Origin of the sequence: Stenotrophomonas lactitubi, assembly GCF_002803515.1 — a bacterium.
Lineage (GTDB): Bacteria > Pseudomonadota > Gammaproteobacteria > Xanthomonadales > Xanthomonadaceae > Stenotrophomonas > Stenotrophomonas lactitubi.
Window position 1 is genome coordinate 2,609,377 of the sequence record NZ_PHQX01000001.1, and the last position, 112,863, is coordinate 2,722,239.

Here is a 112,863-nt window from a genome sequence, read left to right on the forward strand (position 1 = left end):
CCCATCACCACCGCCATCGCATCGCGGGTGCGCGCGACCGGAATCAGCCCCGTGTACACGGCCATCTTGCCGCCGGGCAGGCAGAACGCATTGGCCTGTTCGGACGGAATCACATTCACTTCCCACTCGAAGTCGCGCGCGAAGTGTGCCGGTTGCAGCCCGTGTTCCTGCGCCAGCGCGGTCTCCACCACGTCCACCTTGGCGATCAGTCGCTCGGCAATCGCCCGGACATCCCGCGAGACCTGTTCGTTCGGGCCCAGCGGGCGCTCCTGCGACAGGATCTGCTGGTAGGCCTGCAGGCCCAGTGCCTTCTCCTGGCTGGCGTCCAGGCTGCTGTCGATCAGCACCTTCTCGCCGGTATAGGGGTCGACCGCACGGTTGGAGAACCAGTAGAACGCCGCATAGCCGGCGGCCAGCAGCAGCACCCACCAGCGGATGTTGCCGAACAGGCCACGCCGCTGCTGCGGCGAGCGGGAAAAAGGATCGTTGCGCATCGGCAGGTCTTCCGGCTGACCCCGCCGGCCGGCGGGCACGGCGCAATCTTAGTGCGGCGCTGCCTGCGGCGGGTGAAACCGGCGCCGATCCAGGCGTGCCGGTCAGATCCCTCGCACCAGTCGGAAGCCGATGCGCGCGTTGGTGGTATCCGAATCCTGCGATTGCCGCCACGCCGCCCGGGTCTGCTCCGGGGCATTGGCCCAGTTGCCCCCCCGGATCACCCGTGAACGACAGCCCGGGTTGAACCAGGCCACACCATCAGCCGGCGCGCGCCGATAGCTGGCATGCCAGCAGTCGGCCACCCACTCGCTCAGATTGCCGCCCATGTCATGCAGCCCGAAGCCGTTGGCCTGGAAACTGGCGACCGGTGCCGGCCCCCACCAACCATCGCCATAGCCGACGAAGGCGTTGTGCCAATGCCTGCCGGACGGTGAAACGTCCTTGCTGCCGGTGTAATTGCCACTGCCTTCCGGCGGCAGCCCGGCATCGCCCCACGGGTAACGGCCACTGCTGCCGGCACGCATTGCGTACTCGAACTCGGCCTCGCTGGGCAGGCGGTAGCTGCGGCCGGTCTGCTCGGAGAGCCAGGTCGCGTAGTTCTCCGCATCACGCACGCTGACGTGCATCACCGGCGAATTGCCCAGCGCGCGCCCACCGTCATAGTCGGATCGCCAGTCCACGCCGCTGCGACGGATGAAATTGCCGCTGCGCTCGTCATAGACCACCGAATGTCCACGCCGGGTCGCGCGTGGGCGGGCGTTGGTCGCCTTCACATAACGCTCGAAATCACCCACGGTGATCTCGGTGATCGCCATCGCGTAACCGCGCTCGAAGCGCACATAGTGCGACGGTCGCTCCGCATCGGTTGCGCCCGGCTCGGTATCACTGGCACCCATCTGGAATCCACCGTGCGGTACCACGATCATCTGCGGTCCACGGCCGCCATCACGCAGTGCATCGCTGAACACCTGCCCCGGCCGGAAACTGCCGTAATGGGTGGCCAGCTCGATGCGCTCGCGCAGCTGCGCCACCACCGCGTCGCCCGGCAGGGCGATGCGCAGCGCTTCGGCCAGCTTCTCGCGCGCAGGCTTCAATCCCTGCGGGGTGGTCAGATCATGCAGGCCGCCATCGCGCAGCTGGACCAGCGCTGCTGCGCGGATCTGCTCGATGCGCTCGAACGCATCAGCGATGGTGGGTGACGAGTCCCGCACCTTGCTGGCTTCTGCCAACCAGGCGCCGGCACTGGCGAAATCACGGATGCGCGCGGCGTCCTCGGCACGCCGGATCAGCCCGCTTTCCGCCGCTGCCAGGCCCTGCCGCGCGCGGCGGTTGTTCGGGTCCAGCGCCAGTGCCTCGCGGAAGTTGCCGATGGCGCCATCACCCTCTTCACCTATCCGGTCGGCACGCAGATCGTCTTCGCCCGCGCGGTTGTAGGCGACCACGCGCTGCGCCGTCTCCACCCTGCCCTGCAGCGCGCGCACCTTCTCGTCCTTCGGCGCCAGGGTCAGCAGTACCAGCGCCTGCCGCCCGGCTTCGGCCAGCGCTTCACGCTGCCGCAATGGCTGCTGCAGCAACGCATCGGCCTGTTGCAGCAGGCGCTGCTTCGCACGTTGCAGGCCCAGGCGCGCCTGGCGGTCGTCGGGTTCCTCTTCCTGCACCGCCAGCCACAGCGGCACTGCCGCATCGCCATCTTCGTACAGATGCCCCCGCGCGAATGCCTGATCGGCCGCCCGGCGCAGCTGTGCCAGCGTACGTCCCTGGCGATCGACCCGCGGCGGCGTCCACTGCTGGATGTCCTCGGCCGCATCGTCACCGGCAATGGTCACCGTGCCCTGCCCGCTACCAGGCGCCGGACCGGCCTCTGGCGCGGGATCGGCCGGCTGGCCTGCGGTGCCATCGGAGGTCTGCGCAGGGGGCGACGGCGTGCAACCGGCCAGGCCCACGGCCAAGGCGGTACACAGCACGGGCGACAGCAGAAAACGCAAGCAGAGCCTCCTTCGGCACGGATGCGGACCGACGTTAGGCTATTCTCCCCTGCCTGAGCAAACACGAGTAGTAGGCCCTGACCTGTGGCAACCTGGATCACCACCCCCGCCGAGCTGGACACATACCGCCAGCAGCGGCCGACCCGCATCGGCCTGGATACCGAATTCATCCGTGAACGCACCTTCTGGCCGCAGCTGGCGCTGGTGCAGATGGCCGTCGGCGAGGACATCCTGCTGATCGACCCGTTGATTCCCGGCATGCCCGAGGCGCTGGCGCCGTGGCTGGCCGATGAATCCATCACCAAGGTGATGCACAGCGCCAGCGAAGACCTGGTGGCGTTCAAGTGGACCTGCGGCGTGCTGCCGCGCCCGTTGTTCGACACCCAGATCGGCGCCGCCCTGGCCGGCATCGGTGCTGGCATGGGCTACCAGAAGCTGGTGCAGGAGATCACCGGCGTGGCACTGGAAAAGGGCGAAACCCGCTCGGACTGGATGCGCAGGCCGCTGTCGGACTCACAGCTGAAGTACGCCGCCGACGACGTCGAGCATCTGTTCGCGATGCATGACGCGATTTCCGCCAAGCTGGAATCGCTGGGGCGCCAGCAGTGGCTGCACGACGACGGCGAGCGCCTGCTGGCCAGCGTCGCCAATGACGAGGACCGCTGGCCACACTTGGGCATGCGCTCGGCGCAGTTCCTGGACGCGCCCGCGCAGCGCCGCCTGCTGCGCCTGCTGCGCTGGCGCGACGTGCAGGCGCGCGCCAGCGACCGTCCGCGCAGCTGGATCCTGGACAACGAGCTGGCCGCGACCCTGGCACGCACGCCGCCAGCCGACGCGGCTGCATTGAGCAAGCTGTTCGAACAGTTCCCGAAGGCGCCGCGCAAGCTTGCCGCCGCGGTATGGGAGGCGCTGGATACGCCGTTGGCCGACGAAGCCGATGCACCATTGGCGATGCAGGCCAGCGATGCCAGCAAGCAGCTGCTGAAGAAGCTGCAGGATGCCGTAGCCGAACGCAGCCGCGAGCTCGGCCTGGCCGACGGCGTACTGGCCTCGCGCAAGCATCTGGAAAGCTATCTGGAGCATCGGCAGTGGCCTGCCGCATTGGCCGGATGGCGCCAGCAGGAACTGGAGCCGGTGCTGGCACCGCTGTTGCCCGCCGCCTGAGCATCCAGCCGTCGTCGCGCATGCAGCGCGGCGACGGCACGCCCGGGCATGGCCATGAGATCGCGGGGCACGTGCCTGCAGCGTGCGACACGTCGCGCTATCGCTCTTCGAAGCCCATCTGACGCAGATTGCCGCATGCGGCGGTCCGATAATCCTGTACGCCCGCCAACAGGATCGCGCCGCGCGGTTCATGTACATGACTGCAGACACATACGCCTGCGTCGACGGCATGCAAGAGTGAATCGCACGTCACCTTGTACGCCTGTTCAAGGCACGAGTGGACGACGCACCCCGCAGGACCGGTGCCGTCGGCGCAGGTCCTGCCCACGCTGCTGCGCAAAGGACTCCCATGCACACGATCATCTCCGAACGGACCGCAGCTTTCCCCTCCCGCCCCATGCGCCACCTGCGCCGATGGCTGGGCGTTTCACTCCTGTGCGTCGCTGCCAGTGCAAGCGCCGCCGATGACCTGCAGGCACGCATCGCTCAGGCGTTACAGGGCACGACGACGCCGGCCATGGGAGTACTGGTGATCCGCGACGGCAAGATCGCCGAGCAGGCCGTCAGCGGCGTACGCCGCAATGATGAAAAGGTGGCCGTCAGCACGGGCGATGCCTGGATGATCGGCTCGACCGGTAAACCGATCACCGTGGCGATGATCGCGCGCCTGGTCGAACAGGGCGTGCTGAAGTGGGATGCGCCGCTGTCGACGATGCTGCCCGACCTCACGGCACAGATGCAGCCGGCCTACCGCAACGTCACGCTGGTGCAGCTGCTGTCGCACCGCGCGGGCCTGCCGGAAAACCTCACCGATGGCGCCGCTCTGGATGCGTTCTTCACCGACACGCGTGCCCTGCCGGTGCAGCGCGAGGCCTACATCAAGGCCGCGCTGTCAGAGGCACCGGTCCACCCGCCGGGAACGGAATTCGCTTACAGCAACAGCGGCTTCCTGATCGCAGCCGTGATCGCCGAGCGCGCCACAGGCAAGGACGTGGAGACGCTGATCCAACGCGAGGTGTTCCAGCCACTGAAGATGACCGGTGCCGGCTTCGGGCCGACCACGGCAGGGCAGCCGTTGGGCCACCGCGGCGGCAAGCCCGTCACCCGCGCGCCGCAGAAAGCCGATGATGGCGTACCGCCGATCTACACCGCCGCCGGCAACCTGCACATGCGCCTGCAGGACCTGGCATTGTTCGCCATCGACCAACTCGCCGGCAGCCACGGCAAGGGCACGCTGTTGACGCCGGCGTCCTACACGCTGATGCAGAGCGCGCAACCGGTCAGCCCCTCGGGTCTGGACTGGGGCGTACAGCCGTCGATCGCCGGCCGCCAGGGCCCGGTGCTGGTGCACGGTGGCTCCGATGGCAACTGGCTGGCCTGGGTGGTGCTGTTCCCCGCACAGAACAGTGGCGTGATCGCCATTGCCAACGCCGCCGAAGACATGGGCGCCGACACGGCCACCATGGGTGTGCTCGGCGGCCTGTTCGCCGAACTGGCCCCTGCTGTCACGCCTGCCGCCAAGTAGACCCGTCACGACGCCCTGCACCTGCGGGGCGTCGATTCCGCGTGTCAGTTCCCACAACGGCAAACGCCCTGCACAGGCAGGGCGTCTGGAGGGTAGTGCAAAGGTGTCGGTACCGCGTGCGGTACCGACCGATGCGTCTTACCAGTTCATGTTCAGCGACACACCCACGGTGCGCGGTTCGTTGTAGACCGCCGCCATGTAGTTCTCGATGACACCCTTGAGGTTCTTCTCGTTGGTGATGTTGCGCGCGAACAGCGACACTTCATACGCGCCGTAGTTGCCCGAGTAGCCGATCTTCAGGCCGCCTTCGAAGTCACCCTTCGAATTGAACTCCTGGCTGTCGTACAGCACGAAGCTGGTGTAGCCCTGCTTGTTCCAGTCGGTGGACACGAACATCGTGCCCGCATCGCTGAGCGGGAAGTCGTAACGCGCGGCCAGGTTGACGTTGTACTTCGGCGCGTTCGGCAGCGGATTGCCATCGATCTGGGCGAAGGTGTTGGCACCGACCTTGATCGTCGGGTCATCGACGGTGCACACCACCTTGCCGTTCAGTGCGCAGACCTGCGCATACACGCGCTTGTCCTTGATCTCGCTGTGCAGCAGGCTCAGACCGGCGCTCAGGGTCAGGTTCGGGATCGGGCGCAGTTCCATGTCCGCTTCGAAGCCGTAGGCCTTGGCCTTGTCGGCGTTGAACAGCACGCCGTTGCCGTCCGAATCGTTGCCGTTGAGCTGGATGTCGTTGACGGTGTAGGTGAACGCGGTGGCATTCAAGCGCAGGCGGTTGTCCCACAGGCTGCTCTTCACGCCCGCTTCCCAGGACAGGATCGTCTCCGAATCGGCGGTGGTGAAGTCAGCGTTGAACACGGCCGAACGGCCCTGGATGGTCGGGCCGCGGAAGCCGCGCGCGACCTTCGCATAGACGCTCACGTCCGGGGTGATCTGATACATCGCGCTCAGATCCCAGCTCGGGGTCGTGTCGGTCATCTTGACGTCGGTGCGGCCCTTGTAGGTGACTGCACCCGCGGCGGTGTCGGCGGTCTTCAACAGACGGGTGTGCTTCTCATCACGGGTCTGGCGCAGACCGGCGGTGACGGTGAACTTGTCGGTGAAGGCGTAGCTGAGCTGACCGAAGCCGGCCCACGAGGTGTTCTTGTTGCGCAGGCGCACCCAGTTGTTCGGATTGCGCGCCGCGCCCTTCAGGAACCAGGCGCGCTGGTAGAAGTCGGTGGTATCGCTGCCGTTGAAGTAGAACGCGCCGGCCTGCCACTGCAGGGCGCTGTCATCGTGGCTGGCCAGGCGGAATTCCTGGGTCCACTGGTCCAGGTCACGGATCTGGCCCATCGATTGGCCATAGCCGTTCGGCACGTCATTGACCGGGAAGTTGACCGCGGCGCCGCCGTCGGTGTCACCGCGGCTGTAGCCGGAGGTGGTTTCGTAAGCGGTGATCGAGGTGAAGTCGATCGCGCCGAAGTCATAACGCGCCTTCACCGAACCGCCGTAGGTCTTGTACGCCTGCGGGTTGTTGTCGGCCTCGTCGTAGGCCACCTGGTCACGCGGCACGTCGGTCTTGTTCGAGCCTTTGGTCAGCGCGTTGCGCAGGAACAGGGTCGAGGTGCCTTCGTAATCGCGGGCGTGGGCCGAAGCGAGGATCGAGAACTGGTCGCTCGGGGTCAGCAGCAGCTGCGCACGCACGTTGCGGTCGTCGAAGCCGCCCATGGCGTTCTTCTTCGGGCTGACCGTGCCGTCGGCGCTGGGGCCGGTGTAGGTGTTGTCGACGTAGTCGTCGCGGTGCTGGTACAGGGCCGACACGCGGAACGAAGCGATGTCGTTGATCGGGCCACCGAAGCCACCGTCGATCGACACGCTGTTGTAGGAGGCGTAGCTGGCGCTGACGCGGCCGCTGTAGTCCTGGGTCGGCTTGAGGGTGTCGAACTTGACGATGCCGGCGGTGGTGTTGCGGCCGAACAGCGAGCCCTGCGGACCGCGCAGCACTTCCACCTGGTCCACGTCATAGACCGGGTTGGACTTCAGCACCACGTGTTCCAGCACGACGTCGTCCTGGATGATCGACACCGGCTGCGACGCACCCAGGTAGAAATCGATGTTGCCCAGGCCGCGGATGTAGAAGCGCGGGAAGATGCGGCCGGTGGTGGTTTCTGCATACAGGCTCGGCACGCGGCCGGACAGCGCCAGCAGGGTGTCGTCGCCGCCGGCGGTGAAGTCGCGCATGCGCTCGCCCTGCACCACGCCTACCGACACCGGCACTTCCTGCAGGTTCTGCTCGCGGTGCTCGGCGGTCACGGTGATGGTGTCCAGCCCGGTCGGGGTCGGCGCACTGTCCTGCGCGGCAGCACCGAAGCTGGCAGCCAGGGCCAAGCCTGCACAGGCCAGGGCCAGCGGATGGCGACGGAAGGAAACGAGGGAGGACGACATGCCCGACGAACGGCGGGAATCGGAATGGGAAGGCATCGAAAGCTCTGAGGAGGCGTCCGTGCGGCCTGCGCTGACCGGGCGGCAAATAGGAGGAAAACTGCGCAAGCGGCCATTATCCTCCAAATTGTTACAATTTCGTTGCGCGGCACCCGAACCCGGTGAAACAAGCGGTTTCGGCACAGTCAGCCAGCACCGCCTGGGGTCAGATCCGTTTCCCAAGGGGAAACGGATCTGACCCCGGATCTCACGGCAACGGCGCCAGCGCAACCTCGACCATCGCCAGCAGACGTTCGCGGCTGACGCCGTCACGCGCCTGTACCGAGATGCCATGCAGCACCGTGGCGAAATGATCGCCCAGGGCCTGCACGGACAGATCGGCCGCCAGCTGGCCGTCCGCCTGCGCCTGCTGCAGCCGCGCGATGATCGCCGCCGTGCGCTGGCGACGATGGCTGGCCAGCCAGTCACGTACGCCCTCGCCATCCGGTGACACGCTGCTTGCCGAGGACACCACCAGGCAGCCATGCGGACGACCGCGACGGGTGTAGGTCAACACGGCATCACGCAGCATGCTGCCGATCGCATCGCGCAGTGACGCCTGCTCGAGCGCGCGCGGCGCGAAGCCGCCCTCGCCTTCCTCGTACAGCGCCACCGCTTCGCGGAACAACTGCTCCTTGCTGCCGAACGCGGCGTAGATGCGCGCCGAGGCAATGCCAAGCGCTTCGACCAGGGCCGACATCGAGGTGCCCTCATAGCCGTGCTGCCAGAACAGCAGCATCGCCTTGCGCAATGCCTGGTCCCTGTCGAATTCGCGCGGTCGCCCTGCCATCTGCCTGCCTGCCGTTCTGAGGCGCGCAGTGTAACGCGGGTGTTGACCATCCCGATGCACGCGCCTATTCTTTGTCGACCGACAAACAATTGGAGCAACACATGCAAACCCTCAAAGGCCCCAGCCTGCATCTGGCGCAGTTCGCTGGCGACCAGGCGCCGTTCGACAGCCTCGCCGGCATCGCCGAGTGGGCCGCCGGCCACGGCTTCAAGGCCCTGCAGATTCCGGCCTGGGACGCGCGCCTGTTCGACCTGGCCACCGCCGCCGACAGCCAGGACTACTGCGACGACATCCGTGGCACCCTGGCCGAACACGGCCTGCAGGTCAGCGAGCTGACCACCCACATCCTGGGCCAGCTGGTGGCCGTGCATCCGGCCTACGATGAACTGTGCGATGGCTTCGCCCCGGAGGCGCTGCGCGGCAATCCGCAGGCACGCAGCGAATGGGCACAGCAGCAGTTGCATCTGGCCGCCCGCGCCTCGCGCCGGCTCGGCCTGCAGGACATGGGCACCTTCTCCGGCTCGTTCGCCTGGCCCTACCTGTTCCCGTTCCCGCAGCGTCCGCCGGGCCTGATCGACGCCGCATTCGATGAGCTGGCACGACGCTGGCGGCCGATCCTCGATACCTGCGAGGACAACGGCATCAACCTCTGCTACGAAATCCATCCCAGCGAAGACCTGCACGATGGCACCAGCTTCGAACGCTTCTTCGAGCGTGTGGGCCAGCATGAGCGCTGCCGCATCCTGTTCGATCCCAGCCACTTCGTGCTGCAGCAGCTGGATTACCTGCAGTTCCTGGACATCTACCATCCGCTTGTCCGCATGTTCCATGTCAAGGACGCGGAGTTCCGCCCCAATGGCCGCCAGGGCATCTACGGTGGTTACGCCGACTGGACCGAACGCGCCGGCCGCTTCCGCTCGCTGGGCGATGGCCAGGTCGATTTCAAGTCGATCTTCTCCAAGCTGGCGCAGTACGACTACGCCGGCTGGGCAACGCTGGAATGGGAGTGCTGCCTGAAGGACCAGGAGGCCGGTGCGCGCGAAGGTGCCGCCTTCATCCGCGACCACATCATTCCGGTCACCGACAAGATCTTCGACGACTTCGCCGGCGCGCCGATCAGCAGCGCCCAGATGCAGCACATGCTCGGCATCGCCTGAGCCCCCACAGGAACATTCCCATGACGAACATCCCCACCGCTGGCACCTCCGGCGACGACACCCTGCGCCACCACTACCTGCGCATCGACGGCCAGCGTGTGCATTGCGTCTCCGCCGGCAGCGGACAACCGGTGCTGTTGATCCCCGGCTGGCCGCAGACCTGGTTCGCCTGGCGCCACGTGCTGCATGCGCTGGCCGAGGCCGGTTTCGAAGCGATCGCGGTCGACCCGCCCGGCATCGGCGAATCCGATCGTCCCGCGCACGGTTACGACACCGGCAGTGCCGCCGCGGTACTGCATCAGACCATGCAGGCCCTCGGCCACGAGCGCTACCAGGTGGTCGGCCATGACATCGGCATGTGGATCGCCTATGCGCTGGCCAGCGACCAGCCGCAGGCGGTACAGCGCCTGGCCGTGACCGAAGCGGTGATTCCCGGGCTGGCGCCTGAGCCGGGCATCTTCGCCGCGCCAGCCGACAACATCTTCCTGTGGCACTTCATGTTCAATCAGGTGGCCGATCTGCCCGAGGCACTCATCAGCGGTCGCGAACGCGCCTACCTGGACTTCATGTTCGACCGCTGGTCGTACCGGCGCGATGCGGTAGCCAGCGAAACCTATATCGCTGCCTACAGCCGGCCCGGCGCGTTGCGTGCAGGGTTTGCCTGGTACCGCGCGATCCCGGAAACCATCCGCCAGAACCAGGTCCGCGCACAACGTCGCTTGACCATGCCGGTGCTGGCCATCGGCGCCGAGCATGCCACTGGCAACGCCCCGATGCTGACCCTGCAGCCGCACGCCGATGACCTGCGCGGCAGCGTCGTGCCGGGCTGTGGCCACTTCATCATGGAAGAAGCACCGCAGGCCTTCCTCGCCCAGCTGCTGCCGTTCCTGCAGGAGGCTGACCATGCCGCTTGAACCCGCGTTGCAGGCGTTCGTGGATGCGGTGGCGGCGCAACCGCTGCCAGACGATCTGCTGGAACTGCGCGCATTGAGCGAGCAGGCGCTGCCCACGCTGCAGGGTGCCGCCGAGGCGGTATCGCATGTCGTGGAGCACGTCATCAGCGCGCGCGACGGCCATGCGCTGGTCGTGCGCCTGTACACGCCCGCAGCCATCAGCACGGACCCGCGCCCTGCCCTGTTGTTCGCCCACGGCGGTGGCTGGTTCCAGTGCTCGCTTGCGGTCTATGACGGCCCCTGCCGGGCCTTGGCCAATGCCAGCGGCCATGTCATCGCTGCCGTCGGCTATCGCCTGGCTCCGGAGCATCCGTTCCCGACGCCGCTGCACGACGTCGCCGACGCCTGGCTGTGGCTGCAGGCCAATGCCGCAGACCTGGGTCTTGATCCAGCACGCCTGGTCATCGGCGGCGACAGCGCGGGCGGCAATCTCGCTGCGGCGTGCTGCCTGCTGCTGCGCGATCAGGAACTGCCGCTGCCATCGCATCAACTGCTGCTGTACCCGGCACTGGACGCCACCATGGCCAGCAGCACCTACGGCGAGTTCGCCGACGGCTACTACCTCAGCGCCGAACTGATGCAGCGCTGCTGGCAGGCCTATCTGGGCGACGGTGACCGCCGACAGGCGCTTGCTTCGCCCCTGCATGCCCGCGATCTGCGCGGGCTGCCAGCGGCCACGGTACTGAGCTGTGAGTTCGACCCGCTGCGCGACGAAGCTGAACAGTACGCCGCGCACCTGCGGGAGGCGGGCGTGGACTGCACGCTGGAGCGCCTGCCGGGGATGATCCACGCCTGCATCCACCTGCATGGTGTATCGGCTGCGACCGACATCGCGATCCAGCGCGCGGCGGCCCTGCTGCCCTGAAACGACGGGCCGCAGAGGGACGCAGCGGCGATTCCGCTACGTCCCTGCGTGCCCCTTGGCATCCGGCACCTGGCAGCGCTATGCTAGGTCCGTCACGTGGCGCCAGCTCCGCTGCCCACGGGATGCAACATCCCCTTGGGGCCATAGCTCAGCTGGGAGAGCGCGTCGTTCGCAATGACGAGGTCAGGAGTTCGATCCTCCTTGGCTCCACCATATGAAAAACAGAAAGCCCCGGCACTGCCGGGGCTTTCTGTTTTGGCCTTCCGCTCAGGCCGGGTCCTGCCCGCCGTCCTTGCGCACGGGTGCACGCGAATGTGCATCGTGCACCTTCTGGTCGTGCTGGCCGGGACGCTGTTTGGCCACTTCATCCTGCTGCCGGTCCTGGCGACTCTCCTGCACGCCTTCGTGTGCATTCGAGGTCTTCTTGTCGTGTTCGGTCATGAATCGCTCCCATGGCGCCGGCAACAGGCCGGCGTGACGCAGACAACGCTATCCGCGCCTGCGTGATGCGGTGGTCGGCTGCCCGCGAACAACGCGTGCAGCCATCACGCTCCTGCAGTGCTTGTGATCGTCATCGTCGCGTGGTCACAATCGGCGGATCACCTCGCACAAGGACGCGCCATGTATCGCCCTGCCCTGTTGATTCCACTGCTGCTCGCCACTGGCTGCGCGCATCGCCTTGACCGGCAACCGATGCCGCCACCGGGCTATATCGGCAATTACGAAGCGGTGCGTGCGGCGCAGGATGATCCCTCTCGCGGCATCTCCGGCGTTTTCGTGCTGACCGTGCAGGCCACCGGTACCGAAGGCGAGCGCATCTACCTCAACAGCGAGCGCGATTACCGCCATCCACTCAACATCACGCTCAACATCGATGCCGCGCTGCGCCCGGAACTGGAAAAAGCGTTCGGCATGAAGCTCGAACAGCTGCAGAACCGGCGCCTGCTGGTGCGCGGTACCGCGGGTCGGGTACGCATCGCCTTCATCGATTCGAACGGCCAGCAAAGCGACAAGTACTACTACCAGACCCAGATCCAGATCCGCGACGCCAAACAGCTGCGTTTCGCCCCGTAAGCCCACGAACGGCGCGCGTCGAAGATTGAGGGCACCGGTTCCGTTCCGGTGCCCTCAATGAAGCAATCGCTCAATCCAGCTTCACCACCAGCTTGCCGAAGTTGCGCCCCTGCAGCAGGCCAAAGAAGGCTTCCGGTGCACTCTCAAGCCCCTGCACGACGTCTTCGCGGTACTGGATACGCCCATCGCGCAGCCACTGCGGCATGTCGCGCTCGAAATCCGGCCACAGATGCTTGAAGTCGTGGACGATGAAGCCACGCACGGTCAGCCGCTGGCGCAGGATCTGGCTGAACAGCGCCGGCAGCCGATCCGGCCCAGGCTGCGCGACGCCGCGGGCATTGTAGGTGGCGATGGTGCCGCACACCGGAATGCGCGCGAAATCATTAAGCAGCGGCAGCACGGCGTCGAGCACATGCCCGCCCACGTTCTCGAAATACACGTCGATGCCATCCGGTACAGCAGCACGCAGCTGCCCGGCAAAATCGGAGGCGCGGTGGTCCAGCGCCACATCCACGCCCAGTGTTTCCAGGTACGCACGCTTGGCCTCGCCACCGGCGATGGCGACCACGCGCGCACCCTGCAGCTTGGCCAGCTGCGCCACGGTGGCACCGACCGGTCCGCTGGCAGCAGCCACCACCAGGGTCTCACCGGCTTGCAGCTTGCCGATTTCGATCAGGCTGGAGTACGCGGTGAACCCCGGCATGCCGTACACGCCCAGCGCCGTGCTGAGCGGCAGCCCGGCCGGATCCAGGCGCCGGCTGATCGCATCACCCGCCACCACGGCATGGGTCTGCCAGCCGCCAGGGGCCAGCACCAGGTCGCCCACCGCCAGGCCAGGCGCCTGCGACTGCAGCACTTCGGCCACGGTCTGGCCCTCCATCACCGCATCCACTGCCACGGGCGGTGCGTACGACGGGCCATCATCCATGCGTCCGCGCATGTACGGATCCAGCGACAGGTAGCGGTTGCGCAACAGCACCTGGCCGGGGCCCAGCGCCGGAAGGGGCGCCTGTTCGAGGCGGAAATTGGCGGCGACCGGCGCACCTTGCGGACGCGAGGCGAGCACGATGCGGGTGGTTGAATCGGACATGTCCAATGGCTCTGCTGCGGGCAGCGTCGGGGAGGGAACCGCGACAGTACGCCGTGCCCTGCCCTCGTGGGTGCCATGAAAACAGCGTTCCATCGGCACCGTCCCCACTCCGCCGCTGCATTGCTTGCCCCGTCAGCTTTGGCGTCAGCGGCGGGCCGCTGTTTTCCGCGTCCGGCATTCCCATCAGGCCGGCTCAACGCAGGATCAACCACTTGCAGCGCCTTCCGCCGGCCGCAGACACCAATGTGAAGGTTTTTTTCCAAAACGCTTGCCGAACCTGTCCTACGTCCGTAATATGCGCGTCCTCGGCAGCGACATCGCTGCAACGAAACAAGTGGCCGAGTAGCTCAGTTGGTAGAGCAGGGGATTGAAAATCCCCGTGTCGGCGGTTCGATTCCGTCCTCGGCCACCACTTTCGAAGACCTGCAGAAATGCAGGTCTTTTTTTCTACATGGCCGAGTAGCTCAGTTGGTAGAGCAGGGGATTGAAAATCCCCGTGTCGGCGGTTCGATTCCGTCCTCGGCCACCATGTTCGAAGACCTGCAGAAATGCAGGTCTTTTTTTTGTCTGTGACTTTCCGACCATGCGGCACGTGGATCGCGCCGCATCGATCCTGCGCGGACGCGGCCACACCGGTTGACGAAACATTCACACCTCCGCGTGCCGTGCACCCTACGCTCCAGACTCCTGCCCGGAGCCGATCAATGCACCTGCGCCCTGCCCTGCTCGCCTGCCTGCTGCTTTTCGCCGCACCGGCACTCGCTGCCGAGCCCGTGCGCGCCGTCAGTGAACTGAACATCGATCGCTACGCCGGGCAGTGGCACGAGATCGCACATCTGCCGGTGTCGTTCCAGAAGCAGTGCGTGGGCGAGATCACCGCCAACTACGGGCTGCGCCGCGATGGCCGCATCAGCGTCACCAATGCCTGCCGCAAGGCGGATGGCGAGCGGGTTGTCGCCGAAGGCGTGGCGCGGCCCGTTGCGGGACAGCCTGGCCAACTGCAGGTGCGCTTCGTTCCCGACTGGCTGAGCTGGGTGCCGCTGGTCTGGGCCGACTACTGGGTGATCGCGCTGGACCCGGACTACCAGTGGGCGATGGTCGGTGAACCCGGCCACAAGTATCTGTGGATCCTCGCGCGCCTGCCGGAGATGGACCGCGCCCTGTTCGACCGGCTCAAGGCAAAGGCCGAAGCGATGGGCTACGACCTCGCACCGCTGCGCATGATGGCGCCCCTGCGCGACGCGCCCGCCGATTGAGGCGCCGCCCAACCGGCGCACGCTACGTCCGCAATCCGGCATCGCGCACGCCTCGCGTGCATCTTCACGCGCTACCCTCTGTGGCCGGTCGCCGCAGGCGCCCTTTCCACCATACGCCGTAGTATGCTTATTCCACGCACCGCCTTCAGAGGACCTGCGCCCATGCTCCACCGCTTCCGTACCGTCTTGATCGTCCTGTGCACCCTGGCCCTGGTCGCTTGCGGCGATGGCATCGTCAAGCGTGTTTCGGAACCGGCCGCGAGCCTGCAGCAGCTGACCGTGCAGGCCAATGGCGACTGGACCGTCGCCCTGCGTCTGCAGAACTACAGTTCGATGCCGATGAGCTTCGACGATGTCGCGCTGGTCTTGACCATCGGCGACACCGATGCCGGCCCCCTGTCCGCCAAGCCGGGCATCTCCATCGGCGGCGTTTCCGCCGATGTCATCAACGTGAACTTCAAGCCCAGCCCGGCCGCACGCTTGGTGATCGCCGACGCCCTGGCCAGCAACCGCACCCTTGCCTACAACCTGAAGGGCACGGTGTCGGCCACGCCGCAGGAAAAGAAGCAGCGCACCTTCGACATCAACAGCCGCAGCACGCTGAACCAGGCCCCGGGCCTGCCCGGCGTACTGCGCTGATCTCCGCTTTCCGCCGCGACGCATCGCGCCGCTCCCCCTGTTACTGATCAAATCGAGACGCACCGATGAGCAGCTACACCGCCCCGCTTTCCGACCTTCGTTTCGGCCTGCACGATGTGCTGAAGGTCGAGCCGCTGTTCGCCCGTCTTGGCTTCACCGACGCCACCGCCGATGTTGTCGATGCCGTGCTGGAAGAAGCCGGCCGCTTCAGCGCCAGCGTACTGGCCCCGCTCAACAGCGTGGGCGACGAGATCGGCTGCGTGCTCGACCAGGCCAGCGGCGAAGTGACCACCCCGCCCGGCTTCAAGCAGGCCTACGATCAGTTCGTCGACGGCGGCTGGACCGGCCTGACCGCATCGCCGGAACTGGGCGGCCAGGGCCTGCCGCACACGCTGGGCGTGCCGCTCAATGAAATGATCAACGCCGCCAACCTCGCCTGGGGCAACTTCCCGCTGCTGTCGCACGGCGCCATCGAAGCGCTGAAGCAGCACGGCGAAGCCTGGCAGCACGAGGCATTCCTGAAGCCGCTGATCGAAGGCCGCTGGACCGGCACCATGTGTCTGACCGAGCCGCATTGCGGCACCGACCTGGGCCTGCTCAAGACCAAGGCCGAGCCGAACGCCGATGGCAGCTATTCGATCACCGGCACCAAGATCTTCATCACCGCCGGCGAGCACGATCTGACCGGCAACATCGTGCATCTGGTGCTGGCCAAGCTGCCCGACGCGCCGCCGGGCGCCAAGGGCATCTCGCTGTTCGTCACCCCGAAGTTCAAGGTCGACCGCGACGGCAACGTCGGCGAACGCAACGCGCTGCGCTGCGGCTCCATCGAGCACAAGATGGGCATCAAGGGCTCGGTCACCTGCGTGATGAATTTCGATGGCGCCCAGGGCTACCTGGTCGGCCAGCCGCACAAGGGCCTGCAGGCGATGTTCACCATGATGAACACTGCTCGCCTGGGCGTCGGCCTGCAGGGCATCGGTCTGTCCGAGCGCGCCTACCAGAACGCGCTGAAGTACAGCCGCGAGCGCCTGCAGTCGCGTTCACTCAGCGGCGCCAAGTTCCCGGACAAGCCGGCCGACCCGATTCTGGTGCATCCGGACGTGCGCCGCATGCTGCTGACCATCAAGTCGCTGGTGGAGGGCAGCCGCCTGCTGGCGCTGCACGCCGCCACCCTGATCGACGTCGCCCACCATGCAGAAGATGCCGGCGAACGTGAGCGCGCTGACACCCTGGTGAGCTTCCTGACCCCGATCTCGAAGGCCTGCCAGACCGAATGGGGCATCGAGAACACCTACAACGCCCTGCAGTGCTTCGGTGGCCACGGCTACATCCGCGAGCACGGCATGGAACAGCTGGCCCGCGATGCCCGCATCACCACGCTGTATGAAGGCACCACCGGCATCCAGGCGCTGGACCTGATCGGCCGCAAGACCGCGTCCAGCCAGGGCGCTGGCCTGAAGCTGATGCTGGCCGAGATCGAAACGTTCGCCAAGGCCAACGAGGGCAACGAAAGCCTGGCCGAGTTCATCGGCCCGCTGCGCGCCAAGGCCGCTGAGTGGGGCAAGCTGACGATGGACGTGCTGCAGCGTTCGGCCGCCAACCCGGACGAACTGGGCGCAGCCAGCTACGACTACCTGTTCTATTCGGGGTATGTGGTGCTGGCCTACTGGTGGGCGCGCAGCGTTGCCGCCGCCGATGCCAGCGCGCACGGCGCGGCATTCGCGCAGGGCAAGCGCGAGACCGCGCGCTTCTACTTCGCCCGCGTGCTGCCGCGCACCCTCGGCCATGCGGCCGCCATCCAGGCGGGTGCCGCACCGCTGATGGCAATGGACGACGAACGCTTCGGCGCCTGAGCCGGGCCGCGCCCGGCACCTGCGGTAGTGCCGGCCGCTGGCCGGCAACTGCAACAGCTGGAGCAACAGCAACAGCTGGTTTCCTGCGGGATGGCGGGGTGGGTCCAATTGCGGGGGACGGCGCAAGTACGTCCCTGTAGCCTCGGTCGCGCCATCCATGGCGCTCACGCCCCCGCAACCGGACCCACCCCGCCTTCGACAACTCCCCGCGGCTGTTGGTAGGTGTCGACCTTGGTCGACACGTAGATCCACGCCACGCGTGGATGGAAACCCCCGAAATCCATCTGGAGAAAAGCCCCCTTTTGTTAAAGGGGGCGCACCGACAGGTGCGGGGATTAGGTGGAATGCGCGGACCTGAATCATTGCGATTTGGGTTTCGCCCTCCGGGCGATACCCAAATCGCAATGATTCAGGTATAAGCTGTTTTCCCGATGGAGACAGACACTACACGCTTGGGTCTGATCGAAGCCGGAGCTCCGTTTTCTGCTCCGGGCGCCGAAGCATCGCCCAACGCCACGACGCTGCATCGCCCCGGCACGGTCCGGTTGCTCTCACTTGATGATCACGGGCGGGTCCTGGATTGGATCACCTGGCAGGACGCAGCCTGCCTCTACGCCCGCGATGCCGTCGCCTGGACCCTCGGCGACCCCTGCCTGCACATCCACGGTGGGACAAATCGTCGCAGTGGCATGCAGAGCGGGATGGACCTGCACCCGATCATCGCCGCGCGCGGCCACGCCCGCTCACGCGCGCTGGACCCGACGCCGAACCTGACCAACCCGGCCCTGTTCGCCCGCGACGCCCATCTCTGTCTTTACTGTGGCCAGCAGTTCGGACGCCCTACCCTCACCCGCGACCACGTCATGCCCTTGTCCAAAGGCGGCCTGGATACCTGGGAAAACGTAGTTACCGCCTGCTTCCACTGCAATTCGCGCAAGAGCGACCGCACCCCGCAACAGGCCGGCATGCCGCTGCTGGCAGTGCCTTACCGGCCGAGCTGGATCGAGCACCTGATCCTGTCCAACCGCAACATCCTGGCCGACCAGATGGCGTTCCTGAGGGCCCAGCTGCCCAAGCGTTCCAAGCTCTGCACCTGAACTGCCGGGAATGCAACCCTCACCGTCCTGTCACGGACGGCGGCGTTTGCTTGCCCCACCCCCGTTTGAGGGCGAAAATGGGCGTTCAGAACAAGTGCGAACATGATGATCGACTCTGCCCGCTATCCCCGCCTCGCGCGCATCCAGACACCGGATGACCTGCGCACGTTCGACGAATCCGAACTGACGGCGGTTGCCGATGAACTGCGTGCCTACCTGATCGAATCGGTTGGCAAAAGCGGCGGCCATTTCGCCGCTGGCCTGGGCGTGATCGAGCTCACCGTGGCCCTGCACTACCTGTACCAGACCCCGGTCGACCAGCTGGTCTGGGACGTCGGCCACCAGACGTACCCGCACAAGATCCTGACCGGCCGCCGCGACGAGATCCACACCGTCAAGCAGAAGGATGGCGTCGCGCCGTTCCCGAAGCGCGAAGAGAGCGAATACGACACCTTCGGTGTTGGCCACTCCTCGACCTCGATCTCTGCAGCGCTGGGCATGGCCATCGCGCGCCAGACCGAAGGTGACGACCGCAAGGTCGTGGCTGTGATCGGCGACGGCGCGATGACCGCCGGCATGGCGTTCGAAGCGCTCATGCACGCCGGTGGCATGGAGCCGGAACCAAACCTGCTGGTGATCCTCAACGACAACAACATGTCGATCTCCGAGGCAGTGGGTGGGCTGACCAAGATGCTCGGCCGCGCCACCGGCAGCCGCACGCTCAATGCGCTGCGCGAAGGCGGCAAGAAGATCCTCGGCGACAAGAAGAACAACCCCGCCCGTTTCGTGAAGCGCTGGGAAGAACACTGGAAGGGCATGTTCGTGCCGTCCACGATGTTCGAGGAAATGGGCTTCCATTACACCGGCCCGATCGACGGCCATGACCTGCCGGCGCTGCTGTCTGCGCTGAAGACGCTGCGTGCCTCCAAGGGCCCGAAGCTGCTGCATGTGATGACCACCAAGGGCAAGGGCTACGAGCCGGCCGAAGGCGACCAGATCGGTTACCACGCGGTGGGCCCGTTCGATCCGGACAAGGGTCTGGTGGCCAAGACCGGCGCCAAGAAGCCCACCTATACCGATGTGTTTGGCGACTGGCTGTGTGACGCCGCCGCGGCAGAGCCCCGCCTGTATGGCATCACCCCGGCGATGCGCGAAGGCTCGGGCCTGGTGCGCTTCAGCAAGGAGTATCCGCAGCGCTACTTCGATGTGGCCATCGCAGAGCAGCACGCGGTGACCCTGGCTGCAGGCATGGCCACCCAGGGTGGCAAGCCGGTGGTCGCGATCTATTCCACCTTCCTGCAGCGCGCGTACGACCAGCTGGTGCACGACGTGGCCATCCAGGATCTGGATGTGCTGTTCGCGATCGACCGCGCCGGCGTCGTCGGCCCCGATGGTGCAACCCACGCCGGCAACCTCGACCTCAGCTTCCTGCGCTGCGTGCCGAATATGGTGGTGATGGCTCCGTCCAACGAAGCCGAGTGCCGGCAGATGCTCAGCACCGGCCTGCAGCACCCCGGCCCGGCTGCAGTGCGCTATCCGCGCGGCAGCGGTACTGGCGTGGATGCCGGCAGCGATCTGTCGACCCTGCCGATCGGCAAGGGCGAGCTGCGCCTGCAGGGCAACCGCGTCGCCCTGCTCGCCTTCGGCAGCACCGTCGCCGCCGCCGAACAGGTCGGTCGCGAACTGGGTTTGAGCGTGGTCAACATGCGTTTCGTCAAGCCACTGGATCGCGAACTGGTGCTGGCCATGGCCAACCAGCACGACGCACTGGTGACGATCGAAGACAACGTGGTGGCGGGCGGCGCCGGTTCGGCCGTGGCCGAACTGCTCAATGCCGAGGACGTGCTGCGCCCGATCCTGCACCTGGGCCTGCCCGATGCCTTCCAGCATCACGCCAGCCGCGAGGACCTGCTGGCCGAGGCCGGCATCGATGCCGCCGGCATCCGTGCGGCCCTGCTCAAGCGCTGGCCGCAACTGGCAGCCGGCAATCCGCCACTGAGCGCGGCGGGCTGAGCGCCGCCAGGGTTACGGGGCCACGTCATGCGTGGCTCCCCAAGCCCCTCATCCACGCATGGCGTGGATAGGTACTGGTGGCGCAGAAATACATCCACACATGGCGTGGATCTACCGGGCGCTGGTGGCGCAGAAATACATCCACGCATGGCGTGGATCTGCCAGGGTGCCGGCGCAAAAGTAGATCCACGCCATGCGTGGATGCCGCAAACCCTGCCGGCGAACGGCGCTGTCAGCCGTAGCTGATCGCCTCGACAAAAGCACCGCTGGACTCCACCCGCACCGAGGCGCGCTGGCCGGTATCGGTGAAATGCAGGCGGGCCAGGGTTTCGGCGAAATCGAAGGCACGGACGCCATCGCGGAACTCGATCGGTTCCGGCTTGTCCGGGTGCAGCACGCGCCATTGGCGCTGCTCACATTGCAGTCGGATCAACATGCGTTGCTCACTCCTTGAACAGCGTATCGACGACGAGAGAATGACCGCACCAGGCGCGACAGGGATGGCCAGTGCGAACCTGGACGCGCAAGGCGTCCCGGGAGTCGACAATACGAGGAAAGAAGTGTGATCGCTATCAGATTTCTCTGATCTTGAGCCGATTGCGTCGGCCGCTCAATTCACCTGGAACTGGGCCCTGCAGCCGTTGCTGACCCAGATACCACGGCGGTCCCAGCCCCAGCTCTGGCCTTCGATGCAGGCACTGCGCGATTCCTGCCGGACCAGACGCACACCGCGACGAACCTGTGCATCGCAGTACTGCTGGCGCCGGTCATTGGAATGGCAGGCAATCACCTGGCCGCCACCACCCCACTGGCTTCCGCCCCAGCCGTTGCCACCACCGCCGCCCCAACCACCGCCGCCACCGCCCGGTCGCCGGTATTCACCGACGAATTCGGCACGGCAGCCTTGGGTAACCCAGACACCGTAACGGGACTGGCCCCAGGTCTCACCTTCCACACAGGGGGAGCCGGACAACTGGCGGATCATGCGCGCGCGCCCTTCCAGCCGGCACTCGTTGCTGCGGTTCTTGATCGATTCGCAGCGCACGATGCCATTGCCACCACGATCATCGTAGCGATCGTCGTAGCCATAGTTCTGCGCCTGCACGCCGCCAGCGGCAGCCATCATCGGCAACAGGGTGCACGCCACGGTGCGCCAAGTGAGTCCCTTGCCCATCCCTCGTCTCCAGGTGAATACGGTGGAGGCAAGCATCGGGGATTCCGGGCGTGGCGCACAGAGGGAGCTGCGACGGCGGTTTTTCCCCCATTCAACCAACCCAACCGCAACTGACTGCGGCTGCGGCGGCTCAGCGGCCGAAGTGCAGCGCGTCGACCGCGGTGCCCAGTGCTTCCACGCGCACGGTGCTGTGCTGGCCGGTACGGCAGTGATGTTCGCTGGCCCGCGAGGCAGCGGCGTCGAAGGCTGCCGCACCAGTGCTGAACTCTTCGGTCGCGCGTGTCTGCGGATCCAGGACGGACCAGCGCTGGGCGGTGCATTGGACAGTGATGACCATGGTGGGCTCCTGCGTTTCTGGGAAATCCGGGACCGGCGCAAGGCCGATCTCCGATGCCCGACCAGCCTAGCCAGCGCCCCGGGGAAGACCTATCGGATTTATCCGAAAACTCCCTACCGGCACCTCAGAAAGCGCCGCCCATCACATCCCTGAGGCCATTTAGGAAATCCATTCCGTGACCCTTGTCACGAAGTCAGCCGCGCTTCACACTATCGTCATCAACAGGGGCCCCTTCCACATGCGCACCTCGCTTCCACTGCAGCGTTCGACGCTGCTGAAGTTCTATTTTGCCGCCAGCTACGTGGTATTGATCGAGGAACTGGTCCGCGCATCGCTGAGTTGAGGATTGGCCAGCGATGCTTGCCGCTGCTGCGGGGACCGAACAAACTGTCGGTTTACGGCACGGAGCCGCACCCATGAAAGTCCTGTTCCTGATCCCGCTGCTGGCCCTGGCCGCGTGCGCCAGCCCGGAAAAACCGGTCACCCATGACACCGCCACGCCCGTGGTTGGTGGTGATCGCGATGCACACGGATGCATCGGTTCGGCCGGCTATCAGTGGTGCGAGCACAGCCAGCGCTGCGAGCGCCCATGGGAACTGGCGCAAGCGCAGGGCCTGGCCAACACTGCCGAAGCCATCGACGCCTACTGCGCCACCCCGGCAACGCCGGCGCGCAGGTAACGGGTGCTGCCGATGACCGACCTGGCCCCACTGCCCGCGCTGACACCTGGCCGCTACCGCCACTTCAAAGGTGGCGAGTACGAGGTGATCGACATCGTCCGCAGCAGTGAAACGCTGCAGCCGATGGTGCTCTATCGCGCCCTGTACGGCGAAGGCGGACTGTGGGTGCGTCCCTATCCGATGTTCATTGAACAGGTGCCCGGCGAGCACGGCCCGCAGGCACGCTTCGCCCGCATCAGCGACTGAGCGCCGCGGCTCACGCCGCGCGCACGGCATCGCCGGGCATGCTGAAGCATTCCTGCGAGACGGAACCCGCATGCGCCACACCCTGTTGATCGTCCTGTCGCTGGCCAGCACCTCGGTGCTGGCCGCAGAACCTCCCAGCTTCGACCGTCCCGGCATCGGCTTCGGCACTGACACGGTGCCGCGTGGCGGCCTTGCCGTCGAAGTGGGCCTGCCCAGCTATCAACGCGATCGTGATCGCGACGGCCTGCGTACGACCTCGCTGTCGAGCGACCTGTTGCTGCGCACCGGGTTGGCGCCGGGCTGGGAACTGCAGTTGGCGTCCACACCGTGGCAGCGCCAGCGCGAACGTGGCCCTGACATGCCACGCACGCAGCAGCGCGGCGCCGGCGACAGCACCGTCGGAGTGAAATGGGCAGGTCCTGGCAGTACCGAGCGCACGGCCTGGGCGCTGCTGGCAAGCGGTGTGATCGCACGTGGCGATGCCGCCTTCAGCGATGGCCGCCAGTACGCGCTGGCCGCCAGCGTCGAACACACCTTCAACGACCGCTGGAGCGGTGCGCTGTATGGCAGCCATCAGCGCGGCGCAGGCGAGCGCAGCACGACCTGGTCGCCGACTCTCGCGCTGAACGTGACCGAGCGGCTGGGCACCTATCTCGAAGCCGGCTTTACCCACGCCAGGCAGCAACCCGACCAGGCCATCGCCGGCGCAGGCCTGACCTGGATGCTGCGGCCGAACGTGCAGCTGGACGCCTCTTTCGATCTCGGCCTCAATCGCAACAGCCCCGACCTGCAGCTCGGCACCGGCATCGCGTTCTATCTGCAGTGACCTGCTGAACTGATCGTGCGCGTCGGGCGCATCGCCCCCGCGCTACAATCATACCGTCCAGTCGGTTTCGTCCCCCATGCCAGAATCCCCTCCCCGCTCCCGCCGCAAGGCGCCCGACAGCGTGCGCCAGGCGCTGCTGCACGCGACCGCCCATACCATCGGCCAGAATGGACTGGCGGCCCTCACCGTGCAGGACGTCGCCGACGCGGCCGGTGTCAGCAAGGGCGCGCTGTTCCATCATTTCGGCAGCAAGCAGGACCTGATCGAGGCGACGCTGACTTCGCTCATCGCCGACTTCGAGGACAGAGTGCGCGAGGTGCTGCGGCAGTCCCCGCCGCGCCATGGCGGCTTCAGCCGTGCCTATGTGCAGGTCAATTTCGAACATCTGCTGCAGCAGGAGCAGATCAACGACATCGGGCTCACCATGGGCAACATGCTGGAGCCGGCGCTGCTGGTGTACTGGCGAACGTGGCTGCGCGGCATGCTGGCCGAGTTTCCGGATGAAGCCTGCGATCCGCGGCTGTATGCCGCGCGTTGCGTTGCCGATGGGTACTGGGCCACCGCCTATGGGCGGCCCTTGGATGAAAACGAACGCCAGAACGCCCAGGCCATGGCCCTGGAGGCACTGAAGCTGTGCGAACCGGCATGAGCGGGAGACTGCGATGAACCCCTATTTCTACCTGGCCGGCGCGATCGTGCTGGAAGTGATCGCCACCTCCCTGCTCAAGGCATCGGAAGGCATGACCCGCCTCGGCCCCACGCTGGGCGCGCTCGCCGGTTACGGTGTGTGCTTCTACCTGCTGTCGCTGACGATGAAGTCGATCCCCACCGGCATTGCCTATGCCATCTGGTCCGGCGTCGGCATCGTGCTGATCTCGCTGATCGGCCTGCTGGTGTTCAAGCAGCGCCTGGATGCGCCGGCACTGATCGGCATCGGCCTGATCTGTGCCGGCGTACTGGTCATCAATCTGTTCTCGCACAGCAGCGCGCATTGAGCGCGCCGCTGCACGAACTGCCGGGCTAGGCGACCTTCTTCGCGACGGTCATGCCAAGCACGAAAAGTACAACCGCAATGATGATGCCAGCCCAGAACAGGAACTTGGCGATCCCTACCGCGGCGCCGGCAATACCGCCGAAACCCAGCGCGCCGGCGATCAGGCCGATGATGGCGAAAATGATGGCCCACTTGATCATGTCGATCCTCTCCCTGACGGGAATACTGAAGGTGCGATCAGGTTAGGCAGGCCGCGATGCCACACGCGTGAACAGGTCGCAGGCGCGGCGTGAAACGATCCGGCTCAGCGCGGCCGGAAGCGCAGCAGCGCCACTGCGAAGGCGAGAAACACGCTGCCGACCAGGCGTTCGAACCAGCGTTGCGCAAAGGGCTTTGCCAGCCAACGGCGCAGCCCATGTCCACCCGCCGCGTACATCACGTACCAGAACAGTTCGCAGGTAGCGAAGGTGGCCACCAGAACCGTGTACTGCACGGCCTGGCCACGCGCGGGGTCGACGAACTGCGGCAGGAACGCCGCGGCGAACAGCAGCAGCTTGGGATTGCTCAGCCCCACCAGCAGACCACCACGGAACACCGCCCAGGCACCATGCACCGGCGCCAGGGCTGCATCGACGTCTGTCGCCACCGGCGCCTGCCGGCAGCTGTCCCGCCAGGCCTTGATGCCCAACCAGGCCAGGTAGGCCACACCCAGATAGCGCAGCACATCGAACAGCATCGGCGACGAGCGCAGCACCGCGCTCAGGCCGGCCGCGGACGCCGCAAGCACCAGCAGCATCGCCAGCAGGCAACCGGCCATGGCGGGCACGCTGCGACGGAAGCCCAGGCCGACACTGCGCCCCAGGATGTGCAGCATGTTCGGACCCGGCGTGCCGCACAGCACGAACACTGTCGCCAGGAACCACCACCAGGTATGCAGGGCCATCACTTCGTCCACCGGAATAATCCCTGCAAGGATAGTGCGCAGCGGCTGTCACCACCATGCACAGTCCAAGGTCGATTCGACGGTTACAGCTGCTGCGGCTCAGCCGCTGGCAACGCGCGACGCACGCAGTTCGGCCATCGCGATGCGAAGCACCCGCAGCGCCGAGCGCAGGAACACGACCAGCAGTGCGACGGCGACCAGCAGGTCCGGCCAACCGGCACCAAACAGCGCCACCAGCGCCGCCGCCAGCACCACCGAAATGCCCTCGAAGATATCGTTGCGCGCGCATTCCCAGGCCGATGCCAGGTTCACGTCGTCATTGCGATACGGCGTCAGCAGCCACAGGCAGAAGCCATTCGCGGCAAGATTCAGCAGCGCGGCCAGGCCCATGCTTTCGAACAGGGGAACCTGCGGATGCGCCAGCCGCCATCCGATCTGTACCGCCACTGCCACCGCCGCCGCCAGGATCAGCACGCCCTTGAACAGCGCAACCCGCGCCTTGGCCGCCACGCCGGCACCCACCACCAGCAGGCTCAGCAGGTAGGTGGCGGCGTCACCCAGGTTGTCCAGCGCACCGGACAGCAGCGCGGACGAGTGGCTGTACCACGACGCGCCGACCATCATCAGGAAGGTTGCCAGGTTGATCAGCAGCACGATCCACAGCACACGCCGGTGGCGCGCCTGCATGGCCGCCACATCCAGCGTCTTGCCGCAGCCACAGCATTCGCCCATCGCCCTGCCCTCTGCCTGTCGTACCCCATTATCACGCCGATCAGGCGTGTCGGCAGCTGCTGCGACGGATCCGCCCGTAATTGCGCGTCCGGCCAAGCCGGCACGCAGCATCCCGACCTCGGTTGTGCTGCAATGGCACTCCCCGGCATGGAGACACGCATGAAGACGCTTGGCCTGATCGGTGGCATGAGCTGGGAAAGTTCGGCGCAGTACTACCGCCTCATCAACGAAGAGGTACGCGCGCGGTTGGGCGGCGCGCACTCGGCGCAGTTGCTGATGTGGTCGCTGGATTTCGCCCGCATCAAGCAGCTGCAGCATGACGGCGACTGGGACGCACTGGGCAACGAGATGGTCGATGCGGCCCAGCGGCTGCAGGCCGGTGGCGCCGAACTGCTGCTGATCTGCACCAACACCATGCACAAGCTTGTTGGTGAGATCGAGGCGGCCTGCCCGCTGCCCCTGCTGCACATCGCCGACCCGACCGCCACGGCGATCGTGCAGGCCGGTCTGCAGCGTGTCGGCCTGCTCGGCACGGCGTTCACCATGGAAGAGGACTTCTACCGTGGGCGGCTGAGCGAGCGCTTCGGCCTGGACGTCCTGGTTCCGGAGGCCGACGACCGTCGCGATGTGCACGCGATCATCTACCAGGAGTTGATCGCCGGCGTGGTCAGCGAGCGATCACGGCAGGTGTACGTCGAGGTGATCGAACGCCTGGTTGCCCGCGGTGCCGAAGCGATCATCCTGGGCTGTACCGAGATCATGCTGCTGGTACGTACCGAAGACAGCCCGGTGCCGCTGTTCGACACCACGACCCTGCATGCGCGCGCGGCGGTGGACGCGGCGTTGGCATGACGCACATCGCCGTGCACCCGGTCACGCGGTCGGTTCGGGCTGCACTTCCAGCGAAGTGACCAGCCATTCCACCACCGGTGGCGAATCGCACAGGAAGAACACGGCGTCGCCGCTGCGGGCTTCGGTCAGCATCCGGTAGACGCTGATCGCCACGCCCGATTGGTTGGCGATGAAAATCTCACTGCTGCGCGGCCCGTCGGCCTGGCGGGAAACCAGCCGCAAGGCACGCCGGGCCGCTACCGTATCTTCCGGCTCGGCTTGGCGGGTCAATTCCAGGCCACGCAGGCCCCAGGCAACAAAAACACGCTTGCCCTTGAACGTCGTGTCCAGGACCTGCACTTCGACCGCGCCTGTGCCGGCCGACCGATGAATGACGATACTGCTGATCAACGCAACCCCCTGTGGTCGTCGTGGTCCGCACATCCTTGTCCGCACCCGCGCCAGCAGCCACGGGCGAGGCCCGGAGGTCGCGTTCGAAAGCGCTGGAACGTGTAAAAAACTGTAAACCGATGCAATCGGATGTGCCGGGGATGATACGGGATGTAACGCCCTGCATGCGCTGCCGGACACTTATAAATCCGTCCTGAGCCAGCGCGGGCCCCGGTCGTCGCAGAGCGCCGCACGTGCGCCATTCTTGCGTCCCATTCCCAACCCGAGGTTTCAATGAGCCTTCGCCTGCTACTGCCCCTGGGCGGTTCTGCGCTTGCCCTGCTGCTGGCCGCAACCACGGTCTCGGCCCAGGATTACGACAGCGAGTCATCGCCGCGCACGACCTGCGAATCACACTTCAACAAGACCCAGCAGTGCCCGTTCGAAGGACGTGCGCGACTGGCGCGGCAGCTGTCGGTGACGCGATGCGTGGAAGACGACAACTGGGGACAGCGCCGCGGCATGCTGTGGGTTACCGATGGCTGTCGCGCCGAATTCGTCGCCGAAGAGCGTGGGCGAGGTCGTTGGCCCGGACGTGACCGTGACCGTGATCGCGATGGCGAGCGCCTGGTCTGCGAATCCTACGAAAACAAGGAGAAACAGTGCCGCATCCGCGTCCGTCATGACGTGCGGCTGGTCAAGCAGAAGTCGGTCACCACCTGCACCGAGGACCGCAACTGGGGCTGGGACCGACGCGGCGTATGGGTCAGCGACGGCTGCCGCGCCGAATTCCGCGTCTACTGAGTGCGATGGCTGCGCACCCATCCTCGCTAGAATGAGGCTCTCACAGCAGGAAACACCGCATGGAACGCTGGTATCTGGCAACGATGATGTCCTTGCTGCTGCATCAGATCGATGCCGCGTTCTGGCAGGAGTGGCAGATGTTCCAGGTGCCCGGCGGCATCCAGGGATTCCTGCTGTTCAATCTGCTTGCCATCGGCGTACTGCTGCACGGTTATCGCCAGGTGGTGCTCGGCCTGGGTTCTGCGCGCCGCTACGCGCTGTTGTGCGGCGTGCTGGGTATCGGCACCGCCCTCATCCATGCCGGCTTCGCTGCGGCCGGTCGCGATGAATTCCACCTGCCGCTGTCGCTGCTCACGCTTCTGGCCTGCCTGGTCAGCGGCAGCGGCTTGCTGCTGCGCAGCCGTCGGCGATGACCCCGCAGGCTCCAGCACTTCGGGTGCGCGCGGCCGAGTGCACGGATCTTCCGGCACTGATCGCCCTGGACAGCGTTGCGGCCGATGACCCACGCCGTGCCGCGCAGATCGGCCAGTGGCTGGCGGACGGCCACATGCACGTTGTCGAGCTCGATGGCACGCTGGCTGGCTACCGGGTCCAGCATCGGCACTTCTTCGGCGAGGCCTTCATCGAGATGCTGATGGTGGCCGCGCCGCTGCGCAGACACGGCATCGGCCGTGCGTTGCTTCTGCATGCCACGTCGATCAGCGCGGGCACCCGACTTTTCAGCTCGACCAACCAGTCCAATGCCAGCATGCAGCGGCTGCTGGCAGCCGCAGGTTTCGTGCAGTGCGGGATCGTGCACGGCCTCGACGAAGGCGATCCGGAGCTGATCTACCGCTTCGCCACTGACGATGTGAGGTAAGGCGCAACCTTCGCTTCCAGCAGCGCCATCAACGCCGGATCCATGCAGCGATAGTCGTCGGGGATGTCCAGGCAGTGCAGCGGCGTGTGCTCAAGCAGGCGCGCGAAATTCGCCTGCAGCCGATGCTGGTGCTTGGGCTCCATGACGAAGATGACATCAGCCCAGCGGATATCCGCTGGGCTGATGGGCCGGCGCGCGTGCGGGCTGGTGCCGGCCGAGCGCGCACTGATACCCGGCCGGCGCTGCCACATCGCTTCGGCGGTGGGGCTGCGCAGCTGGTTGCGGCTGCAGACAAACAGCAGGTTCAACATTCCTGATCCAGTAGTTGTCTCGGGCTGAGGACCGGATAGGTGAAACCCAGCTGGCGCGCCCGCAGCAGCTTGTCGCCACGCGTATACATCAGCTTCCAGTTCTTTTCCGGCTTGAAGATCGGCAGTGGTGCCGTGTGGTCGCCGCCGTGGTGGCGCGACTGCGAGCGCCTCCAGGCGCGGTTCCTTTGCGTTTCCATGATCGTATTCTCGTGAGTACCGGGTTCAGCAGCCGCGGTAGTACGAGTGCGCGCAGGATACAACGCCGCAACAAAAAAGCCCACGCATCGCTGCGCAGGCTTGTCTGTTTCATCACAGTGGTCGGGACGGCCGGATTCGAACCGACGACCCTCTGCCCCCCAGGCAGATGCGCTACCAGGCTGCGCTACGCCCCGACTGATGCTGCGATGTACCCGCCAGTGCGGCGGGCCGTGAAGTATAGCGGATTACGGCGGAAATGGGTCAGCGACGCAGCAGTTGCAGCACTTCTTCCAGTTCCATCCGCACCTGCTTGATGATCTGGTTGCTCAAGGCCGATTCCTCGCGTGCATCCGGACCATCCAGGCGCAGGCGCGCGCCGCCGATGGTGTAGCCCTGTTCGTACAACAGGCTGCGGATCTGCCGCACCATCAGCACGTCGTGGCGCTGGTAGTAACGACGGTTGCCACGGCGCTTGGCCGGCTCGAGACTGGGAAACTCGGTTTCCCAGTAGCGCAGCACGTGCGGCTTGACGTCGCACAGTTCGCTGACTTCACCGATGGTGAAGTAGCGCTTGGCCGGAATCGGCGGAAGTTCGCGGTTACTGCCCGGATCCAGCATAAGCTTCCACCCTCTCCTTGAGCTTCTGGCCCGGACGGAAAGTAACCACCGTACGGGCGGAAATCGGAATTTCCTCGCCGGTCTTGGGGTTGCGACCCGGGCGCTGGTTCTTGCGCCGCAGGTCGAAATTGCCAAAGCCCGACAGCTTCACCTGACGTCCCTGTTCCAATGCTTCACGCAGCACATCGAAGAACGCGTCGACGAATTCCTTGGCTTCCCGCTTGTTCAGACCGACTTCGTCGAACAGCTTTTCCGCCATCTCCGCCTTGGTCAATGCCATTGCCTGCTACCCCCGAGTGCTGCCCGCTCAGCCGCGGATCCGGGCGTGGTGTTCACGCTCGATGGCAGTGACCGCCTCGGCCACTACCGCTTCCACGTCGCGGTCCGTCAGAGTGCGCGACTTGTCCTGCAAAATCAAGCCCATAGCGAGACTCTTGAATCCCGGCTCGACGCCCTGGCCGACGTAGCGGTCGAACAGGTTCAGCTCGCGCAGCAACGGGCCGGCAGCCTGGCGGATGGTCGCGGCCAGGTCACTCCAGGCCACCTGTTCAGGCACCAGGAAGGCCAGGTCGCGGCGCACCGCCGGGTATCGCGACAGTTCACCGGCGCGCGGCAGCGCACGGGCGGACAGCGCCTCCAGATCCAGCTCGAAGGCGTACACATCCACGTCGATGTCCATCGCCTTGGCCAGGCGCGGGTGGATCTGACCGATCCAGCCGATCGCCAAGCCGTCGCGGAAGACTTCGGCCGAACGCACCGGATGGCCGTAGGCACGGCTGGACGGGCGGAACTCCAGCACCGCGCCACTGGCAGCGGCCAGCGATTCCAGGTCGCCCTTCAGGTCATGGAAATCGACCTTGCGGGTTGGCAGGCCCCACTGCACTGCCTGCGCTTCACCGCAGACCGCAGCGGCCACGCGCGAGGTTTCCAGCGGTGCCGGCCGGCTTTCGCCGAGCGACGCGTCGCCGGCCTGCTGGGCGAACACCCGGCCGATCTCGAACAGGCGCACGCGGCCCAGCTGGCGGGCGGCGTTGCGGCCAAGGGTGGCGACCAGGCCCGGCAGCAGCGCCGGACGCATCACTGCCAGCTCGGCCGACAGCGGGTTGGCCAACGGCACCAGGTTGTCGCGCAGCTGCCACTGGCTCAGCAGTGCGTCGTCGACGAAGGCGAAATTGACGGTTTCCTGCAGGTCGCGGGCAACCAGCTGGCGGCGCACGCTGAGCGTGTCCAGCTGGGTCTCGGTCGGCATCGCAACACGCGATGCACCACCCGGCAGCGTGGTCGGGATCTGCTCGTAACCGTGGATCCGGGCCAGCTCCTCGATCAGGTCTTCTTCGATGGCGATGTCGAAGCGGCGGCTCGGTGCAGTGACCTGCCAGCCTTCGCCAGCGACCACCACCTGCATGCCCAGCGCGCGCAGGATGCGCTCGACTTCGGCGTCTTCAATGGTGATGCCCAGCACGCGGGTGATGCGTGCGCGGCGCAGCAGGATCGTGGCCGGCTGCGGCAGATCGGCCGCGTTCACCGCCTCGGTCACCGGCGCCGGGGTACCGCCGGCCAGGTCCAGCACTAGGCGGGTGGCATATTCGATGGCGGTACGCGGCAGCGCCGGGTCGACGCCACGCTCGAAGCGGTGGCCGGCATCGGTATGCAGGCCCAGCTTGCGGCCACGGCCCATGATCGCGGCGGGCGCGAAGTGCGCCGCTTCCAGGAATACGGCGGTGGTGGCATCGGTAACGCGCGTATCGAAGCCGCCCATCAGGCCGGCCAGGCCGACCGCGCGGTCGGCGTCGGTAACCACCAGGAAGCTGTCGTCCAGCGCAGCATCACGGCCGTCCAGCAGCTTCAGGTTTTCGCCGGCGCGCGAACGACGCACACCGATCGTGCCCTGCAGGGTGCCCAGATCGTAGGCGTGCATCGGCTGGCCCAGCTCGAGCATTACGTACTGGGTGATGTCGACCAGCAGCGACACCGGGCGCACGCCACTGCGGCGCAGGCGCTCGGCCATCCACAACGGAGTCTTCGCCGCAGCGTTGACACCTTCGATGACACGACCGAGATAGCGCGGCGCTTCGGCACCTGCATCGAGCTGGATCGCCAGCTCGCGACTGCCGTGGGCGGCGATCGGCTCTGCGATGAAATCCAGTACTTCGCTGCGCGTGGCTGCAGCAACGTCATAGGCGATGCCGCGGATGCTGAAGCAGTCGGCGCGGTTGGGGGTCAGCTTGATCTCGATGCTGGCGTCCGGCAGGCCGAGGTACTCCACCAGGGTCTGGCCAACCGGCGCGTCATCCGGCAGTTCCAGCAGGCCGGAAGCGTCGTTGTCCAGGCCCAGCTCCTTGGCCGAGCACAGCATGCCGTTGGATTCGACGCCGCGCAGCTTGGCCGGCTTGATCTTCAATTCGCCGATCTGCGCACCGACCATCGCCAGCGGCGCGACCAGGCCCGGGCGCGCGTTCGGCGCACCACAGACGATCTGCAGCAGCTCAGCCTGCCCCGCATCAACCTTGCACACCTGCAGGCGATCGGCTTCGGGATGGCGTTCGGCTTCGACGATACGCGCGACGACCACGTGCTGCAGGCCATCGCCAAGCGCGGTCACGTCTTCCACTTCCAGGCCGATGGCGGTCAGCACCGCGCTCAGCTCATCGCGCGAGGCAGTGGTCGGGACGTGGCTGCGCAGCCAGTTTTCGGAGAATTTCATGGGGTCACCCTGGTGGGCCCGGCGCATGCGCCTGGGCTTCGGATTCAAGTGCAGCCGGGCATGGCCCGGCACGACATGGTTGTGGCTTACGCGAACTGCTTCAGGAACCGCACATCGTTCTCGAAGAACGCGCGCAGGTCGTTGACGCCGTAACGCAGCATCGCAAAACGCTCCACGCCCAGGCCGAAGGCAAAGCCGGTGTAGCGCTCCGGATCGATGCCGACGTTGCGCAGCACGTTCGGGTGAACCATGCCGCAGCCCAGCACTTCCAGCCAGCGGGTGCTGCCATCGGGCTGCTGCCAGGCGATGTCCACTTCCGCGCCGGGTTCGACGAACGGGAAGTAGCTCGGGCGGAAGCGCATCTCGAAATCACGCTCGAAGAACGCGCGCACGAACTCGGACAACGTGCCCTTCAGATCGGCGAAGGTCGAGTGCTCGTCGACCAGCAGGCCTTCGACCTGGTGGAACATCGGCGAATGGGTCTGGTCGCTGTCGCTGCGATAGACCTTGCCGGCGGCGATCATGCGCAGCGGCGGCTGGTGTTCGCCCATGTAGCGCACCTGCACACCGGAGGTATGCGTGCGCAGCAGGCGGCCGTCACCGAAGTAGAACGTGTCATGCATGGCGCGCGCCGGATGGTGCGGCGGGAAGTTCAGCGCCTCGAAGTTGTGCCAGTCGTCCTCGATCTCCGGCCCTTCGGACAACTCATAGCCCAGCCGGCCGAAGATGCCGGTGATGCGCTCGAGGGTGCGGGTGATCGGGTGCAGGCCGGCGCGTTCGCCGCTGCGGCCGGGCAACGTGATGTCGATCGCCTCGGCGGCCAGGCGCGCATCGAGTGCGGCATCTTCCAGCACTGCCTTGCGCTCGCCCAGCGCGCTGCTCAGCGCATCGCGGGCCTGGTTGATGGCCTCACCGGCCGCCTTGCGTTCGTCGGCCGGCAGCGCACCGAGCTGCTTGAGCTGCGAGGTGATGCTGCCGCTCTTGCCAAGCAGGGCCACGCGCAGCTGTTCCAGCGCGTCCGGGCTCTGCGCGGCGGCCACGTCGGCCAGCGCCTGGGAAGTGAGGGATTGGATGTCGCTCATGGGTAGCCGGAACTCCAGTCGGTCTGCCATCGCGATGCACGAAGGGCCGCGCCGTCGCAACCGCTTGCCGGTCGCCCGCCTTCTGCACGGCTGCGCCCGGCACAAAAAAGAATGGGGAAGGACTTGCGCCCTTCCCCATGCATTGCCTCTACCTGACACCGTTCTCCGTGAACGGCAACGGCATCGGGAAGGACTTATGCCGCCAGTGCGCCCTTGGCCTTTTCGGCCAGTGCAGCAAAGCCAGCTGCGTCGTGCACGGCGATGTCAGCCAGAACCTTACGGTCCAGGGTGATGCCAGCCTTCAGCAGGCCGTTCATGAAACGGCTGTAGCTCAGGCCGTTGATGCGGGCAGCCGCGTTGATGCGGGTGATCCACAGCGAACGGAAGTTGCGCTTCTTCTGCTTACGGCCGATGTAGGCGTACTGCTGTGCCTTGATGACCGCCTGCTTGGCGACGCGGAAGACCTTGCGACGGGCATTGTAGTAGCCCTTCGCCAGATCAAGGATTTTCTTGTGGCGGCGACGCGCCTGTACGCCACGCTTAACTCGTGCCATTTTTCAGTTCCTCAGAGGTAAGGGAGCATGCGGTCCAGACGGCCTGCGTCTTCTGCGCGGACGTGATTCGTCTGACGCAGGTTACGCTTACGCTTGGTCGCTTTCTTCGTGAGGATGTGGCTACGGTTGGCGTGGCCGCACTTGTACTTGCCCGAGGCGGTCTTGCGGAAACGCTTGGCCGCCGCCCGGTTGGTCTTGATCTTGGGCATTGCAATGTCCTTGATGGGATATGACCCTGGTTTCTGACTGATCTGGCGGCGGCCTGGGCCGCTCTTTCCGTCCTGCCATGATCGGCGTACGACCCGTCCTGGGTGGGTCGAGCCGGGCATGATACAGGCAAAACCGCCCTGTAACCAGCCCCCATACAGCTTTTCATCCGCAACCCGGCTGCGCCGGTCCCGGAAAAGCAAAAGGACGCCAGCGGCGCCCCTTCACCTTCATCCATTCAGCCGCCAGGCGCCCCGCGAGGCAGCCCGTCAGGCCTCAGGTCTTCTTCTTCGGCGCGATCATCATCACCATCTGACGCCCTTCCAGGCGCGGACGGGATTCGATGACGATGTCCTCGCCCAGATCACCCTCGATCCGGCTGGCCATCTCGCGACCCAGTTCCTGGTGGCTCATTTCACGGCCACGGAAACGGATGTTGACCTTGATCTTGTCGCCTTCTTCAAGGAAACCGCGCATCTTGCGCAGCTTGATCTGGTAGTCGCCCTCGTCCGTGACCGGACGGAACTTCACTTCCTTGATCTCGACCTGCTTGGTCTTCTTCTTGGCCTCGCTGGCCTTCTTCTGGGCTTCGAACTTGAACTTGCCGAAGTCCATGATCTTGCACACCGGCGGGTCTGCCTGCGGCTGGATCTCGACCAGGTCCAGGCCTTCATCTTCGGCCATGGACAACGCTTCGTCTCGCGTCAACACGCCGATCATTTCTCCGTCACTGCCGATCACGCGGACGCGCGGCACACGGATTTCCTGATTCTTGCGGTTCTGTTTGTTGTCAGGGGTACTGATATTGCGATCTCCCAAGGGTGTCGAACCCGGCCCGGGCGCCAATGCGCACGGGCCGGACCTTTATTTACGCGCCCTCGGCCTGGAGCCGCTCGGTGAAAGCCTGGAGGCTCATGCTGCCGAGATCTTCGCCAGAACGCGTACGCACCGCCACAGCGCCGTTTTCCTTCTCGCGGTCACCAATGACCAGCAGGTACGGCACGCGCTGCAGCGTGTGCTCGCGAATCTTATAGCCGATCTTCTCGTTACGCAAATCGGCGCTGACGCGGAAGCCTTGATCCGCAAGGCTTTTGGTCACGGCAGACACGTATTCAGCCTGCGCATCGGTGATATTGGCCACCACCACCTGGGTCGGCGCCAGCCAGGCCGGGAACTGGCCGGCATGGTGCTCGATCAGGATGCCCAGGAAACGCTCCATCGAGCCGACGATGGCCCGGTGCAGCATCACCGGATGCTTCTTCTGGCTGTTTTCGTCCACGTATTCAGCGCCCAGACGGCCAGGCATCATGAAATCGACCTGCATGGTGCCCAGCTGCCAGGTGCGGCCGATGGCGTCCTTCAGGTGGTACTCGATCTTCGGGCCGTAGAAGGCGCCCTCGCCCGGCAGTTCCTGCCATTCCACCCCGCAGCTGGACAGTGCCGAGCGCAGCGCGCCCTCCGCCTTGTCCCAGGTGGCGTCATCGCCCAGGCGCGATTCGGGGCGCAGCGCGATCTTGACCTGGATCTCCTCGAAGCCGAAGTGCTGGTACACCGCCAGCGCCTGCTGGTGGAACGCGGTCACTTCCGCCTCGACCTGGTCTTCGGTGCAGAACACGTGACCGTCGTCCTGGGTGAAGCCACGCACGCGCAGGATGCCGTGCAGCGCGCCGGAGGGCTCGTTGCGGTGGCAGGCGCCAAACTCACCGTAGCGGATCGGCAGATCGCGGTAGCTGTGCAGCCCCTGGTTGAACACCTGCACGTGGCCCGGGCAGTTCATCGGCTTGAGCGCGTAGGTACGCTTCTCCGACTCGGTGAAGAACATCGCGTCCTGGTAGTTGTCCCAGTGGCCCGACTTCTGCCACAGCGACACGTCCAGGATCTGCGGGCAGCGCACTTCGCCGTAGCCGGTGCTGCGGTACACCTTGCGCATGTACTGCTCGACCACCTGCCACAGCGCCCAGCCCTTCGGGTGCCAGAACACCAGGCCCGGGGCCTCTTCCTGCAGGTGGAACAGGTCCTGCTGCTTGCCGATGCGACGGTGGTCGCGCATCTCCGCTTCTTCGATGCGCTTGATGTACGCATCGAGCTGCTTCTTGTCGGCCCAGGCGGTGCCGTAGACGCGCTGCAGCTGCTCGTTCTGCGCGTCGCCGCGCCAATAGGCGCCGGAAATGCGGGTCAGCTTGAAGGCCTTCAGGAAACGCGTGTTGGGCACGTGCGGGCCACGGCACATGTCCACGTATTCCTGGTGGTAGTACATGCCCATCGCCTGGATCTCCGGCGACATGTCTTCGATCAGGCGCAGCTTGTAGTCCTCGCCACGGGCCTTGAAGATCTCGATGACTTCCGCACGCGGGGTCACCTTCTTGATGACGTCGTAATCCTGCGCGATCAGCTCGCCCATGCGCTTTTCGATCGCCGCCATGTCTTCGGGGGTGAACGGGCGCTCGGAATAGATGTCGTAGTAGAAGCCCTCGGCGATCACCGGGCCGATGACCATCTTCACGTCCGGATAGAGCTGCTTGACCGCGTGGCCGACCAGGTGGGCGCTGGAGTGGCGGATGATTTCCACGCCCTCCTCGTCCTTGGCGGTGATGATGCGCAGGGAGGCGTCGTGGTCGATGACGTCACTGGCATCGACCAGCACGCCATCCACCGAACCGGCGATGGTGGCCTTGGCCAGGCCGGCGCCGATCGACTGGGCGACGTCCATGACGCTGACGGGATGTTCGAATTCGCGGCGGCTGCCGTCGGGAAGGGTAATCGTGATCATTGCAATGGCTTCATGCGGGGCCCGCCGGGCGGGCTGGAAAGCGCTCCCGGGCCAACGCCCGGGCAATAAAAAAGCGCCACGAGGGCGCCTGGAATGCAGGGCCTTCGGGGCAGGTCAACAGTGGGCGGTGGTAGTGCTCATGTCGCACGCTCGGCCGGCGCAGTGCGCGGGCCACCTTGGTTCCAGGATGTGGTTGCCGATGATCTTAAACCAGTGGCCGACAAAGCCCAAGCGGCGCCTGAATGGCGCTCGCTGGCGGCGTGAAAACGCAATGATTACCATGTGCGCGCAGCCAGCCTCCGTGCCGGCCTGCCCGCTTCCCCCAGGACCCTGCAATGCGCCACCCGCCCCGACCGGCGCCTGCCGGTCCCGCCCGTGCCCCGCGTTCACCGGCCGTATGCCGGGCTCGGAGCCCGCAATGATCACCGTTGGCCTGTCGACCCTTGGCTTCTGCAGCCTCGGCATGCTGTCGGCGATGTTCTCCGCGCTGGCCTTCTATGCCGCCTCCCCGCACTGCCGTTGGCCACGCCTGCGCCGTGCCGGGCGCCTGGGTCGGCAGATCGGCCTGGTCGCTGCCGTGGCCGCGCTGTGGCTGTGGATGGCCGAACTGGGCTTTGCCGCCGGCCTGGTGGCGATGCTGTGCACCTGGATGCTGGCCGCCATGCTGCTGCCGGCACTGGCGGCATGGCACCGCCCCGATGTGGAGCCGCGCTGATGTGGTCGCGCGCACTGGCCGGCATCTTCGCCGGCTTCTTCCTTGCCGCTGCGGCGACCGGCCTGGTCGCATGGCTGCCGCCGGGCCCCTGGCAGAAGGCCCTGGTGCCGAGCCTGATCGCATTCGTCCCGTTGTGGATGCTGGCCGCGCTGTGGGCCTTCAGTTTCCGCAGCCCGCTGCGCGCCTGGCTGACCCTGGCCGGTTGCGCGGCCCTTGGCTTCGCCGTACTCGGCCTGCTGCGCCTGACCGGCGCGGTGCAATGAGATCGACCGCATGAAATTCAGTTCACAGACCCTGCGCACGTTCACCACCCTGCACACCTGGGTTGGCCTGGTCGCCGGCTTCGGGCTGTTCGTGGCGTTCTATGCCGGCGCGCTGACTCTGTTCCACCACGATCTCCCGCTGTGGCAGACGCCTGGCGCAGCAACCGCGTTGCCGGCCGGCCTGGATGACGCCCAGTACCTGCTCGACGATGTACTGGCCACCCACGCCGAAGCGCGTCGCCACGTTGGCATGACCTTCCCCGGCGCCGATCATCCGCAGCCGCTGGCCTACTGGCAGGCCGAAGACGGCAGCTGGCGCTATGCATGGCCGGGACAGACCGGCGGCAGTCCGACGCCACCGCAGACCGGGCTGGCCGAACTGGTCAACGAACTGCATTACAGCCTGGGCCTGCCGGTGGCCGGCATCTACGTGATGGGCATCGTCAGCCTGCTGTACGGCATGGCCCTGCTCAGCGGACTGGTGATCCACCTGCCCAAGCTGCTGGGCGATCTGTTCGCGCTGCGCCCGGGCCGCAATCTGAAGCAGCAATGGCAGGACGCGCACAACGTGATCGGCGTGCTCAGCCTGCCGTTCCATCTGATGTTCGCGGTGACTGGCGCCCTGCTCTGCCTGGTGTTCATGCAGATGGCCGTACTCAATCCCCTGATCTACGACGGCAAGGCACTGCAGGCGGTACCGACGGCGATGGATACCGCGCCGCTGCGCGAAGCCAGTGGCATCCCGGCTGCACCGGGCAGTCTGCGCGAACTTCATGCACGGGCGCTGGAAGTGGCGCGCGCGCAAGGTGTGGCCAACTTTGAACCGGCCTACCTGAAACTGGCCAATGGCGGTGATGCCAACGCGACCATCGAGATCACCGGCGAGGCCAGCGGCACGCTCGGCCCGCTCGGCGCTGTCGCGCTGGATGTCGAAAGCGGCCGCGTGCTGGCCAGCCAGCTGCCTGGCCAACGCGATGCCAACCACGCCACGCTCAGTGCCGCCTATGCCCTGCACTTCGGCGAATTCGGCAATGGCGTGGTGGTCTGGCTGTACTTCCTGCTCGGCCTCGGCGGCGCCTTCCTGTTCTATTCGGGCAACCTGCTGTGGATCGAGTCGCGCCGCAAGCGCCGTCAGCCGCAGCAGTCACGCGCGGCCGTCAACATGGCGCGGGCCACGGTGGGTTTCTGCATCGGCCTGTGCGTGGCGATCTCGGTGGCCTTCGTCGCCGCACTGGTGCTGGAGCGGGTCGCCCCTGCACAGGTCGACCACGGCATCCGCTGGGCCTGCTTCCTGACCTGGGCGGCGTGTGCGCTGTGGGCAGCCCTGCGCCGCCCGGCGCAGGCGGCGCGCGAGCTGCTGTGGGCCGCAGCGATCAGCACCGCGCTGGTGCCGGTGGCACACGGCGCCCTCAACGGTGACTGGCTGTGGTTGGCCGCCGCACGCGGCCACTGGCCGTTGTTCTGGATCGATGCGATGGCACTGGCGATGGCCTTTGGCTTTGCCCGCCTGGCGTATGCGAGCCAGCGGCGGGCCCGCAACGGTGACCCCAACAGCGTGTGGGCGAACTGACCACCCGCCATCGATGATCGGATTGCAGCGCCGGCCCTTGCCCGGCGCTGACAGCACGCTCAGTCGCCGACGCGGGCCTTCTGCCACGGAGCCAGCATGGCGTTGAGCAGGCTGGCCTGCTCGTCGTCACCGGTCAGCTCCCACATGAAGACACCGGCCAGGCCCTGCTCGCGCGCGAACTGCGCCCGCAGCCCGATCGAACGCGGGTCTTCATAGCTGATGAAAATCTTCTCGGTCGGGTTGTACAACCACGGGCTCTGCGCCTGCGGCTGCCAGTGCTTGTTCCAGCCCGGCTGGTCGAGATAGCGTGCCTTGATCACCCGCCAGTCACCGGCATCGGCCGGAGCGCTGTAGGCCTGGTACAAGCCATCTGCCGACTCGCCGGTGACCTTGAAACCGCGCCCATAGAACGGCACGCCCAGCACCAGCTTGCTCGCGGGTACGCCATGCTCGCGGTAGTACTGCACGGCACCGGCGACGTTGTTCCAGCGCCGCAGTTCCGGCGCCAGCGGATCGGCAGGCACTTCATGCAGGGGGGCATTGAAGGTCGACACCGCCGAGAAGCCGGTGCCCATGTCGTAGCTCATCAGGTTGATGAAATCGAACACCTTGGCCAGCGCCGGCAGATCGTAGCTGGCGACGGGATCGTACGGACCGTCGGTCTGCAGGCGACCTGCCGCCAGCGCCGCAGTCAGCAGCATCGGCTGCCCCGCTTTTCTGCCGCGAGCATCCAGCGCCACGCGGAAAGCCTGCGCAAGCTTGGTCAGGTTGGCACGGTCCTGCGGACGGTGCGCCAGTTCCTTCGGGCCACCGCTGACCGGGAACTCCCAGTCGATGTCCACGCCATCGAAGCTGCCGGCATGACGCTCGAAGAACAACGCCATGCACGAGTCGACCAGGCGCCTGCGGCTGGCCTCGGTCAGCGCAGCGTCGGAGAATCCGCCCGCGCCCCAGCCACCGATCGAAATCAACGTGCGCAGATGCGGATGATGGCGCTTGAGCTCGGCCAATGCGGCGAAGTTGGCCGGCGCCTCGGCTCCGATCGCACAGCGCCCGTCCTCGATGGTGGAGAACGCATAGAACAGATGGGTGAGTCGTTCGGCCGGGACGCTCGATACCGGATAGCGCTCGGCCGAACCGCCAGGGTAGTACGCACCGAAGATCGGCGTTTGCGCGGGTTGCGCCTGCGCGGCAATGGGCAGGGTACCGGCGATCAGCACTGCAAGTACGGCCAAGGTCTGGCGGAACATGGAAACTCCCGGGTCGAAGGCGCAGCCACGTTAGCAAACAGATCGGCCCAGGGTGCGGATGTCCGTGCAAGTCGTCCGCTGGACAGTGGCCGGTCACTGGAAGCTGACACGGTCGTGGCTGCGCAACGTCGAAAGCACTTCGCTGCAGGACAACACACGACCTGCCTGAGCTAAGGTGGCGCTGGATCTTCAATGGCACACGGACATGACCGCAGACCACGACGCAGACGACGAACTGCTGGACGACGAAACCCTCGAAAAGCTGCAGGCAATGGAAGCGCGTGCCTATGCGGCGTTCGATGCTGGCGACCTGGCGGAAGCCACTGCCCTGTTCGGCGAGCTGATCGAACTCACACCCGAACTGCCCAATCTGCACTACATGCGCGGGTTGGCGCACAAGTACCTGCGCGACTGGCCGGCATCGCTGCAGGACAACCTGCGCTCGGAACAGCTGCGCGATGCATTCGACGAGGCCACCGCATGGAACGCCGGCATTGCCGCCACCGGCGCCGGTGACTGGGCCGAGGCGCGCCGGCAATGGACCCGTTGCGGCATCACACTGCCAGAGGGCGAAGGCCCGATCGACGGCAATTTCGGCGTTGCCTGTGTCCGCTTGAATCCGTGGTCCAGCGGCGAGACCGTGTACATGCGCCGATTGGATCCGGTGCGTGCACGGGTGGAGAACGTACCGCTGCCTGAGAGCGGGTTCCGCTTCGGCGACATCGTGCTGCATGACGGCGCATCCACCGGGCATCGCAGCCATGGTGAGCGTCAGGTACCGGTGTTCAACGCCATGCAGCGTCTGCAGCCGTCGGACATGGCAACCCATGCCGTGTTCGTGCAGTGCGATGGACCGGAGGACATTGCCGCGCTGCGCGCGCTGACTTTGCCGGGCATCGGCCTGGTCGAGGACTGGACCGAGTCGGTGCGTCACCTGTGCCTGCGCTGCAGCTATGGCACGCCGCACCAGCACGATGACGACCGTGGCGATGACGAGACCCGTGATGATGACGATCGCTGGGAAAGCGAACGCAACCTCGGTATCGCCGCACAGGGCCGGACCGCGGTGGAGAAGCTGATGGCGGTATGGACGGCAGCCGGCAGGGGGCGCGTGCTGGAGGCGATTGAACAGCGCGAGCATCCGCTTCCGGATCCGGAGCCCGGTCAGGTGTGGTGGCTGGGGCACGAAGAAGAACAGCCCGTGTAGCGCCGAGCCTTGCAACGCAAGGCTTTCAGAATTCTTCAGGGGAATTTCCAGCACTTCAGCCGGTGCTCTGGCCCAATCGGGCTCCTTTCGATGGAGCCCGATCATGCGTTCACTCCTGGCCATTTCCGGCCTGCTGGCATCTCTTCTCAGCCTGCCCTGCACCGCCGCCCCACCCGACCCTGCGCGTCTGCAGGCGCTGGAACACGCCATTGCCAGCGATGAACTGAAGCAGATCCGCAGCGTGCTGCTGCAGGTGGACGGCAGGGTCGTCTACGAGGGCTACTTCAACGGCGCCGATGCGCAGACCCTGCACGACGTGCGTTCGGCCAGCAAGAGCGTGACCGCCCTGCTGGTGGGGGCCGCCATCGGCGAGGGCAAGCTGCCGGGCGTACACGCGCGCGTCTATGACTACTTCCCGGCTTACACCGCGCTCCATGCGGTGGATCCGCGCCTGCGCCAAACCACGGTGGAAGACCTGCTGACCATGAGTTCCCTGTGGGAGTGTGATGACGAGAATGCGTTCTCGGCAGGCAACGAAGAGCGCATGTACGTGACCGAACGCTGGCTCGATTTCACCCTGGGGTTGCCGGTCAAAGGATTTGCACCATGGATGCAGCGTCCGGCGGACAGCCCGCACGGGCGCGCCTTCGCCTACTGCACCGCCAATTCCTTCGTACTCGGCGCGGTGCTGGAACAGGCGACCGGCCAGCCGTTGGCAGACTACGCCGCACGCGTGCTGGAGCGACCACTGGGAATCACGGCAAGCCACTGGAACCGGTCGCCCGAGGGCATCGGCATGGGCGGTGGCGGGACGCGCTACCGCAGCCGCGATCTGGCCAGGCTGGGCCAACTGGTACTCGATGGCGGCCGCTGGCAGGGCCGACAACTTCTGCCGCGCGACTACATCGCCGCCATGATCCAACCGCAGGCACAGGCCGGCGATGGCAGTGACTACGGTTATCAATGGTGGGGATTGAAACTGGCGGTCGACGGCAAACCACAGACGGTGTGGGCAATGTCCGGCAATGGTGGCAACTATGTCTTCGTGCTGCCGCAGCATCGCGCCGTGGCCGTGGTTACCAGCCAGGCCTACAACCGCAGCCTGGCCCACCCACAGTCGCGACGGATTCTCACCGAGTTCCTGTTGCCGGCGCTGCGCTGAGGCCCGAGAGATCGGCGGGACGCCAGTCGGCAGCCAGTACCCGGCTGCGTTGGCGTGCGATATCGGTATCGATGCGCGCCAGCAGAGCCGCCCATCCCGAAGTGTTGTGCAAGGGCGCGAACAGCGGCGTGGCGCGCAGCCACGCCGCATCGCGGAAGCCGTCGTTGACCGCCTGCTGCAACGCCCCCATCGCGGCAGCGGTGTTGCCTGACGCCTGCAACAGCAGGGCCCGCTCCAGAGCGGCGTCGGACCAGCCATCACCGGCCTGTGCCTGCAGCGATGCGAGGCGGTCGCCAATCCATTCCGGTGATGGGCCCGGCGCTGCGTACAGCATGGCCAGGGTCTGCCCGAACGACTGCTGCGGACGCAGTTGGCGCCCCTGCTCGAAGGCAGCGGCGACGGCGGCGCGATCCCCGGCCTGCAGCGCCAATTCGCCCTGCAGCCGCAGCAGTTGTGGATGCGGAGTGCCGCGCGACAGCGCTTCGGACAGCGCCTGTCTGGCTGGCCCGGATGCACCGGCTGCAAACAGGCTGCGCGGCCAGGCGATGTTGGCAAAGACGTTGTCGGGGTACAGCTGGAAGTTCCGCGCGTGACGTTGTGCCGCCGCTTGGGTGAAGCCCAGCAGCTCCAGTTCACGTGCCACCTGCACGTCGCGGAAACGCAGGCGCTCGGGCGCCTTCAATGCGAGATTGTCGCGCAGCGCAAGAACAAGATGGCCCTGCTCCTGGTGCAGATAGGCCAGCGATGCGCGCGTGCGCTCATCAGCGGGATCCAGCTGGATGGCGCGCTGGTAATCGGCAATGGCATCGCCCATCCGCCCCAGGCAGTCGTAGGCATAGCCGCGCAATGCGTGCGCCGCACCGTCATCGAAAGCGCGACGGAGTTCGGCGTCCGCCAGGGCAAGGGCTTCGTCCATCTGCGCAGCCGAGCCATTGAACAGGCACCCCTGCGCGGACAAGGCACGTGACAGCCCGCGTCGTGCGCTGCTGGATTCGGGATCCACCTGCAGTGCCTGCCGGTACAGGGCAATGGCACGCTCGTTGTTGCCGGCCTGGCCGATGCTGGCGTAGTACTCGGCGCGCTGCAGCAAGGCCTGCGCGGCCGGCGGCGATGGCGTAGCGGGCCACAGTAGAACAGTGGCCAGTACGACAACGGCGGCGGCACCGCCGGCCAGCCAAGGCCACTTGCGGCGTGCAGCTGGCGGCGAGGTCCGCTCCAGCGCGACCGGCGCAGCGCACAGCTGGTAGCCACGCCCACGTACCGAGCGGATATACCGCGGGCGGCGGCTGTCGTCGCCCAGCGCCTTGCGCAGCAGCTTCACCCGCTGGCTGATCGCATCTTCGCCCACGACCGCTGGTGCCCAGACCTGTTCGGCCAAGGTGTCGAAATCGACGATGTCGGTACCACGCTCCAGCAGCACTTCGAACAGGCGCCAGCTCAGGCCATGGAGCGGCAACGCGACACCTGCGCGGGTGACCCGCTGTGCAGGGAAATCTATTTCAAGGTCGAGCAGACGCAGGCTGTCCATGCGCGAAGCATAGCGGCCGGTGCGGCCTGCGGGACGACAGGCAAAGAAAAAGCGGGCCGAAGCCCGCTTTTTCATTTCGGCGTGTCAACCAAGGTTGACACCTACCGGAATCGAGGCGTGCCAACCAAGGTTGACACCCACCGTCGATTACTCGGCGGTGGCGCCTTCGCCTTCCTCGACGGCCTTCATCGACAGGCGGATACGGCCCTGCTTGTCGACTTCCAGCACCTTGACCTTGACCACGTCGCCTTCCTTCAGCACGTCGCCGACCTTCTCGACGCGGTCGCTGGAGATCTGCGACACGTGCACCAGGCCGTCCTTGCCCGGCAGGATGGTGACGAATGCACCGAAGTCCATGATCTTGGCGACCTTGCCTTCGTAGATGCGGCCCGGCTCGACGTCCGAGGTGATCTGCTCGATGCGGGCCTTGGCAGCCTGCGCAGCGATGGCATTGACCGAAGCGATGACGATGGTGCCGTCATCCTGGATGTCGATCTGGGTGCCGGTTTCCTTGGTGATGGCCTGGATGGTCGAACCACCCTTGCCGATCACTTCGCGGATCTTGTCCGGGTGGATCTTGATGGTCAGCAGACGCGGCGCGTAGTCCGACAGCTCTTCGCGCGGAGCGGTCAGGCCGTGGGCCATTTCGCCCAGGATGTGCAGACGGCCAGCCTTGGCCTGCTGCAGAGCCTGCTTCATGATCTCTTCGGTGATGCCTTCGATCTTGATGTCCATCTGCAGGGCGGAGATGCCCTCAGCGGTACCGGCAACCTTGAAGTCCATGTCACCCAGGTGATCTTCGTCACCCAGGATGTCGGACAGGACGACGAAGCGATCGCCTTCCTTGACCAGACCCATGGCGATACCGGCAACCGGTGCCTTCACCGGCACGCCGGCGTCCATCAGGGCCAGCGACGAGCCGCAGACCGATGCCATCGACGAGGAGCCGTTGGATTCGGTGATTTCCGACACGACACGGATGGTGTACGGGAAGGATTCCAGCGACGGCATCACTGCCAGCACGCCGCGCTTGGCCAGACGGCCGTGGCCGATCTCGCGACGCTTCGGGCCCATCATGCGGCCGGTCTCACCCACCGAGTAGGGGGGGAAGTTGTAATGGAACAGGAAGTTCTCTTTGTACTCACCGGAGACGGCATCGATGACCTGGCCATCACGGGCGGTGCCCAGGGTGATGGTCACGATGGCCTGCGTTTCGCCGCGGGTGAACAGCGAGGAACCGTGGGTACGCGGCAGGATGCCGGTCTTCACTGCGATCGGGCGGACGGTGTCCAGCGCACGGCCGTCGATGCGGACCTTGGTGTCCAGCACCGAGTTGCGCATGGTGCTGTATTCCAGCTCGCCGAATTCCTTCGACAGCTCGGCCGGGTTCCAGCCTTCAGCGGCCACGCGACCAGCCAGCGACTCGACCACGTCCTTCTTGATCGCCGAGATGGCGTCGCGGCGCTGCAGCTTGTCGCGCACCTGGAAGGCTTCGCCCAGACGCGGGCCGATGGATTCCTGCAGGGCGCTGATCAGCACGTCGTTCTTGGCCGGGGCGACCCAGGTCGACGGCTTGGTGCCGGCTTCCACGGTCAGTTCGTTGATCGCGTTGATGACCTTCTGCATTTCGCGGTGACCGAAGGTCACGGCGCCCAGCATCACGTCTTCGGACAGCAGCGCGGCTTCGGATTCCACCATCAGCACAGCGTTGGCGGTACCGGCAACGACCAGCTCCAGCTCCGAATCCTTCAGTTCGGTCACGGTCGGGTTGAGGATGTACTCACCGTTCTTGTAACCCACCTTGGCGGCGGCGATCGGACCCTTGAACGGGGTGCCGGCCAGCGACAGCGCAGCCGAGGCACCGATCAGGGCAGCGATGTCACCATCGATGTCCGGGTTCAGCGACATCACCGTGGCGATGATCTGGACTTCGTTCTTGTAGTCTTCCGGGAACAGCGGACGGATCGGACGATCGATCAGACGCGAGATCAGGGTTTCCTTCTCGGTCGCGCGGCCTTCGCGCTTGAAGAAGCCACCCGGGATACGGCCACCGGCGTAGAACTTCTCCTGATAGTCACAGGTCAGGGGGAAGAAGTCCTGGCCCTCACGCGCGCTCTTGGCGGCAACGGCGGAGACCAGCAGCACGGTGTCGTCGAACTTGACGATGACGGCGCCACCGGCCTGGCGGGCGATTTCGCCGGTCTCAAGCGTGACGGTGTGCTTGCCGTACTGGAAGGTTTTGGTGATTTTTGCCACGGGGGTGTCCTTGGGGATGCTGTCTGCGAATGGACCGGGGGCGACCCTTGCCGCCAACGGATGACCGGTCGTTCCGGTCTGAAAAAGGTATTGCGGTGCTACAAAACAAAACCGCGGCGCATCGCTGCGCCGCGGGGGATTCGTTGCTTAGCGACGCAGGCCAAGCTTCTCGATCAGGGCCTTGTAACGCTCGACGTCCTTCTTCTTCAGGTAGTCGAGCAGGCTGCGGCGGCGGTTGACCATCTGCAGCAGACCGCGGCGGCTGTGGTGATCTTTCTTGTGGGTCTTGAAGTGGCCGGTCAGCAGTTCGATGCGGGCGGTCAGCAGTGCAACCTGGACTTCCGGGGAGCCGGTGTCAGCCGAGCTGCGCTTGTTGTCTTCAATGACCTTCTGGGTGTCGATCGACATGTCTTTTTTTTCTCTGTGATGCGTGGCCGGCAGGAACGCGCTTTCGCGCACCGCCTGGCTCGCCGTGAACCAACAAATGGATGAAACCCGCCTTCGGCAGGCTGCCGTAAAACGGCCGCGAAATTGTAACGGCCAGGGGGCTTTGGAACAAGGTCCGGGGCTGAACCGGACTTCCCCGTTCAGAGGTTGAAGCGGCGCTGCGGGGCCAGCAGACCGCTATCGTCGACCTGGCCCAGGCCCTGCGCCGCCGATCCGGGACCGAACACGGCCACCAGGCCGCGCGGCCAGGAAGGGTCGCGCTGGCGCTGGCCCACGCAGAAACGCTGGGTCTGCTCGGCGTCCAGGTCGACCCGGGGATACTCGGACAGACCGGCTGCAAGCGGTAGCAGCAGCGCGTCCATGGCGGTCTCGTCCTGCGCTTCCACCAGGGCCCTCAGCTGCTCCAGGGTGACCATCGCCGGTTCGTGGAACGGCTCCACCCACAAGCGACGCAGGGCACTGATGTGCGCCCCGCAGCCCAGCGTTTCACCCAGGTCACGGGCCAGACTGCGGATATAGGTGCCCGAGCCGCAGGTGACCCGCAGCCGCAGCCGCTCGGGCTGCTGCTCCAGTATCTCGATGGCATGGACCTTGACCTGGCGCTCGGGCGCCTCGATGGCGTCGCCTCGGCGGGCCTTCACATAAAGCGGTTCCCCGCCCTGCTTGAGCGCGGAATAGATCGGCGCACGCTGCAGGATGTCGCCCAGCAGCGGCGCGATCGCCGCCTGCAGGGTCTCGGGACTGATCGCAGGCACCGGCCGCTCGAGCAGCACCTGGCCCTCCGAGTCATCGGTATCGGTGGTCTGGCCCAGCACGATCTCGGCGTCGTAGGCCTTGGCCGAGCCCAGCAGCAGGCCGGCGATCTTGGTGGCCTCGCCGAAGCACAGCGGCAACAGGCCGGTGGCCAGCGGGTCAAGGCTGCCGGTGTGGCCGCCCTTTTCCGCACGGAACAGGCGACGAGCGACCTGCAGCGCGGCGTTGGAGCTCATGCCGGTCGGCTTGTCGAGCAGCAGGATGCCATCCAGGCGGCGGAACTGAATTCGGGTCATGACAGGTACGGGTAGCGCCGGGCCATGCCCAGCGAGCGCGCAGCGCGGTCTGCATCAGACATCGCGCAGCCGGAATGCAACAACGCCGGGCATGCCCGGCGTCGCGCGGTTATTCTTCGTCGCCTTCGCGACGCTTTTCGGCGGCCACGGTATCGGGCAGGTCGCGCAGCAGGTTGTCGATGCGCTCGCCACGATCGACCGAGTCGTCGTAATGGAAATGCAGCTCCGGCACATGCCGCAGCTTCATCGCGCGCGCCAGCTCCATGCGCAGGCCCCAGGCCAGTTCCTTCAGGCCCTTCACTGCTTCCACCGAACGTTCCGGCATCAGTGCGGTGACGAACACCTTGGCGTGGGCCATGTCGCGGGTGATTTCCACGTCGGACACGCTCACCGAGGGCAACCCGTGCTCGCGCACGGCGTTGTGCACCAGGGTGCCGAGTTCACGGCGCAGCTGGGCGGATACACGGTCGGTTCGGTGGAAAGTCTTGGGCACGCGGCAGGCTCTTGATTCGATTGTGGCCCGACCGAGGTCAGGCACTACAGTTTACGGGATGAAACGAGACCGGCCCGTGAGGGCCGGTCCGTTGCAGCATTACAGGGTGCGCGGCACTTCGATACGCTCGAAGCACTCGATCTGGTCACCCGGCTTGACGTCGTTGTAGGCCTTCACCGCGATACCACACTCGGTACCGTTGCGGACTTCCTCGACGTTTTCCTTGAAGCGGCGCAGCGATTCCAGTTCGCCTTCGAAGATCACCACGCTGTCGCGCAGGACGCGGATCGGCTTGTTGCGCTTGACCACACCCTCGATGACCATGCTGCCGGCGACGGCACCCAGCTTGGAGCTGCGGAAGACGTCGCGGACCTCGGCGATACCGATGATCTCTTCGCGGATCTCCACGCCCAGCAGACCGGAGGCCACCTGCTTCACCTGATCGATCACGTCATAGATGATCGAGAAGTAACGCAGGTCCACGCCGTTGGATTCGATGATGCGACGGGCCGAAGCATCCGCACGCACGTTGAAGCCGATGACGGTGGCCTTCGAAGCGGCGGCCGAATTGGCGTCCGACTCGGTGATGCCGCCCACGCCGGAGTGGATCACGTTGATGCGGATGTCGTCGTTGGACAGCGCCACCAGGGCCTGGCTCAACGCCTGCACCGAACCCTGCACGTCGGCCTTGATGACCAGGTTGAGGACCTGCTGGCCCTCGCCCTTGCCCAGGGTCGCCATGATGTCTTCCATGCGGCTGCCAGCGGTGGCGACCAGGCGCGATTCACGGCGCTTGGTCTCACGCTGCTGGGCAACGTCCTTGGCCAGACGCTCGTCGTCGACGACGACGAAGTCGTCACCGGCTTCCGGCACGCCGGACAGGCCCAGGACCTGCACCGGGATGGACGGGCCAGCGAACTCCGGCTGCTTGCCGGTTTCGTCGAACAGCGCACGCACGCGGCCGTACTGGATACCGCACACCAGGTAATCGCCCTTCTTCAGGCGGCCCTGCTGCACCAGCACCGTCGCGATCGGGCCACGGCCCTTGTCCAGCGACGATTCGATGACCACGCCGTTGGCACGACCCTCGTCGACCGCCTTCAGTTCCAGCAGCTCAGCCTGGACCGAAACAGCTTCCAGCAGATCGTCGATGCCCAGGCCGGTCTTGGCCGAGATCTCCACCATCTGGGTGTCGCCACCGAAGTCTTCGGCCACGACCTGCTCGGAGAGCAGCTCGTTCTTGACCCGCATCGGGTCGGCGCCGGACTTGTCGATCTTGTTGATCGCCACGATCAGCGGCACACCCGCCGAACGGGCGTGCTGGATCGCCTCCTTGGTCTGCGGCATGACGCCGTCATCGGCAGCCACGACCAGCACCACGATGTCGGTCAGCTTGGCACCGCGGGCACGCATCGAGGTGAACGCGGCGTGGCCCGGGGTATCCAGGAAGCTGATGACGCCCTTCGGCGTTTCAACGTGGTACGCACCGATGTGCTGGGTGATGCCGCCGGCTTCGCCGGTGGCGACCTTGGTGCGACGGATGTAATCCAGCAGCGAGGTCTTGCCGTGGTCGACGTGGCCCATGATGGTGACCACCGGCGGACGCTGCACGGCCTCGCCCTTGTTCTCACCCGCCGATGCCAACAGCGCGTCTTCGGCGTCGTTGTCGCTGGCGCGGATCGCCTTGTGGCCCAGCTCTTCGGTGACCAGTGCCGCGGTGTCGTGGTCGATGGACTGGGTGATGGTGGCCATCACGCCCATCTTGAACAGCGCCTTCACCACCTCGCCGCCCTTCAGCGCGAGCTTCTGCGCCAGGTCGGCCACGGTGATGGTGTCGCCGATCGCCACTTCACGCACGACCGGTGCGGTCGGACGCTCGAAGGCATGCGGGCCGGAGTTGCCACCGCCGCGCGACATGTCGCGACGGCCGGACGTCGGACGGCTGCCCGGGCGACCACGGTTGTTGCTGTTGTTGCTGTTGCCACGGCGCGCACGATCGGCAGCGGACAGGTGCATCTGACCGGCAAAGCGGTCACCCGGTCCACGCTCGTTGCGCGGCGCGTTGCGGTTGTTGCGGTCGTCGCTGCGCGGCGGCGCTGCACTACGCGGAGCAGCCGGGGCTGCGGCCGGAGCGCGCGGCGGGCGCGGCGCGGTTTCGTCGATCGGAGCACGCACCTTGGGCTTGCTGGCAGCCAGGGCCTCGGCAGCCTTGGCGGCAACCGCAGCTTCCTCGGCCGCCTTCTTCTCGGCCTCGGCACGCTCCTTGGCAGCGACCTCTTCCTCGCGTGCACGGACGATGGCCTCGTCACGCAGGCGGTCCTTCTCGGCCAGGGCCTGCTGCTCGGCAAGGTTGCGTGCGCGCGACTCTTCCAGCTTGCGCAGGATGTCGGCACGCTCTTCGTCCGGGGTCATCGCACGCGCACCATCCTTGACGTAGGTGCGCTTCTGGCGCACTTCCACGTTCACGGTTGTCTTGCTGCGACCGGAACTGACCGTCACTTCCTGTTGCTTGCGACGGTTGAGGGTGATCTTCTTGGCAGATTGATCAGTCTCTTCCGGGGCCTGCTCGGGCTTGCCGTGCGAGCGACGAAGGAAGCCCAGGAGCTTCACTTTCTCGGAGCTGGTCACGACCTGGTCGGGACCGCTGAACTTCATGCCGGCACCAGCCAGCTGTTCCAGCAGTTTTTCGACCGGTGTATTGACCAGTTCAGCAAGCTTGCGGATGGTGGTTTGCTGCGACATTCGGATCCTATGATCTTGTGGGCGCCCCCCCGCATCTGGAGGTGGCGCGGATTCTACGCCCTGATCGGCTCAGGGCCCTGTTCATTGCCGGCTCATTCGCCGCGTTCCAGTCGGGCGATTTCCTCGGCACGCGCGGCCAGGATCAGCGCCGCGGCGCGCTCCTGGTCCAGCCCTTCAATGCCGAAGTCCATGACCTCGTCGGCGGCCAGGTCGGACAAGTCCTCGCTGGTACGCACGCCGTGGCCGGCCAACGCGTATGCGGTGGCTTCGTCCATGCCCTTCAGGGACAGCAGGTCCTGTGCCGGCTGGCCGTCCTCCAGGCCTTCCTCGACTGCCAGGGCCTCATTGAGCAGCGCATCGCGGGCACGTGCGCGCAGCTCTTCGACGATGTCTTCGTCGAAACCTTCCACGGCCAGCAGTTCGCCGACCGGTACGTATGCAATTTCCTCGACCGTGCCGAAGCCTTCGCTGACCAGGATGCCAGCGATTTCCTCGTCCACTTCCAGCTTGTCCATGAACAGCTGGCGGGCCGAAGCCTGCTCGGCTTCCGACTTGGCGGTCACCTGGTCCTGGGTCATCACGTTGAGCTGCCAGCCGGTCAGGCGGCTGGCCAGGCGCACGTTCTGGCCGCCCTTGCCGATCGCCTGGGCCAGGCGGTCTTCAGCAACGGCCAGGTCCATCGAATGCTTGTCTTCATCGACGATGATCGACTGCACTTCGGCCGGCGCCATCGCATTGATGACGAAGTTGGCCGGGTTCTCGTTCCACAGGACGATGTCCACGCGCTCGCCATTGAGCTCGTTGGACACGGCCTGCACGCGCGAACCACGCATGCCGATGCAGGCGCCGATCGGATCGGTGCGCTGGTCGTGGGCGAGCACGGCAATCTTGGCGCGGTCGCCCGGATCGCGGGCACAGGCCTTGATTTCCACCAGGCCCTGGCCGACTTCCGGCACTTCCAGCTTGAACAGCTCGATCATGAATTCCGGTGCGGCGCGGCTGATGAACAGCTGCGGGCCACGCGGCTCCGAACGCACTTCGGCCAGGTAACCGCGGACGCGGTCGCCGGCACGCAGGACATCACGCGGAATGCCCTTGTCCTTCGGAATGAAACCTTCAGCGTTGCCGCCAAGGTCGACATAGATGTTGCCGCGCTCGGCGCGCTTGACCACACCGGTGATGAGCTCGCCCACACGGTCGGCCCATGCATCGACAACCTGCTGGCGCTCGGCTTCGCGCACGCGCTGCACGATCACCTGCTTGGCGGCCTGGGCGGCGATGCGACCGAAGTCGGGGTTCTCGATCTGCTCTTCGATGTAATCGCCGACGTCCACGCCTTCGGCTTCGTCGATCGCGTCCATCAGGCGGATCTGGCGATCCGGCGATTCCATCACTACGTCATCGGCCACCACTTCCCAGCGGCGGTAGGTTTCGTAGTTGCCATCCTTGTGGTCGATGACCACGCGGGTCAGCACTTCCTCGTCGGGATAGCGCTTCTTCGCTGCCGAGGCCAGGGCGGCCTCGATGGCATCGAAGATTACTTCACGCGGCACGCCCTTCTCGTTGGCGACCGCGTCCACTACCAGCAACAGTTCCTTGCTCATTGGCTCACTCCGCGCGCGGCTTCTTTGCCGCCGGCTCGTTGGAAGAAGAATTCTTGTTCGGCTTCGGACGCTTCGGTGCCGGACCGGTCGGCTTGCTCGGGGCCAGCCCCAGCGCCACCCAGTCAGGCATGATCCGCGCCTTGTCGATGTTGTCGGCCGACACCACCAGTGCGGTGTTGTCGACAATGAAGGTGATGCTGCCCTGCGCCTCGTCGATCGCGTCGATGCGACCCTGCAGGCGACGGCGGTTTTCCTGCGGCAGCTTCAGGGTGACCTTGGCCGATTCGCCGAGGTGACGACCGAACTGCTCCAGGTTGAACAGCGGGCGATCCACGCCCGGCGAGGACACTTCCAGCGTGTAATTGCCGCTGATCGGGTCCTCGACGTCCATCTGTGCAGAGACTTCGCGGCTTACCCGCTCACAGTCGTCCACATTGATGATGCGCTCGGGCTGTTCCGCCAGCGGCACGTCGATGTAAAGGCGAAGGGTCGCACCGCCGGGGGCCGGCAGATACTCAACGCCCAGCAGCTCCAGGCCCAGCGACACAACGGTCGGGGCGAGCAGATTCGCGATGTCGGTTGCCTTGTCGCTCACAGCCTGCCTTGATCTCTTGGTTGGGTGCCGGCCTTGGCCAGCATGGAAACATGACGCCCCGAAAACGACGAAGGGCCCGCTGGGCCCCTTTTCCGGAAAGACTCCGGTGACTGGATTCCGGTTGCAACGCGCTGAACAAGCGTGCTGCGGCCCTCCTTCCGGGTGGATCTCCGATGGGGAGCGCCGCCGTCAGGGGTACTTCTAGGCCGCTGATGATAGCCCCTGCACCGCTCTGGTGCAAGGCTGCGGCCGTCCTGAAACCCTTCGCTGCGCTCGCCGGGCATGGCCCGGCGCTACCGGGTGACCGCGCGATGGCAGCGCCGGGCCACGCCCGGCGGATCGACGGAAGCCGCAAAGAAAAACGCCCTCGAAGCAGAGCTTCGAAGGCGCATTCTTTACTTGGTAGCGGGGGCAGGATTTGAACCTGCGACCTTCGGGTTATGAGCCCGACGAGCTGCCAGACTGCTCCACCCCGCATCAGAAGCGGAATTATGAGGGATAACTTCAAAACCTGCAAGCTTTTCCTCATTCATCGAATTGGTTGGAGCCGATTCGATGTGTTGGTAGCGGGGGCAGGATTTGAACCTGCGACCTTCGGGTTATGAGCCCGACGAGCTGCCAGACTGCTCCACCCCGCACCGGAAGTGCTTGAACTGCTGCCCCACTCTGGCGAGGGGGCGCTCCGCAACGATGTTCTGGCTGAACCGCTGCAGTGACAACTCAAGCTGCGTATATTACACGAATCGCGCAGCTTTGTGTCAACTTTTATGCAAGATGCGCAAATGCCTGCTGGCACCAGACCATGATCGGGTTCCAGGCAAGGCCCAGCGCCAGCAATGCCAGTGCGTTCACGCCCAGCACCACGCCCAGCACGCGGTCCTTGCTGCGCGGCATGGCCTCGCCCACCGGCTCATCGAAGTACATGACCTTGATGACGCGCAGGTAGTAGAAGCAGCCGACCACGGCACACAGCACGCCCAGGATCGCCAGCCACAGCAGGCCACCGTTGACGGCTGCGCCCAGCACGGCCAGCTTGGTCCAGAAGCCGAGGAACGGCGGGATGCCCGCCAGCGACGCCATGATGCACAGCACCAGGCCGGCCATCCACGGGTTGCGGGCGTTCAGGCCCTTGAAGTCCTCGATGTTCTCCGCCTCGAAGCCGGCACGCGACAGCGCGATGATCGCGCCGAAGGCCGCGGTCGACATGATCGCGTAGGCCAGGGCGTAGAACAGCGCCGCCGCATAGCCCTGCGAACCACCGCCGGCGATGCCCATCAGCAGGAAGCCGATGTGCGACACGGTGGAGAACGCCAGCATGCGCTTGAGGTTGCTCTGCGCGATGGCCATCAGGTTGCCGATCACCAGCGACAACGCGGCCAGGCCGGCAATCATCAGCTGCAGTTCGGTCGACAGCGGGCCCACGCCCATTTCCAGCAGGCGATAGGCCATGCCGAAGGCGGCCAGCTTCGGCGCCGAACTGATGAACAGCGCGATCGGTGCCGGAGCACCCTGGTACACGTCCGGCAGCCACATGTGGAACGGTGCGGCACCCAGCTTGAAGGCAACACCGGCAATCATGAATACCGCGCCGGTGATCAGCAGCACGCGCTCTTCCGAGTGCGGGATGGCGGCCTGGATGGCATCCAGGTGCAGGCTGCCGGTGGCGCCATAGATCAGCGACATGCCGTACAGCAGCAGGCCCGAAGCCAGCGAGCCGAGGACGATGTATTTCATCGCCGCTTCCGAGGCCAGCCCGCTTTCGCGGTTGCTGGCGACCAGCGCGTAGGAGCACAGGGCCAGCAGTTCCAGGCCCAGGTACACCATCAGCAGGCTGCCGGCGGAGACCAGGATCATCATGCCGGCGGTACCGAACAGGATCAGCACCGGAATCTCACCCTGGAACAGCTTGCGCTCGCGCAGGTAGCCCCAGCCGTAGATCAGGGTCAGGCCGCTGAGCAGCACGATCCCGGTCTTCATCACGTCCGCGGCGGTATCGCGCACGAACATGCCATGGAAGACCTCCCCCTGCCCGCCCACGCCGGTGGCCAGCATGAACAGCACCACGGCCAGTGCGGCGACCGAGAACAGGTGGGTGACGATCTTGTTCCGTTCGCTGACGAACAGGTCGAGGATCATCAGGGCGAAGGCACTGCCGATCAGCACCAGCTCGGGAGCGAGCGGTGGCAGGTCAGCGGCGGTCAGTGGCAGCAGCGGCGAGGTGGTCATCATCAAATCCTGGAATTACAGCAGCTTGCTGGATGCGATCTGCATCGCCAGCTTTGCGATCGAGGGCTCCATCAGGTCGGTCAGCGGCTTGGGGTAGATGCCCAGGGCCAGCACGCCAATGGCGAACACGCCCAGCACCAGCCATTCGCGGCCGTTGATGTCCTTCAGTTCGGCGACGTGGCTGTTGGCCACCTCGCCGAAGAAGACGCGCTTGTACAGCCACAGGGTGTAGGCCGCGCCGATGATCAGGGTGGTGGCTGCGCCCAGGGCGATCCACGGGTTCCGCTGGAACGCCGCGAGGATGACCATGAACTCGCCGACGAAACCGCTGGTACCCGGCAGGCCCGCATTGGCCATGAAGAACAGCATGGCGAAGGTGGCGAACCAGGGCATCACGTTGACCACGCCGCCGTAATCGGCGATGCGGCGGCTGTGCATGCGGTCGTACAGCACGCCGACGCAGGAGAACATCGCGCCGGACACGAAGCCGTGCGAGATCATCTGCACCATGGCGCCCTGCAGGCCCAGGCGGGCCGCATCGACGTTGCCGGCTTCACGCACCAGCCACAGGGCAATGAAGGTGCCCAGGGTGACGAAGCCCATGTGCGCGATCGACGAATAGGCGATCAGCTTCTTCATGTCGTCCTGCACCAGGGCGACCAGGCCGACGTAGATCACCGCGATCAGCGACAGTGCGATGACCAGCCATGCCCACTCCTGCGACGCATCGGGGACGATCGGCAGGTTGAAGCGCAGGAAGCCGTAGCCACCGATCTTCAGTGCGATGGCGGCCAGGATCACCGAACCGGCGGTCGGCGCTTCCACGTGCGCGTCCGGCAGCCAGGTGTGCACCGGGAACATCGGCACCTTGACCGCGAACGCGATCAGGAAGGCGAAGAAGATCCAGGTCTGTTCCTTGCCCGACAGCTGCAGTGCATAGAGGTCGGCCAGCTGGAAGCTGCCACCCTTCATGTACAGGTAGATCAGCGCCACCAGCATCAGCACCGAGCCGAGGAAGGTGTACAGGAAGAACTTCAGCGCGGCGTAGATGCGGCGCGGGCCGCCCCAGACACCGATGATCAGGAACATCGGGATCAGCATCGCCTCGAAGAACACGTAGAACAGCATCGCGTCCGTGGCCGAGAAGATACCGACGGTGACACCTTCCAGGATCAGGAAGGCCGCCACGTACTGGTTCACGCGCTTGTCGATCGCGCTCCAGGCACCGATCAGGGCGAGCACGCTGACCAGCGTGGTCAGCAGGATCAGCGCTACGGCGATGCCGTCCACGCCCAGGTTGTAGCCGATGTTGTAGGTCGGGATCCAGGCGTGGGTCTCGACGAACTGCAGCGCGTCGATGCCCGGGTTGTAGCCGCCCAGCAGCGAGAGACTCGCCACGAAGGTCAGCACCGCGACGCCCAGCGACGCCCAGCGGGCGGTCTGCGCATCACGGATCGCAAGGATCAGGGCACCGCCGAGGATCGGCAGCCAGATGAGGACACTGAGTAGAGGCCAGTTCGACACGTCTTCTTATTCCGTACAGGTCATCAACGCAGGTAATGCATCAGCACGCCCAGGAGGGCAATCAGGCCGATGATCATCGCGAAGGCGTAGTGATAGAGGAAACCGGATTGGGTACGGCGCAGCACGCTGGCTGCGACGTCCACAACACGTGCCGAGAGATTGACCACGCCGTCGACGATGTTGCTGTCGATCCAGCGCGAGACCTTGCCCAGCTTGACGCTGCCACCGGCGAGGCCATCGATCCACAGCTTGTCGAAGCCGTACTTGTTTTCCAGCACGGACACCACCGGGGCGAAGGTCTTGCGCGCCTTGCCCGACAGGTCCGGCTTCCACAGGTAGAACAACGCAGCCAGCAGGAAGCCTGCCAGGGTCAGCCAGAACGGCGGCAGCATCATGCCGTGCAGCGCGAACGCCACCGGACCATGGAACTCCTCGCCCAGGAAGGCCACGGTGTTCTTGGCCGGATCGTAGAAATCGACGATGCCGGTGAAGAACGTGTTGACCTGGCCCTTGATCGCCGCATGGGCGTGGTGACCCGCCCAGTCGGTGCCGTGCAGCATCGGACCGATGCTGAAGAAACCGATGGCGATCGACGGGATGGCCAGCAGGATCAGCGGCAGCGTCACCACCCACGGCGTTTCATGCGGCTCATGCGGACCGTGGCCATGGCCGTGGTCGTCATGCGCGTCGGCATGGTGTGCGTCGGCAGCATGGTGGTCGTCATGACCATGACCGGCGTGCCCATCTGCATGGCCGTCGCCATGAGCGTCATGTGCGTCGCGGAAGCGTTCCTTGCCGTGGAAGGTCAAGAACAGCAGGCGGAAGCTGTAGAAGCTGGTCACCAGCACGCCACCCAGCACTGCCCAGTAGCCATAGGTGGCCACCCAGCTGTTCTGCATGTGGGCATGGATCTCGGCGGCCTCGATGATGGTGTCCTTCGAGTAGAAGCCGGAGAAGAACGGCGTACCGACCAGGGCCAGGGTACCGATCCACATGGTGATGAAGGTGATCGGCATGTACTTGCGCAGGCCGCCCATCTTGCGCATGTCCTGCTCGTGGTGCATCGCGATGATGACCGAGCCGGCACCCAGGAACAGCAGCGCCTTGAAGAAGGCGTGGGTCATCAGGTGGAACACGGCAGCGGAATACGCCGACACGCCCAGCGCCACGGTCATGTAACCCAGCTGGGACAGCGTGGAGTATGCGACGACGCGCTTGATGTCGTTCTGCACGATGCCGATCAGGCCGGTGAAGAACGCGGTGGTGGCACCGATGAACAGGATGAAGTTCAGCGCGGTCTGCGACAGCTCGAACAGCGGCGACATGCGGGTGACCATGAAGATACCGGCGGTCACCATCGTCGCGGCGTGGATCAGCGCCGAGATCGGGGTCGGGCCTTCCATCGAATCCGGCAGCCACACGTGCAGCGGAACCTGCGCCGACTTGCCCATGGCGCCGATGAACAGGCCGATGCAGATGACGGTGGCGATCGACCAGATCACCGGCTCGTTGAGCAGCTGCATGCCGAACATGGTGCCGTCCCAGATCTGCAGCTGGGCGCGCGGGTCGGCGAGCATGCCGGCCTGCGAGAACACCTGCGAGTAATCCAGGGTACCGAACACCCACAACACACCGGCGATGCCCAGCAGGAAGCCGAAGTCACCGACGCGGTTGACCAGGAACGCCTTCATGTTGGCGAAGATCGCGGTCGGACGCTTGAACCAGAAACCGATCAGCAGGTACGACACCAGGCCCACTGCTTCCCAGCCGAAGAACAGCTGCAGGAAGTTGTTGCTCATCACCAGGGTGAGCATCGAGAAGGTGAACAGCGAGATGTAGCTGAAGAACCGCTGGTAACCCGGATCGTCCTGCATGTAGCCGATCGTGTAGATGTGGACCAGCAGCGACACGAAGGTCACCACCACCATCATCATCGCGGTCAGCTTGTCGACCATGAAACCGACGTGGGCCGAGTACTGGCCGACTTCGAAGAATGTGTACAGGTTCTCGTTGAACGGCTGCGCCCCGCCCCACAGCAGCTGGTAGAGCGTGTGCATCGACAGGCCGCAGGCAACGGCGACACCGAGGATGGTGATGGTCTGCGCGCCGAAGCGCTTGACCTGGCGACCGAACAGGCCGGCGATGATGCTGCCGAACAGCGGTGCAAGCACCACTGCGATCAACAGACTCTTGGAGAGAGTGATTTCCATCTGTGGATCAGCCCTTCAACGAATCGACTTCGCCGACATTGATCGTTCGGCGTGTACGGAACAGGGTCACCAGGATCGCCAGGCCGATGGCGGCCTCGGCTGCGGCGACGGTCAGGATGAAGAACACGAACAGCTGACCGGACGGATCACCCAACTGACGCGAGAACGCGACGAAATTGACGTTCACCGACAGCAGCATCAGTTCGATCGACATCAGCAGGACGATGACGTTCTTCCGGTTGAGGAAGATGCCGGCCAGGCTGATGGCGAACAGCACCGCGCCGAGCGCAAGCATGTGGCCAAGGGTAATCACGGCTGGGTCTCCTCGCCGGCAACCGGCTTGCTGTTGCTGTGCACGACCGGCACTTCGGCGCCCATCTTGACCATGCGCAGGCGGTCGCCCGCCTTGACCATGGTCTGTTCACCCGGGTTCTGGCTCTTCACACCGGTACGGCGACGCAGGGTCAGCATTACCGCGGCCACAACAGCCACAGTCAGGATGACGGCAGCGAACTCGAACGGCAGCAGGTACTCAGTGAACAGCGTGCGGGCCAGCCAGGTGACGTTGGAGCTGTCTGCAGCAACCGCGGCGGCGTTGTCGGCCGGGAACGGAGTGACCGCCCTGCCCTTCACGCCGATCAGGGTCAGCATCTGCACCAGCATCGCCACGGCAACGATGAGGCCGACCGGCAGGTAGCGCACCCAGCCTTCACGCATCTTCGTAGGATCGATGTCGAGCATCATCACCACAAACAGGAACAGCACCATCACCGCGCCGACGTAGACCAGCACCAGCGCAACACCGAGGAACTCGGCGCCGACCAGCAGCCACACGCAGGCGATGGAGAAGAAGGTCAGCACCAGGCACAGGACAGCATGCACGGGGTTGCGCACGCTGATCACTGCAGCGGCCGAAACCGTTGCCGCGATGGCGAAGACCCAGAAAGCGATATTTACCCAATCCATCTCTCGACCTCAGCGGTAAGCGGCATCGGCGGCACGACGCTCGGCGATCTCGGATTCGAGACGGTCGCCCAGGGCCAGCAGCTGCGGCTTGGTAACGATGTTTTCGCCACGATTCTCGAAGTGGTACTCGAGGATGTGGGTCTCGACGATCGAGTCCACCGGGCAGCTTTCCTCACAGAAGCCGCAGAAGATGCACTTGAACAGATCGATGTCGTAGCGCGTGGTACGGCGGGTGCCGTCCTCGCGCTTGGCCGAATCGATGGTGATGGCCAACGCCGGGCACACCGCTTCGCACAGCTTGCAGGCGATGCAGCGCTCTTCACCGTTGGGATAACGGCGCAGGGCGTGCAGGCCACGGAAGCGCGGCGACTGCGGGAACTTCTCCATCGGGTACATCATCGTGTACTTCGGCTTGAAGCTGTACTTCAGCGTCAGCCAGAGACCGGCCAGCAGTTCGAGCAGCAACAGGCTCTTGAAGTAATGGGTAATCCTGTTCATCACTTAGACGCCCTTTTGAATCACGCCGAAGAACACCATGACGGCGGTAACCGCAATCCACAGAATGGCCAGCGGGATGAAGACCTTCCAGCCCAGGCGCATGATCTGGTCATAGCGGAAGCGCGGGAAGCTGGCACGGAACCAGATGTAGGCACTGGCGAAGAAGAACACCTTGACGAACAGCCACGGTGCACCGCCCTTCCAGATCCAGTCGACCAGCGGCGAGATATCGCCCGGGTTGACCCAGCCCTGGATCGGGCTCAGCCAGCCGCCGAGGAAGAAGATCGAGATCAGGAAGCTGATCAGGATCATGTTCGCGTATTCGGCCAGGAAGAACAGCGCGAACGCACCGCCCGAGTACTCGACCATGTGACCGGCGACGATTTCCGACTCACCTTCCACCACGTCGAACGGCGCGCGGTTGGTTTCGGCAACGCCCGACACCCAGTAGATGACGAACAGCGGGAACAGCGGCAGCAGGAACCAGTCGAAGAAACCGGAATTGCCGGCCTGCGCCATCACGATGTTGCTCAGATTCAGGCTGCCCGCAGCGATCATCACGCCGACCAGGGCGAAGCCCATGGCGATTTCGTAGCTGATCATCTGCGCCGAGGCGCGCATCGCACCCAGGAACGCATACTTCGAGTTGGATGCCCAACCGGCCAGGATGATGCCGTAGATGCCGAGCGAGGTCATCGCCAACAGATACAGCAGGCCGGCGTTGGCGTTGGACAGCACGATCTGCGAATCGAAGGGCACCACCGACCAGGCCGCGAAGGCCGGAGCCAGGGTGATCAGCGGCGCCAGCAGGAAGATCGCCTTGTTGGCGCTGCTCGGCTGCAGGACTTCCTTGAACAGCAGCTTGAAGACGTCGGCGAAGGCCTGGAAGATGCCCATGCCCACGTACATCGGGCCGTGGCGGACGTGCATCCAGCCGATCAGCTTGCGTTCCCAGACCACGTAGAAGGCCACCGAGACGATCACCGGAACGGTGATCACCAGGATCTTCAGGATGATCCAGATCAGCGCGCCGATGTCACCGAGGCCAAGCAGCCACTGGTGCAGCGGATCGACCGCGTTAATCAGCAATTCGTTCATGCAGCCACCACCGAAACACGAGCGGCACCCAGCGGCGCGGTTGCGCCGTGGCCCGATTCAATCCAGACCGAACCCGCAGCGACGCGGGCGTCGACCACCACCGGCAGGGTGGCCTTGCCGGCATCGGTGCCGACCTTGGCCATCTGCCCTTCCTGCAGCTGCAGGCGGGCGGCATCGTCAGCGTTGAGCACGATGCGCGGGGCGTTGTTGAGCGGATGCGACTGCAGCGCCGGGGCGCGACGGACCACCGCATCGGTGCGGTAGATCGCAGCGGTCGAGGCCACTTCCAGGCCTTCGCCGGCAAGGGCCGGCTGGGCCGAGGCAGCGACGGCAACAGTCACCGGGGCCAGGCTGGCGCGCAGGCCGGCCAGGTCGATGAACTCGAAGCCGGCGACGGCCAGCTCAGCGCCAAGCGCACGCAGCACTCGCCAGCCCTCGCGGGCCTCGCCCGGCAGCTTGCCGCCGGCACGGGCCGACTGCTCGCGACCGTCGAGGTTGGTCAGGGTGGCATCGATTTCCGGCAGTGCACCGATCGGCAGGATCACGTCGGCGACGTCGCGGGTCGAGGCGCAGGCGAACTGGCTGAAGGCCACCACCTGTGCGCCGACCAGCGCCTTGCGCGCGGCCGGAGCATCGGCGAAGTCCAGGCCCGGTTCCAGGCCGTAGACCACGTAGGCCTTGCGCGGATCGGCCAGCATCGCGGCGACGTCCTTGCCGGCCGGCAGCACTCCGGCGCGGGTCAGGCCGATCGCGTTGGCGCCCTGCGGGATACGGCACAGCTTGGCACCGGTGGCGGCGGCGAAGTCACGCGCAGCGGCACGGATCGCGGCAGCCTGCGGATGGTTCTCGGCGATGCCACCGACGATCAGCACGGTGTTGGTACCGCCCTGCACCGCCGAACGCAGCTCGGCGTTGGCCAGTGCATCGGCGAACTTTGACGGGGCCACGATCTGCTTGCCGGCAATGCTGAACGCGAAGTCGAAGTCGACCGGGTTGACGACGTGGATCTTCGCGCCGTTGGTCGTCTGCGCCTTGCGCAGGCGGGCGTGCAGCAGCGGCAGTTCGTGGCGGATGTTGCTGCCCAGAACGACGATGCGGTCGGCGCCTTCGATCTCGGCCAGCGGCAGGCCGAACACTTCGGCGGTGGCGGCGTCGGAGAAGTCGCGGTTGTTGATGCGGTGGTCGATGTTGCTCGAACCCAGGCCAGTAGCCAGGCGGGCCAGCAGTGCGCCCTCTTCGTTCGAGGTCGACGGGTGCACCAGCACGCCCAGGTTGTCGCCCTGGTTGGCCTTGAGGATCTCGGCGGCCGCGGCCAGGCCTTCGGCCCAGCTCACTTCCTTCCACTCGCCATTGACCTTGCGCAGCGGCTTGACCGCACGGTCTTCGCTGTACAGGCCCTGGTGCGAATAACGGTCACGATCGGACAGCCAGCACTCGTTGACCGACTCGTTGTCGCGCGGCACGGTACGCAGCACTTCGCCGCGACGCACGTGCAGGAACAGGTTCGAGCCCATCGCGTCGTGGTAGCCCAGCGATTCGCGCGCGGTCAGTTCCCACGGACGGGCGCGGAACTGGAACACCTTGTTGGTCAGCGCGCCGACCGGGCACACGTCGACCACATTGCCCGAAAGCTCGGTGGTCAGCGGCTTGCCGTCGTAGGTGCCGATCTGCAGGTTTTCACCGCGGTACATGCCACCCAGTTCGTAGGTACCGGCGACGTCGGCGGTGAAGCGGACGCAGCGGGTGCACTGGATGCAGCGGGTCATCTCGGTGGCGACCAGCGGCCCCATGTCCTCGTCGGCCACCACGCGCTTGCGCTCGTTGAAGCGGCTGACCGAACGGCCATAACCCAGCGACACATCCTGCAGTTCGCACTCGCCGCCCTGATCGCAGATCGGGCAATCCAGCGGGTGGTTGATCAGCAGGAACTCCATCACCGAGCGCTGGAACTTCAGCGCCTTCTCACTGCGGGTGGCGACCTTCATGCCGTCCATCACCGGCGTGGCACAGGCCGGCGCCGGCTTCGGCGACTTTTCCACGTCGACCAGGCACATGCGGCAGTTGGCAGCGATCGGCAGCTTCTCGTGGTAGCAGAAGCGCGGAATCGAAATGCCCGCCTTGTCGGCGGCCTGGATGATCATCGAACCCTTGGGCACGACCAGCGACTTGCCATCGATCTCGATGGTGACGTGGTCCGGTGGCACGCTGGGATTTATGGGTTGCGCGCTCATGCAGCGGCTGCCTCCACCTTCTTGCCGTCAACCATCGAATGACCGTTGACGATGTAGTACTCGAATTCGTCCCAGAACTGGCGCAGGAAGCCCTGGATGGGCCACGCCGCCGCTTCGCCGAACGCACAGATGGTGTGACCTTCGATCTGACCGGCCACGGTCTTCAACTGGTGCAGGTCTTCCATCGTGGCCTTGCCGGCGACGATGCGCTCCAGCACGCGGTGCATCCAGCCGGTACCTTCGCGGCACGGGGTGCACTGGCCACAGGATTCCTTGTGGAAGAACTGGCTGATGCGGCAAGCGAACTTGACGCAGCAGACGCTGTCATCCAGCACCACGACCGCACCGGAACCCAGGCCGGAGCCCAGCGCACGGATGGTGTCGTAGTCCATCGGCAGGCCCTTCAGCTCGGCCGCGGTCAGCACCGGCATGGACACGCCGCCCGGGATCGCGCCCTTGAGCTTGCGGCCCGGCTTGAGGCCGCCAGCCATCTCCAGCAGGTCGTCGAAGGTGGTACCGAGCGGCACTTCGAAGTTGCCGCCCTTCTGCACGCAGCCGGACACCGAGAAGCACTTCGGGCCGCCATTGGCGGTCAGGCTCAGGCCCTTGAACCACTCGGGACCATTGCGGATGATCGCCGGCACCGAACCATAGGTTTCGGTGTTGTTGATCGTCGACGGCTTGCCATACAGGCCGAAGTTGGCCGGGAACGGCGGCTTGTAGCGCGGCTGGCCCTTCTTGCCTTCCAGCGATTCCATCAGTGCGGTTTCTTCACCGCAGATGTAGGCGCCGGCACCGAGGGCGCCGTAGATGTCGATATCCACGCCCGAGCCCAGCACGTTCTTGCCCAGCCAGCCGTTTGCATAGGCATCGGCCAGGGCCTGCTCGAAGTGCTCGAACGGCTCGTGGTGGAACTCACCGCGCAGGTAGTTGTAGCCCACGGTGGAACCGGTGGCGTAGCAGGCGATCGCCATGCCTTCCACCACCGAATGCGGGTTGTAACGCAGGATGTCGCGATCCTTGCAGGTGCCCGGCTCGGATTCATCCGAGTTGCAGAGGATGTACTTCTGCACGTTGCCCTTGGGCATGAAGGACCACTTCAGGCCGGTCGGGAAACCAGCGCCGCCACGGCCGCGCAGGCCCGAGGCCTTGACCATCTCGATGACCTGCTCCGGCGGGATCTTCTCTTCGAGGATCTTGCGCAGGGCGGCGTAGCCACCGGTCTTCAGATAGCTTTCGTACGACCACGGGGTGTCGTAATGCAGGGTGGTGTAGACCACCTGGTGCGGCAGCGGCGCGGGGCCGACCGGACCCTTGGATTCGTGGTGATGTGCCATGCCCTTACTCCAGCCCGTCCAGAAGCTCGTCGACCTTTTCCAGGGTCAGACGCTCATGGTAGTGACCATTGATGACCATCATCGGTGCACCCGCGCAGCCGGCCAGGCACTCTTCCTCACGCTTGAGGTAGACGCGGCCGTCAGCGGTCGACTGACCGTTCTTGATGCCCAGCTTCTTCTCGCAATGGCGCACGATGTCTTCGGCGCCATTGAGCCAGCAGCTGATGTTCGTGCAGATGGCCACGTTGTTGCGACCCACCTTCTCGGTCTCGAACATCGAGTAGAAGCTGGCAACCTCGTAGGCCCACACCGGCGGCAGGTCCAGGTACTTGGCCACGCCGGCGATCAGCTCGTCGGTCAGCCAGCCCTGGTTCTGCTCTTGGGCAGCATGCAGACCCTGCAGCACGGCAGAGCGCTTGCGGTCCGGCGGGAACTTGGACAGCCAGTGATCGATGTGAGCGCGGGTTTTGTCGCTCAACACCACCATCGGGTCGACGTCGCGCGCCGCCTCGAAATTACCTGTCGCCTTCATCGGCCGACCTCAGCGAAATGCATAACGTGAAATTGCAGAAACTGCGGCGCCGGCTTGCGCCGGCTGCCTGCAGCGGGCGTTGGCGTGGCGGACGGCATTACCGGTCAACCTCGCCGAACACCAGATCGTAGGTACCGATCATCGCCACCACGTCGGCCAGCATGTGGCCGCGCACGATCGAATCGATCGAGGACAGGTGGGCGAAGCCCGGCGCACGGAGGTGTACGCGGAACGGCTTGTTGGCGCCGTCGGAAACCAGGTAGCAGCCGAACTCGCCCTTGGGCGCTTCAACCGCGGCGTAGGTCTCGCCGGCCGGCACGCAATAGCCTTCACTGAACAGCTTGAAGTGGTGGATCAGCGCTTCCATGTCGTCCTTCATGTCCTCGCGCTTGGGCGGAGCGACCTTGAAGTTCTTGACCATGACCGGGCCTGGGTTGGCCTTCAGCCACGCCACGCACTGCTTGATGATGCGGTTGGACTCGCGCATTTCGGCCACGCGGCACAGGTAGCGATCGTAGCAATCGCCTTCCTTGCCCAGCGGGATGTCGAAATCGACAGCATCGTACTTCGCGTACGGACGCTTCTTGCGCAGATCCCAGGCGATGCCCGAACCACGCAGCATCACACCGGTCATGCCCCACTGGTGGGCCAGTTCCGGCGTGACCACGCCGATGCCAACGGTACGCTGCTTCCAGATACGGTTGTCGGTCAGCAGGGTCTCGTATTCGTCGACACGGCCCGGGAATTCATTGGTGAAGTTTTCCAGGAAGTCCAGCAGCGAACCTTCGCGCGAGGCGTTGAGGTTCTTCAGGGCCTTGCCCTTGTGCCAGCGCGATTCCTTGTACTTCGGCATATGGTCCGGCAGGTCGCGGTAAACGCCGCCCGGACGGTAGTACGCCGCGTGCATGCGCGCGCCGGAGACCGCTTCGTAGCAGTCCATCAGCTCTTCGCGCTCGCGGAAGGCGTACAGCATCACCGCCATAGCACCCAGGTCGAGTGCGTTGGAGCCCAGCCACATCAGGTGGTTCAGGATGCGGGTGATCTCGTCGAACATCGTGCGGATGTACTGCGCGCGCTCCGGCGCCTCGATGCCCATCAGGGTCTCGATCGAGCGCACGTAGGCGTGCTCGTTGCACATCATCGACACGTAATCCAGGCGATCCATGTAGCCGATCGACTGGTTGAACGGCTTGGACTCGGCCAGCTTCTCGGTGCCCCGGTGCAGCAGACCCACGTGCGGGTCGGCACGCATGATGGTCTCGCCGTCCATCTCCAGGATCAGGCGCAGCACACCGTGCGCGGCCGGATGCTGCGGGCCGAAGTTCATGGTGTAGTTGCGGATTTCCTGCCGGCTTTCGGCAGCATTGCTGGCGAATGCTTCGCCGGCCTGGTGTACGTGACTCACTTCACTGCCTCCTGCGAGCGCTCGCCGGCAGCGGTCTGCAGGCGGGCGTCGTCGCGGATCACGCGCGGCACGCCGACACGCGGCTCCACCGAGGTGACCGGTTCGTAGATGACACGCTTCTTTTCTTCGTCGTAGCGGACTTCGACGTTGCCGATCAGCGGGAAGTCCTTGCGGAACGGATGACCGACGAAACCGTAGTCGGTCAGGATCCGGCGCAGGTCCGGGTGACCTTCGAAGATCACGCCATACAGGTCGAACGCTTCGCGCTCGAACCAGTTCAGGCCCGGCCAGATGCCGGTCAGCGAGGACACCACCGCCAGCGCTTCGTCAGGCGCGAAGCAGCGCAGGTGCATCATCAGGTTGTGCTGGTACGAACGCAGCTGTGCGACCACGGCAAAGCGCTGGGTCGGCATGTGCTGCGGGCGGGCACCGTCGGCGCTCTCTTCGCTGGGGAACTCGCCCCAGGCGAAGCGGCCCTGGGCCTTGCCTTCGACACCGCGGCTGAAGCCCTGCGAGGACACGTCGGCGGTGTCCCACTCATCGGAGCCGTAACCGAGGTAATCGACGCCGCAGAGGTCCACGGCCTGCTCGAAACCAAACTCGTCACGCAGCGCGAGGGCGGTGGCGTGCCACTCAGCGGCAGGCACTTCCAGCGTCACTTCGCCGCGGGGTTCGACCACGATGACCTTCGCACCTGCGAAACGTGCGGAGAGTCGGTCGATGAAGGATGCTTGCTCTGCCATGGGGGCTTGGCGCGCTCTTGTCAGGTGAAGGGGTCAGCGGGCGATGGTCTGTGTACGCCAGATCTTCTTCTGCAGCTGCAGGATCCCGTACACCAGCGCCTCGGCGGTCGGCGGGCAGCCCGGGACATAGATGTCCACCGGCACCACGCGATCACAGCCGCGCACCACAGAATAGGAGTAGTGGTAGTAACCACCGCCGTTGGCGCAGCTGCCCATGGAGATCACCCACTTGGGGTCGGGCATCTGGTCATAGACCTTGCGCAGCGCCGGGGCCATCTTGTTGACCAGGGTGCCGGCGACGATCATCACGTCGGACTGACGCGGCGACGGGCGGAACACCACACCGTAGCGGTCAAGGTCCAGGCGCGCCGCACCTGCGTGCATCATTTCGACCGCACAGCAGGCCAGACCGAAGGTCATGGGCCACATCGAACCGGTACGTGCCCAATTCAGCAGGGCATCGACGCTGGTGGTGACAAAGCCCTTTTCCAGCAGCGGGTTGTCGCCTTCCGGCCGCAGGATGTCATCAACCCGCCCTTCCGGGACAGGATTGGTCATCAGGCCATCGAGAGTCTGAATCACTCCCATTCCAGCGCTCCCTTCTTCCAGACATAAATGAAACCGAGGAACAGCATGCCGACGAACAGGCCCATGGTGACGAGCGAACGCGCGCCAAGCTCCATGAAGACCTGCGTCCACGGCACGATGAAGATGATTTCCAGGTCGAAGACGATGAACTGGATCGCGATCAGGTAGTAGCGCACGTCGAACTTCATGCGTGCGTCTTCGAAGGCTTCGAAGCCGCACTCGTACGGCGACAGCTTTTCCAGATCGGGGCGGCGGGGACCGAGGAATCGACCAACCAGCATCAGCGTAATGCCGATACCGGTGGCAACGATCAGAAACAGCAGAGACGGCAAATATTCGGCCAGCACAGCGATTCTCTCTTGCCTCTGCCGCTGCGCCTGCAGGCGCTTTGGCATGGGGGAGTGGACGGGAATCTGCCTGGCGCCTTGCGCGCCAGACGAACCCGCTTTACTTACTAAATGGTGCCCAAGAGGGGACTCGAACCCCTACGACCTAAGTCGCTACCACCTCAAGGTAGTGCGTCTACCAATTCCGCCACCTGGGCAAACGATCACATCAGACTATCTTCCCGATGCGCCGCGTATTGTAACCGGCTTCAGTCTTTCTGGGAGCCTTCCGAAGGCTTTTCTTCACCAGAAACCGAAGATTCCGCCTGAGCCGGCACAGTTGCGGCCGGAACCGGGGCGGCCGGGACCGCATCAGCCTTCGGAACGGCCGGCAATTCGCCCGCCGGAGCGGCCGGAGCACTGGCCGCCGGGGCAGACATCAGACCCAGATCCTGTTCGGCGGCCGGGCGGTTGCCATGGCCGGCGTACCAGGCCATGAAGAGGCTGATGCCGAAGAACACCACGGCCAGCCACTTGGTCGACTTGGACAGGAAGTTGGACGCGCCACGCGCACCGAACACGGTCCCCGAGGCGCCAGCGCCAAAGCCCGAACCTGCCGCCGCACCCGAGCCACGCTGCATCAGGATCAGCGCGACCATGGCTACGGCAACCAGCACGTAGACGACATTGAGGATCAACATCAGCATTGGAAATCCGCCCTCGGACTAGAGTGCCGGCGGCTAGCCGGCAACCGTAACTAATTGTTTGCCGCCGCCTCTGCGATGGCCAGGAAGTCGGCGGCCACCAGGGAGGCACCACCAACCAGCCCACCATCGACATCCGGCTGCGCGAACAGTTCCCCGGCATTGTCGGGCTTCACGCTACCGCCGTAAACAATGGGCAGTGAATCAGCAATTCTAGCATCGATGCGCGCGACTTCGCCACGAATGAACGCGTGCACCTGCTGCGCCTGCTCCTTGGTCGCGGTACGGCCGGTTCCGATCGCCCAGACCGGCTCGTAGGCGACCACGGCATTGGCGAAGCCTTCCGCCCCGACAAGCTCCAGCACCGGGGCCAGCTGGCTGGCGATGACCGACTCGGTCTGCCCGGCCTCGCGCTGCTCAAGGGTTTCACCGACGCACAGCACCGGCACCAGGCCGGCGTGCAGGGCAGCAGCGAACTTGCGCGCGACCAGCTCACTGCTCTCGTTGTGGTACTGGCGGCGCTCGGAGTGGCCGACCAGGCCATAGCGGGCACCCACCTCGTGCAGCATGGCTGCGCATACCTCACCGGTGTAGGCGCCCTTCTCGTTGCTGCTGACGTCCTGTGCACCAAAGGCCAGGCCGGTGTCGCCGAAGTCTTCGACCAGCTCACCCAGGTAGGGCATCGGCGGCAGGATCACCACCTCCACCCCGCGCTTCGGCAGCCCGGCGGCGACCTGCCCCAGCAGTTCGGTGGCGAATTGACGGCTGCCGTGCAGCTTCCAGTTTCCAGCGACGATCTTGCGGCGCATGAGCGGGTGGCTCCTGTATGAACTCAGCCGCCCATGATACCCGCTACGGCAAAAAACCGTTTCTTTGTAAGCGGTTACATGGATTTTCAGCCAACGGCGCAGCCCCTCGTGGCGGGGTTTGGGCTGGGTTGGTCGCGGAAAGCCCGGTGGGATCTGGGGGTTGGCCGGGCGGGTGGGACTGGCGAGGGACGCCGTGAACCCATCCCTGGGGGCTTGGCCGCGGCATCCATGCCGCGGACACCCTCGCCAGCCCCACCCGCCCGGCCCCTGACACATTCCGGCGGTTCCGCCCGCCACGGAAAGAAAAAAGAAGATCAAGAGCAGAAACCGAGCTCCCTGCCCCGCTTCGAGGCCTGACAGATCTCATCCACGCATGACGTGGATGGATCGTGTCGACCAAGGTCGACACCTACCAACAGCCGCGGGAAATTGTCGGGGGTGGGGCGGCGTGGGCTGGCAGGACCGTTGGCGCCATGGATGGCGCCATCGAGCCCCCAGGGATGGGTTTACGGCGTGTCCTGCCAGCCCACACCGGCCCGCCCAACCCGCAGAAACCCGAAGCCGCTTTGGCTTTGGCTTTGGCCTCTGCGGGTGCAGGGTGCAACCCTGCCGAACACCCTCCGCTGCGCTGGCCGGGCATGGCCCGGCGCTACCCGTAATGAAAAAGCCGCCTTTCGGCGGCTTCTTCATTACTTCAGCTTGATCTCGCGCAAGCGCTCTTCGAGGAAGCCGTGCGCGGTGATCGGCTCCGGGTACCGGCTCGGATTCTCCTCGCTGATGCACGAGGGCAGCACGTCGATCAGGAAATCCGGGTTCGGGTGCAGGAAGAACGGCACCGAATAGCGCGGCTGGCGGGCCAGCTCGCCCGGAGGATTGACCACACGGTGGATGGTCGACGGATACACATGGTTGGTCAGGCGCTGCAGCATGTCGCCGATGTTGACCACGATGGTGTCCGCGTCCGAGGTGAACGGCACCCAGTCCCCATCATGCGACTGCACTTCCAGGCCTGCCGCGCTGGCACCGACCAGCAGCGTGATGAAATTGATGTCGCCATGTGCACCGGCACGCACGTTCGGGATGTCGTCGGTGGTGATCGGCGGGTAATGGATCGGGCGCAGGATCGAATTGCCGAAGTTGGTCTTGTCGGCGAAGAAGTGCTCCGGCAGGCCGATGTGCAGGGCCAGGGCCGACAGCACGCGCGAACCCAGGTTGTCCAACGCCTGGTACAGGCCGTAACCACGCTCACGGAAGCCCTCGACCTCGGACGGCCACAGGTTCGGCGCCATCACGTCCCGGTACTTGGAGTCGTCGGCGATCTCGCGGCCGATGTGCCAGAACTCCTTCAGGTCGAAGTGCTTGGAGCCCTTTGCGGTCTCCACACCGAACGGGGTATAGCCACGGGCGCCGCCGCTGCCAGCCACGTGGTACTTGCGCTTGGTCTCATCCGGCAGTGCGAAGAAGGCCTTGAAGACGTCGTAGGCCGCATCGATGTCGGCCTGCGGGATGCCGTGGTTGCGGATGCCGGCAAACCCCCATTGGCGATATGCCGCCCCCAGCTCGGCCACGAAGGCGTCGCGGTCACTGTCGAAACGGGTGATGTCGAGGGTGGGGATCTGGCTCACAGCGGTTCCTGGCTTGTCGTTGAGTCGGTACGGGCCCGCCATGTCATGGCGACCGATCTGAACATTGTGACAGATAGATCGGGGCACGCCACCGACACACTGAAACAAACCGATACAATGCGCCACCCGCGCGCGGTTTAACGACTTCGTCACGCCGGGAAACGCCACCCGTTACCCCATCCCAACCCGCCTTCTCCATGGACGCCGCCCTGCCCGACGCCACCGCCGCCGCTCTTCCCGGCCCCGCCCGACGCTGGCGCAGGCTGGCCTGGTGGTCCCTGTTCATCGCGGCCAACGCGGTGCTGGCCGCGCTCATCGCGCTGGGCAACGTTCCGCTGCGCGACAACCCCGGCGGGACACTCGGCCTTGCCTATCTGGCGATTGCCCTGCCCGGCCATCTGCTCGCGTTCGGCGCACTGGCCGGCCTGCTGCCGCTGGCCATCGGCCTGTGGCCGCGCAGCGCGCGCGCGCTCAGCGTGTCGGCGGTGATATGCCAGGGTCTGTGGCTGTGCCTGCTGCTGGTGGATGCCAAGGTGTTCGCGCTGTATCGCTTCCACCTCAACGCGATGGTCGCCAACATGGTGTTCGGCGGTGCCCTGCAGGATCAGGTGAGTCTGTCCTGGAAGACCTGGCTGCAAGCGGCTGCCATGGTATCGGCGATCTTCGCCGCGCAGGGCCTGCTGGCCTGGGCCTGCTGGAAGCTGCTGCCCGCAGCGCCGCGGCGGCGGCGGGTACTGCAGGCCTGGGCGGTGATTGCCCTGCTGATGGGCGGCGGCCAGGTCGCCACTGCCTACTACGATGCGCTTGGCGAACGCGCAGTGATCAGCCAGTGGAATTACCTGCCATGGGCGCAACCGATCACCGCCAAGAGCGCGATGCGCCGCTTCGGCGTGGTCAGCCAGCAACAGGTCGGCCTGCCCGACCCGCGCCATGCCCAGCTCAACTATCCATTGCAGCCGCTGCGCTGCCAGAGCCACCAGCGGCCGAACATCCTGATGGTGGTGCTGGAGTCGTTGCGCCATGACGTGCTCACCCCGCAGTTCATGCCCAACGCATCGGCACTGGCCCGCTCCTCGCGGGTGTACGAACATCATTTCAGCACCGGCAACGCCACCCGCTATGGCCTGTTCGGCCTGCTGTATGGCCTGCCGGGCGGCTACTGGCCCAGCATGCTCGACGAACAGCGTGGCTCGCAGCTGTTCAAGGTGCTGGGACAGCAGGGCTATGACCTGCATCTGTATGGCAGCGCGCCGCTGTACAGCCCGGAGTTCGATCGCACTGCGTTCGCCGATGTCCGCGACCAGCTGCACCAGGGACCGTCCGAACTGACGTCCGACGGCCGCGATGCCGCCATCGTCGCTGGACTGCAGAAGGACATCCGCGCCAGCCAGGCTGCGCAGCGCCCATGGTTCGGTTTCGTGTTCCTCGATTCCACCCACGCGCCTTACCACATGCCGGCCGGCTATCCGCCGCTCGCCACGCCGATGGCCGATGCCATCGATTTTCTCAAGTTCGGCCCCGAGCACGATCCAACGCCGGAATTGAACCGTTATCACACCGCGGTGCATTACGCCGACAGCCTGATCGGATCACTGCTGGATGATCTGCGCGCACAGGGCCTGGACCAGGACACGATCGTGCTGGTGACCGGTGACCACGCCGAGGAATTCAACGACCTCAAGCTCAACTACTGGGGCCACAACGGCAACTTCTCCAACTACCAGTTGCAGGTGCCCTTCGTGCTGCATTGGCCCGGCCAGGGTGGCGGCCGCGACGCGCGGGTCAGTTCGCATGAAGACTGGGTGCCGACGCTGATGCGCCACGGCCTGGGCTGCGAGAACGCATTGACCGACTACAGCACCGGCCATGACCTGCTGGCTGCACCGACCGGCAAGCGCGCGCTGGTGGTGGAAAGCTGGTCGCAGCGCGCGGTGCGCAATGGCGAGGCGATCTACGTGTTCGACAAATTCGGCAATGCCACCGCGCTCGATGCGCGCTACCGCCCCCTGCCGCAACAGACCCCCGACGCCGCCAGCCTCCGCGCGGCATGGGAAGCGCTGACGCGCTTCCGCAACCGCTGAATCCAAGGACCGATCCACCATGAACCGTCCGCTGCGCATCCTGCATACCGAAGCCGCCAAAGGCATGGGTGGGCAGGAGATCTACATTTTCCGCCACATGCAGGTGATGCGCGCGCGCGGTCATGACGTCGCCCTGCTGTGCCAGCCGGACGCGCGCCTGGCCACCCGCGCGCGCGATGATGGCTTCACCGTGCATACGCTGCGCATGGGCGGCATGGGCCGGCTGCTGCGCGGCATCTGGTCGGTGTCACGGCTGGTGCGCCGCGAGCGCTACGACGTGGTCAACACCACCAGCCGTCGCGATGCATTGATTGCCGCCGCGGGTGCACGCCTCGGCGGCACACCGCTGGTGGTGCGCTCGCGCCACCTGATGAGCCCGGTGAATTCGCTGCTGACCTACACCGGCCTGCCGCACCGGGTCATCACGGTAAGCAACTTCGTCAAGCAACTGCTGGCGGACCGCGGAATTCCCGCCGACCACATCGGCATCGTGCCGCCGATGGCGGTTTCTCCAACCGGCATCGACGCCGCGCAGGAGCCGTCCTGGCAGGCGCTGCAGGAGACGCGTTCACGCGTGCGCGCCGAGCTCGGATTCGACGAACAGGACATCGTGGTGGGCTGCGTTGCCGTGCTGCGCGAACCCAAGGGCCACGCCGAACTGCTGCAGGCCATGGTGCCGCTGTGCAAGGCCAACCCCCGCCTGCATCTGGTGGTGGTCGGCGATGGCCAGGCCGTGATGCAGCGCCTGCAGGCCACCTGCGCCGAACACGAGCTGCAGCGCCAGGTCCATCTGCTGGGCTTTCGCAGCGATGCCAGCCAGTTGATGCCCGGCTTCGACATCTTCGCGCTGGCCACACACAAGGAAGCATCGGGCACGGTGTTCCTGGAAGCGGCACAGGCGGGCCTGCCGATCGTGTCGCACCGGGTCGGTGGCGTGCCCGAAATGCTGGTGGAAGGCAGCAATGCCATCCTCACCCGGCTGGGTGACAGCGCCGCCCTCACGGGCGCGCTGCGGCTGCTGGTGGACGATCCCGAGCGTCGCCGGCAGATGGGACGTTCCGGCTGGGACTGGATCCGCAGCGCAAAGCGTTTCAGCCCCGAAGGCCACGCTGAAGCCACCGAACACTACTACCACCAATGGATGAAGGAGCTGGGTCATGGCTAATGCCAGAACCGTACCGGTGCTGATGCATCATCACGTCAGCAACTCGCCCGGCATGATCACGGTGTCGCCGGAAAATTTCGAAAGCCAGATCGCCTGGCTGGCGCGCACCGGCTGGACTTCGTTGACGCTGGACCAGTACGCCGGCTTCCTGGCCGGCAAGCCGGTGCCGCGCAAGTCGATCGTGATCACCTTCGATGATGGCTACCTGGACAACTGGGTCTACGCCCACCCGATCCTGCAGAAGTACGGCATGCACGCGGTGGTGTTCGTGGTGACCGGCTGGATGCACGAGGGCCCGATGCGCCCGCATGCCGGCATCACCGGTGCCACGCTGCCGGAAACGCCCGAGCATCGCGCCTGCGAAGACCTGATCTACAAGCAGGGCCGCAGCGACGAAGTGATGATGCGTTGGAGCGAAGCACGTGCGGCCATCGAGGCCGGCACCTTCGAGATCCATTGCCATACCCACACCCACACGCGCTGGCTGCGCCGCCAGGACCTGGACCGCGCCCAGCGCCGTGCCGGTATCAGTGGCGACCTGTCGAAGGCCAGGGAAGTGCTGCTGGAGAAGCTGGGCGAGGTATCGGACACGCTGTGCTGGCCGTACGGTGATTTCGACCAGGACTACATCGAAGTGGCGCGTGAGCAGGGGTTCCGCTACCTGCATACCACCCATCCGTTCGGACGCAACGTGATCGGCGGCGATCCCGAGCGCATCTACCGCTTCGCCATCCGCAACCGGCCGGCAAGCTGGCTGCGCAAGCGCATCGCGTGGAGCTACAACCCGCTGATCGCACCGCTGTTCAATGGCTTCAAGGCGCGGCAGAAGAAGATGGTGCCGGGACCGTGACGGCGCTGCCAGCACTGGGTTGACACGGCTTCGGCAAGGAAGCTCCAACAGAGTGGAAGGACTACAGGAAATGAACGTTCTGGTTACCGGCGGTGCGGGATTCATCGGCTCCCATACGTGCGTGGAACTGCAGCAGCAGGGCCATACGGTGGTCATCGTCGACTCGCTCTGCAACAGCGACGCCGGGGTGATCGATCGGATCGGCAGCATCACCGGCACCACACCGTTGTTCGTACAGGCCGACGTGCGCGACCGTGCGCGGATCACCGCGGTGCTGCGCGAGCATTCGATCGATGCGGTGCTGCATTTTGCTGCGCTGAAGTCGGTTGGCGAATCGCGGCAGATGCCGCTGGACTACTTCGACAACAACATCAGCGGCACCCTTGCCCTGCTCGGCGCCATGCGCGATGCCGGCGTGGGCACGTTCGTGTTCAGCTCGTCTGCAACCGTGTACGGCGACCAAGACCATTGCCCGGTGGCCGAGACGGCCTCGACCTGCGCCATGACACCCTATGGCCGTTCAAAGCTGGTGGTGGAGCAGCTGCTGTCCGACCTGGTCAGTGCCGATGCAACGCTGCATGCGGCAACGCTGCGCTACTTCAACCCGGTGGGTGCGCATTCAAGCGCTCTGATCGGCGAGCTGCCGCACGGAACCCCCAGCAACCTGATGCCCTACATCGCCCAGGTCGCTGCCGGCCTGCTGCCCGAAGTGCAGGTATTCGGCGATGACTACCCGACCTGCGACGGGACCGGCGTACGCGACTACATCCATGTGGAAGACGTGGCGCGGGCCCACGTGCTGGCGCTGCAGTACCTGCGCGACAAGCGCCGCAGCATCACCCTGAACCTGGGCACCGGGCAGGGCCACAGCGTGCTGGAACTGATCAAGGCCTTCGAGCAGACCATCGGCCGGCCGATTCCGTTCCGGATCACCGGTCGCCGCACCGGCGACATCGCGGTGAGCTTTGCCGACCCGTCCCTTGCCCTGCGCGAGCTGGGCTGGACCGCGCGCCATGGCCTGGCGGACATGTGCCGCGACACCTGGAAATGGCAGACGGCGATGCCGCGCAGCGCCTGATACCTTGCTTGCGCCAGACAGCAACATGGCCGCACAGGCGGCCATGTTGTCGGTTCGATCCAGCGACAGGGCTCAGGTCGCAGCCGCTGTCCTGACCGCCGCCGAAAGCCGATCCAGGGTGTCCTGCATCAACGTCGCGTCATCGGCCTCGACCGTGACCCGCACCACCGGCTCGGTGCCGGAGGGACGCAGGAAGGCACGCCCGCGACCGGATACCGCCTGCTGCGCTTCGGTCAGCGCAGCCTGCACGCTCTCGGCCTGCACGGTGGCCTTGGCCGAGACATCGCCGAGGCGCACGTTGACCGTCTTCTGCGGCACCTTGGACAACGGCTGCAGCGCTTCGCGCAGGTTCTTTCCCTGCTGCTTCAGCGCCACCAGCACCTGCAGGGCACTGACGATGCCGTCACCGGTGGTGGCCCGGTCCAGGCACAGCAGATGGCCGGACGCTTCGCCGCCGAGCACGCCGCCCCCCTCCACCAGCGCCTGATGCACGTAGCGGTCGCCGACGTTGCTGCGCTGGAACGGAATCTGCAGTTCGGCCAAGGCCTTTTCCAGACCGAAGTTGCTCATCAAGGTGCCGACCACCGGCCCGCGCAGACGACCTTCGGCCTGCCACGCGCGCGCCAGGATGTACACCAGGTCATCGCCGTCGACCGGGTTGCCGCGGTCATCGGCCATCAACACCCGGTCACCATCACCGTCGAAGGCGATGCCCAGGTCGGCGCGGGTCTCACGCACCTTGGCAGCGAGGTTGTCGATGTGGGTCGAACCGACGCCGTCGTTGATGTTGACGCCATTGGGTTCGGCACCGATGCCGATGACCTCCGCCCCCAGTTCGCGGAACAGCAGCGGCGCGATCTGGTAGGTGGCGCCATGCGCGCAGTCGAGTACCAGGCGCACGCCGCGAAGATCGAACGAGCGCGGCACGCTGGACTTGCAGAACTCGATGTAACGGCCGACGGCCTCGCGTGCACGCGAGGCCTTGCCGAGCTTCTCCGAAACGGCCGTGGTGAACGGCACGTCCAGTGCAGCTTCCAGCGCCAGCTCGGTGGCATCGTCGAGCTTCTCGCCCTGGGCGGAGAAGAACTTGATGCCGTTGTCGTAGTGCGGATTGTGCGACGCGCTGATGACGATGCCCGCATCCACGCCGAGGGTGCGGGTGAGGAAGGCAACGGCCGGGGTCGGCATCGGGCCGAGCAGCTGCACGTCAGCACCCGCAGCGACCAGCCCGGCTTCCAGCGCGGCTTCGAACATGTAGCCGGAGATCCGCGTGTCCTTGCCGATCACCACGATCGGACGGCGCCCATCCTGGCCACGCTGGGCGACCAGCACGCGGCCCAGGGCGTTGCCCAGGCGCAGCACGAAATCAGCCGAGATCGCGCCTTGGCCGACCCGACCACGGATGCCGTCGGTACCGAAGTACTTGCGGCTCCCCATCAAACCTCCTCCGGTGCCGGCTCGCGGCGCAGCATCGCCAGCAGGTCGGCCAGGCGGTCGCGCAGTTCACGGCGGTCGCAGATCTGGTCGATGGCACCGTGTTCGAGCAGGAACTCCGAACGCTGGAACCCTTCCGGCAGCTTCTCGCGCACGGTCTGCTCGATCACGCGCGGGCCGGCGAAGCCGATCAGTGCGCGCGGTTCGGCGATGTTGATGTCGCCCAGCATCGCGAACGACGCCGACACACCACCGGTGGTCGGGTGGGTCAGCACCGAAATGTACGGCTGTCCGGCTTCACGCAGTTTGCCCAGCGCGGCCGAGGTCTTGGCCATCTGCATCAGCGAGAACAGGCCTTCCTGCATGCGCGCGCCACCGCTGGCGGAGAAGCACACGTACGGTGCGCCGATCTCGGCGGCGGTCTCGGCGGCGAGGGCGAAACGCTCGCCGACCACCGAACCCATCGAGCCACCCATGAAGGCGAAATCGAAGGACGAGGCCACCAGGGGACGGCCCTTGAGCAGGCCGCGCATGGCAATCAGCGCGTCGTATTCACCGGTGTTCTTCTGCGCGATCTTGATGCGCTCGCCGTACTTTTTCTGGTCCTTGAACTTCAGCAGGTCGGTCGGCCCCAGGCGGGCAGCGATCTCGGTGGTGCTGTCGGCGTCGAACAGCGCGGCCAGGCGCGCACGCGCACGGATGGCCATATGGTGGCCGCACTTCGGGCAGACCTCCAGATTCTCTTCCAGCTCCGGACGGTACAACGCACTGCCGCAGTTGCTGCACTTTTCCCACAGGCCCTCGGGGACGCTGCGCTTCTTGCTGGGGGTGTTGTCGGTGCGGATGCCAGACGGCATCAACTTGCTGAGCCAACTCATGCGGGAGGACACTTCCGTTCAGGGCGGCCCGGGGGCCGCAAAGGCGGACAGTCTAGCTCCGCTTTCCCTGCCCGTGCACCCCCTGCCCGGCCTTGGCCCCGATGGAAAAAACCATGCTGGGACGTACGTTTAGGTGTTGGGTAGTGCCGGCCGCTGGCCGGCAGCGCTTGCACGCGGGCGGGTACGGAGGGTGCCGGCCAGCGGCCGGCACTACCGTTACGCGTCGAGCGCCTGCCGCAGCGGGGCCAGGAACGCAGCGGCGCGCTGCGCTGCATCCTCGGCAGTAGCCGCTTCGGCCAGCACCGCCACCAGCGCGCTGCCGACAACCACGCCATCGGCCTGGCGGGCCATGGCCGCCGCACTGGCTGCGTCCTTGATGCCGAACCCAGCCACCACCGGCACGCTGGCCTTGGCCCGCAGCGCCTGCAGACGTGCACTGGCCGCGTCGCTGTCCAGTCGTTCGGAGGCGCCGGTGACACCGGCAAAGCTGACGTAGTAGAGATAGCCGCGGGCCAGCGCCAGCAGCTTGTCGGCGCGCGCCTCGCTGGTGGTCGGCGATGCGAGCAGAACCAGCGCCAGACCCGCAGCGTCGAAGGCCTGCTGGGCTTCGCCGGCTTCTTCCGGTGGCAGGTCGACCAGCAGCACGCCGTCCACGCCAGCGGCCACCGCCGCGTTGGCGAACGCCACGTAACCGTGGATCTCCACCGGGTTGAGATAGCCCATCAGCACTACTGGCGTCTGCACATCCTGCTCACGGAACTGCGCCACCGCCTGCAGCACATAGCGGGTGCCTGCGCCGCGGCCCAGCGCGCGCTCGGAGCTGCGCTGGATGGTCGGGCCATCGGCCATCGGATCGGAGAACGGCACGCCCAGTTCGATCACATCGGCACCGGCCCCGACCAGCGCGTGCATGACCGGCACCGTGGCTTCCAGGGACGGATCACCGGCGGTGATGAAGGGGATCAGGGCCTTGCGCTGCTGCTGGCGCAGGCGCAGGAAACAGGCATCGAGTCGGGATACGGACATTTCAGGCACACCCTTCAATCAGTTCAATCGCTTCACTGGTTCCCCAGTACATCTGGGTAACCTTCCCTTCAAACAGTTCCAGGCGGATGCCCAGGTCGGAACCCGGGTCCTGCCAGGTGAGGTATTCCCCCTGGTCGTCCAGATAGGCATGCGGCTCGGAAACCGGCGCGCCGGGGAACTGCGCCAGCGCCTGTGCGCGGGTCATGCCGATGCGCAGGCCGTACGGGCCAGGCTGGGCGACTGGTGTTTCGGCATCCTCATCCTGATCCAGGTCGAAGCGGACGATGCGTCCATCGTCGACCATCATCGAAACGCCCGGCGGCAGCCCTTTGCCGGTGAAGTACTCGCAGGTCTCGATCGCGCCCTGCGACTCCCACGAGCCGAGGTGCTTGACGTCGCTCATGTGCTGGCCAACCAGCACGTCGCCGGCGTGGTCCAGCGCCACCGAAGCCACTGCCGGTGCGTCACCGTTGCTCGTGCCTTCCGCGGACGGCGGATCGACGATGGGCGTGCGCGCCATCGGGTCAAGATCATCGTTGGCGGCCGGCTGCTGCACAGGCTGCGTAGTGGCTTTGGCAGCCGGCGCAAGCACCGGTGGTTCCGGTGGCTGACACGCGGCCAAACCGAACGCCAGCAGCAGTGCGCTGCTCCTGCGAAGCAGCGCGCTCACAGCACCAGGCCTTCGCGCGCAGCGATGGTATGCACGTCCTTGTCGCCGCGGCCGGAGAGGTTGCACAGCACGATCTGGTCGCGCGGACGCCCGCGCGCAAGTTTCATCGCCTGTGCCAGCGCGTGGCTGGACTCCAGCGCCGGCAGGATGCCTTCGGTGTGGGCCAGCAGGTGGAAGGCCTGCAACGCCTCTTCGTCGGTGATGCCGAGGTAACGCGCGCGGCCGCTGTCGGCCAGGAACGCGTGCTCAGGGCCGACGCCCGGGTAGTCCAGGCCGGCCGATACCGAATGGGTCTCGATGATCTGGCCGTCGTCGTCGCACAGCACATAGGTGCGGTTGCCGTGCAGCACGCCCGGACGGCCGGCGGCGATGGAGGCTGCGTGGCGTCCGGTGTGGATGCCATCGCCGGCGGCTTCAGCGCCGACAATCTCGACCTCGCGGTCGTTGAGGAAGGCATGGAACAAGCCGATCGCATTGCTGCCGCCGCCGACGCAGGCGGTGATCGCATCGGGCAGGCGACCGTACTCGGCCAGCATCTGCTCGCGCGCCTCACGGCCGACGATGGCGTTGAAGTCGCGCACCATGCGCGGGTACGGGTCCGGACCGGCAACCGTACCGATGATGTAGAAGGTGTCCTGCACGTTGGTGACCCAGTCGCGCATTGCCTCGTTGAGGGCGTCCTTCAGGGTGGCCGAGCCGGAGGTCACCGGCACCACCGTCGCACCGAGCAGCTTCATGCGGTAGACGTTGATCTTCTGCCGCTCGATGTCGGTGGCGCCCATGTACACCACGCACTCCAGGCCCAGCCGCGCGGCGACGGTGGCACTGGCCACGCCATGCTGGCCGGCGCCGGTCTCGGCGATGATGCGCTTCTTGCCCATCCGTGCAGCCAGCAGCGCCTGGCCGATGGTGTTGTTGATCTTGTGCGCGCCGGTGTGGTTCAGGTCCTCACGCTTGAGCAGGATCTGCGCGCCGCCGACGTGGTCGCTGAGGCGTTCAGCATGGTAGATCGGGCTTGGCCGGCCCACGTAATGGGCCAGATCGCGGTCATAGGCCAGCTGGAACGCCGGGTCCTGACGGGCCTGGTCATAGGCCTGGGCCAGTTCCTGCAGCGGGCCGACCAGGGTTTCGGCGACGAAGCTGCCACCGTAACGGCCGAAGTGGCCCTGGGCGTCAGGGAATGCGTGGAAATCGGCAATGGGAGAGGCAGGCATGGAGACGACCGGTCGTTCAGACAGGTGGATACTCTAGCGCACGGATTGTGTCCGGAAAATGGATATTATCTGGCATATCCCGTCAGGAAATCTCACATGAGCACGTCACTGCTGCCGCCGCTGAATGCCCTGCGGGCATTCGAGGCCACCGCACGCCTGGGCGGCGTTGGCCGCGCTGCACAGGCCCTGCATGTGACCCATGGCGCGATCAGCCGCCAGCTGAAGCTGCTGGAAGACCATCTGGGCCTGGCCCTGTTCCAGCGTGCAGGCCGCGGCCTGCGCCTCACCGCCGCCGGCACCCGCCTGCAGGAAGCCTGCAGCGATGCCTTCAGCGGGATCGAGGACTGCGTGCGCGCATTGCAGCGGCCAGCGGCTTCGCCGGCGCTGGTGCTGGGGTGCAGCGGCAGCGTGCTGGCGCGCTGGATGATTCCGCGGCTGCCGGCCCTGCAGGCGGCCCTGCCCGGCGTGCACCTGCAGTGGTCGGCCCTGGATGGCAGCTTCACCGAGACGCAGGCCACTCTGGATGCGGTGCTGCTGCTGGCGCAGGGGCCGTGGCCGCGCGGCTGGCAGGTACGCGAATTGGCACCGGAACGGGTGGGCGTGGTGGTGGCGCCCTCGCACCCGGCGGCGCATCGGCTGCGCCATGTACCGCCGTCGGCCCTGCTGCAGGAAACGCTGTTGCATACCAGTTCGCGGCCGCAGGCGTGGCCGGCGTGGGCGCAGGCACATGATCTGGATCCAGGCCAGCTGCAACTGGGCACCGGCTTCGAACACCTGTACTACCTGCTGGAAGCGGCGGTGGCGGGACTGGGCCCGGCGATCGCGCCCGAGCCGCTGGTGGCAGAGGATCTGGCCGCGGGGCGGCTGCTGGCACCGTGGGGGTTTGCCGCGACCGGCGGATTCTGGGTGCTGGCGCGGCCGGACGGTCCTGTCGATGCGCGCGTGGACGCGCTGGCGGACTGGGTGGTTGGGCAGTTGCGTTGAGTGCGAAGGCCGAGCGCGGGCTCGGCTCTACAGAAGGACCAACCGGCAGCGATCGAGCACGCTCGATGCTGCCAAGCGCTATCAAGGTGCCGTCGGCGCCGCCAGGCGTTGCTGCAGATCCTCGCGCAGGCGCGACAACTCGACTTCGGCCTGCTGACGCTGCTGCATGCCCTCGCGATGGATGCTGCGCACCTCTTCGACCGTGGCGATCAGCTGATCGTGCACATGCCGCAACGTGGCCACGTCGATCACGCCGCGCTGGTTGCTGCGTGCAGTGTCCACCGAAGCCTGGCGCATCAGGTCTGCATTGCGTCGCATCAGCTCGTTGGTCGCATCATCGATCGCATTGGCCAGTTCGGCCGCGTTCTTCTGCTCGCCCAGCGACAACTGGATCGCGAACTGGCGCTTCCACGATGGGATGGTGATGTCGCGGACGGTGTTGAACTTCTCGATCAGCTGCAGCGCATTGGCCTGGATCAGGCGGATCATCGGCAACGACTGGTCAGCCGCGTGCTGCATCAGCTGCAGGTCGGAGACGCGCTTCTCGATCAGGCGGATCGCATTGTCGATCTCGCTCTGACGGATGCGCTGCTGCGGGTCTTCACTGCCCTGCCCCAGCAATTGCTCGGACTGCAGCTGGGTCAGGCGTTGCTTGCCGGCGGCGGCATACAGGCCCAGGGCGTGACGTTCCTCGCGGACGATGTCATGCATGCGGTCGAAATCGGTCACCCGCTTGCCCATCAGTGCCTGCTGCGCGCCGACGTCGCCGAGCAGCTGTTCGATCTGCGAATTGGTATCGCTGAACTTCTGCACCAGTTCGCCCTTGGAGGAGCGCAGGCGATCGATCAGGCCACCGATCAGCGGCACCTTCGAGCGTTGGGAAAAACCATCCAGCTTGAGCTCGCGCGCGATGCGTACCACTTCGCCGAGCTTCTCGCCGTTGGCGTCGAGGTCACGATTGCGCACCTGGTCCAGCAACTGGCTGGAGAAGGCCGTCGTCCGTGCGGCGGCTTCACGGCCGAACACCTGCAGGTTGCCTGGGCGCAGATCTTCCAGCTCGCGGCCGATTTCGGCGATGCGCGGCAGGTCGTCGCGGACCAGGCCGAGGGCCTTCAACGTGCTGTCATCAAGTTCCGGAGCAGGCGTGGTGGCGGGCACGAGCGTGCCGGAGTTCTGGCTGTCCTGGGTCATCGGGCAGTGTCCTTGCGGTGGATATGCGGCAGCGGCGGCCGGCTCAGGGCAGTCTAGCCTGAGCAGCGGCCACTTCGTCGTCGATCTGGGCCTGCAGCGTGGCTGCCTGCGCGGCCTGCGCAGCCTGGGCCTGTGCCTGGCCAGCCAGCGCGGCTTGGCGCCAGGCCGGCAGCAGGACATCGTGGATGCGGACGAAGCGCTGCAGCAGGGCTTCGTCCTGCTCCTGCAGCAGCTGCCATTGCCCGCTTTCGATGCGCCGCAGCGTGGCCAGCCGCTGCAGGTGGTCCACACGCGGCGCCAGCGCGGCCTGCGCAGCGCCTTCCAGGCTCGCCAACTGCGCGGCGCCGAACGTGGCCCAGGCCTCCAACGCGGCGGCAGCCGCGTCGTTGTCGATGATGGTCTGGGCACGCTGCTGCACACGCTGGGCGAGACCCTGTGCCTGCTCGCGTGCCTGCAGCACCAGCACGCCCAGCTGCGCCTGCAGCTCCTGCGCCTGCGCTTGGCGTGCAACGTCGCGGCCGAGCAGGCGCCCCCACCAGCTCTCCTGCCGCCGCAGGCGCGCAGGATCACTGGCCTGCAGGGCCAAGGCGATCCGCGCCAGCGCAGCCACCAGTCCTTCGCCGCCCGCGTCGGCCTGCAACGGTGCCGGCTCGGCCAGTACCTGCAGCAAGGGGCTGCCGTACACGGCCAGCGCGGCCACATCGACGCGCGCAGGAAGCGTGGGTTCGGGCAGGGAGCGCACGCAGGTCACGGCAGTGGCGGCGGCCGTGGGCCGTCATCAGCCATCGTTTCCGGCGGCAATGACTCACCGTAGAAGTGGCGCATCAGCGCTTCGTCCAGCGCACGTTCTTCCGGAGTCGCTGCACGACGCACGCGCGGGCGACGACGCGTGTCGGTCGTGGCCACATCGGTCGTTACCTGCTGCCGTGCCCACCCGGCAAACGCCGCCAACGTCTGCGAGAGCTGCACCTGCTGTTCCTGCGAGGCGACCAGCAGCTGCAGCAGCGGTGCCAGACCGGCCTGCAGGTCTTCGGCCAATGGCGTGGCTGCGGGCTGCGGTGCGGCAGCCGCCGGCGCGCTGGCCGGCCGTGCATCCGCCAGGCGCTGCAGTGCCGCCAGCAGGGCCGGCCATGGTGCAGGCTCGGGTGCGGCGGCTACCTCCGCCGGCGCTGGCGGCAGCTGCAACGCGCTGGCGATGTCGGCCAGCTGCGCGACCACGCGCCCACCAACATCGCTGTCACCGGCGCCCATCGCCTTGTTGCGCAGGAAATCGCGCTTGATCTGCGCCCAGCGTTGCGCGCGCTCGTCATCCAGTACGCCACGCAGCTCGGCCAGCTTCAGCAGATTTTCTTCGGCACCGGTGGTCAGCAGCTGCGCTTCGCCCAGGTAGTGATCGGAGATCAACTGCTGCAGCTCGTCGTCATTCATCACCGGCGAAATCTTCTCCGCCAGCTTGTTCATGTTGCGGTAGCTGCCCTGCAGGCGGAACGGCGGCTCGGTGCGATAGCGGTCGTCCTGTGCGGCGCTGGCGATGTACTGCTGGTTGACCCTGTAGACCACGTCGCGCACGCGCAGCATGCGCTGCAGGGTGGCGGTGATTTCGTTGACCTCGGCGCCACTGTAGGCATGGCTCAAACCATTGCTGGAGACATCCTTGCCCATCGCGCGATCGACCAGCAGGTACAGGTCGGCCATCTCACGCGTGGCCAGCGGCGCCAGTACCGGATTGGAGGTCAGGCTGTTCTCGATGTAGCTGAGGGTGAAGGCCGCTTCCATGCCGCCGAGCACGTCGCCGAGGTTGTAGATGTCGGCACGGTTGGCCAGCATGTCCGGGATCTTGAACACTTCGCCGGACTCGGTGTACGGGTTGCCGGCCATGACCACGCAGAACTTCTTGCCACGCATGTCGTAGGTGCGCGTACGGCCGCGCCACACGCCTTCGATGCGACGCGTGCCATCGCACAGCGAGATGAACTTCTGCAGGAACTCCGGGTGGGTGTGCTGGATGTCATCGACATACAGCATGGTGTTGTTGCCCATCTCCAGCGCCAGGTTGAGCTTCTCCAGTTCCTGCCGCGAGGTCGCGTCCGGCGCCTGCTGCGGATCCAGCGACCGCACTTCGTGGCCCAGCGCCGGTCCATTGATCTTCATGAAGACCAGGCCGAGGCGATGCGCCACGTACTCCATCAACGTGGTTTTGCCGTAGCCGGGCGGCGAGATCATCATCAGCAGGCCCATCAGGTCGCTGCGCTTGTTCTCGCCAACGGTGCCCATCTGCTTGGCCAGGTTGTCGCCGATCACGCCGAGATACACGTCGTTGATCAGCTTGTTGCGCACGAAGGACGACAACGGCCGCGCCTTGAACTCCGACAACCGCAGGGTTTCGCGCTCGCGGCCGATGATGCCCTGGCGCACCGCCTGATAGGCATGGAATGCTGGAACGAAGGACTGCAGGTGGTGCTGCATTCGTGCCAGGAAATCGTCCAGCGACACGGTCAGGCTGCCGTTGTGGATGCGGGCATGCTCGCCCAGCAGGCCACTGACCTCCGCCTGCAGCGGTACATCGGTGGCACGCGTGCGCAGCTGTCGCTGCACCAGCAGCAGTGCCGCTGCTTCTTCGACATAACCGGCGTGCGCCGACTGTGCCGGCAGCCCGGCGAGCGCCCGCAGCCATTGCCCGGCCAACGCCCAGCGCGTGGCAAGCGGATCCTGCGAGCGCTGCAGCGCACGCTCAAGCGCATCCCGTTGGCCGGCCTGCTCCAGCTGCTGCGACAGCGCGTCCAGCAGTGCCTGCGCGTGGCGGCTGCTGCTGAACACCGGCTCGCCGGCGACCAGTTCTTCGCCCAGATACGCCGCTGCAGCATCGGCGGCGGCGGCGTCGAACGGCAATGCATGGGTCTGTGCATAGTCATGCAGCGCCTTCGCCATTTCCGCGCGCAGCGCCTGACGTCCCTCATCGGAACCGAACAGGCGCGCGATGGCCTCCGCGCCGGCCTGCCGGCCGGGCCACTGCGCCACGGATTCATCGCGTTGCCGCGCTGCCCAGAACAGCAGCGCCAACGCACGCACGTGGGGCGAATGCCGCAGCGGGCCGGCGGCCTGCTGCAACGGCAACAGCGCGCGCAGGATCAGGGCGGCGTCATGGTCATGGATACCGCGCTCGTACCCCTCGCGGTAACGGGGCGCGGCAAACGCGCGGACCCGCTGGTCCAGCGCTTCGGGTTCGGCCGCATCGTGCTGCAGCTGGGCCAGGTCCAGGCCATCCCGGCCCTCCTCCGCAGCCAGCAACAGGCACCCGGCCAGGTATTCGCCGCGGTAGATCGCTGCCGATTCCGAATCCAGGGTGACCTGCCAGAACGGCTTCAGCGCATCCAGCTCGGGATCGTGCAGGGTCTCCAGGAAGTCGGTGCCGGTGAGATGGATGGCAAGGGTTTCGCCACGCGGCAGCAGGGTCAGGTCCAGCGCCTGGGTGTTCACGCTGAATCGATGGCGCGGACCAAGGCGGACCACGTTGCCGCCGGCCTCGTACAGGTCGCTGCGGTCACGCAGCTGGCGCACAGCCTGGTCGCGCACGCCCTTCAGGCGCGCCTCGACATCGTCGGCCTTGACGTTGTCGCGCAGCGCACGCAGGCGCTCGGCCAGTTCACGCAGCTTGAGGATCAGCGGATCGCCGGCGAAGAACGCATTGAGTTCGTCGGCCGTGCCGAACCGCTCGGTACGCTTGCCCAGGCCGTCGAGGATGCGATTGGCGGCATCAAGCACCGAGTGCGCCTTGCGCTGGCGATCATCCAGCAGGGCCTGCTTGTGGGTGTCAAAGGCCTCGACCAGCTCTTCGCGTTTGCTCAGGATGTCGCCTAGGAACTGCTCATGCTCGCCGAACTGGCTCTCCAGTTCTTCCAGCTGTACCAGCAGGCGCGACAGCTGTTCGTCGGCACGCTCAGGGTCGCTGGCCATCGCCAGCGCGCTGGTGATCGATTGCGAGAACAGGGCGAACTGGGCGGCGAACTGGGCCACGGCTTCGGCCGAGCCCAGCGACCTTCGGCGCTGTTCGGCGCGCGCGCGCGCCTGGTTCAAGCGCCCGTACAGCAGCGAGATGGATTCGACCACGCGGGTACGCGCGGTCGCATCGTCGACCTTCAGCCCGGCCATCAGCTCGGACAGCATGTCCAGATCACCGGCCATGCCGCGCAGGCCGTCCAGCTGTTCATCCAGCTGGCGTGCACTGGCGGCCTGCTGTGCGGCCTCGTCCAGCGCCTGCATGCGGGCGGTCAAGGGAGCCAGGGCCGCATCGCCGGCAAGGAAGGCACCGGTGGCGAGGCCGACACGGTCGTGCGCCTGCACCAGCTCGGCGGCCATCGCCTCGATGCGCGCGGTATCGATGTAGCGCAGTTCGCGGATCGTCAGCAGTCGACCACGCAGCGCGGTGATCGCATTGAGCGCCTCGACGAAGGCCTGCACCTCGTTCCAGTTTTCCGGCTGCAGCCGACCCAGCAACGCCTTGTGCGTGGTCTCGGCCTCGGCCATCGCCTGCGCCGACTGCTGGCGGATCGACTGCACTTTCTCGTATTCGTCCAGCACCGATTCGCCGGTGGCGCTGATCTGCCGCAGCAACGCTTCGGCGCCATCGCAGGCCTCGTCGCCCAGCCAATGATGCGCATCGAAAAGCCGCCGGGTGTCGGCCACCAGGCGCTGGTAGCGCTGCACCGATACATCCTGGCCGTCGATTTCGCGCGCCAGGTTGAACAGGTTGGAGATGCCACGCACCAGCTCGGCGTTGCCGATGCGGCCCATGAAGGTATTGCCGGGCGGACGGCTGGCGGCGAACTCATCGCTGCTGAAAGGCGTCTGCCAGACCTGCATCGGATGGATGCGGGTCGGCTCGGTGCCTTCGGCATGGAACAGCACCATGCGCCCATCCTGCATGAAGGCATAGCCGTGGCCGAACACCGGGTTCTGCAGCACGCGCTGGATGGTGTTGTAGACGAACAGCGCCGAACGCCCACCCTCGCGTTCGTAGAAGATGTACAGCACGTCCTCGCCGTTGGGCGAACGGATGCTGCGCTTGAACTGCATGCCATCCATCGAGGCGTCGAACGCCTTGTGCTCGCCACCCTGCAGGTAATAGCCACCGGGGAAGATGATGCCGTGGTCTTCGGGCAGCTGCACGCACGCCTGGACGATGGCATCGTTGCGCACGATGTCGCCGGTGAGCGTGTTGTAGATCAGCCCGCGCCATTCGGTTTCGCGATACGGCAGCACTTTCAGCAGCACCAGCGAGCCGACCCGGGCAAACTCGAACTGCGCGTCGTCCAGCGACTGCGTGCTGTCTTCCACCGGTTCGCTGTAGATGCCCTGCCCGGTTTCGGTGTTGTTCTCCACCTTGATGGTCAGATCACCACCGGTGGTCTCCACGAACAGGGTGTCGAGGATGTTCAGATGCGAATGGCGGCCGTTGACAGCGAGGTCGCGGGTGGCGCGGGTCCATTCGAAATCGAACGGCGGTGGCAGCGCTATGTCGCGCTCGCCACGGGCGTCGAGGTAGGTCAATTCACCATCGCGTGCCAGCGCCCAGCGGAACACGCGCACGTCGCTGCTGCGCTCGCCGATCTGGAACGAGGCCAGCAGCTTGTCGCCCACCACGATCAGCTGCAGCAGGCGCGCATGCTTGTAGTAGGCGTACAGCTCGTTGAAGTCATGCACGAAGCCGGGCTGGTCGAGGAAACTGCCCTTCAGCTCCAGCGCGGCGACGTCGTAGCCCTCAGTGCCCTGTACCAGCCGGTACAGGCCGAACACATCTTCGATGCGGGTCTGGGTCTTCAGCCCGATGAACACGTTGTAGCCGAACAGCAGGCGGTCCGGGCCGACCTGGACGATGTCGCGGCCGACGCAGTTGTTCTCGCTACGGATGCGGAAGCGGCCGACCACCTCCAGGCGGCTGTCGCCGAACTCGGCCAGGCGCTGGCGGTTCAGCTGCTCGGCAACGGCCTGCAGGCGCTGGCCCTGTTCGCCAAGACGGCGCCGCAGGACTTCATAGGCGCCGCCCTGGGCAACGGCCTGGTCGACGGTATCGCCGGCAGCCTCTGGCACGACGGACTCGGTGGACGGTTTGGTTTCGGACATCAGCAGGTTTCCGGCTCACGGACGGCCGGCCGTCGATGCGGCCGGCACGGGTGGGCGATGGCGATGGCCATCGCCGGGTGGATCAGCGCGCGCTGTCGACCACAACGGTCGCCGCGACGGGCACGGTCTCCGCGTCCTCGGCGATCTGTCGCGGCGCGCTGTCGGCCACGTTGACGCCCAGGTAGCGCTGCATCAGGTCCTGCACGATCGGACTCTTGCCGGCGAAGCCTTCGATCGACTTGCCCAGCGACACCGCCTTGATCAGGTTTTCGAACATGCCGCCGTCTCCACCGATCAGGTCGATGTCGGCATTGCGCAGTGCGCTGGCGATCACGCCCGCGTTCTCGCGCGAGACTTCCTTGCCGGCTTCGATCGAAGCCAGGGCCTGCTTGAGGCTGTTGTCGAGCATCATGCGGAACTCTTCGTGGCCACGTGCCTGGTCGCTCAGCGAGGCGATCGCTTCGAACTTGCGGACCAGGCCTTCGGCTTCGGCCAGCAGCTTCTTCTGCACCACGCCGGCTTCGGCATTGCCCAGCGATTCGGTGGCGGTAGCACGGGCCAGGCCCATCTTCTCCTCGCCCTGTGCCTGTGCCTGCAGCGTCTCGGCCAGCACGCGCGCCTCGTTGCTGCCCTGCTTCAGGTTCGCTTCGGCCTTGGCTTCGATCACGCGTGCCTCGGCGATACCGACCTTCTCGATGGCCAACGCCGATGCTTCGCGCACCTGCGCTTCGGCCAGGCCGGGTGCGGCCTGCTCGGCGCGGAACGCGTCGGCCAGCAGACGCTTGGCTTCGGCCTGCTTGCCGGCCGCTTCGTGCTCGGCCTGCGCTAGGGTGGTCAGCTCCACTGCACGATGCTTGGAGGCGGTCTCGCGGGCCTGCGCTTCCTTCACTTCGCGCACCAGCGATTCCTGCGCCTTGGCTTCGGCTTCCAGGATCAGCACCTGCTTCTGGCGGTCGGCCTCGGAGACTTCACGCACTTCCTTGATGCGCTCTTCTTCCTGCGCCACGGTCTTGTCGATGGAGATGCGTTCGCGGGTGATGTTGGCCACGTCCATCTTGCCCTGCTCGACCACCTTGTCGCGCTCCACGCCCTGCAGCTGCACTTCGCGATCGGTGGTGACCTGCTCCAGCTGGCGTGCACGTTCGACGCGCTCGGCTTCGATGGCCACGGCGCGCTGGCGGTTCTGTTCGGCTACTTCGACTTCGCGCATGCGGTTCTGCTCGCGGATGTCGATCACCTGCTGCGCTTCGATGCGGGCGTTCTCGGACAGCTGGCGCTGCTCTTCCTGCACCTTGGCGGTCTCGGCTTGCTCGCGCGCACGGATGGTTTCGATCTCGCGCTTCTGCCGTGCCTCGGCCTCGGCCTGCTGGCGTTCAAGCGCCAGCAACGCTTCGCGCGCTTCGACGTTCTTCTTGGTGATGGCCAGCTTCTCGTTCTGCTCCAGCTCGTTGGTCACCACGTTCTGCGCAGCGGTCAGCTCGGTGATCTTGCGGATGCCCTGCGCGTCGAGGATGTTGAACTGGTCCAGCAGCGATTTCGGCGTCTGCTCGAGGTAGTCGATGGCCACGTCTTCCAGCACATAACCATTGAGGTCATTGCCGATCACCGCGATGATCTCGTCGCGGAATTCCTGGCGCTTCTCGAACAGTTCGGTGAAGTCGAACTTCTTGCCGACCGTCTTCAGTGCTTCGGAGAACTTGGCGTTGAACAGCTCATCGACCGCGTGTTTATCCGAGGCGCGATCAGCGCCGATGGCCTTGGCCACGCGCAGCACGTCGGCCTGGGTCTCGTTGACGCGCAGGTAGAACGCAACGGCGATGTCGGCGCGCATGTTGTCGCGGCAGATCAGGCCTTCCTTGCCGCGACGGTCGATCTGCAGGGTGATCAGGCTGATGCGCATCAGCTCGGCGCGGTACAGCACGGGAATGATCAGCGCGCCGGTGAAATGCACTTTCGGGGTCGCACTCATGTCGTTGACGATCAACGCCACGCCCTGGTCGACCTTGCGGTAGAACGCCTTGAACAGGCCGGCCACGCCGAGCAGGAGGGCAAGCACGCAGCCCACGATGAAGAGGAAGGGGAGCACGGAAGCCAACGTCATTGATGATTCTCCTTGTTGCCCGGAAGCAGGTTGTCCTGGAAGTCGAGGGCGACCGCGTCGGCGCGGACCACCCGGTAATGGTGTTGTGCAGCCACGTGCTCGACCAGCACGATGCGCTCGCCACGCTGCAGTTCGATGTCGCTGCGGATCTGCAGGACCAGGCCGGCACCGCCGTCATCGACGGTGGCATGGCCACTGCGTGCGTCGACCTTCGGCGAAGCGACCACGCCAACGCGGCCCAGCAGCGAGGCCTGCGGCACCGGGCGCAGGCGCAGCAGGAAGCGGCGGATGGGACGCAGCAGCAGCGCGGTGACCGGCACGGCCGGCAGTGGTGCGAGCACCGCCACCACGGTGCCCAATGACCAGCGCAGCAGGTCGGGCAACGGCAGCAGCAGGTACAGGTGGATGAAGTAGGTGAGGGTCCAGGCGAACAGGCTCAGCAGCGTCATCACCACCATGAGCGGCACACCGCCCAGCCCCCAGCGCGCCAGCAGGGCGGACAGACCGCTGAGATGGGCGTCGCCTTCGAGGGCGCCGTCGGCACCGGCCTCGCCGAAACCGTCATCGACCAGGCCGAAGGCGGCAATCCCCCAATACAGAACCGCCACCGCCAGCGCGACGCTGTACGGGAGGGTCGGATAACCGAGCACGACGGTGAGGAATTCCTGCATCGTTTGCCTTCCTGGGCGGGGGCGCCAGGCGCCCGTTCGGAGCACGCCGACAGCGGCTCCGTCGATCCTCGTGCCAGCCCTCATGGCCAGCACGCTTGGGATCATCCTATGTGAAGAAGGTGTGCAGGCTCAAATGTGAAGGCCGGACACGCCAGAATGGACCACGACTCAATCCAGCACGGCGCAATCGGAGCGGCGGACTTCTTCCACGAACGTGCGCATCTTGTAGCCGTCCTTGATGCCCGGCTCCAGTTCGATGCCACTGGACACATCCACGCCCCACGGCAGGGTCGCCAGCACGGCGTCGTACACGTTTTCGGGGGTCAGGCCACCGGCCAGCAGGAACGGACGATGCAGTCCGGTCGGCACGCGCGACCAGTCGAAGGCCACGCCGGTACCGCCGCCGCCGCCCGGGGCATGGCTGTCGAACAGGAAACCGGCGGCGCTGGGGTAGCGCAGCTGCAGGGTGCGCGCATTGATCTCCTCACGCCCGCCCATGGCGATCGCCTTCAGGTACGGCATGTTGAAGCTGCGGCAGAAGCTTTCGTCTTCCTCGCCATGGAACTGCAGCAGGGTCGGCCGCACGGTGCGCAGCACCTCGCGCACTTCTTCCTTGCTGTTGTTGCGGAACAGCGCCACCACGTCGACCATCGGTGCGATCGCCTGGCGCATCGCGCGCGCTTCGGCCGGTGCGACCCGGCGGCTGCTCTCGCGGGCGAAAATGAAGCCCACCGCATCCACGCCCAGCTCACCGGCCAGGCGCACGTCGCCGGCGCGGGTCATGCCACAGAACTTGATGCGGGTACGGTAGTAGGAGCGGCTCATAGCGTTACCTCGGCGGGCAGATGCCAGTTGTCGGGGTACAGCGGCCCCAGGAACACCAGTCCCTGCGGAGGAGCGGTGGGACCGGCTACGGTTCGGTCGCGCCCGGCCAGCAGTTCGGCGATCCACTCCACCGGTTTCTCCCCACTGCCAACCAGAATCAACGAGCCGACAATATTGCGGACCATGTGATGAAGGAATGCATTGCCACGCACCGCCACCTCGATGACGTCGTCGTGGCGGCTGACCTGCAGTGACTGCAGCTCACGCCGCGCATGCAGGGCCTGGCACTGGACGGAGCGGAAGGCGCTGAAGTCGTTCTCGCCCAGCAGGGCCTGCCCGGCCAGGTGCATGCGCTCGGCGTCGAGCGGGCGGCGCTCCCAGCTGAGGGTCTGCCGACCCAGCGCCGGGCGTACTTCGCGGTTGAGCAGGCGGTAGCGATAGCGTCGTGCCCGCGCGGAGAATCGGGCATGGAAGTCATCGGCCACCGGCACGCACCAGCGCACCGCGATCGAACGCGGCAAGCGGGTGGTAGTGCCGAGCATCCAGGCGCGCGGATCACGCACCACGTCGGTCTCGAAGTGCACGACCTGGCACTGGCCATGCACGCCGGCATCGGTGCGGCCGGCGCAGACCACCTGCAAGGGGGTATCGGCCACCGATGACAGGGCCTGTTCCAGGCTGGCCTGGACACTGGGTCCGCCCTCGCCCAGGTTCTGCCAACCCCTGAAATCGCTGCCGTCGTACTCGACGCCGAGCGCGTAACGCATGTGCTACCTCGATGTTGCGGGTGGGGCGGCGCTCAGGCCGGGTCGCGCTCGGACCAGACCGCCAGTTCATTGCCACCGGGCTCGACGAACTGGAAACGGCTGCCGCCGGGAAAAGAGAACACGGTTCGCACGATCTCGCCACCGGCCGCGCGCACCGCCGCTTCCATCGGCGCCAGCTGGTCGGCATACAGCACCAGCAGTGGCGCGCCTTCGCTGGCACGCTGCGGTTGGCCGCGGAAGAAGCCTCCCTGCAGACGGCCGTCATCGAAGGCGGTGTAGTCGCTGCCGTAATCGACAAACGACCAGCCGAACACGTCTTCGAAGAAGACGCGACTCGCAGCCGGGTCGCTCGAGGCGAATTCAACGTAGTCGAGACGGCGTTCGCGGGTCATGGCAGACGGGCCAAAAGTTCGCGGGCCTGCGCCTGGCAATGCAGATCGCCGCCTTCGGCCACCTCGTGCAGCAGGGTGCGCGCGGTCTGCGCGTCGCCCAGGTCCAGATAAGCGATGGCCAGTTCCAGCCGTTCCTGGCCGACACGCGGGGTCCAGTCATGGCCACTGCCTGCCGAAGACCCGACGGCGTCCTCGTCGGCAGCATGGTCGTCGTGCAGGTCGACCGGTGCAGCCGTCCCGTGCTCATGCGGTTCGGCCGGCAGATCGAACACACCGCGGAACTGCGGCTCCTGTTCGGCCTGCAGCGCGTAGTCGGGTACGGCCACCTCGGCCGGTTCGGTCGGCGCGACCGGGGCAGCGGCAGCGGCATCGTCCCAGCGCGGCAGATCGTTCACCGCAGCAGGCAGTTCAGCCAGCGCGTCCTCATCAAGCTCACCCGCCCGCCACTCGGCCGGCGAGGCATCCTCACGGATTTCGGCATCCGGCGCATCATGGCCGGCAGTGCTGGCCCAGGCCGGCATCGCCGGTTCCTGGCGTCCGCCTTCGGCCGCGAAACCCACCCCGGCGTCCTGCTCGGCCAGGGTATCGAGCGCGGCACCTGCCGGCAGCGCTGCGGCCAGGCCGGCAGCATCGTGCTCCTCGCGCAGCGGCGGCAGCGGCGAGGGCTTGCGACGACGCAGCAACCAGGCGCCCAGGGCAACCAGCACCAGCAGCGGCAGGCCCAGCCAGTACCACGGCGTGCCGGCGCCCGGCGCACCCGGCGCCTGTGCCAAGCGCTGCTGCGCGGCGGCCAGGTCATTGTCCTTCATCGCGATCAGTGACTGCTGCTGCTCCTTGAGCTTTTCGAGCTCCGCCACGCGCTGCTTCAGATCGCCGATCTCGGCATCGCGGGTGGCGATGTCCTCCTTGGCCTGGCGCAGTTGTTCGTTGCCCAGCATGTCACCCTCGCTGCCGGCAGTGGTGCCGGTGGTTGTGCCCGCGTGCGCGGCGTCGGACGCCAGCGCCGGAGCGATTTCAAGTCGTGCCCCTGTGGCCGCAGCCGGGGAAGAAACGCTGCCATCGGCCTTGGCCACCGGCATCGGGGCGCCAGCCGGCTGCGGCACGGTGCGTGCCTGTCGCCACTGCGCGGCATGTTCGCGAACCAGCGCGGCGGCCTCGGCCGCATCCACCGCGGCCAGTGCGCTATCGCCCGGCATGCGCAGCACCGCGCCCTGCTTGAGCAGGTTGACGTTGCCTCGGATGAAGGCTTCGGGGTTGGCACGCAACAGCGCGATCATCGCCCGGTCGCGACTGATCTGATTGCCACGGGCCAGTGAACCGGCAATCTGCGAAAGGGTCTGCCCGCGCTGCACGGTCACGCTGCCGTCTGCGGCCAGTGCCGGTGCTGCCGGTGCTGCTGGTGTTGGCGCAGGTGCCGCAGCGCGCGGACGCGGTGCAGCCGGTGCGGCTGCCGCCTTGGCAGGTGCCGGCTCGGGTACGGTTGCAGCGGCGACAGGCACATCGCGGACGATGGTGTCCGACAGCACGCCGGCCGGCGCGACGATCTCCGGTTCGGCCACGGCCAGTGCACTGGCCGGTGCATCAACCAGAGCCGAGTACTCACGCACCAGCCGACCCTGGCCCCAGTCGGCCTCGACCAGGAAGCTCAGCGACGGTGTTTCCACAGGCGTCTGCGAGGTCACCCGCACCACCGCCCTGCCCTGTGCGTTGCGGGTCAACTCGAACTGCAGTTCGCTGACCAGGCCAGCCGGACGCTGCAGGCCAACGCGCTCGAAGGTGACCGGCGAGGCGAGCGCGACGCGCAGGTTCTCAAGTTCGGATGGATCGGCCGAGATCACCGGGATCTCGGCCAGCAACGGCTGTCCCGGCTTGGACAGGACCCGGATGTCGCCCAGCCCCAGGGCCATGGCCGAACTGCTGACCAGGGCCAGCAGCGCGGCGGAGAGACAGGTGAGCGGACGCCGTGCGCCCTTGGCTCGTTTATTCATGGGCGACACTATAAAGCGTGCGGACCACGGTCCGCACCCATGTAGAGCCGAGCCCATGCTCGGCTGCTTGGGGAGAGCCGAGCATGGGCTCGGCTCTACAGAAAAGGCCGGGCGTTGCCCGGCCTCTCCATCAGCGCGTCTCGGCGGCGACCAGCTCGGCCAGCTGCACCGCGTTCAGGGCAGCCCCCTTGCGCACGTTGTCCGACACGATCCACAGGTTCAGGCCGCGCGGATGCGACAGGTCCTCGCGGATGCGTCCGACGTACACCGCGTCCGTGCCCGAGGCATGGGTAACCGGCGTCGGGTAGCCACCGGCTTCATGACGATCCACCACCTCGATGCCCGGCGACTGTTCCAGCAGCGCGCGCGCTTCGGCCACGGTCACCTTGTCACGGGTCTCGATCGCCACCGATTCGGAGTGGCCGTAGAACACCGGCACACGCACCGCGGTCGGGTTCACCAGGATGCTGTCGTCGCCCAGGATCTTGCGGGTCTCCCAGACCAGCTTCATCTCTTCCTTGGTGAAGCCGTTGTCCAGGAAGTCGTCGATGTGCGGGATCAGGTTGAAGGCAATCTGCACCGGGAAACGCTGCGGATCGATTTCCTGGAAGCTCAACAGCTGGCCGGTCTGCTTGCCCAGTTCTTCCAGCGCCGAACGGCCACCACCGGACACCGACTGGTAGGTGGACACGTTGATGCGCTCGATGCCGTACTTGCGATGCAGCGGTGCCAGCGCGACCAGCATCTGCATGGTCGAGCAGTTCGGGTTGGCGATGATGCCGCGCGGACGGTTGCCGACCTGGTCCGGGTTGACCTCCGACACCACCAGCGGCACGTCGTCGTCGTAACGGAAGGCCGAGGAGTTGTCGATCACCACCGCGCCAGCGGCGGCGAATTTCGGGGCGTATTCCTTGGACACGCTGCCACCGGCCGAGAACAGGGCGATGTCCACGCCACTCGGGTCGAAGGTGGCCAGGTCCTGGATCTTCACCTTGCTGCCGTTGAACTCGACTTCGCCGCCGGCCGATCGCTCGGAAGCGAGCAGGCTCAGGGTGGCGACCGGGAAATCACGCTCGGCCAGGATGGCCAGCATGGTCTCGCCGACCGCACCGGTGGCGCCGACGATGGCGACGTGGAAGCTGCGTTGTGCATTGCTCATGGGGGAACTCTCACGAAAACGGGAAGGGGGAAAACTCACGCACGACAGCTGGGTTCGGGGAGCCTCCTCGGATGGATGCGCGGAGGTTCCCTATCGTTTCCCGCTTTTTTCATCCATCGAGGCGCGCGCGGCAAGGGCCGCGTCGGCGTTGATCGCGCTCGGCATGCGCGCCGGACTGCCGTCCAGGCCAAGCCCGGCCAGCAGATTGTCCACGGCCATCTGCACCATGGCCGTGCGCGTGGCCAGCGAGGCGCTGCCGATGTGCGGGGTCAGCACGATGTTGCGCAGCGCCAGCAGTTCCGGCCGCACGTTCGGCTCGCCTTCGTAGACATCCAGGCCAGCGGCCGCCAGACGACCGTTGGCCAGTGCATCGGCCAGCGCAAGTTCGTCGACGATGCCGCCGCGGGCGATGTTCACCAGCGTGGCAGACGGCTTCATCTTCGCCAGCGCGGTGGCGTTGATGATGTGGTGCGAAGCAGCGGTGTACGGCAGTACGGTCAGCAGATGGTCGGACTGCGCCAGCAGCGTGTCCAGATCCACGTAGGTCGCGCCGAGCGCGGCTTCGGCGTCGGCCGGCAGCCGCGAACGGTTGTGGTACAGCACCTTCATGCCGAAGCCGTGCGCACCGCGACGGGCGATGCCCTGGCCGATGCGGCCCATGCCGAGGATGCCGAGCGTGCTGCCATGGATGTCGGCACCGAGCATGGTCTGGAACGACCACTGCCCCCATTGCCCCTCGCGCAGCCAGCGCTCGGATTCGGTGATCCGGCGTGCGGTGGCCATCAGCAGGGCGAAACCGAGATCGGCGGTGGTCTCGGTGAGGACGTCCGGGGTGTTGCTGGCGAGGATGCCGGCGGCGCTGAGCGCGTCGACGTCCAGATTGTTGTAGCCCACGCCGACATTGGCGATCACCTGCAGCTGCGCGGCATCGGCGACCTGGGCCGCACCGATGCGCTCGTTGAGGGTGATGACCGCCCCGTCAACGTCAGCCAGCTGCGCGGCGATCTGCTGCGGCGACCAGGCGGTGACGGCATCGGTGGTGCGCAGCTGCACGCGATCGCGCAGCGGCGCGATGGCCGCGTCGATCAGCGGCTGGCTCACCCACACCGTCGGCCGCGCATCAGCCATCAAGCTGGCCGGGAATGCGCGGGGTGATGGTGCCGACGTCACCGCACTGCGCGCGGTGGCGCAGCGCCTGGTCCATCAGCACCAGTGCCATCATCGCCTCAGCGATGGGGGTGGCGCGGATGCCGACGCAGGGATCATGGCGGCCGGTGGTGACCACCTCCACCACGTTGCCGGCCGTATCCAGCGACTCACCCGGCAGGCGCAGGCTGGAGGTCGGCTTGAGCACCATCGAGGCGACCACCGGCTGGCCGGTGGAGATGCCACCGAGAATGCCGCCGGCGTGGTTGCTGGCGAAACCCTGCGGGGTCAGCAGGTCACGGTGTTCGGTGCCCTTCTGCATGGCGCTGGCGAAACCGTCGCCGATCTCCACGCCCTTCACCGCGTTGATGCTCATCAGTGCGGCAGCCAGTTCCCCATCGAGCTTGCCGTAGATCGGCTCGCCCCAGCCCGGCGGCACATTGTCGGCGACCACGTCCACGCAGGCACCGACCGAATCACCGGACTTGCGCAGTGCATCCATGTACGCCTCCAGCTCGGGCACCTGTGCGGCGTGCGGCCAGAAGAACGGGTTGTCCTCGACCACCGACCAGTCGAAACCGGCCGGGGTGATCTCGCCCAGCTGCGACAGGTAGCCGCGCACGGTGATGCCGAAGCGTTCGGCCAGCCATTTCTTGGCGATCACGCCAGCGGCTACGCGCATGGTGGTCTCGCGCGCCGAAGAACGGCCGCCGCCACGCGGGTCGCGGATGCCGTACTTGTGCCAGTAGCTGTAATCGGCATGCCCCGGACGGAACTGCTGGCCGATGTTGCTGTAGTCCTTGCTGCGCTGGTCGGTGTTGCGGATCAGCAGCGCGATCGGGGTGCCGGTGGTCAGGCCCTCGTACACCCCGGACAGGATCTCGATTTCGTCGGCCTCACGCCGCGCCGAGGTATGCCGGCTCTTGCCGGTGGCGCGACGCTGCAGGTCGTGGCTGAATTCGGCCGCGTCCAGCGCCAGCCCCGGCGGGCAGCCATCGATCACGCAGCCGATGGCCGGCCCGTGCGATTCGCCGAACGTGGTGACGGTGAACAGCTTGCCGAACGAATTGGAGCTCACGGGCGCTGTGCCGCCAGTTCGGTGATGCGTGCGCTGTGGGCGATCAGCTCGCGGCACTCGACCGCGAAGATGCCCATCTGGCCGACCTTGAACTCGACCCAGGCGAAATCGACCTCCGGCAGCAGCTTGATCAGGTGCTGTTCGGATTCGCCCACTTCACAGATCAGCAGGCCGTCCTCGCTCAGGTGCAGCGGCGCGTCGCGCAGGATCTTCAGCACCAGGTCCAGGCCATCGTCGCCGGCACGCAGGCCCATGTCCGGCTCGTAGGAGTATTCCTGCGGCAGGGCATCGGTCTCGTCGTTGGTGACGTACGGCGGGTTGGTGACGATCAGGTCGTAGTGGCGGCCGGTCAGGCCGTTGAACAGGTCCGACTTCAGCAGGGTCACGTTGTGCGCCTGCAGGCGTTCCTTGTTTTCTTCGGCCAGCGACAGCGCCTCATCGCTGAGGTCCACGCCGTCCACTTCCCAGTTCGGGTAGTAGTGGCCCATGGCGATGGCGATGCAGCCCGAACCGGTGCACAGGTCCAGCGCGCGGCTGACGTCGCGGCCGGCCAGCCACGGCTCGAAGCCGCACTCGATCAGTTCGGCGATCGGCGAGCGCGGCACCAGGGCGCGCGTGTCGCTCTTGAAGCTGAGGCCGGCGAACCAGGCTTCACCGGTCAGGTAGGCGGCCGGGATGCGCTCGTCGATGCGGCGCTGGAACAGCTCCAGCACCGCCAGCTTCTCTTCCCGCAGCAGGCGCGCCTGGCCGTAGGCCGGGCCGAGGTCGTGCGGCAGGTGCAGGCCGTGCAGCACCAGCTGGGTGGCCTCGTCCAGGGCATTGTCGTAGCTGTGCCCGAAGGTCAGGCCCGCAGCGTTGAAACGGCTGGTGCCGTAGCGGATCAGATCGATGATCGTATGGAGTTCGGCGGCCGTTTCAGCGGTCATGGCGGTACTGCGGGCAAAGTGGCCCCCGATTATAGGGGTTGCCGCCTGCGCCGGCATCCGTTGCGGCAGAAACGATCCAGTCGCAGCCGGTATGATGGTGGCCACTTCCTGCGGCGGAATCCCATGTTCAATCGCAACGCCGGCATCATCCTGCTGATCGCTCTGGCGGCGGGCCTTGGCCTGCTCGCCGCCCAGCAGGTGTTCGCGCCGAAGCCGCCGGCCGGGCAGCCGGCCACCGAAGCGATCACCCTGTACCCGCAGCCGCGCGCCCTGCCCGACTACAACCTGGCCCAGTCCGACGGCACGCGCCTGATTCCCGGCGAGCTGAAGGGCCACTGGACCCTGGTGTTCCTCGGCTTCACCTTCTGCCCGGACGTGTGCCCGACCACCCTGGCCGAGCTGGCCGGTGCGCAGAACCAGTGGGAAGCCCTGCCCGACAGCCTGCGCCCGCGCGTGCTGTTCGTCTCGGTCGACCCGGAGCGCGACACCGCCACGCGCCTGGGCGAGTACGCCCATGGCTTCCACAAGGACACCCTGGCGGCGACCGCTGACATCCCCTCGCTGGAGCGCTTTGCCACCTCGCTGGGCTTCGTGTTCCAGAAGGTGCCGGGCAAGCACTTCGACGAGAATCCCGAGGATTACACCCTCGAGCACTCCGCCAGCCTGGCCGTGCTCGACCCGCAGGGCCGGCTTGCCGGCCTGGTGCGGCCCCCGTTCAACGCGCCGGCGATCGCCCGCGACCTGCAGAAGCTGACCGAGAAATCCGCCCCATGAGTCTGACCACCGCCCTGACGTACGTCCTGCCCCACCGCCTGCTGTCCTCGATGGCGCGTTCGCTGGCGTACTCGGACAACCCGCGCGTATCGCGCTGGCTGATCGACACGGTCACCCGCAAGTTCAACGTCAACCTGGATGAAGCGGCCAACCCTGACCCGCGCAGCTACCCGACCTTCAACCAGTTCTTCACCCGCGCGCTGAAACCCGGCGCGCGCGTGGCCGATGCGGATCCGCGCAGCCTGGTGATGCCGGCCGATGGCCGCATCAGCCAGCTCGGAAAGATCGACGCCGGCCGCATCTTCCAGGCCAAGGGCCAGTCCTTCACCGCCGCCGAGCTGCTGGGCAGCGCCGAGGATGCCAAGCCGTTCAACGATGGGCTGTATGCCACGGTGTACCTGTCGCCGCGCGACTACCACCGCGTGCACATGCCGTGGACCGGCACCCTGCGCGAAACCGTGCATGTGCCCGGCCGCCTGTTCAGCGTTGGCCCGGCCGCGGTGAACAACGTGCCCGGCCTGTTCGCACGCAACGAACGCCTGGTCTGCCACTTCGACACCAGTTTCGGCCCGATGGTCAGCGTGATGGTCGGCGCGCTGCTGGTATCGGGCGTGGAAACGGTGTGGAGCGGCGAAGAAATTCCGCATTACGGCGACCGCATCACCCGCAAGGACTATCGTGGCCGCGGCATCACGCTGCAGCGCTTCGAAGAGATGGCGCGCTTCAATTACGGCTCGACCGTGATCGTGCTGCTGCCGCCGGGCGTGGCCGAATTCGCCCCGCATCTGGATGCAGAGCATCCGGTGCAGCTGGGCCAGGCACTGGCGAAGCTGCGCTGAGGTTCATGTAGAGCCGAGCCGTGCTGGGCTCACGCTTGGCCAGTAGATCCACGCCATGCGTGGATGGCTTCAACGGAATGCCGGCCAGCGGCCGGCACTACCGGATGCGGGCGTTACTGCAGGGTCGGCGCCGGGCCGACGTCCATGCCGTCGTAGTCTTCCACGCCCATCTGCGTGGCCAGCGCGCTCAGTTCCTGGTTGCGCTTGTCCAGCGAGGTTTCGTCGTGGACTTCCACGCGCTCCACGTGCAGCACGTGGAATGCAGCGTCACCGTCCTCCGGCTCCTGCTCGAACAGTTCCACCAGCACATAGCCCTGCGCCTGCAGGTGGGTGCCCAGTGCCTGCAGCGGCTCGGCGGTGGAGTGCACGAAGAAGTACCCCCACAGCAGCGGAGCGTCCAGGTCCCAGTCGGTGTTCTCGCGGAGGTTGGTGAACAGGTTGCGGGTGTCTTCGATGTCCATGCGATATCCAGATTGCAGAAAAATTATTTGTCGCAGCCCTGCAGCTTCAGCACCTGGCCGTGGCGCAGGCTGTAGCCGGGGGCCTTGAGGCCATTGGCGCGGGCCAGCACCGGCACATCGCACTGGAACTTCGCGGCGATCCGGCCCAGGGTCTCACCCTTGCCGACCTTGTAGCTGCGGGCCGGCTTGGCACGCGGGGCCGGCGCCGGGCGCGGCGCAGCCACGGGCGCTGCGGGCGTGGTCGGCACGCTGCTGGCGGCATTGGGATCGACCACCGGCACCACTCCGCCCACGGCCACGCTACCGGTGTAGCTGGCGGCGCTGGGGCGCACGATCGCGGCATTGAGGTCGGCGGTGATCAGGGTGCGTGCCAGATCCGCACGCGGGCCGCTGACGCAGTTGCGCGCGTACAGGCCGGCAATGCGGTTGGTGGCGTTGATGAGGGTGCCGGCCGGAATCCAGCCGTCGGCCTCATAGCGCGGGTTGAGGTTGCGCAATGCGCGCATGTAGCCATCGCGGGTGCCATGGCTGCCCAGGCAGATGGTCAGCTCGTAGATCGTGGTCGAGCGGGCCAGGCGGATGGTGGCCGGCTGTGCATTGATCTTCGGGAACTCCACGCCGTACTGCTGCGGGTGCAGGAAGATCCAGGACGCGGCGATCACCATCGGCACGTAGTCCTTGGTCTCGCCGGGGAACTGGTTGTAGACGCTGTCCACCCAGAAGCTCTGGCCCGGGTACTGCTTGTAGACGCGCGCCGCGCGGCCCTCACCGCCGTTGTAACCGGCCAACGACAGTTCGACGTTGTTGTTGAGCTCACGCATGCGCTCGTTGAGGTACGTCGCGCTGGCTTCGGCGGCGCTGCGCGCATCGAAGCGGGTATCGAAACCGGTACCGTCCGGGCCCAGGCCGAAGCGGCGGCCGGTGGCCGGCATGAACTGCATCAGGCCTGCGGCGCCGGCACGTGAGGACGCATGCACGCGGCCATTGGACTCCTTGGCCATGATGCCGAACAGCAGCGCCTCGGGCAGGCCGCGCTTCTCCCATTCCGGCCACATCACCGCGCGCAGGTTCTGGTAGTTCTCGTAGGTGGTCATCAGCGCCGGGCGCATGTCGGTCAGCCAGCGGCGGATGCCGGCCTGCACGGCCGGGTTGTATTCGACCATGTTGTCGAAGGCATGGCGCTTGTCGTTGAGCAGCGCCGCTGCGCGGGCGGCCTCGGGCACGTCGGCAGCCAGCGGGCCGACATGGTCCGGGTCGGCTTCCAGGCGGTCGCCGGCTTCATCGGCCACGTCATCATCGGCGGCGGCATCGGCGTCATGCTTGAGCAGCCGCTTGTAGGTCGCCAGCATGTTGCTCATCTGGCACCCCTTCTGCTTCACGCACTCGCTGATGACATCTTCCATGTCCTCCAGCGCGGCATCAGCCTCGTTGCGCCCCTTCGGATCGGCGTTGGCCACCAGCAGCACGGCATCGCTGTAGCGCTTCTCGGCAGCCGTCATGCGCTGCTGCAGTGTATCCACCTTCACCTTGTCCCGGGCCGAAACCCGCTGTGCGTGGGCCTCCGGCGCCAGGGAAACCAGGCCAGCCAGGGCCAGCAGCGGCCAGGTACGGGAAATCAGGACAGGAACGGGCATTGGTGGCACTGTGTATGAAACAGGCAGGCAGAGTAGCGGCGCTGCCAAGGTCGGGGCAAGCCGACCTTCGGCCCGTCACTGTCGGCGGTTAACATTGGCACATTCATCACAAGGGCTGGACCATGGATCCGATTCTGCTCGGCAAAGGCATCACCGACGATGTGGCTGTCACCCTGCTGCCGAAACTCGGCAACCGCCATGGGCTGGTGGCCGGCGCCACCGGCACCGGCAAGACCGTGACCCTGATGACCCTGGCCGAGGGTTTCTCGCGGATTGGGGTACCGGTGTTCCTGGCCGATGTGAAGGGCGATGTGTCGGGGCTGGCGGTGCCGGGTACCGGCGCCGAGAACCTGCTCAAGCGCGCGGCCGAGATCGGTGTGGGCGACTACGCCCCGGCGGCCAGCCCCACCGTGTTCTGGGATCTGTACGGCAAGCTCGGCCACCCGGTGCGCACCACCGTGAGCGAGATGGGCCCGACCCTGCTGGCACGCATCCTGGAATTGAACGACACCCAGGCCGGCGTGCTCGACATCGTGTTCAAGCTGGCCGATGACCGCGGCCTGCTGCTGCTGGATATGGACGACCTGCGCGCCCTGCTCGGCCTGGTGGCCGAGGAGCGCAAGGACATCTCCACCGAGTACGGCCTGGTCAGCGCGCAGTCGGTGGCCGCCATCCAGCGCGCCCTGCTGCGCCTGGCGCAGGACGGCGGCGAGCACTTCTTCGGCGAACCGGCGCTGGAACTGGCCGACATCATGCGGGTCAACCATGATGGCCGCGGTGTCATCGGCATCCTTGCCGCCGACCAGCTGGTGCTCAAGCCCAAGCTGTACTCCACCTTCCTGCTGTGGCTGCTGTCGGAGCTGTTCGAGCAGCTGCCCGAAGTCGGCGACCTCGACAAGCCGAAGCTGGTCTTCATTTTCGACGAAGCGCATCTGCTGTTCGACGATGCACCGCCTGCACTGGTACAGCGCATCGAACAAGTGGTGCGGCTGATCCGTTCCAAGGGCGTGGGCGTGTACTTCTGCTCGCAGTTCCCGGACGACGTACCGGCCAACATCCTCGGCCAGCTCGGCAACCGCGTGCAGCACGCGTTGCGCGCATTCACGCCGCGCGACCAGAAGGCGGTGAAGACCGCCGCCGAGACCTTCGTGCCGAATCCCAAGCTGGATGTGGTGAAGGTGCTCAGCCAGCTCGGTACCGGCGAGGCGCTGGTGTCCACGCTGCAGGACAAGGGCGTGCCGATGCCGGTGCAGCAGACGATGATCGCCCCGCCGCGCTGCCGCATGGGACCGGTCACCGAGGCCGAACGTACGCAGGTGCGGGCCGGCAGCCCGGTCGGCACCCGCTACGACACCGCCATCAACCGCGAATCAGCCGCCGAACTGCTGGCCCAGCGCGCGCAGAAGGCGGTTGAGAAAACCGATGCGCCGGCCGCACGCAGCCGTGAGCAGGACGAGGCGCAGGAAGGCGGCTTCGGACAATCGATCAAGGACGCGATCTTTGGCACCAAGCGCCGCCAGGGCATGATCGAGACGATGGCCAAGCAGACCACGCGTACGGTCGGTACCAAGCTGGGCAACCAGATCGTGCGCGGCATCCTCGGTGGCATCTTCGGCGGCAAGCGCTGAGAACTCCGGCAGCACCTTCGCGGCGCGCCGGCAGCGGCGCGCCGTATTTGTTTCATTCCGTACGAGAAGCCGCATTACATGTCGCGTTGGCGTCCCCCCGCAGAAAAGAGCACCGCGCTGATCACCGCAGCCGGCCATGCACGCTTGAAAGCCGAGCTGGATGAGCTGTGGCGGGTACGTCGACCCGAGGTGGTCAAGGCGCTGGCTGCGGCCGCAGCCGAAGGTGATCGCTCGGAGAATGCCGAATACACCTACCGCAAGAAGCAGCTGGGCGAGATCGATCGTCGCGTGCGCTACCTGACCAAGCGCCTGGAATCGCTGCGCGTGGTCGACACCACGCCGACCGATCCGCAAGCGGTGTTCTTCGGTGCCTGGGTGGAGCTGGAGAACGTGGACAGCGGGCAGACCAGCCGCTACCGCATCGTCGGGCCGGATGAGACCGATGCAGGACTGGGCTGGATCAGCATCGATTCGCCGTTGGCGCGGGCCTTGTTGAAGAAGCGCCTGGATGATGAGTTTTCGGTGGAACTGCCCAGTGGTCATCACACCTTTGCGGTGATCGATGTCGAGTACGAGACTGCGGCCAAGGGCTGAGCCTCTGCCGGGCAGCAGCGCTCAACGAGCACGGGCTCGGCTCTACTGGAGCGGCAGCGGCGGCGGATAACGACGCCCTTCGCGCAGTGGGCGGAAATAATCGTCGTTCGCGTAGAAGGCTGGTGCCTGATCGGCGTGCCAGCCCGGAATGCCTGCCAATGGCAGCGGGCGCAGCTCCAGAGGGTCGAGCAGCACTCTGCCCTCGTCGATGGCCTGCGCGACCACATCGATGCAGCCGGCATCGTCATCGCCCTGCAGCACGATGCATTTACCCACCAGCAGCCGGCCCGGCAGCAGCGCCTGTTCCATCAAGGCATGACCAAATACAGCGGCAATGGCGATCCGCCCTGACTGCCAATGGCTCGGTTCGAACAACGCGCGCCAATCGTGAGCATCCCAGGCTGCCAGTGATGCCCGGTCGCGCACATGCACCACCACGCCGGTTTCATCGAACTGGGTCAGCGCAGCCTGCGCGCGGTTGCGCTGTCCGGCGGCCATGCGCTCGATGTGCCGGCATTGCTGCGCGTTGAGTGCGCGCTTGATCGGCAGGTAGCGTGCCCAGGCCAGGGCATTGAACAGGTCGTGCCAGTTGTCGGCACGGGTGGCGATGCGCCCTTCGGCGATGCGCGTTTCATAGTGCAGGCCATCGGCCAGCAGCGCCGCATCCTGTTCAACAATGCGCTTGCCCGGCAGCGCCAGGCGCGCGTCCAGGTCGGACACGCGCGGCCAGTCCGCTGTGGTCAGCAGATCAACGAATTCGGCGATACCGGCAAACACCGGATGATCGAACGCAGACCGATCCACCGCCGCGCGCAGCGGTGCCACGAAGCGGCGGGGGCCGCCATCAGCAGCCTCCGCCCCGGTCACAGCACCTTGAGGTCGAAGGCCGGGCGCGTGGTCGGCGGCAGTGCATCGCCGTAGAGGTCGTGCTCGTCGCTCTCGGTGATTTCCACGTCGACGAACTCACCCACGCGCAGCGCCACCTGGTCGGCGTTCTGGATATGCACCAGACCGTCGATTTCCGGCGCATCGGCCTTGGAACGGGCCACGGCGATATCGCCTTCGATGGCATCGACCAGGCATTGCTGCACCGTGCCGATCTTGGCTTCCAGACGCGAGGCCGAAATCTGCGCCTGCTTTTCCATGAAGCGCGCCAGTCGTTCCTGCTTCACTTCTTCCGGCACCGGGTCCGGCAGGTTGTTGGCCGTGGCACCCTCGACGGGCGAGTAGGCGAACGCACCGACGCGGTCCAGCTGCGCTTCGTCCAGGAAGGACAGCAGCTCTTCGAACTCGGCCTCGGTCTCGCCCGGGAAACCGACGATGAAGGTCGAACGCACGGTGATGTCCGGCGCGATGCGGCGCCAGTTCTGCACGCGCTCCAGGGTCTTTTCGACCGCGCCGGGGCGCTTCATCAGGCGCAGGATGCGCGGGCTGGCGTGCTGGAACGGGATGTCCAGGTACGGCAGGATGCGGTTCTCGGCCATCAGCGGCACCACGTCATCGACGTGCGGATACGGATAGACGTAGTGCATGCGCACCCACGCATCCAGCTCGGACAAGCCTTCGCACAGTGCCTTCAGCCGGGTCTGGTAAGCCTTGTCGCGCCACATCTTCTCGGCGTACTTCACATCCACGCCGTAGGCAGAGGTGTCCTGCGAAACCACCAGCAGCTCACGCACACCGCCACGCACCAGGCGCTCGGCTTCTCGCAGCACGTCATCCACCGGGCGCGAGACCAGCTTGCCGCGCATCGACGGAATGATGCAGAAACTGCAATGGTGGTTGCAGCCCTCGGAAATCTTCAGGTAGGCGTAGTGGCGCGGGGTCAGCTTGATGCCGTAGTCCGGCACCAGATCCACGAACGGGTCGTGCTTGGGCGGCAGCGCCGCGTGCACGGCCTCCATCACGCTCTGGTAGTCCTGCGGCCCGGACACCGCCAGCACGTTCGGGTATGCCTCACGGATCTGCTCCGGGCGCTTGCCCAGGCAGCCGGTGACGATGACCTTGCCGTTCTGGTTCATCGCCTCGCCGATCGCATCCAGCGATTCGGTCACCGCCGAATCGATGAAGCCGCAGGTGTTGACCACCACCACATCGGCCGAATCGTAGGACGGGACGATGTCGTAGCCTTCCGACCGCAGCTGGGTAAGGATGCGCTCGGAATCGACGAGGGCCTTCGGGCAGCCAAGGCTGACGAAGCCGACTTTGGGGTTCAGCTGGGACATGGAATCGCGGGACTCTGGGGGCCTGGGCCCCTGCCGGCATGGCAGGGGGACCTGGGGGCCGGGGCCTGAAAGGGCGCCAGTATACCGGGGTTGGGCCATGGTCCCTGAACTGCCGCGACAGCCCCTTGTCCGCCCCATCCCGACCTTTCAGGACAGGGCGGAGGGCAATTCGTCCACTTCCACCGGCTCGAACCGATACAGCCCCCCGAACTTCAGGGCGTAGGCATCGGCCGGTGCCACCGGAATCACCATCTGCGGCGGGACCGCCTCCCCCTCCGCGCGGAAGTGCAGGTTGACCACGCCGGGTTGCTCCACGGCGCGGGTAAGCAGGACAAGTCGAGCATTGAATTTCATGAGAACTCCAGGAAAAAAAGAGGCCGCTTTCACCGGCGGCCGATACGGTTGACAAGCTGGGCGTCTGCCGTCGCCGGCAGACGCCCTGTCACCACACTCCCATGCGCACGCGCAGACGTCCGGCTTCGTCGAAGACACGCCAGTTGCCGTCGCTGTACTCGGTACGCCGGCCGCCGCCCGGTGCGCTGACGCTGAATGCATCGGCCACCACGTCGAAGCGCGAGACCAGACCATTGGAAGCCAGCTGCACGCCCCCTACCCTGCCGTCGGCGCGGACGTTGACCGACCACTGTGCGGATGACTCGGTGCCACCTGCTGACCAGGTCGGTGGCGTAGTTGCTGCCGCATCCACCTGGCTGAGCATCGGGCGGAAGATCCAGAAGTACGGGTTCTCCTCCCCCGTGCCGAGGAGGATGATGCGGAAGCGCGCAAAGGCCGCATTCGCTGGCGCTTTGGTGATCAGGAACGGGCGCGACAGCTTGTCCAGAGTGACGGGGCCCCCTACGTAATTGCGCACGCCCGGACTGTGCACCAGACCAAGGTGATTGCCGGAGGCATCGAAAAACGTCAGTTCAACCTTGCCTTCGACGCGATGCGTGTTCATCCAGCTCGAGGCGCAATAAGTTTTACCCGCCTCGACGGCGATGTCGTACTCGGTGCCACACCAGGACACTTCGCTGGGTGACACCACCCCGCCAGTCCGCGACCCCAGGCCGAACACTCCCCGCGGACTCCAGTTGCCATCGCCAGTTGGATCACCCAGCTCGATCCAGCGCCCATTGGTGTTCCCCCCCCATCCCCAGCCCGAGCGCTGCCAGAACGGGAAGGTGGTGTTCATCAGCAGGTTGCCGCCCGAACCGAGGTTCTTGACCTGCGCCTGCATGCTGGTGACCACGGCAGCGTCCGCCTTGCCGCCCAACGATGCCTGCACGCCATCCACGCGCCCGGACAGTGCCGTCAGCTGTGTTCCCTGCTGGCTCACTTGGCTTTTCAGCTGCGAGAAGCCGCTGGCCGACACATCGCCCACCTGCGTCTTGAGCTGGGTCAGGTCACGCGCGGTGGTGTCCAGCTTGCTGCCCTGCTGCGCAACGGACGTGCTGAGCCCGCTGATCGCCGAGGCGTTGGCATCATTGGCCAACTGATCGGTGATGTCGTACACCTGCACACTGTCCACGCGCACCTGGCCATTGTCCGGATAGGCATACACATTCAGCCGCCA

The 112,863-nt window shown here is 66.0% G+C and carries 108 protein-coding genes and 7 tRNA genes (2 of these 115 cut by a window edge); 38 read left to right on the top strand and 77 right to left on the bottom strand.

What is annotated here, in order from left to right:
* Both CR156_RS12280 and CR156_RS12285 read right to left on the bottom strand, forming a co-directional pair.
* Nucleotides 1–494 carry the 5' portion of a M48 family metallopeptidase gene (locus CR156_RS12280; protein WP_100553057.1) on the bottom strand. Its footprint begins 397 nt before the window's first position, so only the first 494 of its 891 coding nucleotides appear in the window; the start codon lies at nt 492–494; its stop codon lies off the left edge, out of view.
* 102 nt (nt 495–596) lie between these two features.
* On the bottom strand, nt 597–2,480 hold the full coding sequence (locus CR156_RS12285) for a formylglycine-generating enzyme family protein (protein ID WP_100553058.1): 1,884 nt from the start codon (nt 2,478–2,480) through the stop codon (nt 597–599).
* 84 nt (nt 2,481–2,564) lie between these two features.
* Between CR156_RS12285 and rnd the strand changes: the two genes are divergently transcribed.
* Nucleotides 2,565–3,644, top strand: coding sequence for a ribonuclease D (gene rnd, locus CR156_RS12290; RefSeq protein ID WP_100553059.1), 1,080 nt, complete (start codon nt 2,565–2,567; stop codon nt 3,642–3,644).
* Between the two features lie 349 nt (nt 3,645–3,993).
* Nucleotides 3,994–5,169: a serine hydrolase domain-containing protein gene (locus CR156_RS12295; protein WP_100553060.1), complete on the top strand. Its 1,176-nt coding sequence runs from the start codon at nt 3,994–3,996 to the stop codon at nt 5,167–5,169.
* Between the two features lie 138 nt (nt 5,170–5,307).
* Here the strand turns inward: CR156_RS12295 and CR156_RS12300 are convergent, their stop codons facing one another.
* A complete protein-coding gene (locus tag CR156_RS12300) occupies nt 5,308–7,638 on the bottom strand; it encodes a TonB-dependent receptor (RefSeq protein ID WP_100553061.1) in 2,331 nt (776 codons plus the stop codon).
* On the opposite strand from CR156_RS12300, the gene CR156_RS22965 reads away from it, so the two are divergent.
* A complete protein-coding gene (locus CR156_RS22965; protein ID WP_165780956.1) occupies nt 7,601–7,837 on the top strand; it encodes a hypothetical protein in 237 nt (78 codons plus the stop codon). The genes CR156_RS12300 and CR156_RS22965 overlap by 38 nt on opposite strands.
* Before the next feature lie 9 nt (nt 7,838–7,846).
* Here CR156_RS22965 and CR156_RS12305 read toward each other — a convergent pair whose 3' ends face one another.
* Entirely contained in the window at nt 7,847–8,428 is a 582-nt protein-coding gene (locus tag CR156_RS12305; protein ID WP_100553062.1) for a TetR/AcrR family transcriptional regulator, read from the bottom strand.
* Between the two features lie 101 nt (nt 8,429–8,529).
* Between CR156_RS12305 and CR156_RS12310 the strand changes: the two genes are divergently transcribed.
* The 4 genes from CR156_RS12310 to CR156_RS12325 all read left to right on the top strand — a co-directional run bounded on the left by CR156_RS12310 (nt 8,530) and on the right by CR156_RS12325 (nt 11,616).
* The gene (locus tag CR156_RS12310) at nt 8,530–9,585 is read left to right on the top strand and encodes a sugar phosphate isomerase/epimerase family protein (protein WP_100553063.1); all 1,056 of its coding nucleotides are present in this window, start codon (nt 8,530–8,532) and stop codon (nt 9,583–9,585) included.
* Between the two features lie 20 nt (nt 9,586–9,605).
* Nucleotides 9,606–10,499, top strand: coding sequence for an alpha/beta fold hydrolase (locus CR156_RS12315; RefSeq protein WP_100553064.1), 894 nt, complete (start codon nt 9,606–9,608; stop codon nt 10,497–10,499).
* On the top strand, nt 10,489–11,403 hold the full coding sequence (locus tag CR156_RS12320; protein ID WP_100553065.1) for an alpha/beta hydrolase: 915 nt from the start codon (nt 10,489–10,491) through the stop codon (nt 11,401–11,403). The genes CR156_RS12315 and CR156_RS12320 overlap by 11 nt, the downstream gene beginning before the upstream one ends.
* A 137-nt stretch (nt 11,404–11,540) precedes the next feature.
* Nucleotides 11,541–11,616 (top strand) — tRNA-Ala (locus tag CR156_RS12325).
* 54 nt (nt 11,617–11,670) lie between these two features.
* On the opposite strand, the gene CR156_RS22970 is transcribed toward CR156_RS12325, so the two are convergent.
* Nucleotides 11,671–11,844, bottom strand: a complete 174-nt coding sequence (locus CR156_RS22970; RefSeq protein WP_165780992.1) for a hypothetical protein — start codon at nt 11,842–11,844, stop codon at nt 11,671–11,673.
* Between the two features lie 180 nt (nt 11,845–12,024).
* Here CR156_RS22970 and CR156_RS12330 point away from each other — a divergent pair, with 180 nt between their 5' ends.
* Entirely contained in the window at nt 12,025–12,477 is a 453-nt protein-coding gene (locus CR156_RS12330; protein ID WP_100553066.1) for a hypothetical protein, read from the top strand.
* 70 nt (nt 12,478–12,547) lie between these two features.
* On the opposite strand, the gene CR156_RS12335 is transcribed toward CR156_RS12330, so the two are convergent.
* Nucleotides 12,548–13,567, bottom strand: a complete 1,020-nt coding sequence (locus CR156_RS12335) for an NADP-dependent oxidoreductase (protein ID WP_100553067.1) — start codon at nt 13,565–13,567, stop codon at nt 12,548–12,550.
* A 336-nt stretch (nt 13,568–13,903) separates the two neighbouring features.
* On the opposite strand from CR156_RS12335, the gene CR156_RS12340 reads away from it, so the two are divergent.
* The 7 genes from CR156_RS12340 to dxs all read left to right on the top strand — a co-directional run bounded on the left by CR156_RS12340 (nt 13,904) and on the right by dxs (nt 20,428).
* A tRNA-Phe gene (locus CR156_RS12340) sits at nt 13,904–13,979 on the top strand.
* 41 nt (nt 13,980–14,020) lie between these two features.
* Nucleotides 14,021–14,096, top strand: a tRNA-Phe gene (locus CR156_RS12345).
* A gap of 175 nt (nt 14,097–14,271) precedes the next feature.
* On the top strand, nt 14,272–14,823 hold the full coding sequence (locus tag CR156_RS12350; protein ID WP_100553068.1) for a lipocalin family protein: 552 nt from the start codon (nt 14,272–14,274) through the stop codon (nt 14,821–14,823).
* 162 nt (nt 14,824–14,985) lie between these two features.
* A complete protein-coding gene (locus tag CR156_RS12355) occupies nt 14,986–15,462 on the top strand; it encodes an LEA/WHy family protein (RefSeq protein WP_100553069.1) in 477 nt (158 codons plus the stop codon).
* 65 nt (nt 15,463–15,527) lie between these two features.
* A complete protein-coding gene (locus tag CR156_RS12360) occupies nt 15,528–17,318 on the top strand; it encodes an acyl-CoA dehydrogenase C-terminal domain-containing protein (RefSeq protein ID WP_100553070.1) in 1,791 nt (596 codons plus the stop codon).
* 431 nt (nt 17,319–17,749) lie between these two features.
* Entirely contained in the window at nt 17,750–18,415 is a 666-nt protein-coding gene (locus CR156_RS12370; protein WP_100553072.1) for an HNH endonuclease, read from the top strand.
* Nucleotides 18,416–18,520: 105 nt separating this feature from the next.
* Nucleotides 18,521–20,428, top strand: a complete 1,908-nt coding sequence (gene dxs / locus CR156_RS12375; RefSeq protein WP_100554159.1) for a 1-deoxy-D-xylulose-5-phosphate synthase — start codon at nt 18,521–18,523, stop codon at nt 20,426–20,428.
* A gap of 232 nt (nt 20,429–20,660) precedes the next feature.
* Here the strand turns inward: dxs and CR156_RS12380 are convergent, their stop codons facing one another.
* The 3 genes from CR156_RS12380 to CR156_RS12390 form a co-directional block, all read right to left on the bottom strand.
* A complete protein-coding gene (locus CR156_RS12380) occupies nt 20,661–20,864 on the bottom strand; it encodes a hypothetical protein (protein WP_032978640.1) in 204 nt (67 codons plus the stop codon).
* 174 nt (nt 20,865–21,038) lie between these two features.
* Nucleotides 21,039–21,602, bottom strand: a complete 564-nt coding sequence (locus CR156_RS12385) for a DUF3011 domain-containing protein (RefSeq protein WP_089236266.1) — start codon at nt 21,600–21,602, stop codon at nt 21,039–21,041.
* Nucleotides 21,603–21,732: 130 nt separating this feature from the next.
* Nucleotides 21,733–21,939 (bottom strand): hypothetical protein, encoded by a 207-nt coding sequence (locus tag CR156_RS12390; RefSeq protein ID WP_100553073.1) that lies wholly within the window; start codon nt 21,937–21,939, stop codon nt 21,733–21,735.
* A 416-nt stretch (nt 21,940–22,355) separates the two neighbouring features.
* Between CR156_RS12390 and CR156_RS12395 the strand changes: the two genes are divergently transcribed.
* The 5 genes from CR156_RS12395 to CR156_RS12415 all read left to right on the top strand — a co-directional run bounded on the left by CR156_RS12395 (nt 22,356) and on the right by CR156_RS12415 (nt 24,686).
* Nucleotides 22,356–22,619, top strand: a complete 264-nt coding sequence (locus CR156_RS12395) for a hypothetical protein (RefSeq protein WP_100553074.1) — start codon at nt 22,356–22,358, stop codon at nt 22,617–22,619.
* A 12-nt stretch (nt 22,620–22,631) separates the two neighbouring features.
* Complete coding sequence (locus CR156_RS12400; RefSeq protein WP_100554160.1) at nt 22,632–22,865, top strand: DUF1653 domain-containing protein; 234 nt, start codon at nt 22,632–22,634, stop codon at nt 22,863–22,865.
* Between the two features lie 70 nt (nt 22,866–22,935).
* Nucleotides 22,936–23,691 carry a transporter gene (locus tag CR156_RS12405; RefSeq protein ID WP_100553075.1) on the top strand — a complete coding sequence of 252 codons (756 nt, stop codon included), beginning with the start codon at nt 22,936–22,938 and terminating at the stop codon, nt 23,689–23,691.
* Nucleotides 23,692–23,767: 76 nt separating this feature from the next.
* Entirely contained in the window at nt 23,768–24,340 is a 573-nt protein-coding gene (locus tag CR156_RS12410) for a TetR/AcrR family transcriptional regulator (protein ID WP_100553076.1), read from the top strand.
* A 13-nt stretch (nt 24,341–24,353) separates the two neighbouring features.
* A complete protein-coding gene (locus CR156_RS12415; protein WP_089236273.1) occupies nt 24,354–24,686 on the top strand; it encodes an SMR family transporter in 333 nt (110 codons plus the stop codon).
* A gap of 25 nt (nt 24,687–24,711) precedes the next feature.
* Here the strand turns inward: CR156_RS12415 and CR156_RS12420 are convergent, their stop codons facing one another.
* The 3 genes from CR156_RS12420 to CR156_RS12430 all read right to left on the bottom strand — a co-directional run bounded on the left by CR156_RS12420 (nt 24,712) and on the right by CR156_RS12430 (nt 26,360).
* Nucleotides 24,712–24,885 (bottom strand): DUF1328 domain-containing protein, encoded by a 174-nt coding sequence (locus tag CR156_RS12420; RefSeq protein ID WP_025876319.1) that lies wholly within the window; start codon nt 24,883–24,885, stop codon nt 24,712–24,714.
* A gap of 104 nt (nt 24,886–24,989) precedes the next feature.
* The gene (locus CR156_RS12425; protein WP_099819122.1) at nt 24,990–25,628 is read right to left on the bottom strand and encodes a LysE family translocator; all 639 of its coding nucleotides are present in this window, start codon (nt 25,626–25,628) and stop codon (nt 24,990–24,992) included.
* 99 nt (nt 25,629–25,727) lie between these two features.
* Nucleotides 25,728–26,360, bottom strand: coding sequence for a cation transporter (locus tag CR156_RS12430; protein ID WP_100553077.1), 633 nt, complete (start codon nt 26,358–26,360; stop codon nt 25,728–25,730).
* Between the two features lie 147 nt (nt 26,361–26,507).
* Between CR156_RS12430 and CR156_RS12435 the strand changes: the two genes are divergently transcribed.
* On the top strand, nt 26,508–27,212 hold the full coding sequence (locus tag CR156_RS12435; RefSeq protein WP_409349572.1) for an aspartate/glutamate racemase family protein: 705 nt from the start codon (nt 26,508–26,510) through the stop codon (nt 27,210–27,212).
* Nucleotides 27,213–27,233: 21 nt separating this feature from the next.
* Here CR156_RS12435 and CR156_RS12440 read toward each other — a convergent pair whose 3' ends face one another.
* The gene (locus CR156_RS12440; protein WP_223880333.1) at nt 27,234–27,602 is read right to left on the bottom strand and encodes a hypothetical protein; all 369 of its coding nucleotides are present in this window, start codon (nt 27,600–27,602) and stop codon (nt 27,234–27,236) included.
* A 273-nt stretch (nt 27,603–27,875) separates the two neighbouring features.
* Between CR156_RS12440 and CR156_RS12445 the strand changes: the two genes are divergently transcribed.
* The 3 genes from CR156_RS12445 to CR156_RS12455 are packed head-to-tail and all read left to right on the top strand — an operon-like array spanning nt 27,876 to nt 29,244.
* Nucleotides 27,876–28,385 carry a DUF3011 domain-containing protein gene (locus CR156_RS12445; RefSeq protein ID WP_100460895.1) on the top strand — a complete coding sequence of 170 codons (510 nt, stop codon included), beginning with the start codon at nt 27,876–27,878 and terminating at the stop codon, nt 28,383–28,385.
* Nucleotides 28,386–28,444: 59 nt separating this feature from the next.
* The gene (locus CR156_RS12450; RefSeq protein WP_100553080.1) at nt 28,445–28,798 is read left to right on the top strand and encodes a DUF6713 family protein; all 354 of its coding nucleotides are present in this window, start codon (nt 28,445–28,447) and stop codon (nt 28,796–28,798) included.
* Entirely contained in the window at nt 28,795–29,244 is a 450-nt protein-coding gene (locus tag CR156_RS12455) for a GNAT family N-acetyltransferase (RefSeq protein ID WP_100553081.1), read from the top strand. The genes CR156_RS12450 and CR156_RS12455 overlap by 4 nt, the downstream gene beginning before the upstream one ends.
* Here CR156_RS12455 and CR156_RS12460 read toward each other — a convergent pair.
* The 11 genes from CR156_RS12460 to thrS all read right to left on the bottom strand — a co-directional run bounded on the left by CR156_RS12460 (nt 29,214) and on the right by thrS (nt 37,688).
* Nucleotides 29,214–29,555 carry a low molecular weight protein tyrosine phosphatase family protein gene (locus CR156_RS12460; protein ID WP_025876304.1) on the bottom strand — a complete coding sequence of 114 codons (342 nt, stop codon included), beginning with the start codon at nt 29,553–29,555 and terminating at the stop codon, nt 29,214–29,216. The two genes, CR156_RS12455 and CR156_RS12460, sit on opposite strands and share 31 nt — an antisense overlap.
* Nucleotides 29,549–29,752: a hypothetical protein gene (locus CR156_RS12465; protein ID WP_100553082.1), complete on the bottom strand. Its 204-nt coding sequence runs from the start codon at nt 29,750–29,752 to the stop codon at nt 29,549–29,551. The genes CR156_RS12460 and CR156_RS12465 overlap by 7 nt, the downstream gene beginning before the upstream one ends.
* A 118-nt stretch (nt 29,753–29,870) precedes the next feature.
* A tRNA-Pro gene (locus CR156_RS12470) sits at nt 29,871–29,947 on the bottom strand.
* A 67-nt stretch (nt 29,948–30,014) separates the two neighbouring features.
* Nucleotides 30,015–30,371, bottom strand: a complete 357-nt coding sequence (locus tag CR156_RS12475) for a MerR family transcriptional regulator (RefSeq protein WP_005410431.1) — start codon at nt 30,369–30,371, stop codon at nt 30,015–30,017.
* Nucleotides 30,352–30,651: an integration host factor subunit alpha gene (locus CR156_RS12480; protein ID WP_005410432.1), complete on the bottom strand. Its 300-nt coding sequence runs from the start codon at nt 30,649–30,651 to the stop codon at nt 30,352–30,354. The genes CR156_RS12475 and CR156_RS12480 overlap by 20 nt, the downstream gene beginning before the upstream one ends.
* A 27-nt stretch (nt 30,652–30,678) precedes the next feature.
* The gene (gene pheT, locus CR156_RS12485; protein ID WP_100553083.1) at nt 30,679–33,075 is read right to left on the bottom strand and encodes a phenylalanine--tRNA ligase subunit beta; all 2,397 of its coding nucleotides are present in this window, start codon (nt 33,073–33,075) and stop codon (nt 30,679–30,681) included.
* Between the two features lie 86 nt (nt 33,076–33,161).
* Nucleotides 33,162–34,157 (bottom strand): phenylalanine--tRNA ligase subunit alpha, encoded by a 996-nt coding sequence (pheS, locus tag CR156_RS12490; RefSeq protein ID WP_089236281.1) that lies wholly within the window; start codon nt 34,155–34,157, stop codon nt 33,162–33,164.
* 194 nt (nt 34,158–34,351) lie between these two features.
* The gene (rplT, locus tag CR156_RS12495; RefSeq protein WP_005410435.1) at nt 34,352–34,711 is read right to left on the bottom strand and encodes a 50S ribosomal protein L20; all 360 of its coding nucleotides are present in this window, start codon (nt 34,709–34,711) and stop codon (nt 34,352–34,354) included.
* Nucleotides 34,712–34,722: 11 nt separating this feature from the next.
* Nucleotides 34,723–34,920: a 50S ribosomal protein L35 gene (rpmI, locus tag CR156_RS12500; protein WP_002811096.1), complete on the bottom strand. Its 198-nt coding sequence runs from the start codon at nt 34,918–34,920 to the stop codon at nt 34,723–34,725.
* 274 nt (nt 34,921–35,194) lie between these two features.
* Nucleotides 35,195–35,737, bottom strand: a complete 543-nt coding sequence (gene infC, locus CR156_RS12505) for a translation initiation factor IF-3 (protein WP_089236282.1) — start codon at nt 35,735–35,737, stop codon at nt 35,195–35,197.
* Between the two features lie 49 nt (nt 35,738–35,786).
* A complete protein-coding gene (gene thrS / locus CR156_RS12510; protein WP_100553084.1) occupies nt 35,787–37,688 on the bottom strand; it encodes a threonine--tRNA ligase in 1,902 nt (633 codons plus the stop codon).
* A 418-nt stretch (nt 37,689–38,106) separates the two neighbouring features.
* On the opposite strand from thrS, the gene CR156_RS12515 reads away from it, so the two are divergent.
* Genes CR156_RS12515 through CR156_RS12525 form a run of 3 tightly spaced genes read left to right on the top strand, consistent with a single transcriptional unit; the run spans nt 38,107 to nt 40,236 of the window.
* Entirely contained in the window at nt 38,107–38,403 is a 297-nt protein-coding gene (locus CR156_RS12515; protein ID WP_025876254.1) for a hypothetical protein, read from the top strand.
* On the top strand, nt 38,403–38,666 hold the full coding sequence (locus CR156_RS12520) for a hypothetical protein (RefSeq protein WP_089236284.1): 264 nt from the start codon (nt 38,403–38,405) through the stop codon (nt 38,664–38,666). The genes CR156_RS12515 and CR156_RS12520 overlap by 1 nt, the downstream gene beginning before the upstream one ends.
* A 10-nt stretch (nt 38,667–38,676) precedes the next feature.
* Entirely contained in the window at nt 38,677–40,236 is a 1,560-nt protein-coding gene (locus CR156_RS12525; RefSeq protein ID WP_100553085.1) for a PepSY-associated TM helix domain-containing protein, read from the top strand.
* A 59-nt stretch (nt 40,237–40,295) separates the two neighbouring features.
* On the opposite strand, the gene CR156_RS12530 is transcribed toward CR156_RS12525, so the two are convergent.
* The gene (locus CR156_RS12530; protein WP_100553086.1) at nt 40,296–41,486 is read right to left on the bottom strand and encodes a glycoside hydrolase family 18 protein; all 1,191 of its coding nucleotides are present in this window, start codon (nt 41,484–41,486) and stop codon (nt 40,296–40,298) included.
* A gap of 205 nt (nt 41,487–41,691) precedes the next feature.
* On the opposite strand from CR156_RS12530, the gene CR156_RS12535 reads away from it, so the two are divergent.
* Complete coding sequence (locus CR156_RS12535; RefSeq protein WP_100553087.1) at nt 41,692–42,693, top strand: tetratricopeptide repeat protein; 1,002 nt, start codon at nt 41,692–41,694, stop codon at nt 42,691–42,693.
* Between the two features lie 103 nt (nt 42,694–42,796).
* A complete protein-coding gene (locus CR156_RS12540; protein ID WP_100553088.1) occupies nt 42,797–43,855 on the top strand; it encodes a serine hydrolase domain-containing protein in 1,059 nt (352 codons plus the stop codon).
* Here the strand turns inward: CR156_RS12540 and CR156_RS12545 are convergent.
* From CR156_RS12545 to CR156_RS12680, 28 genes are all read right to left on the bottom strand, one after another.
* Complete coding sequence (locus CR156_RS12545) at nt 43,824–45,383, bottom strand: winged helix-turn-helix domain-containing protein (RefSeq protein ID WP_100553089.1); 1,560 nt, start codon at nt 45,381–45,383, stop codon at nt 43,824–43,826. The genes CR156_RS12540 and CR156_RS12545 overlap by 32 nt on opposite strands.
* 147 nt (nt 45,384–45,530) lie before the next feature.
* Nucleotides 45,531–47,639 carry a polyribonucleotide nucleotidyltransferase gene (pnp, locus tag CR156_RS12550; RefSeq protein ID WP_100553090.1) on the bottom strand — a complete coding sequence of 703 codons (2,109 nt, stop codon included), beginning with the start codon at nt 47,637–47,639 and terminating at the stop codon, nt 45,531–45,533.
* 147 nt (nt 47,640–47,786) lie between these two features.
* The gene (gene rpsO, locus CR156_RS12555; protein ID WP_005410445.1) at nt 47,787–48,047 is read right to left on the bottom strand and encodes a 30S ribosomal protein S15; all 261 of its coding nucleotides are present in this window, start codon (nt 48,045–48,047) and stop codon (nt 47,787–47,789) included.
* Nucleotides 48,048–48,226: 179 nt separating this feature from the next.
* A complete protein-coding gene (truB, locus tag CR156_RS12560; RefSeq protein WP_100553091.1) occupies nt 48,227–49,135 on the bottom strand; it encodes a tRNA pseudouridine(55) synthase TruB in 909 nt (302 codons plus the stop codon).
* A gap of 109 nt (nt 49,136–49,244) precedes the next feature.
* Nucleotides 49,245–49,628, bottom strand: coding sequence for a 30S ribosome-binding factor RbfA (gene rbfA / locus CR156_RS12565; RefSeq protein WP_025876229.1), 384 nt, complete (start codon nt 49,626–49,628; stop codon nt 49,245–49,247).
* Between the two features lie 99 nt (nt 49,629–49,727).
* The gene (gene infB, locus CR156_RS12570; RefSeq protein ID WP_089236290.1) at nt 49,728–52,370 is read right to left on the bottom strand and encodes a translation initiation factor IF-2; all 2,643 of its coding nucleotides are present in this window, start codon (nt 52,368–52,370) and stop codon (nt 49,728–49,730) included.
* 92 nt (nt 52,371–52,462) lie between these two features.
* Complete coding sequence (nusA, locus tag CR156_RS12575) at nt 52,463–53,974, bottom strand: transcription termination factor NusA (protein ID WP_089236291.1); 1,512 nt, start codon at nt 53,972–53,974, stop codon at nt 52,463–52,465.
* 4 nt (nt 53,975–53,978) lie between these two features.
* Entirely contained in the window at nt 53,979–54,569 is a 591-nt protein-coding gene (gene rimP / locus CR156_RS12580) for a ribosome maturation factor RimP (RefSeq protein WP_089236292.1), read from the bottom strand.
* A 400-nt stretch (nt 54,570–54,969) separates the two neighbouring features.
* Nucleotides 54,970–55,046 (bottom strand) — tRNA-Met (locus CR156_RS12585).
* Between the two features lie 84 nt (nt 55,047–55,130).
* A tRNA-Met gene (locus tag CR156_RS12590) sits at nt 55,131–55,207 on the bottom strand.
* A gap of 127 nt (nt 55,208–55,334) precedes the next feature.
* Nucleotides 55,335–56,795, bottom strand: a complete 1,461-nt coding sequence (gene nuoN / locus CR156_RS12595; RefSeq protein WP_100553092.1) for an NADH-quinone oxidoreductase subunit NuoN — start codon at nt 56,793–56,795, stop codon at nt 55,335–55,337.
* A 15-nt stretch (nt 56,796–56,810) separates the two neighbouring features.
* Complete coding sequence (locus CR156_RS12600) at nt 56,811–58,319, bottom strand: NADH-quinone oxidoreductase subunit M (RefSeq protein ID WP_089236294.1); 1,509 nt, start codon at nt 58,317–58,319, stop codon at nt 56,811–56,813.
* 23 nt (nt 58,320–58,342) lie between these two features.
* Nucleotides 58,343–60,529, bottom strand: coding sequence for an NADH-quinone oxidoreductase subunit L (nuoL, locus tag CR156_RS12605; RefSeq protein ID WP_100553093.1), 2,187 nt, complete (start codon nt 60,527–60,529; stop codon nt 58,343–58,345).
* Nucleotides 60,530–60,536: 7 nt separating this feature from the next.
* Nucleotides 60,537–60,842 carry an NADH-quinone oxidoreductase subunit NuoK gene (gene nuoK / locus CR156_RS12610; protein WP_006381125.1) on the bottom strand — a complete coding sequence of 102 codons (306 nt, stop codon included), beginning with the start codon at nt 60,840–60,842 and terminating at the stop codon, nt 60,537–60,539.
* The gene (locus CR156_RS12615) at nt 60,839–61,495 is read right to left on the bottom strand and encodes an NADH-quinone oxidoreductase subunit J (protein ID WP_100553094.1); all 657 of its coding nucleotides are present in this window, start codon (nt 61,493–61,495) and stop codon (nt 60,839–60,841) included. Before CR156_RS12615 ends, nuoK begins: the two co-directional genes overlap by 4 nt.
* Before the next feature lie 9 nt (nt 61,496–61,504).
* Nucleotides 61,505–61,993 carry an NADH-quinone oxidoreductase subunit NuoI gene (gene nuoI / locus CR156_RS12620; protein ID WP_005417924.1) on the bottom strand — a complete coding sequence of 163 codons (489 nt, stop codon included), beginning with the start codon at nt 61,991–61,993 and terminating at the stop codon, nt 61,505–61,507.
* A gap of 3 nt (nt 61,994–61,996) precedes the next feature.
* On the bottom strand, nt 61,997–63,091 hold the full coding sequence (gene nuoH, locus CR156_RS12625) for an NADH-quinone oxidoreductase subunit NuoH (protein ID WP_099819057.1): 1,095 nt from the start codon (nt 63,089–63,091) through the stop codon (nt 61,997–61,999).
* Entirely contained in the window at nt 63,088–65,322 is a 2,235-nt protein-coding gene (gene nuoG, locus CR156_RS12630; protein WP_100553095.1) for an NADH-quinone oxidoreductase subunit NuoG, read from the bottom strand. The genes nuoH and nuoG overlap by 4 nt, the downstream gene beginning before the upstream one ends.
* On the bottom strand, nt 65,319–66,659 hold the full coding sequence (nuoF, locus tag CR156_RS12635) for an NADH-quinone oxidoreductase subunit NuoF (RefSeq protein WP_025876206.1): 1,341 nt from the start codon (nt 66,657–66,659) through the stop codon (nt 65,319–65,321). The genes nuoG and nuoF overlap by 4 nt, the downstream gene beginning before the upstream one ends.
* A gap of 4 nt (nt 66,660–66,663) precedes the next feature.
* Nucleotides 66,664–67,191 (bottom strand): NADH-quinone oxidoreductase subunit NuoE, encoded by a 528-nt coding sequence (gene nuoE, locus CR156_RS12640; protein WP_025876204.1) that lies wholly within the window; start codon nt 67,189–67,191, stop codon nt 66,664–66,666.
* Between the two features lie 97 nt (nt 67,192–67,288).
* Entirely contained in the window at nt 67,289–68,596 is a 1,308-nt protein-coding gene (locus CR156_RS12645; RefSeq protein ID WP_089236300.1) for an NADH-quinone oxidoreductase subunit D, read from the bottom strand.
* The gene (locus CR156_RS12650; protein WP_100553096.1) at nt 68,593–69,339 is read right to left on the bottom strand and encodes an NADH-quinone oxidoreductase subunit C; all 747 of its coding nucleotides are present in this window, start codon (nt 69,337–69,339) and stop codon (nt 68,593–68,595) included. The genes CR156_RS12645 and CR156_RS12650 overlap by 4 nt, the downstream gene beginning before the upstream one ends.
* Before the next feature lie 33 nt (nt 69,340–69,372).
* Nucleotides 69,373–69,927, bottom strand: coding sequence for a NuoB/complex I 20 kDa subunit family protein (locus CR156_RS12655; RefSeq protein ID WP_089236302.1), 555 nt, complete (start codon nt 69,925–69,927; stop codon nt 69,373–69,375).
* Nucleotides 69,918–70,274, bottom strand: a complete 357-nt coding sequence (locus CR156_RS12660; protein ID WP_005414075.1) for an NADH-quinone oxidoreductase subunit A — start codon at nt 70,272–70,274, stop codon at nt 69,918–69,920. The genes CR156_RS12655 and CR156_RS12660 overlap by 10 nt, the downstream gene beginning before the upstream one ends.
* Before the next feature lie 112 nt (nt 70,275–70,386).
* Nucleotides 70,387–70,471 (bottom strand) — tRNA-Leu (locus CR156_RS12665).
* Nucleotides 70,472–70,522: 51 nt separating this feature from the next.
* Complete coding sequence (gene secG / locus CR156_RS12670) at nt 70,523–70,960, bottom strand: preprotein translocase subunit SecG (RefSeq protein WP_089236303.1); 438 nt, start codon at nt 70,958–70,960, stop codon at nt 70,523–70,525.
* Nucleotides 70,961–71,010: 50 nt separating this feature from the next.
* Nucleotides 71,011–71,766 carry a triose-phosphate isomerase gene (gene tpiA, locus CR156_RS12675; protein ID WP_100553097.1) on the bottom strand — a complete coding sequence of 252 codons (756 nt, stop codon included), beginning with the start codon at nt 71,764–71,766 and terminating at the stop codon, nt 71,011–71,013.
* A gap of 689 nt (nt 71,767–72,455) precedes the next feature.
* Nucleotides 72,456–73,433, bottom strand: coding sequence for an isopenicillin N synthase family dioxygenase (locus CR156_RS12680; protein ID WP_100461028.1), 978 nt, complete (start codon nt 73,431–73,433; stop codon nt 72,456–72,458).
* Nucleotides 73,434–73,588: 155 nt separating this feature from the next.
* Here CR156_RS12680 and CR156_RS12685 point away from each other — a divergent pair, with 155 nt between their 5' ends.
* From CR156_RS12685 to galE, 4 genes are all read left to right on the top strand, one after another.
* Complete coding sequence (locus CR156_RS12685) at nt 73,589–75,472, top strand: DUF3413 domain-containing protein (protein ID WP_243381815.1); 1,884 nt, start codon at nt 73,589–73,591, stop codon at nt 75,470–75,472.
* Nucleotides 75,473–75,491: 19 nt separating this feature from the next.
* Nucleotides 75,492–76,637: a glycosyltransferase family 4 protein gene (locus CR156_RS12690; protein ID WP_100553098.1), complete on the top strand. Its 1,146-nt coding sequence runs from the start codon at nt 75,492–75,494 to the stop codon at nt 76,635–76,637.
* Nucleotides 76,630–77,487: a polysaccharide deacetylase family protein gene (locus CR156_RS12695; protein WP_100553099.1), complete on the top strand. Its 858-nt coding sequence runs from the start codon at nt 76,630–76,632 to the stop codon at nt 77,485–77,487. The genes CR156_RS12690 and CR156_RS12695 overlap by 8 nt, the downstream gene beginning before the upstream one ends.
* Before the next feature lie 70 nt (nt 77,488–77,557).
* The gene (gene galE, locus CR156_RS12700; protein WP_100553100.1) at nt 77,558–78,565 is read left to right on the top strand and encodes a UDP-glucose 4-epimerase GalE; all 1,008 of its coding nucleotides are present in this window, start codon (nt 77,558–77,560) and stop codon (nt 78,563–78,565) included.
* Nucleotides 78,566–78,637: 72 nt separating this feature from the next.
* On the opposite strand, the gene glmM is transcribed toward galE, so the two are convergent.
* From glmM to trpB, 5 genes are all read right to left on the bottom strand, one after another.
* On the bottom strand, nt 78,638–80,002 hold the full coding sequence (gene glmM / locus CR156_RS12705) for a phosphoglucosamine mutase (protein ID WP_100553101.1): 1,365 nt from the start codon (nt 80,000–80,002) through the stop codon (nt 78,638–78,640).
* Nucleotides 80,002–80,877 carry an acetyl-CoA carboxylase, carboxyltransferase subunit beta gene (gene accD, locus CR156_RS12710; protein ID WP_089236309.1) on the bottom strand — a complete coding sequence of 292 codons (876 nt, stop codon included), beginning with the start codon at nt 80,875–80,877 and terminating at the stop codon, nt 80,002–80,004. Before accD ends, glmM begins: the two co-directional genes overlap by 1 nt.
* A 216-nt stretch (nt 80,878–81,093) precedes the next feature.
* A complete protein-coding gene (trpA, locus tag CR156_RS12715) occupies nt 81,094–81,903 on the bottom strand; it encodes a tryptophan synthase subunit alpha (protein WP_100553102.1) in 810 nt (269 codons plus the stop codon).
* Nucleotide 81,904: 1 nt separating this feature from the next.
* Nucleotides 81,905–82,573: a hypothetical protein gene (locus tag CR156_RS12720; RefSeq protein WP_100553103.1), complete on the bottom strand. Its 669-nt coding sequence runs from the start codon at nt 82,571–82,573 to the stop codon at nt 81,905–81,907.
* Complete coding sequence (gene trpB / locus CR156_RS12725; RefSeq protein ID WP_100553104.1) at nt 82,570–83,787, bottom strand: tryptophan synthase subunit beta; 1,218 nt, start codon at nt 83,785–83,787, stop codon at nt 82,570–82,572. The genes CR156_RS12720 and trpB overlap by 4 nt, the downstream gene beginning before the upstream one ends.
* A gap of 96 nt (nt 83,788–83,883) precedes the next feature.
* Between trpB and CR156_RS12730 the strand changes: the two genes are divergently transcribed.
* Nucleotides 83,884–84,771, top strand: coding sequence for a LysR family transcriptional regulator (locus CR156_RS12730; protein WP_100553105.1), 888 nt, complete (start codon nt 83,884–83,886; stop codon nt 84,769–84,771).
* Nucleotides 84,772–84,852: 81 nt separating this feature from the next.
* Here CR156_RS12730 and CR156_RS12735 read toward each other — a convergent pair whose 3' ends face one another.
* From CR156_RS12735 to prmB, 13 genes are all read right to left on the bottom strand, one after another.
* Nucleotides 84,853–85,962 carry a toxic anion resistance protein gene (locus tag CR156_RS12735; protein ID WP_100553106.1) on the bottom strand — a complete coding sequence of 370 codons (1,110 nt, stop codon included), beginning with the start codon at nt 85,960–85,962 and terminating at the stop codon, nt 84,853–84,855.
* Nucleotides 85,963–86,005: 43 nt separating this feature from the next.
* Nucleotides 86,006–86,704, bottom strand: coding sequence for a hypothetical protein (locus CR156_RS12740; RefSeq protein WP_243381817.1), 699 nt, complete (start codon nt 86,702–86,704; stop codon nt 86,006–86,008).
* A 5-nt stretch (nt 86,705–86,709) separates the two neighbouring features.
* Entirely contained in the window at nt 86,710–92,082 is a 5,373-nt protein-coding gene (locus CR156_RS12745; RefSeq protein ID WP_100553108.1) for a DNA repair ATPase, read from the bottom strand.
* 82 nt (nt 92,083–92,164) lie between these two features.
* The gene (locus CR156_RS12750) at nt 92,165–94,183 is read right to left on the bottom strand and encodes a flotillin family protein (protein WP_100553109.1); all 2,019 of its coding nucleotides are present in this window, start codon (nt 94,181–94,183) and stop codon (nt 92,165–92,167) included.
* Nucleotides 94,180–94,854 (bottom strand): DUF1449 family protein, encoded by a 675-nt coding sequence (locus CR156_RS12755; RefSeq protein WP_100553110.1) that lies wholly within the window; start codon nt 94,852–94,854, stop codon nt 94,180–94,182. The genes CR156_RS12750 and CR156_RS12755 overlap by 4 nt, the downstream gene beginning before the upstream one ends.
* A gap of 168 nt (nt 94,855–95,022) precedes the next feature.
* The gene (locus CR156_RS12760) at nt 95,023–95,679 is read right to left on the bottom strand and encodes a phosphoribosylanthranilate isomerase (RefSeq protein WP_100553111.1); all 657 of its coding nucleotides are present in this window, start codon (nt 95,677–95,679) and stop codon (nt 95,023–95,025) included.
* Nucleotides 95,676–96,446, bottom strand: coding sequence for a tRNA pseudouridine(38-40) synthase TruA (truA, locus tag CR156_RS12765; protein ID WP_089236319.1), 771 nt, complete (start codon nt 96,444–96,446; stop codon nt 95,676–95,678). The genes CR156_RS12760 and truA overlap by 4 nt, the downstream gene beginning before the upstream one ends.
* A 32-nt stretch (nt 96,447–96,478) precedes the next feature.
* The gene (locus CR156_RS12770; RefSeq protein WP_100553112.1) at nt 96,479–96,838 is read right to left on the bottom strand and encodes a VOC family protein; all 360 of its coding nucleotides are present in this window, start codon (nt 96,836–96,838) and stop codon (nt 96,479–96,481) included.
* Complete coding sequence (locus CR156_RS12775) at nt 96,835–98,826, bottom strand: FimV/HubP family polar landmark protein (protein WP_100553113.1); 1,992 nt, start codon at nt 98,824–98,826, stop codon at nt 96,835–96,837. Before CR156_RS12775 ends, CR156_RS12770 begins: the two co-directional genes overlap by 4 nt.
* Before the next feature lie 130 nt (nt 98,827–98,956).
* Nucleotides 98,957–99,985 (bottom strand): aspartate-semialdehyde dehydrogenase, encoded by a 1,029-nt coding sequence (locus CR156_RS12780; RefSeq protein WP_089236322.1) that lies wholly within the window; start codon nt 99,983–99,985, stop codon nt 98,957–98,959.
* Nucleotides 99,986–100,075: 90 nt separating this feature from the next.
* On the bottom strand, nt 100,076–101,113 hold the full coding sequence (locus tag CR156_RS12785; RefSeq protein WP_100553114.1) for a 2-hydroxyacid dehydrogenase: 1,038 nt from the start codon (nt 101,111–101,113) through the stop codon (nt 100,076–100,078).
* Nucleotides 101,106–102,209 carry a chorismate synthase gene (gene aroC / locus CR156_RS12790; protein WP_089236324.1) on the bottom strand — a complete coding sequence of 368 codons (1,104 nt, stop codon included), beginning with the start codon at nt 102,207–102,209 and terminating at the stop codon, nt 101,106–101,108. The genes CR156_RS12785 and aroC overlap by 8 nt, the downstream gene beginning before the upstream one ends.
* Complete coding sequence (gene prmB, locus CR156_RS12795) at nt 102,206–103,135, bottom strand: 50S ribosomal protein L3 N(5)-glutamine methyltransferase (RefSeq protein ID WP_100461075.1); 930 nt, start codon at nt 103,133–103,135, stop codon at nt 102,206–102,208. Before prmB ends, aroC begins: the two co-directional genes overlap by 4 nt.
* Before the next feature lie 123 nt (nt 103,136–103,258).
* Here prmB and CR156_RS12800 point away from each other — a divergent pair, with 123 nt between their 5' ends.
* Nucleotides 103,259–103,909, top strand: coding sequence for an SCO family protein (locus CR156_RS12800; RefSeq protein WP_100553115.1), 651 nt, complete (start codon nt 103,259–103,261; stop codon nt 103,907–103,909).
* Nucleotides 103,906–104,748 carry an archaetidylserine decarboxylase gene (gene asd / locus CR156_RS12805; RefSeq protein ID WP_099819031.1) on the top strand — a complete coding sequence of 281 codons (843 nt, stop codon included), beginning with the start codon at nt 103,906–103,908 and terminating at the stop codon, nt 104,746–104,748. Before CR156_RS12800 ends, asd begins: the two co-directional genes overlap by 4 nt.
* A gap of 113 nt (nt 104,749–104,861) precedes the next feature.
* Here the strand turns inward: asd and CR156_RS12810 are convergent, their stop codons facing one another.
* Entirely contained in the window at nt 104,862–105,209 is a 348-nt protein-coding gene (locus CR156_RS12810) for a ribonuclease E inhibitor RraB (protein WP_089236327.1), read from the bottom strand.
* 23 nt (nt 105,210–105,232) lie between these two features.
* Nucleotides 105,233–106,843: a transglycosylase SLT domain-containing protein gene (locus CR156_RS12815; protein WP_100553116.1), complete on the bottom strand. Its 1,611-nt coding sequence runs from the start codon at nt 106,841–106,843 to the stop codon at nt 105,233–105,235.
* Nucleotides 106,844–106,965: 122 nt separating this feature from the next.
* On the opposite strand from CR156_RS12815, the gene CR156_RS12820 reads away from it, so the two are divergent.
* On the top strand, nt 106,966–108,471 hold the full coding sequence (locus tag CR156_RS12820) for a helicase HerA-like domain-containing protein (RefSeq protein WP_100553117.1): 1,506 nt from the start codon (nt 106,966–106,968) through the stop codon (nt 108,469–108,471).
* Nucleotides 108,472–108,549: 78 nt separating this feature from the next.
* Entirely contained in the window at nt 108,550–109,065 is a 516-nt protein-coding gene (greB, locus tag CR156_RS12825) for a transcription elongation factor GreB (RefSeq protein WP_100553118.1), read from the top strand.
* Nucleotides 109,066–109,107: 42 nt separating this feature from the next.
* On the opposite strand, the gene CR156_RS12830 is transcribed toward greB, so the two are convergent.
* The 4 genes from CR156_RS12830 to CR156_RS12845 form a co-directional block, all read right to left on the bottom strand.
* A complete protein-coding gene (locus tag CR156_RS12830) occupies nt 109,108–109,890 on the bottom strand; it encodes a DUF3025 domain-containing protein (RefSeq protein WP_409349552.1) in 783 nt (260 codons plus the stop codon).
* 38 nt (nt 109,891–109,928) lie between these two features.
* Nucleotides 109,929–111,290 carry a 30S ribosomal protein S12 methylthiotransferase RimO gene (rimO, locus tag CR156_RS12835; RefSeq protein ID WP_100553120.1) on the bottom strand — a complete coding sequence of 454 codons (1,362 nt, stop codon included), beginning with the start codon at nt 111,288–111,290 and terminating at the stop codon, nt 109,929–109,931.
* A 147-nt stretch (nt 111,291–111,437) separates the two neighbouring features.
* Entirely contained in the window at nt 111,438–111,644 is a 207-nt protein-coding gene (locus tag CR156_RS12840) for a hypothetical protein (RefSeq protein ID WP_100553121.1), read from the bottom strand.
* Between the two features lie 88 nt (nt 111,645–111,732).
* Nucleotides 111,733–112,863, bottom strand: partial view of a host specificity factor TipJ family phage tail protein gene (locus CR156_RS12845; protein WP_100553122.1) — the 3' end only. The gene runs 7,146 nt beyond the window's last position; 1,131 of the gene's 8,277 nt are visible here — the last part of the coding sequence; the start codon falls outside the window, past its right edge — the gene reads right to left on this strand; the stop codon is at nt 111,733–111,735.

Bases quoted from the DNA above. Each gene is read 5' to 3' on its own strand.
- CR156_RS12295 (WP_100553060.1), top strand. From the start codon at position 3,994: ATGCACACGATCATCTCCGAACGGACCGCAGCTTTCCCCTCCCGCCCC.
- CR156_RS22965 (WP_165780956.1), top strand. From the start codon at position 7,601: ATGCCCGACGAACGGCGGGAATCGGAATGGGAAGGCATCGAAAGCTCT.
- CR156_RS12300 (WP_100553061.1), bottom strand. From the start codon at position 7,638: ATGCCTTCCCATTCCGATTCCCGCCGTTCGTCGGGCATGTCGTCCTCC.
- CR156_RS12305 (WP_100553062.1), bottom strand. From the start codon at position 8,428: ATGGCAGGGCGACCGCGCGAATTCGACAGGGACCAGGCATTGCGCAAG.
- CR156_RS12310 (WP_100553063.1), top strand. From the start codon at position 8,530: ATGCAAACCCTCAAAGGCCCCAGCCTGCATCTGGCGCAGTTCGCTGGC.
- CR156_RS12315 (WP_100553064.1), top strand. From the start codon at position 9,606: ATGACGAACATCCCCACCGCTGGCACCTCCGGCGACGACACCCTGCGC.
- CR156_RS12320 (WP_100553065.1), top strand. From the start codon at position 10,489: ATGCCGCTTGAACCCGCGTTGCAGGCGTTCGTGGATGCGGTGGCGGCG.
- CR156_RS22970 (WP_165780992.1), bottom strand. From the start codon at position 11,844: ATGACCGAACACGACAAGAAGACCTCGAATGCACACGAAGGCGTGCAG.
- CR156_RS12330 (WP_100553066.1), top strand. From the start codon at position 12,025: ATGTATCGCCCTGCCCTGTTGATTCCACTGCTGCTCGCCACTGGCTGC.
- CR156_RS12335 (WP_100553067.1), bottom strand. From the start codon at position 13,567: ATGTCCGATTCAACCACCCGCATCGTGCTCGCCTCGCGTCCGCAAGGT.
- CR156_RS12350 (WP_100553068.1), top strand. From the start codon at position 14,272: ATGCACCTGCGCCCTGCCCTGCTCGCCTGCCTGCTGCTTTTCGCCGCA.
- CR156_RS12355 (WP_100553069.1), top strand. From the start codon at position 14,986: ATGCTCCACCGCTTCCGTACCGTCTTGATCGTCCTGTGCACCCTGGCC.
- CR156_RS12360 (WP_100553070.1), top strand. From the start codon at position 15,528: ATGAGCAGCTACACCGCCCCGCTTTCCGACCTTCGTTTCGGCCTGCAC.
- CR156_RS12370 (WP_100553072.1), top strand. From the start codon at position 17,750: ATGGAGACAGACACTACACGCTTGGGTCTGATCGAAGCCGGAGCTCCG.
- dxs (WP_100554159.1), top strand. From the start codon at position 18,521: ATGATCGACTCTGCCCGCTATCCCCGCCTCGCGCGCATCCAGACACCG.
- CR156_RS12380 (WP_032978640.1), bottom strand. From the start codon at position 20,864: ATGTTGATCCGACTGCAATGTGAGCAGCGCCAATGGCGCGTGCTGCAC.
- CR156_RS12385 (WP_089236266.1), bottom strand. From the start codon at position 21,602: ATGGGCAAGGGACTCACTTGGCGCACCGTGGCGTGCACCCTGTTGCCG.
- CR156_RS12390 (WP_100553073.1), bottom strand. From the start codon at position 21,939: ATGGTCATCACTGTCCAATGCACCGCCCAGCGCTGGTCCGTCCTGGAT.
- CR156_RS12395 (WP_100553074.1), top strand. From the start codon at position 22,356: ATGAAAGTCCTGTTCCTGATCCCGCTGCTGGCCCTGGCCGCGTGCGCC.
- CR156_RS12400 (WP_100554160.1), top strand. From the start codon at position 22,632: ATGACCGACCTGGCCCCACTGCCCGCGCTGACACCTGGCCGCTACCGC.
- CR156_RS12405 (WP_100553075.1), top strand. From the start codon at position 22,936: ATGCGCCACACCCTGTTGATCGTCCTGTCGCTGGCCAGCACCTCGGTG.
- CR156_RS12410 (WP_100553076.1), top strand. From the start codon at position 23,768: ATGCCAGAATCCCCTCCCCGCTCCCGCCGCAAGGCGCCCGACAGCGTG.
- CR156_RS12415 (WP_089236273.1), top strand. From the start codon at position 24,354: ATGAACCCCTATTTCTACCTGGCCGGCGCGATCGTGCTGGAAGTGATC.
- CR156_RS12420 (WP_025876319.1), bottom strand. From the start codon at position 24,885: ATGATCAAGTGGGCCATCATTTTCGCCATCATCGGCCTGATCGCCGGC.
- CR156_RS12425 (WP_099819122.1), bottom strand. From the start codon at position 25,628: ATGGCCCTGCATACCTGGTGGTGGTTCCTGGCGACAGTGTTCGTGCTG.
- CR156_RS12430 (WP_100553077.1), bottom strand. From the start codon at position 26,360: ATGGGCGAATGCTGTGGCTGCGGCAAGACGCTGGATGTGGCGGCCATG.
- CR156_RS12435 (WP_409349572.1), top strand. From the start codon at position 26,508: ATGGAGACACGCATGAAGACGCTTGGCCTGATCGGTGGCATGAGCTGG.
- CR156_RS12445 (WP_100460895.1), top strand. From the start codon at position 27,876: ATGAGCCTTCGCCTGCTACTGCCCCTGGGCGGTTCTGCGCTTGCCCTG.
- CR156_RS12450 (WP_100553080.1), top strand. From the start codon at position 28,445: ATGGAACGCTGGTATCTGGCAACGATGATGTCCTTGCTGCTGCATCAG.
- CR156_RS12455 (WP_100553081.1), top strand. From the start codon at position 28,795: ATGACCCCGCAGGCTCCAGCACTTCGGGTGCGCGCGGCCGAGTGCACG.
- CR156_RS12460 (WP_025876304.1), bottom strand. From the start codon at position 29,555: ATGTTGAACCTGCTGTTTGTCTGCAGCCGCAACCAGCTGCGCAGCCCC.
- CR156_RS12465 (WP_100553082.1), bottom strand. From the start codon at position 29,752: ATGGAAACGCAAAGGAACCGCGCCTGGAGGCGCTCGCAGTCGCGCCAC.
- CR156_RS12475 (WP_005410431.1), bottom strand. From the start codon at position 30,371: ATGCTGGATCCGGGCAGTAACCGCGAACTTCCGCCGATTCCGGCCAAG.
- CR156_RS12480 (WP_005410432.1), bottom strand. From the start codon at position 30,651: ATGGCATTGACCAAGGCGGAGATGGCGGAAAAGCTGTTCGACGAAGTC.
- pheT (WP_100553083.1), bottom strand. From the start codon at position 33,075: ATGAAATTCTCCGAAAACTGGCTGCGCAGCCACGTCCCGACCACTGCC.
- pheS (WP_089236281.1), bottom strand. From the start codon at position 34,157: ATGAGCGACATCCAATCCCTCACTTCCCAGGCGCTGGCCGACGTGGCC.
- rplT (WP_005410435.1), bottom strand. From the start codon at position 34,711: ATGGCACGAGTTAAGCGTGGCGTACAGGCGCGTCGCCGCCACAAGAAA.
- rpmI (WP_002811096.1), bottom strand. From the start codon at position 34,920: ATGCCCAAGATCAAGACCAACCGGGCGGCGGCCAAGCGTTTCCGCAAG.
- thrS (WP_100553084.1), bottom strand. From the start codon at position 37,688: ATGATCACGATTACCCTTCCCGACGGCAGCCGCCGCGAATTCGAACAT.
- CR156_RS12515 (WP_025876254.1), top strand. From the start codon at position 38,107: ATGATCACCGTTGGCCTGTCGACCCTTGGCTTCTGCAGCCTCGGCATG.
- CR156_RS12520 (WP_089236284.1), top strand. From the start codon at position 38,403: ATGTGGTCGCGCGCACTGGCCGGCATCTTCGCCGGCTTCTTCCTTGCC.
- CR156_RS12525 (WP_100553085.1), top strand. From the start codon at position 38,677: ATGAAATTCAGTTCACAGACCCTGCGCACGTTCACCACCCTGCACACC.
- CR156_RS12530 (WP_100553086.1), bottom strand. From the start codon at position 41,486: ATGTTCCGCCAGACCTTGGCCGTACTTGCAGTGCTGATCGCCGGTACC.
- CR156_RS12535 (WP_100553087.1), top strand. From the start codon at position 41,692: ATGACCGCAGACCACGACGCAGACGACGAACTGCTGGACGACGAAACC.
- CR156_RS12540 (WP_100553088.1), top strand. From the start codon at position 42,797: ATGCGTTCACTCCTGGCCATTTCCGGCCTGCTGGCATCTCTTCTCAGC.
- CR156_RS12545 (WP_100553089.1), bottom strand. From the start codon at position 45,383: ATGGACAGCCTGCGTCTGCTCGACCTTGAAATAGATTTCCCTGCACAG.
- rpsO (WP_005410445.1), bottom strand. From the start codon at position 48,047: ATGTCGATCGACACCCAGAAGGTCATTGAAGACAACAAGCGCAGCTCG.
- truB (WP_100553091.1), bottom strand. From the start codon at position 49,135: ATGACCCGAATTCAGTTCCGCCGCCTGGATGGCATCCTGCTGCTCGAC.
- infB (WP_089236290.1), bottom strand. From the start codon at position 52,370: ATGTCGCAGCAAACCACCATCCGCAAGCTTGCTGAACTGGTCAATACA.
- nusA (WP_089236291.1), bottom strand. From the start codon at position 53,974: ATGAGCAAGGAACTGTTGCTGGTAGTGGACGCGGTCGCCAACGAGAAG.
- nuoN (WP_100553092.1), bottom strand. From the start codon at position 56,795: ATGACCACCTCGCCGCTGCTGCCACTGACCGCCGCTGACCTGCCACCG.
- nuoL (WP_100553093.1), bottom strand. From the start codon at position 60,529: ATGGAAATCACTCTCTCCAAGAGTCTGTTGATCGCAGTGGTGCTTGCA.
- CR156_RS12615 (WP_100553094.1), bottom strand. From the start codon at position 61,495: ATGGATTGGGTAAATATCGCTTTCTGGGTCTTCGCCATCGCGGCAACG.
- nuoI (WP_005417924.1), bottom strand. From the start codon at position 61,993: ATGAACAGGATTACCCATTACTTCAAGAGCCTGTTGCTGCTCGAACTG.
- nuoH (WP_099819057.1), bottom strand. From the start codon at position 63,091: ATGAACGAATTGCTGATTAACGCGGTCGATCCGCTGCACCAGTGGCTG.
- nuoG (WP_100553095.1), bottom strand. From the start codon at position 65,322: ATGAGCGCGCAACCCATAAATCCCAGCGTGCCACCGGACCACGTCACC.
- nuoF (WP_025876206.1), bottom strand. From the start codon at position 66,659: ATGGCACATCACCACGAATCCAAGGGTCCGGTCGGCCCCGCGCCGCTG.
- nuoE (WP_025876204.1), bottom strand. From the start codon at position 67,191: ATGAAGGCGACAGGTAATTTCGAGGCGGCGCGCGACGTCGACCCGATG.
- CR156_RS12650 (WP_100553096.1), bottom strand. From the start codon at position 69,339: ATGGCAGAGCAAGCATCCTTCATCGACCGACTCTCCGCACGTTTCGCA.
- CR156_RS12655 (WP_089236302.1), bottom strand. From the start codon at position 69,927: ATGGGAGTGATTCAGACTCTCGATGGCCTGATGACCAATCCTGTCCCG.
- secG (WP_089236303.1), bottom strand. From the start codon at position 70,960: ATGCTGATGTTGATCCTCAATGTCGTCTACGTGCTGGTTGCCGTAGCC.
- tpiA (WP_100553097.1), bottom strand. From the start codon at position 71,766: ATGCGCCGCAAGATCGTCGCTGGAAACTGGAAGCTGCACGGCAGCCGT.
- CR156_RS12680 (WP_100461028.1), bottom strand. From the start codon at position 73,433: ATGGCGGGCCCGTACCGACTCAACGACAAGCCAGGAACCGCTGTGAGC.
- CR156_RS12685 (WP_243381815.1), top strand. From the start codon at position 73,589: ATGGACGCCGCCCTGCCCGACGCCACCGCCGCCGCTCTTCCCGGCCCC.
- CR156_RS12690 (WP_100553098.1), top strand. From the start codon at position 75,492: ATGAACCGTCCGCTGCGCATCCTGCATACCGAAGCCGCCAAAGGCATG.
- CR156_RS12695 (WP_100553099.1), top strand. From the start codon at position 76,630: ATGGCTAATGCCAGAACCGTACCGGTGCTGATGCATCATCACGTCAGC.
- galE (WP_100553100.1), top strand. From the start codon at position 77,558: ATGAACGTTCTGGTTACCGGCGGTGCGGGATTCATCGGCTCCCATACG.
- glmM (WP_100553101.1), bottom strand. From the start codon at position 80,002: ATGGGGAGCCGCAAGTACTTCGGTACCGACGGCATCCGTGGTCGGGTC.
- accD (WP_089236309.1), bottom strand. From the start codon at position 80,877: ATGAGTTGGCTCAGCAAGTTGATGCCGTCTGGCATCCGCACCGACAAC.
- trpA (WP_100553102.1), bottom strand. From the start codon at position 81,903: ATGTCCGTATCCCGACTCGATGCCTGTTTCCTGCGCCTGCGCCAGCAG.
- trpB (WP_100553104.1), bottom strand. From the start codon at position 83,787: ATGCCTGCCTCTCCCATTGCCGATTTCCACGCATTCCCTGACGCCCAG.
- CR156_RS12730 (WP_100553105.1), top strand. From the start codon at position 83,884: ATGAGCACGTCACTGCTGCCGCCGCTGAATGCCCTGCGGGCATTCGAG.
- CR156_RS12735 (WP_100553106.1), bottom strand. From the start codon at position 85,962: ATGACCCAGGACAGCCAGAACTCCGGCACGCTCGTGCCCGCCACCACG.
- CR156_RS12745 (WP_100553108.1), bottom strand. From the start codon at position 92,082: ATGTCCGAAACCAAACCGTCCACCGAGTCCGTCGTGCCAGAGGCTGCC.
- CR156_RS12750 (WP_100553109.1), bottom strand. From the start codon at position 94,183: ATGACGTTGGCTTCCGTGCTCCCCTTCCTCTTCATCGTGGGCTGCGTG.
- CR156_RS12755 (WP_100553110.1), bottom strand. From the start codon at position 94,854: ATGCAGGAATTCCTCACCGTCGTGCTCGGTTATCCGACCCTCCCGTAC.
- CR156_RS12760 (WP_100553111.1), bottom strand. From the start codon at position 95,679: ATGAGCCGCTCCTACTACCGTACCCGCATCAAGTTCTGTGGCATGACC.
- truA (WP_089236319.1), bottom strand. From the start codon at position 96,446: ATGCGTTACGCGCTCGGCGTCGAGTACGACGGCAGCGATTTCAGGGGT.
- CR156_RS12770 (WP_100553112.1), bottom strand. From the start codon at position 96,838: ATGACCCGCGAACGCCGTCTCGACTACGTTGAATTCGCCTCGAGCGAC.
- CR156_RS12775 (WP_100553113.1), bottom strand. From the start codon at position 98,826: ATGAATAAACGAGCCAAGGGCGCACGGCGTCCGCTCACCTGTCTCTCC.
- CR156_RS12780 (WP_089236322.1), bottom strand. From the start codon at position 99,985: ATGAGCAATGCACAACGCAGCTTCCACGTCGCCATCGTCGGCGCCACC.
- CR156_RS12785 (WP_100553114.1), bottom strand. From the start codon at position 101,113: ATGGCTGATGCGCGGCCGACGGTGTGGGTGAGCCAGCCGCTGATCGAC.
- prmB (WP_100461075.1), bottom strand. From the start codon at position 103,135: ATGACCGCTGAAACGGCCGCCGAACTCCATACGATCATCGATCTGATC.
- CR156_RS12800 (WP_100553115.1), top strand. From the start codon at position 103,259: ATGTTCAATCGCAACGCCGGCATCATCCTGCTGATCGCTCTGGCGGCG.
- asd (WP_099819031.1), top strand. From the start codon at position 103,906: ATGAGTCTGACCACCGCCCTGACGTACGTCCTGCCCCACCGCCTGCTG.
- CR156_RS12810 (WP_089236327.1), bottom strand. From the start codon at position 105,209: ATGGACATCGAAGACACCCGCAACCTGTTCACCAACCTCCGCGAGAAC.
- CR156_RS12815 (WP_100553116.1), bottom strand. From the start codon at position 106,843: ATGCCCGTTCCTGTCCTGATTTCCCGTACCTGGCCGCTGCTGGCCCTG.
- CR156_RS12820 (WP_100553117.1), top strand. From the start codon at position 106,966: ATGGATCCGATTCTGCTCGGCAAAGGCATCACCGACGATGTGGCTGTC.
- greB (WP_100553118.1), top strand. From the start codon at position 108,550: ATGTCGCGTTGGCGTCCCCCCGCAGAAAAGAGCACCGCGCTGATCACC.
- rimO (WP_100553120.1), bottom strand. From the start codon at position 111,290: ATGTCCCAGCTGAACCCCAAAGTCGGCTTCGTCAGCCTTGGCTGCCCG.
- CR156_RS12840 (WP_100553121.1), bottom strand. From the start codon at position 111,644: ATGAAATTCAATGCTCGACTTGTCCTGCTTACCCGCGCCGTGGAGCAA.